The sequence below is a fragment of the Arthrobacter sp. D3-16 genome (assembly GCF_054408515.1).
The window spans coordinates 3,637,805-3,753,147 of the sequence record NZ_CP096437.1 but is presented as its reverse complement, the minus strand read 5'-3'; the positions used below and the strand labels follow the sequence as shown (position 1 = coordinate 3,753,147).

103 protein-coding genes (2 of these 103 running past the window's edge) are annotated in these 115,343 nt (G+C 61.4%); 58 read left to right on the top strand and 45 right to left on the bottom strand.

Annotated features, from left to right (window positions below; genetic code table 11):
• From M1D32_RS17555 to M1D32_RS17535, 5 genes are all read right to left on the bottom strand, one after another.
• On the bottom strand, positions 1-43 hold the start of the coding sequence (locus M1D32_RS17555; protein WP_458779894.1) for a 4-hydroxyphenylacetate 3-hydroxylase family protein. The gene continues 1,424 nt to the left of window position 1, outside the view; the window shows 43 of its 1,467 coding nt (coding positions 1-43); the start codon lies at positions 41-43; its stop codon lies beyond the left edge, outside the window.
• Positions 43-726, bottom strand: coding sequence for a DUF2848 family protein (locus M1D32_RS17550; RefSeq protein WP_458779893.1), 684 nt, complete (start codon positions 724-726; stop codon positions 43-45). Before M1D32_RS17550 ends, M1D32_RS17555 begins: the two co-directional genes overlap by 1 nt.
• Before the next feature lie 10 nt (positions 727-736).
• Entirely contained in the window at positions 737-1,531 is a 795-nt protein-coding gene (locus tag M1D32_RS17545; RefSeq protein WP_458779892.1) for a carbon-nitrogen family hydrolase, read from the bottom strand.
• A 24-nt stretch (positions 1,532-1,555) separates the two neighbouring features.
• Positions 1,556-2,236 (bottom strand): GntR family transcriptional regulator, encoded by a 681-nt coding sequence (locus M1D32_RS17540; protein ID WP_458779891.1) that lies wholly within the window; start codon positions 2,234-2,236, stop codon positions 1,556-1,558.
• 76 nt (positions 2,237-2,312) lie between these two features.
• Positions 2,313-3,677 carry an MFS transporter gene (locus M1D32_RS17535; protein WP_458779890.1) on the bottom strand — a complete coding sequence of 455 codons (1,365 nt, stop codon included), beginning with the start codon at positions 3,675-3,677 and terminating at the stop codon, positions 2,313-2,315.
• 268 nt (positions 3,678-3,945) lie between these two features.
• Here M1D32_RS17535 and M1D32_RS17530 point away from each other — a divergent pair, with 268 nt between their 5' ends.
• On the top strand, positions 3,946-4,179 hold the full coding sequence (locus tag M1D32_RS17530) for a hypothetical protein (protein WP_458779889.1): 234 nt from the start codon (positions 3,946-3,948) through the stop codon (positions 4,177-4,179).
• Between the two features lie 154 nt (positions 4,180-4,333).
• On the opposite strand, the gene M1D32_RS17525 is transcribed toward M1D32_RS17530, so the two are convergent.
• Both M1D32_RS17525 and M1D32_RS17520 read right to left on the bottom strand, forming a co-directional pair.
• Positions 4,334-5,035: a cache domain-containing protein gene (locus M1D32_RS17525; protein WP_458779888.1), complete on the bottom strand. Its 702-nt coding sequence runs from the start codon at positions 5,033-5,035 to the stop codon at positions 4,334-4,336.
• Positions 5,032-5,793: a FadR/GntR family transcriptional regulator gene (locus M1D32_RS17520; protein WP_458779887.1), complete on the bottom strand. Its 762-nt coding sequence runs from the start codon at positions 5,791-5,793 to the stop codon at positions 5,032-5,034. The genes M1D32_RS17525 and M1D32_RS17520 overlap by 4 nt, the downstream gene beginning before the upstream one ends.
• Positions 5,794-6,132: 339 nt before the next feature.
• Between M1D32_RS17520 and M1D32_RS17515 the strand changes: the two genes are divergently transcribed.
• The 7 genes from M1D32_RS17515 to M1D32_RS17485 all read left to right on the top strand — a co-directional run bounded on the left by M1D32_RS17515 (position 6,133) and on the right by M1D32_RS17485 (position 12,664).
• The gene (locus M1D32_RS17515) at positions 6,133-7,635 is read left to right on the top strand and encodes an APC family permease (protein WP_458779886.1); all 1,503 of its coding nucleotides are present in this window, start codon (positions 6,133-6,135) and stop codon (positions 7,633-7,635) included.
• 33 nt (positions 7,636-7,668) lie between these two features.
• A complete protein-coding gene (locus M1D32_RS17510) occupies positions 7,669-8,274 on the top strand; it encodes a dimethylamine monooxygenase subunit DmmA family protein (protein WP_458779885.1) in 606 nt (201 codons plus the stop codon).
• Positions 8,271-9,242, top strand: coding sequence for a PDR/VanB family oxidoreductase (locus tag M1D32_RS17505; RefSeq protein WP_458779884.1), 972 nt, complete (start codon positions 8,271-8,273; stop codon positions 9,240-9,242). The genes M1D32_RS17510 and M1D32_RS17505 overlap by 4 nt, the downstream gene beginning before the upstream one ends.
• Positions 9,243-9,254: 12 nt before the next feature.
• Complete coding sequence (locus tag M1D32_RS17500; protein ID WP_458779883.1) at positions 9,255-10,349, top strand: heme-dependent oxidative N-demethylase family protein; 1,095 nt, start codon at positions 9,255-9,257, stop codon at positions 10,347-10,349.
• A 92-nt stretch (positions 10,350-10,441) separates the two neighbouring features.
• Positions 10,442-10,684 carry a hypothetical protein gene (locus M1D32_RS17495; RefSeq protein ID WP_458779882.1) on the top strand — a complete coding sequence of 81 codons (243 nt, stop codon included), beginning with the start codon at positions 10,442-10,444 and terminating at the stop codon, positions 10,682-10,684.
• Between the two features lie 59 nt (positions 10,685-10,743).
• Entirely contained in the window at positions 10,744-12,120 is a 1,377-nt protein-coding gene (locus tag M1D32_RS17490; RefSeq protein ID WP_458779881.1) for an NAD-dependent succinate-semialdehyde dehydrogenase, read from the top strand.
• Between the two features lie 61 nt (positions 12,121-12,181).
• Positions 12,182-12,664: an HPP family protein gene (locus M1D32_RS17485; RefSeq protein ID WP_458779880.1), complete on the top strand. Its 483-nt coding sequence runs from the start codon at positions 12,182-12,184 to the stop codon at positions 12,662-12,664.
• Positions 12,665-12,761: 97 nt separating this feature from the next.
• Here M1D32_RS17485 and M1D32_RS17480 read toward each other — a convergent pair whose 3' ends face one another.
• The 3 genes from M1D32_RS17480 to M1D32_RS17470 are packed head-to-tail and all read right to left on the bottom strand — an operon-like array spanning position 12,762 to position 16,514.
• The gene (locus M1D32_RS17480) at positions 12,762-14,171 is read right to left on the bottom strand and encodes an aldehyde dehydrogenase family protein (protein WP_458779879.1); all 1,410 of its coding nucleotides are present in this window, start codon (positions 14,169-14,171) and stop codon (positions 12,762-12,764) included.
• A 27-nt stretch (positions 14,172-14,198) separates the two neighbouring features.
• Positions 14,199-15,002, bottom strand: coding sequence for a MoaF C-terminal domain-containing protein (locus tag M1D32_RS17475; RefSeq protein WP_458779878.1), 804 nt, complete (start codon positions 15,000-15,002; stop codon positions 14,199-14,201).
• A 57-nt stretch (positions 15,003-15,059) separates the two neighbouring features.
• Positions 15,060-16,514, bottom strand: a complete 1,455-nt coding sequence (locus tag M1D32_RS17470; protein WP_458779877.1) for an APC family permease — start codon at positions 16,512-16,514, stop codon at positions 15,060-15,062.
• 219 nt (positions 16,515-16,733) lie between these two features.
• Here M1D32_RS17470 and M1D32_RS17465 point away from each other — a divergent pair, with 219 nt between their 5' ends.
• From M1D32_RS17465 to M1D32_RS17445, 5 genes are all read left to right on the top strand, one after another.
• Positions 16,734-17,342 carry a TetR/AcrR family transcriptional regulator gene (locus M1D32_RS17465; protein ID WP_458779876.1) on the top strand — a complete coding sequence of 203 codons (609 nt, stop codon included), beginning with the start codon at positions 16,734-16,736 and terminating at the stop codon, positions 17,340-17,342.
• 152 nt (positions 17,343-17,494) lie between these two features.
• On the top strand, positions 17,495-19,237 hold the full coding sequence (locus tag M1D32_RS17460; RefSeq protein ID WP_458779875.1) for an ABC transporter ATP-binding protein: 1,743 nt from the start codon (positions 17,495-17,497) through the stop codon (positions 19,235-19,237).
• On the top strand, positions 19,234-21,270 hold the full coding sequence (locus M1D32_RS17455; protein ID WP_458779874.1) for an ABC transporter ATP-binding protein: 2,037 nt from the start codon (positions 19,234-19,236) through the stop codon (positions 21,268-21,270). The genes M1D32_RS17460 and M1D32_RS17455 overlap by 4 nt, the downstream gene beginning before the upstream one ends.
• A gap of 251 nt (positions 21,271-21,521) precedes the next feature.
• Positions 21,522-22,562: a hypothetical protein gene (locus tag M1D32_RS17450; RefSeq protein WP_458779873.1), complete on the top strand. Its 1,041-nt coding sequence runs from the start codon at positions 21,522-21,524 to the stop codon at positions 22,560-22,562.
• Positions 22,540-23,367, top strand: coding sequence for a GSU2403 family nucleotidyltransferase fold protein (locus tag M1D32_RS17445; protein WP_458779872.1), 828 nt, complete (start codon positions 22,540-22,542; stop codon positions 23,365-23,367). The genes M1D32_RS17450 and M1D32_RS17445 overlap by 23 nt, the downstream gene beginning before the upstream one ends.
• Before the next feature lie 190 nt (positions 23,368-23,557).
• Here the strand turns inward: M1D32_RS17445 and M1D32_RS17440 are convergent, their stop codons facing one another.
• Together M1D32_RS17440 and M1D32_RS17435 are read right to left on the bottom strand one after the other, a co-directional pair.
• Entirely contained in the window at positions 23,558-23,791 is a 234-nt protein-coding gene (locus M1D32_RS17440) for a transposase (protein WP_458782225.1), read from the bottom strand.
• A gap of 24 nt (positions 23,792-23,815) precedes the next feature.
• Complete coding sequence (locus tag M1D32_RS17435; RefSeq protein WP_458779871.1) at positions 23,816-24,913, bottom strand: HigA family addiction module antitoxin; 1,098 nt, start codon at positions 24,911-24,913, stop codon at positions 23,816-23,818.
• A gap of 507 nt (positions 24,914-25,420) precedes the next feature.
• Here M1D32_RS17435 and M1D32_RS17430 point away from each other — a divergent pair.
• Genes M1D32_RS17430 through M1D32_RS17420 form a run of 3 tightly spaced genes read left to right on the top strand, consistent with a single transcriptional unit; the run spans position 25,421 to position 27,226 of the window.
• The gene (locus M1D32_RS17430; protein ID WP_458779870.1) at positions 25,421-25,675 is read left to right on the top strand and encodes a multiubiquitin domain-containing protein; all 255 of its coding nucleotides are present in this window, start codon (positions 25,421-25,423) and stop codon (positions 25,673-25,675) included.
• Positions 25,650-26,849 carry a ThiF family adenylyltransferase gene (locus M1D32_RS17425; protein WP_458779869.1) on the top strand — a complete coding sequence of 400 codons (1,200 nt, stop codon included), beginning with the start codon at positions 25,650-25,652 and terminating at the stop codon, positions 26,847-26,849. The genes M1D32_RS17430 and M1D32_RS17425 overlap by 26 nt, the downstream gene beginning before the upstream one ends.
• Positions 26,846-27,226, top strand: coding sequence for a DUF6527 family protein (locus M1D32_RS17420; RefSeq protein ID WP_458779868.1), 381 nt, complete (start codon positions 26,846-26,848; stop codon positions 27,224-27,226). Before M1D32_RS17425 ends, M1D32_RS17420 begins: the two co-directional genes overlap by 4 nt.
• Before the next feature lie 25 nt (positions 27,227-27,251).
• On the opposite strand, the gene M1D32_RS17415 is transcribed toward M1D32_RS17420, so the two are convergent.
• From M1D32_RS17415 to M1D32_RS17390, 6 genes are all read right to left on the bottom strand, one after another.
• The gene (locus tag M1D32_RS17415) at positions 27,252-30,338 is read right to left on the bottom strand and encodes a type I restriction endonuclease subunit R (RefSeq protein WP_458779867.1); all 3,087 of its coding nucleotides are present in this window, start codon (positions 30,336-30,338) and stop codon (positions 27,252-27,254) included.
• Positions 30,339-30,692: 354 nt separating this feature from the next.
• Positions 30,693-31,964, bottom strand: a complete 1,272-nt coding sequence (locus tag M1D32_RS17410; RefSeq protein WP_458779866.1) for a hypothetical protein — start codon at positions 31,962-31,964, stop codon at positions 30,693-30,695.
• 3 nt (positions 31,965-31,967) lie between these two features.
• Positions 31,968-32,795, bottom strand: a complete 828-nt coding sequence (locus M1D32_RS17405; protein ID WP_458779865.1) for a DUF262 domain-containing protein — start codon at positions 32,793-32,795, stop codon at positions 31,968-31,970.
• Entirely contained in the window at positions 32,792-33,985 is a 1,194-nt protein-coding gene (locus M1D32_RS17400) for a restriction endonuclease subunit S (RefSeq protein ID WP_458779864.1), read from the bottom strand. Before M1D32_RS17400 ends, M1D32_RS17405 begins: the two co-directional genes overlap by 4 nt.
• Positions 33,982-34,986, bottom strand: a complete 1,005-nt coding sequence (locus M1D32_RS17395; protein WP_458779863.1) for an HsdM family class I SAM-dependent methyltransferase — start codon at positions 34,984-34,986, stop codon at positions 33,982-33,984. Before M1D32_RS17395 ends, M1D32_RS17400 begins: the two co-directional genes overlap by 4 nt.
• Positions 34,911-35,951: a type I restriction-modification system subunit M gene (locus M1D32_RS17390; protein WP_458779862.1), complete on the bottom strand. Its 1,041-nt coding sequence runs from the start codon at positions 35,949-35,951 to the stop codon at positions 34,911-34,913. The genes M1D32_RS17395 and M1D32_RS17390 overlap by 76 nt, the downstream gene beginning before the upstream one ends.
• A gap of 222 nt (positions 35,952-36,173) precedes the next feature.
• On the opposite strand from M1D32_RS17390, the gene M1D32_RS17385 reads away from it, so the two are divergent.
• The 3 genes from M1D32_RS17385 to metH are packed head-to-tail and all read left to right on the top strand — an operon-like array spanning position 36,174 to position 41,170.
• Complete coding sequence (locus tag M1D32_RS17385; protein ID WP_458779861.1) at positions 36,174-36,698, top strand: hypothetical protein; 525 nt, start codon at positions 36,174-36,176, stop codon at positions 36,696-36,698.
• 59 nt (positions 36,699-36,757) lie between these two features.
• Positions 36,758-37,477, top strand: a complete 720-nt coding sequence (locus M1D32_RS17380) for a hypothetical protein (protein ID WP_458779860.1) — start codon at positions 36,758-36,760, stop codon at positions 37,475-37,477.
• A gap of 51 nt (positions 37,478-37,528) precedes the next feature.
• The gene (gene metH / locus M1D32_RS17375; RefSeq protein WP_458779859.1) at positions 37,529-41,170 is read left to right on the top strand and encodes a methionine synthase; all 3,642 of its coding nucleotides are present in this window, start codon (positions 37,529-37,531) and stop codon (positions 41,168-41,170) included.
• Between the two features lie 188 nt (positions 41,171-41,358).
• Here the strand turns inward: metH and M1D32_RS17370 are convergent, their stop codons facing one another.
• The 8 genes from M1D32_RS17370 to M1D32_RS17335 all read right to left on the bottom strand — a co-directional run bounded on the left by M1D32_RS17370 (position 41,359) and on the right by M1D32_RS17335 (position 48,247).
• Positions 41,359-41,952 carry an NADPH-dependent F420 reductase gene (locus M1D32_RS17370; RefSeq protein WP_458779858.1) on the bottom strand — a complete coding sequence of 198 codons (594 nt, stop codon included), beginning with the start codon at positions 41,950-41,952 and terminating at the stop codon, positions 41,359-41,361.
• A 208-nt stretch (positions 41,953-42,160) separates the two neighbouring features.
• A complete protein-coding gene (locus M1D32_RS17365) occupies positions 42,161-43,174 on the bottom strand; it encodes a pirin family protein (protein WP_458779857.1) in 1,014 nt (337 codons plus the stop codon).
• A 42-nt stretch (positions 43,175-43,216) separates the two neighbouring features.
• Positions 43,217-43,591: a DoxX family protein gene (locus tag M1D32_RS17360; RefSeq protein ID WP_458779856.1), complete on the bottom strand. Its 375-nt coding sequence runs from the start codon at positions 43,589-43,591 to the stop codon at positions 43,217-43,219.
• Between the two features lie 105 nt (positions 43,592-43,696).
• A complete protein-coding gene (locus tag M1D32_RS17355; RefSeq protein ID WP_458779855.1) occupies positions 43,697-44,440 on the bottom strand; it encodes a CE1759 family FMN reductase in 744 nt (247 codons plus the stop codon).
• Between the two features lie 44 nt (positions 44,441-44,484).
• Entirely contained in the window at positions 44,485-45,675 is a 1,191-nt protein-coding gene (locus M1D32_RS17350; RefSeq protein ID WP_458779854.1) for an LLM class flavin-dependent oxidoreductase, read from the bottom strand.
• Positions 45,676-45,799: 124 nt separating this feature from the next.
• Positions 45,800-46,255, bottom strand: a complete 456-nt coding sequence (locus M1D32_RS17345) for a MarR family winged helix-turn-helix transcriptional regulator (protein WP_458779853.1) — start codon at positions 46,253-46,255, stop codon at positions 45,800-45,802.
• Positions 46,256-46,376: 121 nt separating this feature from the next.
• On the bottom strand, positions 46,377-47,342 hold the full coding sequence (locus tag M1D32_RS17340; RefSeq protein ID WP_458779852.1) for a nuclear transport factor 2 family protein: 966 nt from the start codon (positions 47,340-47,342) through the stop codon (positions 46,377-46,379).
• A gap of 50 nt (positions 47,343-47,392) precedes the next feature.
• A complete protein-coding gene (locus M1D32_RS17335) occupies positions 47,393-48,247 on the bottom strand; it encodes an SDR family NAD(P)-dependent oxidoreductase (RefSeq protein ID WP_458779851.1) in 855 nt (284 codons plus the stop codon).
• A 412-nt stretch (positions 48,248-48,659) separates the two neighbouring features.
• Here M1D32_RS17335 and M1D32_RS17330 point away from each other — a divergent pair, with 412 nt between their 5' ends.
• The gene (locus M1D32_RS17330; protein WP_458779850.1) at positions 48,660-49,238 is read left to right on the top strand and encodes an NADPH-dependent FMN reductase; all 579 of its coding nucleotides are present in this window, start codon (positions 48,660-48,662) and stop codon (positions 49,236-49,238) included.
• 815 nt (positions 49,239-50,053) lie between these two features.
• On the opposite strand, the gene M1D32_RS17325 is transcribed toward M1D32_RS17330, so the two are convergent.
• From M1D32_RS17325 to M1D32_RS17315, 3 genes are all read right to left on the bottom strand, one after another.
• The gene (locus tag M1D32_RS17325; protein ID WP_458779849.1) at positions 50,054-50,656 is read right to left on the bottom strand and encodes a TetR/AcrR family transcriptional regulator; all 603 of its coding nucleotides are present in this window, start codon (positions 50,654-50,656) and stop codon (positions 50,054-50,056) included.
• Between the two features lie 232 nt (positions 50,657-50,888).
• Entirely contained in the window at positions 50,889-51,755 is an 867-nt protein-coding gene (locus M1D32_RS17320) for an alpha/beta fold hydrolase (RefSeq protein ID WP_458779848.1), read from the bottom strand.
• Positions 51,756-51,805: 50 nt separating this feature from the next.
• Positions 51,806-52,804, bottom strand: a complete 999-nt coding sequence (locus M1D32_RS17315) for an NADP-dependent oxidoreductase (RefSeq protein WP_458779847.1) — start codon at positions 52,802-52,804, stop codon at positions 51,806-51,808.
• Between the two features lie 391 nt (positions 52,805-53,195).
• Here M1D32_RS17315 and M1D32_RS17310 point away from each other — a divergent pair, with 391 nt between their 5' ends.
• Together M1D32_RS17310 and M1D32_RS17305 are read left to right on the top strand one after the other, a co-directional pair.
• Positions 53,196-53,738 carry an NADPH-dependent FMN reductase gene (locus tag M1D32_RS17310; protein WP_458782224.1) on the top strand — a complete coding sequence of 181 codons (543 nt, stop codon included), beginning with the start codon at positions 53,196-53,198 and terminating at the stop codon, positions 53,736-53,738.
• Between the two features lie 279 nt (positions 53,739-54,017).
• On the top strand, positions 54,018-54,563 hold the full coding sequence (locus M1D32_RS17305) for a YceI family protein (RefSeq protein WP_458779846.1): 546 nt from the start codon (positions 54,018-54,020) through the stop codon (positions 54,561-54,563).
• Positions 54,564-54,688: 125 nt separating this feature from the next.
• On the opposite strand, the gene M1D32_RS17300 is transcribed toward M1D32_RS17305, so the two are convergent.
• A complete protein-coding gene (locus M1D32_RS17300; protein WP_458779845.1) occupies positions 54,689-55,084 on the bottom strand; it encodes a carboxymuconolactone decarboxylase family protein in 396 nt (131 codons plus the stop codon).
• A gap of 209 nt (positions 55,085-55,293) precedes the next feature.
• On the bottom strand, positions 55,294-58,233 hold the full coding sequence (locus M1D32_RS17295; RefSeq protein ID WP_458779844.1) for a helix-turn-helix transcriptional regulator: 2,940 nt from the start codon (positions 58,231-58,233) through the stop codon (positions 55,294-55,296).
• 476 nt (positions 58,234-58,709) lie between these two features.
• On the opposite strand from M1D32_RS17295, the gene M1D32_RS17290 reads away from it, so the two are divergent.
• From M1D32_RS17290 to M1D32_RS17270, 5 genes are all read left to right on the top strand, one after another.
• Complete coding sequence (locus M1D32_RS17290) at positions 58,710-60,047, top strand: hypothetical protein (protein WP_458779843.1); 1,338 nt, start codon at positions 58,710-58,712, stop codon at positions 60,045-60,047.
• 128 nt (positions 60,048-60,175) lie between these two features.
• Positions 60,176-61,093, top strand: coding sequence for a VOC family protein (locus tag M1D32_RS17285; RefSeq protein ID WP_458779842.1), 918 nt, complete (start codon positions 60,176-60,178; stop codon positions 61,091-61,093).
• A 10-nt stretch (positions 61,094-61,103) separates the two neighbouring features.
• Positions 61,104-61,577: a nuclear transport factor 2 family protein gene (locus M1D32_RS17280; protein WP_458779841.1), complete on the top strand. Its 474-nt coding sequence runs from the start codon at positions 61,104-61,106 to the stop codon at positions 61,575-61,577.
• Positions 61,574-62,293, top strand: coding sequence for an alpha/beta fold hydrolase (locus M1D32_RS17275; protein WP_458779840.1), 720 nt, complete (start codon positions 61,574-61,576; stop codon positions 62,291-62,293). Before M1D32_RS17280 ends, M1D32_RS17275 begins: the two co-directional genes overlap by 4 nt.
• A 298-nt stretch (positions 62,294-62,591) precedes the next feature.
• Positions 62,592-62,786 (top strand): thiolase family protein, encoded by a 195-nt coding sequence (locus M1D32_RS17270; RefSeq protein WP_458779839.1) that lies wholly within the window; start codon positions 62,592-62,594, stop codon positions 62,784-62,786.
• A gap of 44 nt (positions 62,787-62,830) precedes the next feature.
• On the opposite strand, the gene M1D32_RS17265 is transcribed toward M1D32_RS17270, so the two are convergent.
• A complete protein-coding gene (locus tag M1D32_RS17265) occupies positions 62,831-63,766 on the bottom strand; it encodes a LysR family transcriptional regulator (protein ID WP_458779838.1) in 936 nt (311 codons plus the stop codon).
• A 175-nt stretch (positions 63,767-63,941) separates the two neighbouring features.
• Here M1D32_RS17265 and M1D32_RS17260 point away from each other — a divergent pair, with 175 nt between their 5' ends.
• The 13 genes from M1D32_RS17260 (at position 63,942) to M1D32_RS17200 (ending at position 76,710) form a co-directional block, all read left to right on the top strand.
• Positions 63,942-64,424: a nuclear transport factor 2 family protein gene (locus M1D32_RS17260; RefSeq protein ID WP_458779837.1), complete on the top strand. Its 483-nt coding sequence runs from the start codon at positions 63,942-63,944 to the stop codon at positions 64,422-64,424.
• A complete protein-coding gene (locus M1D32_RS17255; RefSeq protein ID WP_458779836.1) occupies positions 64,421-65,848 on the top strand; it encodes a hypothetical protein in 1,428 nt (475 codons plus the stop codon). The genes M1D32_RS17260 and M1D32_RS17255 overlap by 4 nt, the downstream gene beginning before the upstream one ends.
• A gap of 39 nt (positions 65,849-65,887) precedes the next feature.
• Positions 65,888-66,799 (top strand): VOC family protein, encoded by a 912-nt coding sequence (locus tag M1D32_RS17250; protein WP_458779835.1) that lies wholly within the window; start codon positions 65,888-65,890, stop codon positions 66,797-66,799.
• 228 nt (positions 66,800-67,027) lie between these two features.
• Positions 67,028-67,180 (top strand): hypothetical protein, encoded by a 153-nt coding sequence (locus M1D32_RS17245; protein WP_458779834.1) that lies wholly within the window; start codon positions 67,028-67,030, stop codon positions 67,178-67,180.
• A gap of 344 nt (positions 67,181-67,524) precedes the next feature.
• The gene (gene purU / locus M1D32_RS17240; RefSeq protein ID WP_458779833.1) at positions 67,525-68,451 is read left to right on the top strand and encodes a formyltetrahydrofolate deformylase; all 927 of its coding nucleotides are present in this window, start codon (positions 67,525-67,527) and stop codon (positions 68,449-68,451) included.
• The gene (folD, locus tag M1D32_RS17235) at positions 68,448-69,284 is read left to right on the top strand and encodes a bifunctional methylenetetrahydrofolate dehydrogenase/methenyltetrahydrofolate cyclohydrolase FolD (RefSeq protein WP_458779832.1); all 837 of its coding nucleotides are present in this window, start codon (positions 68,448-68,450) and stop codon (positions 69,282-69,284) included. Before purU ends, folD begins: the two co-directional genes overlap by 4 nt.
• Before the next feature lie 40 nt (positions 69,285-69,324).
• A complete protein-coding gene (locus tag M1D32_RS17230) occupies positions 69,325-70,242 on the top strand; it encodes a cupin domain-containing protein (RefSeq protein WP_458779831.1) in 918 nt (305 codons plus the stop codon).
• Complete coding sequence (locus M1D32_RS17225) at positions 70,239-71,000, top strand: HpcH/HpaI aldolase family protein (protein WP_458779830.1); 762 nt, start codon at positions 70,239-70,241, stop codon at positions 70,998-71,000. The genes M1D32_RS17230 and M1D32_RS17225 overlap by 4 nt, the downstream gene beginning before the upstream one ends.
• 239 nt (positions 71,001-71,239) lie before the next feature.
• Positions 71,240-72,202 (top strand): beta-keto acid cleavage family enzyme, encoded by a 963-nt coding sequence (locus M1D32_RS17220; RefSeq protein WP_458779829.1) that lies wholly within the window; start codon positions 71,240-71,242, stop codon positions 72,200-72,202.
• 49 nt (positions 72,203-72,251) lie between these two features.
• On the top strand, positions 72,252-72,992 hold the full coding sequence (locus M1D32_RS17215) for an enoyl-CoA hydratase/isomerase family protein (protein WP_458779828.1): 741 nt from the start codon (positions 72,252-72,254) through the stop codon (positions 72,990-72,992).
• 96 nt (positions 72,993-73,088) lie between these two features.
• Positions 73,089-75,137 carry a 3-hydroxyacyl-CoA dehydrogenase NAD-binding domain-containing protein gene (locus tag M1D32_RS17210; RefSeq protein ID WP_458779827.1) on the top strand — a complete coding sequence of 683 codons (2,049 nt, stop codon included), beginning with the start codon at positions 73,089-73,091 and terminating at the stop codon, positions 75,135-75,137.
• 45 nt (positions 75,138-75,182) lie between these two features.
• On the top strand, positions 75,183-76,370 hold the full coding sequence (locus M1D32_RS17205) for an acetyl-CoA C-acetyltransferase (protein ID WP_458779826.1): 1,188 nt from the start codon (positions 75,183-75,185) through the stop codon (positions 76,368-76,370).
• 70 nt (positions 76,371-76,440) lie between these two features.
• Entirely contained in the window at positions 76,441-76,710 is a 270-nt protein-coding gene (locus M1D32_RS17200) for a hypothetical protein (RefSeq protein ID WP_458779825.1), read from the top strand.
• Between the two features lie 103 nt (positions 76,711-76,813).
• On the opposite strand, the gene M1D32_RS17195 is transcribed toward M1D32_RS17200, so the two are convergent.
• From M1D32_RS17195 to M1D32_RS17145, 11 genes are all read right to left on the bottom strand, one after another.
• Entirely contained in the window at positions 76,814-77,500 is a 687-nt protein-coding gene (locus M1D32_RS17195; protein WP_458779824.1) for a hypothetical protein, read from the bottom strand.
• A gap of 921 nt (positions 77,501-78,421) precedes the next feature.
• The gene (locus M1D32_RS17190; protein ID WP_458779823.1) at positions 78,422-79,747 is read right to left on the bottom strand and encodes an MFS transporter; all 1,326 of its coding nucleotides are present in this window, start codon (positions 79,745-79,747) and stop codon (positions 78,422-78,424) included.
• Positions 79,748-79,853: 106 nt separating this feature from the next.
• Complete coding sequence (locus M1D32_RS17185) at positions 79,854-80,705, bottom strand: fumarylacetoacetate hydrolase family protein (protein WP_458779822.1); 852 nt, start codon at positions 80,703-80,705, stop codon at positions 79,854-79,856.
• Positions 80,706-80,741: 36 nt separating this feature from the next.
• The gene (locus M1D32_RS17180) at positions 80,742-82,082 is read right to left on the bottom strand and encodes an NAD(P)H-dependent oxidoreductase (protein WP_458779821.1); all 1,341 of its coding nucleotides are present in this window, start codon (positions 82,080-82,082) and stop codon (positions 80,742-80,744) included.
• A gap of 37 nt (positions 82,083-82,119) precedes the next feature.
• Positions 82,120-84,855, bottom strand: coding sequence for a UxaA family hydrolase (locus M1D32_RS17175; RefSeq protein WP_458782223.1), 2,736 nt, complete (start codon positions 84,853-84,855; stop codon positions 82,120-82,122).
• Between the two features lie 187 nt (positions 84,856-85,042).
• Positions 85,043-85,774, bottom strand: coding sequence for a GntR family transcriptional regulator (locus M1D32_RS17170; protein WP_458779820.1), 732 nt, complete (start codon positions 85,772-85,774; stop codon positions 85,043-85,045).
• Positions 85,775-86,583: 809 nt separating this feature from the next.
• The gene (locus M1D32_RS17165) at positions 86,584-87,204 is read right to left on the bottom strand and encodes an ECF transporter S component (RefSeq protein WP_458779819.1); all 621 of its coding nucleotides are present in this window, start codon (positions 87,202-87,204) and stop codon (positions 86,584-86,586) included.
• 26 nt (positions 87,205-87,230) lie between these two features.
• The gene (locus M1D32_RS17160; RefSeq protein ID WP_458779818.1) at positions 87,231-87,914 is read right to left on the bottom strand and encodes a 2-oxo acid dehydrogenase subunit E2; all 684 of its coding nucleotides are present in this window, start codon (positions 87,912-87,914) and stop codon (positions 87,231-87,233) included.
• A gap of 29 nt (positions 87,915-87,943) precedes the next feature.
• The gene (lpdA, locus tag M1D32_RS17155; protein ID WP_458779817.1) at positions 87,944-89,347 is read right to left on the bottom strand and encodes a dihydrolipoyl dehydrogenase; all 1,404 of its coding nucleotides are present in this window, start codon (positions 89,345-89,347) and stop codon (positions 87,944-87,946) included.
• 73 nt (positions 89,348-89,420) lie between these two features.
• Positions 89,421-90,380, bottom strand: coding sequence for a lipoyl synthase (gene lipA, locus M1D32_RS17150; RefSeq protein ID WP_458779816.1), 960 nt, complete (start codon positions 90,378-90,380; stop codon positions 89,421-89,423).
• A 50-nt stretch (positions 90,381-90,430) separates the two neighbouring features.
• Positions 90,431-91,210, bottom strand: coding sequence for a serine hydrolase domain-containing protein (locus tag M1D32_RS17145; protein ID WP_458782222.1), 780 nt, complete (start codon positions 91,208-91,210; stop codon positions 90,431-90,433).
• Between the two features lie 277 nt (positions 91,211-91,487).
• Between M1D32_RS17145 and M1D32_RS17140 the strand changes: the two genes are divergently transcribed.
• The 12 genes from M1D32_RS17140 to M1D32_RS17085 all read left to right on the top strand — a co-directional run bounded on the left by M1D32_RS17140 (position 91,488) and on the right by M1D32_RS17085 (position 106,710).
• Positions 91,488-93,182 carry a glycerol-3-phosphate dehydrogenase/oxidase gene (locus tag M1D32_RS17140; RefSeq protein ID WP_458779815.1) on the top strand — a complete coding sequence of 565 codons (1,695 nt, stop codon included), beginning with the start codon at positions 91,488-91,490 and terminating at the stop codon, positions 93,180-93,182.
• A gap of 3 nt (positions 93,183-93,185) precedes the next feature.
• Positions 93,186-94,082, top strand: coding sequence for a class II fructose-bisphosphate aldolase (locus M1D32_RS17135; protein ID WP_458779814.1), 897 nt, complete (start codon positions 93,186-93,188; stop codon positions 94,080-94,082).
• Positions 94,082-96,169: an alpha-ketoacid dehydrogenase subunit alpha/beta gene (locus tag M1D32_RS17130; RefSeq protein WP_458779813.1), complete on the top strand. Its 2,088-nt coding sequence runs from the start codon at positions 94,082-94,084 to the stop codon at positions 96,167-96,169. Before M1D32_RS17135 ends, M1D32_RS17130 begins: the two co-directional genes overlap by 1 nt.
• 4 nt (positions 96,170-96,173) lie before the next feature.
• Positions 96,174-96,431 (top strand): biotin/lipoyl-containing protein, encoded by a 258-nt coding sequence (locus M1D32_RS17125; protein ID WP_458779812.1) that lies wholly within the window; start codon positions 96,174-96,176, stop codon positions 96,429-96,431.
• Between the two features lie 77 nt (positions 96,432-96,508).
• The gene (locus tag M1D32_RS17120; RefSeq protein ID WP_458779811.1) at positions 96,509-98,014 is read left to right on the top strand and encodes an FGGY family carbohydrate kinase; all 1,506 of its coding nucleotides are present in this window, start codon (positions 96,509-96,511) and stop codon (positions 98,012-98,014) included.
• Positions 98,015-98,056: 42 nt separating this feature from the next.
• Positions 98,057-99,019, top strand: coding sequence for a sugar-binding transcriptional regulator (locus M1D32_RS17115; RefSeq protein WP_458779810.1), 963 nt, complete (start codon positions 98,057-98,059; stop codon positions 99,017-99,019).
• 620 nt (positions 99,020-99,639) lie between these two features.
• Positions 99,640-101,022, top strand: coding sequence for a sugar ABC transporter substrate-binding protein (locus M1D32_RS17110; protein ID WP_458779809.1), 1,383 nt, complete (start codon positions 99,640-99,642; stop codon positions 101,020-101,022).
• A 2-nt stretch (positions 101,023-101,024) separates the two neighbouring features.
• On the top strand, positions 101,025-102,545 hold the full coding sequence (locus M1D32_RS17105; protein ID WP_458779808.1) for a sugar ABC transporter ATP-binding protein: 1,521 nt from the start codon (positions 101,025-101,027) through the stop codon (positions 102,543-102,545).
• An 18-nt stretch (positions 102,546-102,563) separates the two neighbouring features.
• Complete coding sequence (locus M1D32_RS17100; RefSeq protein ID WP_458779807.1) at positions 102,564-103,604, top strand: ABC transporter permease; 1,041 nt, start codon at positions 102,564-102,566, stop codon at positions 103,602-103,604.
• Between the two features lie 79 nt (positions 103,605-103,683).
• Complete coding sequence (locus M1D32_RS17095; RefSeq protein WP_458779806.1) at positions 103,684-105,246, top strand: FGGY-family carbohydrate kinase; 1,563 nt, start codon at positions 103,684-103,686, stop codon at positions 105,244-105,246.
• A gap of 102 nt (positions 105,247-105,348) precedes the next feature.
• Positions 105,349-106,116: an SDR family oxidoreductase gene (locus M1D32_RS17090; protein ID WP_458779805.1), complete on the top strand. Its 768-nt coding sequence runs from the start codon at positions 105,349-105,351 to the stop codon at positions 106,114-106,116.
• Between the two features lie 147 nt (positions 106,117-106,263).
• A complete protein-coding gene (locus M1D32_RS17085) occupies positions 106,264-106,710 on the top strand; it encodes a 6,7-dimethyl-8-ribityllumazine synthase (protein ID WP_458779804.1) in 447 nt (148 codons plus the stop codon).
• A gap of 221 nt (positions 106,711-106,931) precedes the next feature.
• Here the strand turns inward: M1D32_RS17085 and M1D32_RS17080 are convergent, their stop codons facing one another.
• A complete protein-coding gene (locus M1D32_RS17080; protein WP_458779803.1) occupies positions 106,932-107,921 on the bottom strand; it encodes a sugar-binding transcriptional regulator in 990 nt (329 codons plus the stop codon).
• A 314-nt stretch (positions 107,922-108,235) separates the two neighbouring features.
• Here M1D32_RS17080 and M1D32_RS17075 point away from each other — a divergent pair, with 314 nt between their 5' ends.
• The 6 genes from M1D32_RS17075 to M1D32_RS17050 all read left to right on the top strand — a co-directional run bounded on the left by M1D32_RS17075 (position 108,236) and on the right by M1D32_RS17050 (position 114,970).
• Entirely contained in the window at positions 108,236-109,198 is a 963-nt protein-coding gene (locus M1D32_RS17075) for a sugar phosphate isomerase/epimerase family protein (protein ID WP_458779802.1), read from the top strand.
• 21 nt (positions 109,199-109,219) lie between these two features.
• A complete protein-coding gene (locus M1D32_RS17070) occupies positions 109,220-110,140 on the top strand; it encodes a PfkB family carbohydrate kinase (protein ID WP_458779801.1) in 921 nt (306 codons plus the stop codon).
• 125 nt (positions 110,141-110,265) lie between these two features.
• Positions 110,266-111,333, top strand: a complete 1,068-nt coding sequence (locus M1D32_RS17065) for a sugar ABC transporter substrate-binding protein (protein ID WP_458779800.1) — start codon at positions 110,266-110,268, stop codon at positions 111,331-111,333.
• A 19-nt stretch (positions 111,334-111,352) separates the two neighbouring features.
• Positions 111,353-112,858, top strand: coding sequence for a sugar ABC transporter ATP-binding protein (locus M1D32_RS17060; RefSeq protein WP_458779799.1), 1,506 nt, complete (start codon positions 111,353-111,355; stop codon positions 112,856-112,858).
• Positions 112,855-113,934: an ABC transporter permease gene (locus M1D32_RS17055; RefSeq protein WP_458779798.1), complete on the top strand. Its 1,080-nt coding sequence runs from the start codon at positions 112,855-112,857 to the stop codon at positions 113,932-113,934. Before M1D32_RS17060 ends, M1D32_RS17055 begins: the two co-directional genes overlap by 4 nt.
• A 124-nt stretch (positions 113,935-114,058) precedes the next feature.
• The gene (locus M1D32_RS17050) at positions 114,059-114,970 is read left to right on the top strand and encodes an amidohydrolase family protein (protein ID WP_458779797.1); all 912 of its coding nucleotides are present in this window, start codon (positions 114,059-114,061) and stop codon (positions 114,968-114,970) included.
• A gap of 137 nt (positions 114,971-115,107) precedes the next feature.
• Here M1D32_RS17050 and M1D32_RS17045 read toward each other — a convergent pair whose 3' ends face one another.
• Positions 115,108-115,343, bottom strand: the 3' portion of a protein-coding gene (locus tag M1D32_RS17045; RefSeq protein WP_458779796.1) for a gluconokinase. 265 nt of this gene lie beyond the right edge of the window; 236 of the gene's 501 nt are visible here — the last part of the coding sequence; its start codon lies off the right edge, out of view; its stop codon occupies positions 115,108-115,110.

The following is a 115,343-nucleotide window of genomic DNA, read 5'->3' as shown; positions in this document are numbered from 1 at the left end:
GGCCATCGTTGAGGCACTTCAGGTATTCTTCTCCGGTTCGCATCAGTTCAAACCTTTCGTCATTTTGTAGGTGTGTTCGAGTTTTGTGCCGTCAGGAAACTGCAGTTCGAGTTTCCAGACGTTGCCTTTGGTGAATTTTCCGCCGAGCAGGGGAAGGGTCCCGCCGAGGCAGAGGAAGTCGTCGTCCCCAACGTCAGTGCGGTCCAAAAGCAGCCGGACGACGTCCGCAGGCCGGCGGATACCGTCGAGCGTTCCTTCCTGGTAGAGCGAACCGTCCACCCAGCAACGGGCAGTGCACTCGTCCAGGGACAGCGATTCCAGGTCGTCCACGCGGATTACTTGGGGTGAAACAGGCTTAGGGCAGGCCCGCTTGGAGTCGCCGATGTCCTGGATTTCCAAGTCTCTGTCCGTGTGGTCGGAACCGATTCCGAGGTAGAAACTGCCTTTGTGCCGGATGTAGAGCGGCTCGATTTCTCCGGATGTCAGATTGTCCGAGTCCTCATGCTCAGCGGAGTGAGCGAAAAGCTCTTCGGGTACCTGGTAGAACATTGGTACTTCCGGGGGCGGGGCAACACCGATTGCTGCCAGTTCGTCGATGTGGTGCTGGACAGCGGCCATGTCCCTGCCGGTATAGCCGGCGACGATGCCGCGAAAACTGTCCAACGTGATGGTTTCGCCTGAACCTACAACCTCGAAGGCCAGGGGCGCCTGTTCAGTGTTTGGCAATGTCGTCTCCTTATTTCGCTAGATTGCTGTATTGGGCAAGCCGGTCTCCGATGACCGGGAATTCCTTCCTCACCCTTGAGACTTGTTCTGGGTCAAGGTCCACCAGCAGGACTTCTTCAGCGGACCCGCATTCCGCCAGGACGACGCCGGATGGGTCAACGACCCTGCTATGCCCACCAACCTCGACTCCTTCCTGTTCTCCTACTGCGTTGGTGGCGATGATAAACATCTGATGCTCAACTGCCCGGGCGGAGGTCAGCAGGCGCCAGTGCTCCCGGCGGGCCGCTGGCCAGGCAGCAGGGACGATCACGATCTCGGCTCCTCTTTGGCTGAGCTCGGACCAGAGGCCGGGAAAGCGCAGGTCGTAGCAGGTGACGCCTGCGGTATGTCCGAACGCTGCTTCCGCAACGGGCAATGAGGTACCTGGTGTCAGCAGGCTCGACTCCAGCGACTTGTAACCAAATACATGGATCTTGCTGTACTTGTGAACGATCCGCCCGGCAGGATCCAGCAGGATGGACGTGTTCTTAAGGTGTCCTTCTTCGTCCCTCTCGATGATGCTTCCGGCGTGAACGTAGGCTCCTAACTCGGCAGCAACCCGGGAGCACATCGCCAGTGTTGGCCCTTCCGTTGTCTCGGCAAGGGCGTCGTACTGGTCGAAGTGGAAGTAACCTGCGCTCCACAGCTCCGGCAGGACGATCAGGTCCGCGCCTTCGATGTTCCGCAGGAGCCCTTCCACCCGCACGATCCGCTCGTCACGGCTTTCGTGGTCGGGGCTGGCCACCTGGACGAGTGCTACTTTCATGAGGTTCCCTTGCTTCCCTTGCTTTTACGCCGAATTGGAGGTGCTGTTTACAAAGCGCCGTGCTGCCGGTGCCTTGAGGGCCACCAAGGTTGATGCCAAGTGCTCACGGACTGCCTCAACTGCCGTGTCAGGGTTCCCGCTTTGAATTGCCTTGACGATGGCACGGTGTTCGTCGAGGACATGGTCGCTTCTGCCGTCGCCGTCCTGCACTGCCTTGACGCCGATACGAAGCTGCTTGAAGCGCAGGGAATCGTAAACGTCTTCCAGTACCGGGTTATCTGCTGCGGCGACGATGTATTTGTGGAATCGAATGTCGCAGGCGATGAAAGCGACGGGGTCCGCGAGTTTTTGCGACTGTTCTTCCAGGAGCTGGTCGAGGTCTCCTGTTGATTTAAGGGACGCAACAGTCTTCCGCACAGCCCATTCTTCGATGATCTGCCGGGCCTCCATCATCCCTTCGATATCCTTCGTGGTCAGGGCGGGAACGTAAGCTCCCTTGTTCGGAACCCGCCGGATCAGACCATCGGTTTCCAGCCGGAGCAAAGCCTCCCGAACGGGGGTACGTGAAGTCCCGGTGGCTTCCGCCACGGCGTTTTCGCTCAGAAAAGCCTCTTCGTCCCACGGCAGCTCGCTGATCGCGTCCCGGAGCCACCTGTAGGCGATCTCGGGTGCGGAAACTTGGGTGGGCTTATGAAGACGGTTCATCGGACGCTCCTCGAAACGCTGTATACGGGCGGTACTCACAGTATCCCCGCGGGAGGCTTTGCTGTTGGCTGGTTATTTACTTGGCTGCAGGAGCGCCCGTCTGCACCTGTACATCGAGGTCGCTCAGGCGGATGTTTTTGGTTTCCTTGGCGAACAGGACCGAGACCAAGGAGACGAGGCCCATAAATGCCAGGTACACGCCGATCGCGTAGCCGGTACCGAACTGGCGGTACAGAAGCAGGGCGATGATCGGTGAGAGTGAACCCGCGACCAACGATGCAAGATTGTAGGCAACGGATGTTCCGCTGTACCGCACGTCCGTGGGGAACAGTTCAGAGAAGAAGGCACCGATGACCGAGCTGTAGGCGGCGAAGATCAGCAGGCCGCCTACGGCTGCGACGATGGTTCCCCACAGCTGCCCTGTATTCAGGAAGAAGAAGAACGCGAAGGCCCATATCATCGTGGCGATTGAGGCGCCGATCATCATCGGCTTGCGGCCGATCTTGTCGGCGTAGACAGCCAGCAGTGGGATGGCCACGCATGCGGCGCCCTGGCCGATCATCACAGCCGTCAGGCCGTCCTGACGGTTCTGGCCCAAAATCTCGGTGACGTAGGTGATGATGAACAGCGAATAGATGTAAAAACCTGCGTTTTCACCCATGCGGCTTCCGGCGGCAATGAGGATCTGACGCCAGTTCCTCCGGAACAGGACGCCCAAAGGCATACGGACCTTCTTTGTCTCTTCCGTTTCACGCTTGCGCTGTGCCTCCTTGAACAGCGGGGTTTCCTGCACATAGAGCCGCAATACGAGCCCGATGATCACGAGCAGGGCCGAGAGGCCGAAAGCGATGCGCCAACCCCAGGCGAGAAACTCGCTGGCCGGCATTACAGCGGCGAGAAGTGCCAGTACGCCGGCGGCCATGAGGTTACCCAGTGGCGGGCCCACGTTGGGCCAGGAGGCCCAGAAGGCGCGCCGGGTGCTCTCATTGCTGTGTTCGGAAACCAGCAGGACGGCGCCACCCCACTCGCCACCCAAGGCGAATCCTTGGACGAGACGCAGGAAGAGGAGAATTAACGGCGCTGCTACGCCGATTGCTGCGTACGGGGGGATGAAGGCGATCAAGGCAGTTGCCACGCCCATCAGGAGGAGGCTGGCGACCAGGGTGGTCCGGCGCCCGTGTTTATCTCCAATATGGCCAAGAACAACCGCACCAAGAGGTCGGGCTATGAAGCCGGCAGCAAATGTTCCCAGTGCCAGCATCGTACCGACAAGCGGATCATCCGTCGGGAAAAACAGCTTATTGAACACCAATGCAGCTGCAGTGCCATAAAGGAAGAAGTCGTACCACTCAACGGCCGTGCCGGCCAGGCTTGAGGCAGCAACTGTCGGCAGGTTCGTATGCTTCTGCCGCCGCAGCTCTGCCTTCGTCATTTCTGTCATTCGATCATCCTTTGGGGAGGGGGCCTTGATACGGCCTCGGCTGGCCCGCCCGCAACGTTGCGGGTGGGCCGGGTTACTCGGAGGTGATGAACAGGGCGTGAGGTGAATCACTGAAATTACTGTAGACCACATGTATACAGACTGTCTACCAAAAATAGACCAAACGAAAGAACGTGTAGACAGACGGTATACAACGGCCTATATTTTAGGAGTGCGCACCATAGGAGTTGCGTCGCAGACTCTTCCGCTATTTCTGGAGGTTAGGTCCATGGCTCTGATTCAGAAGTCCGAGATCCTGCTTGAGGTGGACGGCGATGACGCCGAAACGCTTCAGACGGACTTAGGAGCAGCGGTGGCAATTGCCGAGTCGGCATCGCTGAGTTGCGGCGGTGGCGTGCTGGTAACGCAGCACGACTACTGGTCATTCACCGTCGCCGTTAGTGCAGAAGTTCCCATCGGCCACACCGTTCAACAGCGGGCTTGGCGCTCGGCATGCTGGTGAAAGACTCGGCCCTGGCAGGCTCTATGCCTCCTGGTACAAGGGAACCTGCCGCCCATGCATCTGATCCCTGGGGCATGTACCAAGGGGTGGAAACCCCGCCTGCCGACGGGGCTCGGAATTGCTGGCTGCCGCCGGACGCATCCGTCAAATAGAGTTAGCGGTCGCTCAACAGTGAGAGTTCCAGGTGGGCCGCCTCGATCGGGAGCAATTGCTTGTCGCTCGGGATGTGGCGGATTCTCTCGCCGACCAGGTACGCGCCGGAGTTTCCTACGACGACGCGATTGCTTCCATTGAGGAGGGCGGCGTCTCCCGGGATGGCCCGGAGCGCAGGCATGAAGATCTCTTCAAGCTTGCGGATCCTGATGTCGCAGCCGGCCACCCCCGCAAATTTTCCGCCCACCTGAATCGGTGCGGTGTAGGTGAGGATGTATTCGTCCAGGCCCAGGTAGTCAACGTAGGGGCCCCACATGGAGCGTTCCCCTGTACGGCTGGCTGAGGTGAAGAAGGGCATGTTCTGATAGTCGTAGAACCGCTCACCGCCGGGGGTGAGATCGAATTCCAGCTTTTCAATTCCCTCTCCGCGCCTGATCCACCACTCAAGGACGCCGTCCCGATTCTCGATGGCGTCTGCAGAGAAGATGACTCCAGCTCCAACAATGAAACTATGCGTTTCAAGGAATTCCTTCGTCATGTTCTCCAGCTGTCCCACGTCCCGTGGCGTGACGGTGAACGGGCTCTGGCGATTCGTCCACAGCGCCGCCGTTTGGGCTGCGAACTTGTCGACGTCGAGGCCGAGTGTGTTCGTCCAGGCGGCTATTTCCTGTGCGGCCTTGATCGCAGGGGAGGTGGTTGTCATGAGCGCTCCTGCTGATACGTCGGGTATCCGAGGGACAATTTCGAGTCCACCAGATGGTGGACGTCATGCCGGATGTGCTCCAGCACCAGGCGTTGGGCGTCTTCAGGTGCGTCGTTTGCGATGGCGCGCGCCAAGGCCAGGTGCTCGGCGGCCACCTGTTCCGGGTCGCGGATCAGTGACACGGGCGCCCACAACGCTTGAACTGTCTCGGCCTGGAGTCTTATCTCTGCATTCGTAAGCCTCGGGGACTGCGCCAGGACTGCCAGTTCGATGTGGAATCTGCTGTCGGCGCGTGCTTGAAGCTCCGATTTGTCCGTCATGGCAACGCCACGGGCAAGCTCCAAAAGCCTGTTGATCTCGTGTGGTTCGGCCCGTTCGCAGGCCAACCGTACGGTGGCGGCGGCGATAGCGGCATGCTCGTCACCCACGTCGCGAATCTCCGCAATGGACGTGTCCTGGAACCATTTTTTGATGACGTCGGCGGATGTGAAGGGTTGCTTGACGACGAACGTGCCGCCGCTTCGCCCCCTCCGCGTAGCAACAATGCCCTGATCCCGAAGGTCGGACAACGCCTCCCGGAGGGTAGACGGCGCAACACCAAACATTTCCGATAGCGCTGTTTCGGGGGGAAGCCGCTCACCCACCTTCAGCAGGCCAAGGGCGATCGCCTTGGAAATCCGGTTGACGATGGCTTCGGAGCGCTCTGTTTCCGGCAACGCCCGGTACACCTGGGCTTGGAAAGCGGTGGTAGATGCCAAGAACGACTCCATGGGAAATAGGGACAGCAGTAACTCTAATCCGGGCACCGACGGGTGCCCGCCGATGCAGCGCCGATCCGCCGGCCTCGCTATGTCTCGGCCACGCTTCTCCCTTGCCGGCAAGACCTTCTGGCTCCGCTACTTCTGAAGTGTACTGCAGATGACGTGAAAACAATGGAAACCATAGTTTATTCAGCTCAAGTGCCCTAGTGCTGGCCACACAAAGCGCCCAAATACACGCCTCGGACACAGGGGTTGCGCAACTAAAGATATGAAACTATGGTTTTTACGACGTGGTCCCGCTCACAGGTAGCGGTAGTGACCGAAAGAAGGAGTCCAATGCGTGTAGAAACCCCCGAACCGGTTGGGGAGCTTGACGTCGATGACGACGCCCAGCATCTTGCCAGCCTTGGTTATTCATACGAGAGGCAATTCAAGCGGGAGATGACGTTCTGGGGGAACGTCTCGCTGGGATTCACCTACCTGTCGCCTGTAGTAGCGATCTATTCCTTGTTCGCGGCATCCCTAAGCGTGGCCGGACCGCCGATGTTCTGGTCCCTGGTCATCGTGGGGGTCGGACAACTCCTGGTGGCAACGGTTTTCGGTGAAGTGGTGGCGGCATATCCAGTGGCCGGCGGAGTCTATCCGTGGTCAAGGAGGCTGTGGGGCCGCAAATGGGGTTGGATGAACGGCTGGGTCTACCTGGTGGCGCTCCTGACCACCATCGCCAGTGTCGCCTATGGCGCAGGCCCCTTCCTGAGCACCCTGGCCGGCATGGAAAGCAGCGTGGACGCCACCATCCTGTGCGGTCTCGTGGTCATAGCGCTTGCTACGGTGCTGAACCTGGGTGGCACCAAGGTCCTGAACGCCGTGGCGATGATCGGCCTCCTGGCAGAGCTCGGTGGCGCCCTGGTGGTGGGCATCTGGCTGCTTGCTACGGCGAGGCACCATGACCTCAGCGTCCTGTTCCAGACATTCGGTGCAGGAGAGGGCAGCAACTACTTCTTTGCGTTTGCGGCTGCCGGATTGATCGGTATTTTCCAGTACTACGGCTTTGAGGCCTGCGGCGACGTAGCGGAGGAAGTCCCCAACCCGGGCCGCACCATCCCCAAGGCCATGAGGATGACCATCTACATTGGCGGTTTCGCAGCGATGTTCGTCTGCCTGTCCCTCATCCTCGCCGTTCCCGATTTCGCTGCCGTGATCTCAGGGACCGAGACGGACCCGGTTGGCAACATTCTCCTTTCGGCGTTCGGCCCCATCGGCTTCAAGGCAGTTCTCGCAGTCGTCCTGATCTCCTTCCTCTCGTGCGTGCTGAGCCTGCAGGCGGCAACCTCCCGCCTTGCCTACTCGATGGCCCGTGACGGAATCCTTCCGGCCAGCAAGCTCCTGAGCACGTTCAGTGAATCCCGCCACGTGCCTCCGTACGCACTGCTCCTGGCCGGGCTGGTGCCGGCCTTCATCGTCATCGGATCCAAGGTCTCCAGCGACGCTCTGACCGTCATCATTTCCTTCGCTGCCATGGGCATGTACATGGGCTTCCAGATGGTTGTCCTTGCCGCGCTTCGGGCACGCATCCTGGGCTGGAAGCCGAACGGAGCCTTCCGGCTGGGTGCATGGGGCATTCCCGTAAATATCGCAGCTCTCGCCTGGGGTGTGCTGGGCATGGTCAATATGGCTTGGCCGCGGACGCCTGAAGACGGATGGTTCGCCAACCACGTGGTCCTGATCTCCGCCGTCACGGTGGTCGTGATCGGTCTGGTGTACATGGCCTGGAAGAAGCCCCACCTCAAAGGTGACGCCCCGGCGGCCGATGCAGTTCCGGCGCTTTCGGCCCGTTGATCGCTTTTGAAGGACGAAAGGTAACAAAATCCGATGTTGATCACCGGCATCAAGAGCCGACCTGTGTACGACGAGCTGACGCCCATGGCGAGCGGCCTTAACCACCTCGCTGCCGCCCAGGGCAGCGGCGGAAAACCCCTGGTGCGCCTGCTCCGGGCGATGACGCCCGAACAGTTGGCGGCCACCACCGTTCTGTACTCAACAGAATCCTTCACCGGCCAGAACTACTTGATTGACCTCCAACAGTTCAAGGTGCGCGAGCTGACCGTGTTTTCCAGCAACGCGGACGCCGTCCGCGGACTCGATGCGGCCCTCGTGACGGCAAAGATGGGCACCCGGCTGTACCTGTCCGGTTCTGAGGGATTCATCGGTACGTCAATGCAGGTGGCTACCTCTTACGGCATGAACCGGGACGAAGTGCTGCGTGAGCACGCCGGCTCCTTTGTAAGGCGCGTGTGGTGCGCGCACTGTGGCCACTATTCCGAGAATGTCACCCACAGGGTCTTTGTATGCCCGGGCTGTGATTTGAATCTGATCGTTCGCGATCACTACTCCGGGAGGCTCGCGGCCTTCCAAGGAGTGAAAGCAGACAGCGAAGTACCCGGCGAAATGCCGGAAAATGAGGAGTTGGATACGTGAGCGAGTCCCAGCATGGAGCCCTGCGGCTCCAGGTCAAACGGATCGAAGCGGTGACCCCGGAAATCAACCGGTACACCTTCGGCGCAGCCGACGGCTCCTGGCTCCCTCCCTTCTCGGGCGGCAGCCACATCACAGTCCTGATCCCTGCCGATGGAGAGACCAGGCGCAACGCGTACTCACTGATGAGTTCGCCTTACGACACCAGCGAGTACCAGATAGCTGTCCGCAGGGTGGATGACGGCAAGCGCGGCTCGCTGGCCATGCACAACAACGTCCGGCAGGGCGATGTCCTCCTCGCAGGTATTCCGGCGAACCTTTTCCCGGTATCAAAACATGCGCGGCACCACCTCTTCATCGCAGGGGGCGTGGGCATCACCCCCGTCTTTGCCCAGCTCGAAGAACTCAGCCTCAAGGGCAGTTCGTTCGAACTGCACCTCGCCGTCCGCGGCCCGGAGCACGCTGCCCTCGGCCATGAGCTTAAGGAACGCTACGGCGAGCAGGTCACGCTTTACGGCCATGACGGCCAGTCCCGGCTCAACACGATGGACATCCTGGCAGGACGGCCACTCGGTACGCACGCCTACGTGTGCGGGCCAACGCGCATGATCGATGACGTGGTCAATTCCGCCCACGCCCTTGGCTGGTCAGACTCGAACATCCACTTCGAAAGGTTCGAGGACCTGGGGTCCACCGGTGATCCGTTCTCCGTGACCCTGGCGCGCTCCGGCGCAGTCATTGAGGTGTCGCCCGAGCAGTCGCTGCTGGAAGCGGTTGAGGAGGCAGGCCATAAGCTGCCCTACCTCTGCCGGGGAGGCGCCTGCGGGGAGTGCGAGACCGAGGTCCTGGAACTTGACGGCACCATTGACCACCGCGACGACTGGTTGTCCGAATCGGACAGGGAAACCTGCAAGCTCATCATGCCCTGCGTATCGCGGGCCACCTGCACAAAACTCGTCATCAACGCTTAAGGAAAAAATCACATGACTGCGATCTCTGAATCAGCCGCATTCAAAACGGATGAAACGTACACGCCCGACGGCGGATACGACTTCCGGAACTCGCCCGAGGGTGTTCGCCGACTGCCGTTCCCGTTCCCCGACGACGATTACATGTACTCCATGAATCTGGAACCACACGTTCCGGCCGGGGACGGTGCCCTCAGGGCCGCCTTCGATATCGATGAACACTACGTGTCCGAGTGCGCCCACCGCGCCCAAATGCTCAACGACATGCCGGACGTCCACTACCTTGCACTGCCGCACATGCTGGAAGCGCAGTGGGATCTGCTCGAGCTCATCTTCGAGTCCTACGCCAGGGATTTTCCGGAACACTTCACCCTCACCAAGAACGGCAATGAGTGGAGGTGGCAGAACCGGCTCCTCGGAATCGACGATTCATTCACGTTCGGTGATCCGGCCACCCTGCCAATGGACCCGATGGAGTACGCCACCCGGCAGGCGCAGGGCGAGTTCGTGGTCCTCGAGGAAAAGGACAATACCCTCGTCATCGGCGCAGGCATGACCACCCAGCGGGCCGACTACTCACTGAAGTTCAACCTTGGCATGAGCTTCTTCGAATTCCACGGCCCCGTACCCAAGCTGCACGAAATGGGCATCCTGGACAGGGCTCTCAAGTTCCTGCTCCGCATGAAACCCGGCCACCCCGTCCGGCGGGTCAACTGGTCGCTCACCGTCAACCCGCGTCTCGAGACCTCCGTGGAAACGCTCCCGGAATGGGCCCCTGACCGGGCGACCGTCAACGGAGAAAACGCAGGGGAAAAGGTGTACCTGCGCATCGAATTGCAGCCGCTGCACCGTCTGCCCCGGTCAAACGCCATAGTGTTCCCCGTCCGTACTTATCTGGTCAGCCTGGCTGAGCTGGTGGAGTACGCTCCCGACTGGGCAAAGCGCATTCACCGGGCCCTCGCTTCGCTGGACCCGGAACTGGTCGATTACAAAGGCTTCCACCGCTACCACGCAGCTGCGGTCGAATGGCTCTCCCGCCACGACGACGGCGCACCCCTGGCAACCGGCTACCCCTGGGCCCCGGAGGGAATCCAGCCAGGCGGCAACTAGCACGCGCGTAAGCAACCGACCTCAGCGCCAGTCCCTCTCCTTCGATGAATTCAGTCCACGGCGTCGTGGACTGAATTCGGAAAGAGCAGCCAATGAAAGTGGAACCCGCAACACGTACTGCATGGGCCAAAGTTGAACTTGGCACCGAAGTCTCACTCTGCAACAACGGCCAACTCCTGCATCACGGGACAGTCGTGGCCAAAACCACGAGTGGTTCGGCTCTGTGGATTCTTTCACCCACGCTGGAGCGCCGAATGTATCGCAACATCACCGGGCATCACCTGACCGTGGAAAAGGCACCAACCACGGGCAGCCGGTTCACGTATCAGCCCTGACTACATCAAACCCTGGAAACCAGGAACCCGTCAGAGAAGCAACACAACAAAGGAGCAGCATGTCCCGGTACCGGGTCCAGAACCCCGCCACAGGAGAGGTCGTCGAGACCTTTGAAGCAGCCAAGGACGAACAGATCCAGCAGGCACTGGCCAGTGCTGATGCCGCCTACGGCCTGTGGCGCGAAAAAAGCATCCAGGACCGGGCGGCCGTTGTCCGCCGCATCGCTGAGCTGTTCGAAGAGCGCAAGGACGAGCTCGCCAGGATTATTGCCGAGGAGATGGGCAAACCCCTGTCAGAGGGCATCGAAGAGGTGGAGTTCGCTGTTTCAATCCTTGACTACTATGGCGTGCACGGCCCCAGCCTCGCCGTTGACCAGGAAATTCCCAGCACTGTTCCCGGCAAGGCGATCATCGAGAACTGCCCTGTGGGCGTACTGCTCGGCGTCATGCCCTGGAACTTCCCGTATTACCAGGTGGCCCGCTTCGCTGCGCCCAACCTGGTCCTCGGCAACACCATCCTGCTCAAGCATGCAGACATTTGCCCCCGTTCGGCGTTGGCGATCCAGCAGATCATGGAAGAAGCCGGTGTTCCCGAAGGTGGTTACACCAACATCTTCGCCACCCACGACCAGATCGCTGCGATCATCGCGGATCCCCGGGTGCAGGGCGTATCCCTCACCGGTTCCGAGCGCGCCGGCTCCATCATCGGAGAGCAGGCGGGCAGGCACCTGAAGAAGGCTGTCCTCGAACTCGGCGGAACCGACCCGATGATCGTGCTCGACTCCCATGACCTCGCATCAGTCGCTGCGGACGCCTGGAACTTCCGCGTCTACAACGGGGGCCAGGTGTGCAACGGCAACAAGCGGATGATCGTCATGGAAGACATCTATGACGAGTTCGTGGCCCAGCTCAAGAAACTTGCGGACGGGCTCGTACCAGGTGATCCCCTGAACATGCCGGAGGGTGCCTATGGGCCGCTCTCCAGCAGGGCGGCTGCGGAGCAAGTGAACGCCCAGGTTCAGCGGGCTGTCGCCGAAGGCGCCACCCTTGAAGTCGGCGGTGTCCTCGCCGAGGGAGAAGGCGCTTACTTCTCACCCGCCGTCCTGACAGGTATCAGCCGCGATTCGGCTTCCTTCCGTGAAGAGATCTTCGGGCCGGTGGCGATCGTGTTCAAGGTATCAAGCGATGAAGAGGCGCTCGAACTGGCCAATGATTCCGACTTCGGCCTGGGCGGCTCGGTGTTCTCGACCGATAAGGCCCGTGCGGCGAACATCGCATCCCGGCTGAACGTTGGCATGGCGCACGTCAACATCATCGCCGCCGAGGCAGCAGAACTTCCCTTCGGCGGCGTGAAGCGCTCAGGTTTTGGCCGGGAAATGGGTCCCTTGGGCATGGGCGAATTCGTCAACAAGCGCCTGTACTTCGTCGCCGAGTAAAGGGATGGCTGTGCCCGTTACCAGTCCTGCCCGATCACCGGTTCATCCACCTCAGCCCCGCATGCGCTGGTCCTCCCAAGCGCCCCACCGGCCTCCGCTGGCAAAGCTCGCTGTAACCACCCTTACCAGCGTTGCCGCCCTCGCCTGCCTGGTGCTGCTGGGCAAGCTGTCGGGACACCTCCTGCTCATCCCTCCGATGGCGGCGTCCATGGCGCTTGTGGCCGCGGCGCCCCACCTGCCCCTTTCCCAGCCCCGGAGCGTGATCGGGGGCCAGGTTGTTTCCGCCTTGCTGGGTGTCGGCACGGGATTGGTCAGCCACTCGTTCTGGGCCGCCGCGGTTGCGGGCAGCCTGGCTATCGGAGCGACTTTGTGGCTGAGGATGCCTCATTCACCTGCGGCTGCCACCGCAGTCATCGGCACCATGGCAACCACCGGGCAGGTCTCCTTTGTGGTGTGCTCCGGCATCGCAGCATGCATCCTCGTCGGGTTTGGAATTGTCGGCTCCCGGCTCCGCGGAGCCATGTACCCAACCTATTGGTTCTGACGAGACCAATCCATCGTCGGAGTGAACATAGCGCAGGCCGCCGCCGCTGTCCCGGGAAGGACAGCAGCGGCGGCCTCACAGTTCACAGTCAGCAGTCTTAGCCGCTGATGACCTGGGGGACGCCGAGGGCTTTGAGGCCTTCGACGCCGAATTCCAGGCCGTAACCGGACTGCTTGGCGCCGCCGAAGGGGATGCGTGGATCTACAACGCCGTGTTTGTTGATCCACACGGAACCGGCCTGGATCCGGGCTGCGACTTTGCGGGCGGCGGGCAGGTCTGAGGACCAGACGGAGGCGCCGAGGCCGACGTCCAGGGCGTTGGCCATGTCCACGGCCTCATCCACGCTGCTGTATTTGATGATGGGCAGGGCGGGGCCGAACTGTTCCTCGGCAACGAGCGGGTTGTCGTTGTCGATGTCGGCGACCAGGGTGGTGGGGTAGAAGTAGCCGGGCTGGTCGGTGTCGGGGTTTCCGCCCAACAATACGCGTGCGCCGGAGTCCTTGGCTGCCTGCACGAGGGTGGCGACGACGTCGTATTGTGCTTTGTTCTGCAGGGGGCCCAGGACGTTGTTCTCGTCCAGGCCGTTGCCCATCGGCATAGCCTTGGCCACGGCGGTGAGTTCTTCGCAGACGGCGTCGTAGATGTCTTCGTGGACATAGAGGCGCTTCAGGGCGGCGCAGGTCTGGCCGGTGTTGATGAAGGCGCCCCAGAAGAGGTCTTCGGCGATGGCTTTGGGGTCTGCGTCGGGCAGGACGATGCCGGCGTCGTTGCCGCCGAGCTCCAGGGTGAGGCGTTTGACCGTGTCGGCGGAGGACTTGATGATGGCCTTGCCCGCGGCGGTGGAGCCGGTGAACATGATTTTGCCGATGGCGGGGTGGTTGGTGAGGCGTGCGCCGACTTCCCGGCCGCAGGAGACGACTGACAGGAGGCCTTCGGGGAGTTCTTCGTTGATGACCTTGATCAGGGCCAGGACGCTCAGGGGGGTGTTGCCCGAGGGCTTGACCACCGCTGCGTTGCCCATCCGCAGGGCGGGGGCGATCTGCCAGATGGTGATCATCATGGGCCAGTTCCACGGGCCGATCGCGCCGACGACGCCGATGGGCTTGTAGTGCAGTTCGGCGCGCGTCTCACCATCATCAACCAGGGTTTCCGGCTCCAGGGGGATGGTGGCTGCGGCGCGGAGCCAGGCCGCGCAGGCGCCGACTTCAAAGCGGGCGTTGGGCCCGTTCAGGGGTTTGCCCTGCTCGCGGGAGAGCAGCTGGGCGAGTTCTTCGGCGGAGCGTTCGACGGCGTCGGCGGCCTTCAGGAGCGCAGCGGACCGGCCTCCGTGGCCCAGCGCAGCCCACGCGGGCTGCGCAGCCTGCGCGTCGGCGACGGCCTGCTCGAGATACTCAAGGTCATGAACGGGCGCCTCACCCACGATCTCACCGGTGGCAGGGTCAAGGATAATGCGGGTCTTACCCGAGAATGCGGTGACCTCGTCAAGCAATGATTCGTACGTTTTCATTCTTTACTCCTCTTCGAGTAATGGGGACTAATGCTTCCGGAAGTCCTGCGGGTATTCGGTGGTGTTCAGGACGCTGAGCCGGGAGTTGAAGGGCAGGATGACGGGTTCGCCCGCAGGATCGTCCCAGCCGAACATCCGGCCGATGGAGCGCTGCTCGCGCAGGTCCACGAGGAGCACGGCTTCGACGCACATGACCTTTTCGGTCCAGAAGAAGATGAAGAGGTCCTCTGCCACTTCCCAGGTCATGCAGCGGTCCGTGTCGGCCAGTCCCGCCTCACCACCGCGAACGCAGTTCCAGGTGAAGGTGCCCGGGTTGAGGTAGATGTGTTCGTACGTTTCGACGTCGCTGTAGCGGTAGTAGATCCGCTTGCCCACCAGGGCCGTGGAGCGCTGGTGGCGAACGGCGGAAGCCTCGCTGTTGGCCTGGCTGAAATCGGTGGTGCTCCGCGTCCTGCCGTCCACGGTGACAAACCGGGAAACACCGGTTGTTGTGGCCCCGGTGTTGCGGTCCGCGATGATGGTGACGTTTTCTGCGGCAGAACCTTCGCCGCGGATGAAGTCGATGATGAAGATTCCGGGCCGGGCTTCGATGGCCTTGTAGCCCGCCGTTCCGCTGGTCGTGACCTCACCGCGCCTGAGTGTCCAGGCCAGAGAAGATTCGTCGTCAAAGACGTACTCGGCCTTGGAGCCGTCCTCGTCGAGGAGGCTCAAGGTGGTGCCGGCCAGGGCGGGGGAAGCCGGCAGGGTCTGGTCGCCGAATCCCTCCAGCATGGCCGAGACGGGGGGCCACTGATCTTCGGGGATGTAGTCCTGGATGTCAGCTGAAGTCATGTTCTTGGTCCTTGTTCTTTTGCTGCTGGTTGGTACTGGTCTGGTGGTGGTACTGGGTCAGCCGATGACGGCGGCGAAATTGATGGATGGCTTTTGTGCGCCGCGGGCCATCCCGGCCACGAAGAAGAGCGGGATGCCGAGCAGGAGCGACCGGGCCACGCCGCCTGCGCCGCCAAGCAGCGCGTCGTAGTTGTCCAGGGTCAGGTAGCCAATAACGATGAAGGCCAGGAAGGACAGGGACGGTGCGATTACGGTGACCCAGAGGTTGTCCCGCATCCGGTTTCTGGCAAAGAACACGACGATCGCCGCTGATGTCACCAGCAGGATGGAGATGAACCCCGCCGTGCCGAGGGCCACGAACCAGGCAAACACCGTTGTGATGGGGTCAGCACCTGCCAGCAGGAAGATGCTGATGATCACCAGGACAGCGAGGCCGTTCACGAGCCCTGCGAAGTGCGGAGCTCCCGTCTTTGATACGGAGGACAGCTTGGCCGGCAGGGCTCCGGCACGGCCCAGGGAAAACAGGTACCGGGAGAACATGTTGGCCAAGCCCAGGAGCATTGCCAGGAAACTCGTGACAACGAGGATCTGCATGGACAGGTTCAGCCAATACCCTGCGCTGGATTCGGCGAGATCGAAGACCATGCCTGCCGGATTTTCGGTGGCGACGGTTTGGATGTTGTCGATGCCGATGGCGCCACTGATCGCCCAGGTGGAGATGGTGTAGAAGATGCCGATGAAGGCAATGACGAAGTAGGCAGCCCGGGGAATGGTGCGCCGCGGATTTTTTGCCTCTTCAGCGAACACGACGGTTGCTTCGAAGCTGGTGAAGCAGGCGAAGGCAAACAGCAGGGAAATGCCCAGGCCCGGACCGAAGACGCTGGATCCGGTGAACCCTTCAAAAGTGAAGATCCCAAGCCCTTTCTGGGCAACGAGTGACACCACGAGGGCCGCCACCGCAAAGGCTTCACCAAGGATGAGAACGCCCAGCACCTTCAGGCTCGCATCGACGCCGCGCATCGTCAGGCCCGTGACCACTGCCAGCAATGCAGCGATCCAGAAGTAGACCGGCAGGCTGACGCCCGTGAGGCCTTCAACCAGTAACTGCGCAAAGACGCCGAACTGGGACCAAAGCCCAATCTGAAGGCTCAGGTACGTCAGGATGGCGATCCCGGCCCCGCCCGTCGCCCACTTGTTGCCCAGTCCCTTGGCCATGTAAGCCACGAAACCGCCCGCGTTGGTAATGTGCTGGCTCATCCGCAGGTAACCCACGGAGAAGAGGGCCACCAGCAGCGCAGCAATCACATAAATGACCGGTGTTCCCGGGCCGCTGGCCGAAAACAGTACAGGGCTGGCTCCCACCACGGCAGCCATGGGGGCGGCTGCGGCAATAGCAAAGAATGCGATGGCTATGACGCCGAGCTTGTTCGGCCTCAGCCGTGGGGAGGTGGAGGCAGGTGGTGGATCCTCTTGCAGCGGGCGTGTAGAAGTTCCGACTGGTTCTTGGGTCATCCGATGGCTCTTTCAGGAAAGTGCACGGCGCAGGGCCTATATGCAGAAGTGTTGGAAGGTCCCTTGCCGGCACGAGACGGTGCGTTCCATGGGAAAGGAAATCTGCTCAAGCTGGCTGGTCGCAGTGCGTGATCTCAGCCACAATCCAAACTATACGTTTGTTTAGTTCTTACTGTCAATGCTTTTTCCAGCGCCGATCAGGAGGGCTAGACTCGGTGCATGAACCAGCCGACAACCCGGTTGCCCTACGGAGACGGGCGCGATGCCTTGCTGTCAGCGGTGATCGAGGTGGTAGGTGAAAAAGGCCTGCGCGGGGTTACATACCGTGCCGTTGCGTCCCGGGCAGGAGTGAACCACACCCTTGTCACGCACCACTTCGGCTCCATCGAGGGTCTTCTTGCCGCCACCATGGAGTGGGCCATCCAGCGCTCCATCGAGGAGACTGGCCTGGAAAAGATCGCGGACTTTGACGAGAACTTTGCCGATGCGCTCCTGGCAACGGTCTCGCGCGAACCGGAACTGCAGCTGTTCCAGTTCGAGATGCTTCTCGAATCGCGGCGCAACCCCGAGGTGCGCGCCTTGGTGGAGCGCCTGTACGCGAACTACATGGGCACCGTTGAAGCTGCCCTGCGGCAACGGGGCCTCAACGTCGACGACGGAGCCTCCTTGGCCATCTTTGCCGCCCTCGACGGGCTCATGCTGCAGTTCCTGACCATCAGCGACCCCGAGAAGATCAGGGCCGCCGTCATTCAGGTCGGCAAGCTCGTGACGACTCTTGAGGGCGCAAGCGAAAGCCCCGGCGGCAGCAACCCCCTCCCGGTTCGCTAACGAAGGCGGCACACCCTACACCTGCGGGGTCAGTGCAATACGCTCTCCGAGAATCGCCGCAACTTCTCCTCCAGGGCACGGCCCCACCCCAGCCGCCGGACGTAAACTGACCTTCGCATCACGTCCCGTGAGCCAAGGACCAGGAGCCGCCCATGCTCTGGAAGCTGCTTGTTGAATACGTCCGGCCGCACCGGAAGCTGCTGGCCGCCGTCGTGGTTTTCCAGCTGGCGCAGTCCATCGCGTCCCTGTACCTGCCCACCCTGAACGCGGACATCATCGACGAGGGCGTGGCCAAGGGGAACGTCGGGTACATCCTCAGCCTGGGCGGCGTGATGCTGGGGATCACGCTGCTGCAGATCGTGTGTGCAGTCATCGCGGTGTACTTCGCGGCGAAGGCGGCGATGGGCGTGGGCCGGGACCTCCGGGACGCCATCTTCACAAGGGTGGGCGACTTCTCCGAGCAGGAGGTCACCAAGTTCGGCGCACCCAGCCTCATCACCAGGTCCACCAACGACGTCCAGCAGGTCCAGCAGCTGGTGCTCATGTCCGCCACCATGCTGGTCACCGCCCCCATGCTCAGCATCGGCGGGGTGATCATGGCCGTGCGGCAGGACGCGCAGCTGTCCTGGCTAATCGCCGTCGCCGTTCCGATACTGCTGATCGCCGTCGGCTTGATCACCGTCCGGATGGTGCCGCTGTTCCGCAAGATGCAGAAGCGGATCGACACCGTGAACCAGGTCCTCCGCGAGCAGCTCACCGGCATCCGCGTGGTGCGCGCCTTCGTCCGCGAGGACATCGAGACCGAGCGCTTCGCCCGCGCCAACGAGGACGTCACGGACACCGCCCTGCGCGCCGGCCGGCTCATGGCGCTCGCGTTCCCCGCAGTGATGCTGGTCCTGAACGTCTCATCCGTGGCCGTGATCTGGTTCGGCTCGTTCCGCATCCAGGACGGCTCCATGCAGGTGGGCACGCTCATCGCGTTCCTGAGCTACCTGCTGCAGATCCTGATGTCCGTCATGATGGCAACGTTCATGGCCGTGATGATCCCGCGCGCCGCTGTGTCCGGCGACCGGATCGGGGAGGTGCTGCGGACGGAGTCGAGCGTCCGGCCGCCGCTTCATCCGGTAACGACGGCGGCACAGGACGGCCGCCGCGGCGAGCTGGAGATGCGCGACGTCGGATTCGCCTACCCGGGTGCCGACCAGCCCGTCCTCACCGGGATCAGCTTCACCGCCAGGGCGGGGCAGACGACGGCGATCATCGGCAGCACGGGCGCCGGCAAGACCACCCTGGTGAACCTCATGCCCCGGCTCTTCGACGCGACGGAAGGCTCGGTCCGGATGAACGGTGTGGACGTCCGTGAGCTGCACCCGGACCTGCTCTGGGGGCACATCGGCCTGGTCCCGCAGCGGCCCTACCTGTTCAGCGGCACTGTCCGCAGCAACCTGCTCTACGGCAAGCCGGACGCCACGGAGGACGAGCTCTGGACGGCGCTGGAGATTGCCCAGGCCCGCGACTTCGTGGAGCGGATGGACGAGGGGCTGGACGGGCCCATCAGCCAGGGCGGCACCAACGTCTCGGGCGGGCAGCGGCAGCGGCTGGCCATCGCCCGGGCCCTGGTGAAACGGCCCGAGCTTTATATCTTCGATGACTCGTTCTCCTCGCTGGACACCGGCACCGATGCCCGGCTCCGGCAGGCCCTCAAGCGCAGCACCGCCAGCGCCACGCTGGTGATTATCGCCCAGCGCGTCTCCAGCATCGTGGATGCGGACCAGATCTTAGTGCTCGACGACGGCAGGATCGTGGGGCGCGGAACGCACCGTGAGCTGCTGGAGACATCCGGGACGTACCGTGAGATCGTCTCTTCCCAGCTGGCGGCGGAGGAGACGGTATGAGCGCGCCGCACCGCCCGCCGTCGTCCGCCTCTTCCGGAACCACCACCGGCACCGCACCCGGAGCCAAAACGGCAAGCGCCGACGTCGTCCGCATCCCCCGCCCGGCAGGCGGCCCGGGACGCGGCGGGCCGTTCGCGGGGATGAACGTCCCCGCGGAGAAGGCGATGAACTTCTGGCCGTCGGCCAGGCGGCTGATGGGGACGCTGCGGCCGGAACGGGCGTGGCTGCTGCTGGTGTTCGCGACGGCGGTGGCCGGGGTGGCGCTGTCCGTGATCGGGCCGCGGCTGCTGGGGGAGGGCACCAACCTGATCTTCGCCGGCGTGGTGTCCGGGGAGCTGCAGGCCGGGGTGAGCAAGGAGCAGGTGATTGCGCAGCTGCGGGCGTCCGGGGAGGGGCAGCGCGCGGACATGCTCAGTGCGATGGACCTGGTGCCGGGGCAGGGCATCGACTTCGCGGCGCTGGGCAGTGTGCTGACGTGGGCGCTGGTGCTGTATGTGCTGTCGTCGGCATTTATGTGGGTGCAGGCGTATGTGCTGAACGGGGTGGTGCAGCGGACGGTGTTCGGGCTGCGGGAGCGGATCGAGGCGAAGATCAACCGGCTGCCGCTGCGGTATTTCGACTCGATCCAGCGCGGCGAGCTGCTCAGCCGGGTGACCAACGACGTGGACAACATTTCGCAGAGCCTGCAGCAGACCATCAGCCAGGCGGTCACGTCGGTGCTCACCGTGGTGGGTGTGCTGGTGATGATGGTGATCCTCTCGCCCACGCTGGCGCTGATCGCGCTGGTGACCATTCCGCTGACGCTGGGGCTGACGGCGCTGATCGCCAAGCGCTCGCAGAAGCTGTTTGTGGCGCTGTGGAAGCACACGGGGGAGCTGAACGGGCAGATCGAGGAGACGTACACCGGGCATGCGCTGGTGAAGGTGTTCGGCCGGCAGCGCGAGGTGGGGGAGCGGTTCCGGCAGAAGAACGCGGAGCTGTATGACGCCAGTTTCGGTGCGCAGTTCATCTCCGGGCTGATCATGCCGGCCATGACGTTCATCGGGAACCTGGTGTATGTGGGGATCGCCGTGGTGGGCGGGCTGCAGGTGGCTTCCGGGGCGATGCAGTTGGGTGACGTGCAGGCGTTCATCCAGTATTCGCGGCAATTCACCATGCCGCTGGCGCAGCTGGGGTCCATGGCGAACGTTTTGCAGTCCGGGGTGGCGTCGGTGGAGCGGGTGTTCTCGCTGTTGGATGAGGACGAGGAGTCTGTGGAGCCTGCCCCTTCTGCCGGTCCGGTGTTTGGGCGGGGGCGGCTGGTGTTTGAGGACGCCTCATTCTCCTATTCGCCGGACAAGCCACTGATTTCCGGCCTGTCTTTGGTGGCGGAGCCGGGGCAGACGGTGGCCATTGTGGGGCCGACCGGCGCAGGGAAGACCACGCTGGTGAACCTGATGATGCGGTTCTACGAGCTGGATGCAGGGCGGATAACGCTCGACGGCGTGGACGTCACCTCAGTGCCCCGGCGCGAGCTGCGCTCGCGGCTGGGGATGGTGCTGCAGGATACGTGGCTGTTCGGCGGGACCATCCGGGACAACATCGGGTACGGGCGGCCTTCTGCTACTGAATCCGAAATTCTGGAGGCGGCGCGGGCGACGTATGTGGACCGGTTCGTGCGGTCACTGCCCGACGGGTACGACACCGTACTGGACGACGAGGGCGCCAACGTGTCCGCGGGGGAGAAGCAGCTGCTGACGATTGCGCGGGCTTTCCTGGCCCGGCCGTCGGTGCTGATCCTGGACGAGGCGACTTCATCTGTGGACACCCGGACCGAGGTGCTCGTGCAGAAGGCGATGAGTGCCCTGCGGTCCGACCGGACTTCTTTTGTGATTGCGCACCGCCTCTCCACGATCCGCGACGCCGACCTCATCCTGGTGATGGAGGCCGGCCAGATCGTGGAGCAGGGAACACACGCCTCGTTGCTGGCTGCGGGCGGCGCTTATGCGCGGCTGTACGAGGCGCAGTTCGCGGCTCCCGTGGCGGAGGTCTAAGGGCAGCTCCAGTTATTCTGCAGGTTTAGCATTGATGTTCAGAAAACCGCGCCCTTCCGCTGTCACCAGAATGATCTAGTTTCCTGAACCAGTGTGCATTTCTGTTGCGCGTCTGCGCCAACGTTCGGCAAATGATACTTGTCCATCGCCAGCGGAAATGGTATGTTTCACGAACATCGTAGACAGGAGGGGCATTGGAAAGCAGTACGGAGCCAGAGCCCAAAACAACAACCGACATCCTAAGTCGTTGCATGAACCTGCTCAGCCAATGTATGCCCAGTAACTGGTCAACATTCAAGGTCACGGACGAATCCTCGTACTGGGACCTTTCCCCCGACGGACAGATAGGGCTGCGGAGTCCCGACGGGATGGAAGCGCTTCTTATTATTGAAGCCAAGCGCATCTTGGAGCGACGAGATGTCCCAGCTGTAACCCAGCAGTTGAATCGTCTAACACAGTTTCGTCAAAACACGGCCGGCGTGGTCGTTGCTCGGTACCTAGCGCCGTCCGTCCGGGAAGCTCTAGTGAAGGAAGGCCTTGCCTTCGTGGATGCTACGGGGAATATGCGTGTAGACATATCCCGACCAGGCCTGTTCATCTCCTGTCAAGGCGCTAACAGAGATCCCTGGCGAGGTCCAGGCAGGCCTAGAGGCTCTCTCAAGGGAGCACCCGCGGCAAAAATTGTGCGGGCGTTGGTGGACTTCCCGATCGCGCCCTGGAATATCCGTGAACTCATCGACGTTTCGGGTGTCTCGACCGGAGCGGCGTATCGAGTGGTGGAGCATCTTGAACGTGAGGCTCTGATTGAAAGAGACGACAACGGAAAGATCCTTGCTCGCGAGTGGCGACCGCTCCTGCGGGCATGGAGCAAAGATTACGGCTTTACTCGTAGCAGTCGAGTCACCAGCTACATAGAGCCCAGAGGATTGCCTTCTCTTCTTGGAAAAGCAAGTAGGTCAAGCGGAATCAACTATGCAGTCACTGGAACGGTTGCGGCAGCGGAGTGGGCGCCATACGCTCCAGCTCGATCAGTCCTTGTTTATGTCGAAAATGCCGATATAGCGGCTAAGGCTTGGGGCCTGCGACCGTCAGAGGCAGGCACAAATGTGCTGCTGGCAGAACCGGAAAGCGACGTGGTTTTCCAACGGAAATTGACTACCGTCCAAGGAATCGAAATAGCGGCACCTGCACAAGTGGCAGTAGATCTCATGACCGGGCCTGGACGTAATCCTTCCGAGGCCGAGGAGCTAATGGATTGGATGGAGCGCAATGAGTCCTCTTGGAGAAAATGACCTCCTTGCACAAACACGCACTGCCCTTCTCGACGCCCTCGAAGCGCTAATTGATCACCGGGATGCGTTGATCGTCATTGGGGCCCAAGCGGTATATCTCCATGCAGGAGAAGCGCAGGTCGCATTAGCGGCGGCAACGAAGGACAGCGACCTGGCGTTAGATCCTCGACTGTTAAACCCAAATCCCTTGCTCGAGGTAGCGATGGACCAAGCCGGGTTCTTCCCCAATCCCTTGAGCTCTCAGCCGGGGGCTTGGATGAACGCGGCTGGAATACCGGTAGATCTGATGGTCCCCGAAGAACTGGCTGGAATCGGAGGAAAGCAAACGCGAGGTGCTCGCATACCGCCTCACAGTAAGAGCAGTACGCGAAGGGCGAGGGGTCTTGAGGCGGCTGTGGTTGACAACTCAAAAATGGTCATTCGTGCTTTAGATGACACCGACAAGCGCGCTTTCGAAGCTAGAGTGGCTGGACCGGCGGCACTACTTATAGCCAAGGTCCACAAGATATCAGAGCGTATCGACTCCCCGCATCGACTCAATGACAAGGATGCCCATGACGTTTATCGGTTGCTCGTTGCAACCGAAAGCTCCGACGTTGCTGGCACTATCCGCGAGCTACTCGAGAATCCAATTAGTCAATCAGCAACTGCTGATGGGATTGGCATGTTGCGTTCACTTTTTGCGGATGGGGCAGAAGCTTTGGGTTCAGTTATGGCCGGGCGAGCCGAGGAAGGAATTGGTGACCCAGAGAGCGTGTCCGTGTCCGTCTCGCTTCTGGCGGCTGACGTCTTAAGGGAGCTGTAGCTTAATTTTCGGGGAGCGTCGGGCAGAAGGTGGCGATCGGGCTTCACTGGGACGGGGAAGACCAGGCTGGTCCGCCAGATGATGCGTTTCTATGAGATTGATGCGGGGCGGATAACGCTCGGCGGCGTGGACGTCACCTCGGTGCCGCGGCGGCCCTTTACCTGTTGGGAGAGGTTCTGCCTCGTCTCGGTCATAGCCTGGTTGGCCAGCGAGAAATCAGGTGGAAATGATCAACGGTGACGGCAGTGCGGGAAAGCCGCATACGCAACGCTTTACGGAACGCCGCGGAAGGGTCGATCGCGACGACCTGCGCAGATAGACGCCACCTGTTTTGTGGGTAACCATAGCAAGGGCCGTCGACAACCAAGCGATTAACAGCTCTATTGTTGGCTCGCAGAAAGCCATCAAGACTGGCTGTCGGCATTTCCCGCACAGAAAGCCACCCGGCCTACCAGCTGTTTAGCGCCTCAGTGACGGTTGGGGCTCCCTTGGCGAGCGTGGTGCGCCAGTCGAGGCGGCCGCGCTTTTGAAGTTGGCCGACAAGCATGATGCGCGCGATGCCAAATTGATTGGCTGTTTCGTCGACCCAAGGTCCAGTGATCCGGGCCGGAACCTTGGGGAACCCTCTGGGGAAAATCCAGTTGAAGGCGTCGCCGTTGGCTTCGGTTTCGCGATCGGCGAGGCGTGGGTCCTTGTCGTCAAGGTCTTCGATGATCGCACAGTCTTTGGTTACGTGACCTCGAAGGATGTGAGCGACTTCGTGGAGCAAAGTGAAGAAGACCTTGTCGAGTCGTTGCCCTCGCCCGGACAATCCGATCACGGGATGCTGGCCCACGAACATGGAGCATCCATCGATCTTCGCGCCGGCGAAGGCCTCGACGAATACTAGGCGGACGCCCGCTTCAGCGAAAACCGCGGGGAGCTTCGCGAAGTCGCCCTCAGTATGAACCCCCCGAGGTAAATCGGCCGCTAGACGGGCCAGCTTGTCGGCAGCATACGGCACCTTCGGTAGATCTCTCGATCCTTCACGCCCAACACAGGCACCCCACGTCTTTTGGAGGAGGCTGACGTCTTCATTGTGGTTGGCACGCTTTGCGGCCATCGCAATATATGGCTCATCATCCAGAGAGGCCAGGCCAAACAGCTCCTGCACCTCTGTTTCGAGTGCATCGAGCGTCGAGCCAGTAAATACCCCGCGCTTTTTCAATAGCGCGATCGGGGCCTTCATGTTGAGGCGTGCCCGACGACGAACATCGTCTAATTTGGTCTGCGTCCTCTGGTCCCCGGCCTGCTCTGCCAGGAGGTACTCGTTTTGCAGATTGAGCCAGTACTGGGCGGTGTGGCCGAGGGCAGCAGCAATCTGGGCCGCTGATTCGCGGGTGATTTCCTTGTTGCCGGTAATGATTTCGGACACGAATTGGGTGGGACGGCCCAGGACGGCTGCGAAGTCGGCCTGCGACCAGCCCAGTTCCTTAAGCTCGAGTGCCAAGAGGTCACCGGCTGGTTGTTGGTTGATGGGTAGCGCATCGTGTGTCGAGGTGCTCATGTGGGTGGCTCCATATGTGCAGAGAGGTCCCCGATGACCACAGTTCCGTGGTCGTCGGTTCCTTTGAATGTCAAGGAAATCAGGCGTCCGGATGACAACCGCGCTTGTGCCCGAGCGGGGTCGCCGTGGTCGGACGACCGAATTCGCAGAAAGCGCGTATTCCGCAAATCATCTTCGACGGTTGCGGCATGGGCGCACTGGATGAGGCGGCGGAAGCCTTCTATGTCTTCGCTGCTCCATGCGGGTGGACGGAAGTTGGAGTCTGACGCCAGCGGACGCAACTCCTCATCAAGATACTCCCGCTCCACGTTGCTTATTATCCATCACCTTTTCGCTGATTCACAGTATCAGGCCTTCATGAAGGTACCTCGAATCCTCCCCTTGGAATAGTGGCGGCGCGCAGCTTGCTACTAGTAATCGGCGTATCAGCGTAGGGGTGATGGGGTATGTGCTACTATTCAAGTAGGTCGTCAAGGCGGCGGCCATCCCATCAGGAGGTACCGCCCCATGCCGGCAGTAACCCACAAGACCGTAGAGGTTGCCATCAACGGCACCGAAACCGTCCTCGACGACAGCACGGTCACCTACGAGGAGCTCGGTAACCTCGCCTTTCCCGGGCATGACCCGGCGGCGATGTTCACCGTCACCTACAGGCACGCCGTGGGCCCGCGCGGCGGTGACGGCACCCTCGTGGCCGGCGAATCCGTCACCGTGAAGAAGAAGGGGACGACGTTTAATGTCCGGCTCTCAACTCGTTCGTGATAGCCGCGACCTGTCCGCCCTCGTGGCGGACGGGTACGCGGTCCGCATCGTCAGCGGCTACCTCGTTGTCGACGACATTCCGTTCGTCAACGACGCCGGTCAGGTTCAGTTGGGGTCTTTCCTCTGCCCCTTGGACAACAACGGACTCAGCACCGTCACCCCGGCGACCCACGTCATGTGTTTTGTTGGTGGTGTCCCGCGCGACAAGACGGGTGCGCCCATCGATGGGCTCGTCAACGACAGGGTGGACAAGTGGTCGGCCGGGCCTGACCTCACCGCTGCGTGTGGGTTCTCCCAGAAACCTGCTGGTGGCTACCCGGACTTCTACGAGAAGGTCACCTATTACACGCAGATAGTGATCGGGCCCGCTCAGGCTGTGGACCCGTCGGTGACTCCGTATACGTTCAAACCGGTCGAGACTGACGAGGGCGACGGGGTGTTCAAGTATATGGACACGTTCTCGCCCCGCTACGGCATCACTGCACTCAATAACCGGCTGGTGTTGAACAAGGTCGCAATTGTGGGGCTGGGCGGCACTGGTGCCCACATCCTCGATGCGCTCGTGAAGACGCCGGTACGGACCCTCCATCTGTACGACGGAGACGTGTTCCTCAGTCATAACGCCTTCCGGGCCCCAGGGGCCGCAAGCATCGAGGACCTCCGGGCTGGGCTGACCAAGGTGGCGTACTACGAGCGCGTGTACTCGGCCATGCGACGCGGGATCCATACCCACCCGTTCAACGTGACGGTCGAGAATGTCGATGAGCTGTTGGACGCGGACTTCGTGTTTCTGGCTATGGACGCCGGTCCGGTCAAGAAGGTCATCATCGACGCGCTCGTGGTGGCCGGTATTCCGTTCGTCGATACCGGTATCGGCCTCGGGAAGGACTCCAAGGGGGTCAACGGCACCCTCCGGGTCACCACGTTCACCCCCGGGCACGGCGAGCACATCGACAAGGTGGTGTCCTACTTTGTCGGGGAAGACGCTGAGTACGACACCAACCTCCAGGTCGACGAGCTCAACGCTTTGACGGCGAACCTCGCCGTGCTCCGTTACAAGAAGCTGCTCGCGTTCTACGCCGACCTAGAAGGCGAACATCACACCGTGTTCGACATCGACTCCGGTAACCTCAACCACCGATTTGGCAACCGCGAGACGGAAGGTGCCGGATGAAAGACCGGCACCTTAACCCGGCGTTCGTCGTCTCCATCCCCGCTGAACCAGAGCCGGGCAAACTCTACATCTCCATGGCGTACGAAACCGCCGTTCACCTATGCGCCTGTGGTTGCGGCACCAAAGTGGTCACACCGTTTGGCCCCAACGACTGGACACTTACCTTCGACGGCACGGTGTCCCTTGACCACTCTGTCGGCAACGGCCAATTTCCCTGCAGATCGCATTACTGCATCGAGCGTAACCAAGTCGTATGGCTTCGAAAGATGAATCATGCTGCGACCAAAGCCGCTCTCGGACGTGACCAGCGAGATCACCGGTCCAAGGTCGCCACCACGCGTGCATCTTGGTGGCGACGAATCCGGAGCTACTTCTAGACGGTCACCTGGGGCGGCGGGTATTTCAGGCCTCGGACCCCTGCAATTCCTCGTAGACCAATTCACCGAGCATTTTCAGGAGCGCGTGCATCTTCGTCTTGTCCCCCAAAGCCTGAAGGCTCAGGTTGTAGTGGCTGTCCATCGAGTTCGAGACCGCGTCTGTGACGGCCATTTCCAGATGCGGACTGCTGCCGAAGTGGTTCCGTGAGTTGTTCTGCGCCTGCTTCTGAAGTGTCTCGTTCTTCACCAGCTCCCTGCGCACTCCCTCGACGAAGTGGGCTACTGCATCAAGTTCCTCACCTTCGAACGGAAGGTTGGCCTGCTGGATGATCTCCTCCCACGTCGCGAGAACTGGGTCCTTCGCCTGTCCGGTGCCCACCTCTGTGGGCGGTTTCAAAAGCGCGTCCTCGCCGGAGAGCTGCAGCTGGGCCTGGCCCTTGTCCTTGAGCGCGTATTTGGCGAGCACCACCCCGGAGAGGTCCAGTGCCACCTTCGCGTCGTTCACGCGGAGCACCGGCAGGAGATGTTTGTAGTAGATCGAGCGCTTCTCCAAGTCCGTATCGGCGAAGTCGACGATCTGGGAGAGAAAGTCATAGGCGCGGACAAACGAGCCAATATCTTTCCGGAACAGGTCCAGCTCATCCTGGGCGGCCTTATTGCCCTCCGCGACGGCGGCGTTGTATCGGGTGTTGAAGCGCGACTTGGCCGGGGCCACCCAGCCGGAGAGAGCATTGTTGCCGGCCTCCAGGACATAGGACTTCACCAGCCCGTCCACCTCGGACTCCAAATAGATCTGGGCGGCGTCGAGCTTGGCTTGTAGGTCGTGTACCACGTTCGGGTCGGAAACACCCTCCAGGGCTGCCTCCCGGAAATACGGCTGGAAGGACGCCAGGATCTCATCCGGATTATTGACGAAGTCGAGCACGAAGGTCTGGTCCTTGCCCACGGCGGTACGGTTCAGCCGGGACAGCGTCTGCACGGCGGATACCCCGGAGAGCTTCTTATCCACGTACATGGCCACGAGCAGCGGCTGGTCGAAGCCGGTCTGGAACTTGTTGGCCACCAGCATGATTTTGTACTCGTCGGTGGAGAACGCCTCGGGCAGCGTGCGCCCCTTGAGCCCGGGGTTCATGTTGAGCTCGGTGAACGCCTCAGGCCCGGATTCGTCGTCGTTCACTTCGCCCGAGAAGGCGACCATCGTGCTCAAACCCGAATAGCCGGCGTCGAGAATGTACTTGTCGATGGCGAGCTTGTACCGGACGGCTTCCTTGCGGGAGCCGGTGACCACCATCGCCTTGGCCTTGCCTTCCAGCCGCCAGGCAACGTTCGCGCGGAAATGCTCAACGATCACCTGGACCTTTTGGCTGATGTTGTACGGGTGCAGCTTCACCCAGTTCATCAGGGATTTCAGTGCCTCGGATTTCTCCACCTGGGTGTCGTCCGAGTCATAGTCCCGGCCCTCGTGGGTGAGCCGGTAGGCCACTTTGTAGCTGGTGTAGTTCTGCAGCACATCGAGGATGAAGCATTCCTCGATGGCCTGTTGCATGGAGTACAGATGGAACGGCTGCGGCAGCCCGTCCGGGCCCTCGCGTCCGAACAGTTCCAGGGTCTTGGCCTTGGGGGTGGCGGTGAACGCGAAGTAGCTGATGTTCTTGGCATCGGCGCGCTCAGCCATTTCGGCCGCCAGATAGCTTTCGACGTCGAACTCGCCGCCGTCGTTCACGTCCGCCAATTCTTCGGCGGAGAGGACTTTTTTGAGCTTGTTCGCGGTGGACCCTGTCTGCGATGAGTGCGCCTCATCCGCAATGATCGCGAAGTTCCTGCCTTTCAGTGCCTGGGCTTCGGCGATGGCCTTCAGCGCGAACGGGAAGGTCTGGATGGTGACGATGATGATCGGCGTCCGAGCCGTCAGTGCGGCGGTGAGTTCGGCGGACTTCGAGCCGGCGTTGCCGCGGATTGGGACCACGACGCCGGACTTGTGCTCGATCTGGTAGATCGCGTCCTGCAGTTGGGCGTCCAGGACTGTGCGGTCGGTCACGACGATGACGGAGTCGAAAACCTTCTGGTTGTCGGTCCCGTGCAGCGAGCTGAGCTGATGCGCGGTCCATGCAATCGAGTTGGTTTTACCGGACCCGGCGGAGTGCTGGACTAGGTAGCGGTGGCCGGCACCTTCCGCACTGGCCGTGTAAATGAGCTTGTTGACCACATCCCACTGGTGGTAACGGGGGAACAGCAGGGACTTGCGGACTTCCCGCTCGCCGGTGACTGGATCGGTCTTGTCGCTGATCTGCAGGTGCAGGAACTTGCCTACGATGTTCAGCCAAGTATCGCGCTGCAGGACCTGTTCCCAGAGGTAGCTGGTGGCGGAACCCTTGGGGTTGACCGGGTTCCCGGCGTGGCCGTCATTGCCAAGGTTGAACGGAAGGAAAGACGTGTCCTTGCCCTTGAGCTCGGTGGTCATCTGGATTTCATCGTTGCTGACGGCGAAGTGCACCAGGGCGCGTCGGCCAAAGGACAGGAGCGGTTCGTCCTTGTTCTTGGCATTTCGCGGCAGCCGGTCTTTGCGGTACTGCTCGACGGCGTCATGGATGGTCTGCGTGAAGTCCGTCTTGAGCTCAATGGTCGCCACCGGCAGGCCGTTGACGAACAGGACCAGATCGATGCTCTTCAGGGTGTCCACAGTTGAGTAATGCACCTGCCGTATCACGCGGAGACGCACCTTTTGGTAGCGTTCCAGCGTCTCCGGGTTCAGGCCCATGGCCGGCTTGAACTGACACATCTCAAATTTCGCGGCGACGTCCTTGACTCCGGTGCGCAGCACCGCGAGCATGCCGGCTTCCTTGGTCGCGGGCTTGTCCAGGACCTTGCACAGCCGGTCCAGAAGCAGGATTCTGGAGACCTCGTGCTCGGCGGGAGAGTCAGTCGGTTTCAGAACCTTGGCCAGCTGCTCCGGTTGGGTATCCGCCAGCCATGCGAAGACGTCCTCGGGAACGAGAGCACGGTTGGCGTCATACAGATCGCTGGCCTTGCGGTGCGGCTCGTAGATCCAGCCCGCGGCCGCGAGAGCCTGGCAGATCTCGTCCTCGAACGTCACTTCATTGTGCTGCGCCAAAATGAGTCCCCTACTCGTTGGTACCAATATCGTCCAGTGAAGTTCCGTCCGCGTCACGCCACAGCTTTAGTGGCTCCCGCACATGACCGCCGTTCATCAAATCGACTGCCTGTCCAGGACCCGTGAAAGTGTAATCCTGTTTCAGGACAAATCGATCGCCAAGAACTTCGGCGACGCCGTCCGAGATGAGTCGGCTTCGACGACTCAGGATTGTCTCAGGCGCGCCGGGCCTAGCCTCGGCCCGGGCCGACGAGCCTGCGGCGACGAGCATCTTCTCACCGACTAGTCGACCTTCCAAATCGCAGCTACGGTGGCGAAAGTAATACGTTGTGCCTTGAGCGGGCCAAGATTCGTTCATGGCGAAACTCGATCCATGAGACCTTGAACCGCTACCGGCTCGCCCTCGTTGTTTTCCACCTGCCAAAACTCCGCTCCGGGGATGTTATCAGCGCCGGCGTGATGGGCTGCGGCGTCCAACGTGGAAAACTCATGACCATCAATGACGACCACTCCGTCTTCAGTGACCTCGGCACGCATTCTGATGGAGTCGTCTGCGGGGCTGAGGAAATCACCGGGTGAAAGGACGCCCGCTTCGACGAGGTCAGCAACATCGGAGTCAACATGGGTGGCAGGCTGTGCGATCACCTGAATGGCGGGGGATGCGACCGTCTGGCCGGACTTGAGCCGTTCGTAACCGGCCCTCGTGACTTGGGCCATGAGGATCCGGCGTTCCTGCACGAATTCGTCGTAGCCCATCGTTTCCCAATCCTCGGGGAGAGCATGCCAAAACATCTGCTGCCGAAGGGCGTCGCCACTGAAACCGCGTTCGGAAACTAGTGCTGGCCAGTACTCGGCCGGCTCTCGGTCGGAGATCAGGATGTTGGTGCTCCAGTCGGTCGGGGCGAAGTTGGCGACCTGGTTAATCCTCTTGAGGTCCTTAATGCCGACGACGCTTTCCAGGTATTTGCGGGGGTTCAGGTGATGGCCCTCCGTCCCCTTGGTCGCCGGCAACGAGGGGTCCATCCACTGTTGGACTTTGTTCCTCAGCATGAACATATCCGCATCGAGAATATTCAACGCGGCAAGGTAAGTCTGATAAGCCGGCGACAAGGCAGATGACGAGGTCACAAGAGAATCGGGCATACGAAGGGTCCAGAAATCATCTGATAGCTCGGCAGAAATGACCGCCTCAAGTGTGAAAACGAAACTGCTCGAATCACTGCCGTCAATGGCCGTCAAACGGTCCAAGTCTTTCTGAAGTTGGGTTTCTGCGCTTCCGGTATAGCGACCGGACAGCTGGGACATGAAGAGCCACCGGGCCATGAGATTCCGCAGGGTAGTGACGTCCACGCCGAATCGGGTCCGGCCGAGTATCCAGAGGGCGTAACTGGACAAGATGTTCATGTCAGAGGTGACCATTTTCCGGGATTTGAAGCCGGCCACGGCCAGGCATCGGATGAACTCGGTCCAGTGCAGATCCTTGAGCACCACGGGCAGGGCAGCCTGCAACTTCGTCAGTTCAGCCTCTTGCCGCTCAGGCACGACGAAGCCAGTACTGCGGTCCTTGGCTTGGAGCGCGTTGTACGCGTCGCCGAGCTTTGCTCGGTTCTGCCCGACTGCGACCAAGACTCACACTAGCTGACCGGCGTCGACGGCAAGGTAGTTGTTGATCGGTGTCCAAGACACGGTGCAGCCCGCGATCTCGCTGGCTCGCTGAGGGGTTAGACGAGAATCGCGAGCGAAGCTTTCCAGTCGCTCGCGTCCCTCCGGCCAGAAGACACTGAGCCAGGTAAGGATGAAGTCCGATGCCTTGAGGCTGACCCCTTCGGAGTTAATCCGGACGAAGATGTCAGCGACGACCTTCTTGTCGGCGCCCGGTTGGATCTCGACGACGGTGAACTCGTAGTTCCGCAGGCTTTCGAGGCGACCTAGCCGCTCTTCGATGAGCTCCTCCATCTCTTCAGTCAGCTCACCGCGGGCTTCCTTGTACCGGTTCTTGAAGGATCGGCGGACCTTGAAGGTGCTGGCGAAGAAATCCGACACGTTTCCGATCCAGTCTGCAGACTTCCCGATCGCAGTGTTGGCCACCTCGAATTTTTCCGTGATCGGATTAAAGGCAATCGTCATGGTTTTCGAGTTGTAGTCTGCATCCCTGACCGCCGCCCCCTTGAAAACAGCGTAGAGGCTGGTGAGCCGCTGCTGTCCGTCAATTATCTGATGCGCGCCGATCCGACCAGTGGCGCCAGAAATAGTTCGAGACGACTCTCCTTGGGAAACATTCCAGAACATCAGCTCGCCGACAGGGTACCCGCGATACATAGAGTCGAGCAGGTCGCGGATCTTCGACTTGGGCCACACAAAGGGCCGCTGTAGGTCGGGGAGCTGAACGACCCCGGATTCAACGGAGTCGACGAGACCTTGCACCTTCCAGCCGACCGGTTTGAAAACCGTGCTCATGCCGCAACTCCTTCGTTAGTGACATCGATCTTGCCGGTGACGGCCGCTGAGATAAGTGCGGAGCGCCGCTCCTTTAGGAGTAGTATCGCCGAAGTTACCTTTAGGGCAAGATCATCCAGCTTTTTGGTAGCTCTATCCAAATACTCTGAGATTTCTCGTTGCTCTATTTCGGAAGGGGCGGCCAGTGAATATGCATAAAGGTCTTCCATGCGAAAGGAGGGCTGCATGTGTTCCGGAATCATGGCGCGTTCGTAGCGAAACAGTACTTGAAATTGATAGTAGAAGTACCTCGTATTCAATGACCTGAGGGGACGAATGATCATGCAGTTTTGTGAAAGATTGAACTTCCCATAAATATGTGCCGCACTCATCGCTCTCGCCCCGACAGTCGTAGAGAAGAGCACGCCGTCGGTCCCCGAGTCAAATTCGTAATGATCGACGCGGGCCATGATCCCGTCATTGGCGGTTTGGCCGCTGTAGACAGGGTATGGCCCGGGTATCTCAGCGCAGGCTTCTTTGGTTAGATCAGCGGCTTCGCGGCCCTTCTGAGCCCGGAATAGTCTCGAGCATCTATTTATGGTCCACTCTGACGGGATGTCGCCGAGCCATGGGACGCCGGAGTGTTTGGTGGTGGCCGTGGGGTCGAGTCCTTTGGTGACCGCCTGGGTGATTATGGCCTGGCGCTTTTCGGCGAGGAGTTCTATGAGCCGCTCCTGCTTGATGATCAGGTCATCAATTTGGGCAGTTTCGCTTTCCAGGAAGGCTGCGATTGCGTTCTGCAGACGCAGGTCCTCCACGGGAACAAGGAGATTTGCAATGTCAGTGGCGGAGACAGCAGCAAAAGTGGAGCCAGTGCTTTTGGACTGAAGCTCATCGACCTGGGTGTGCATCCACCACCAGAAGTAACCGCCGTTGATGTGACTAGGTCGCACTGCTGCCAGTCCCCTCCCGATGCCGTAGGTCTGATCCGCCACGTTAAGGGCGCCCACCGGCGCTCGGACAGAGACCAGTATGTCTCCAGACAAGGCGATTTTCGGCGATGAAGAACACTGGAATCGCGCTGAGGGATTTCGCGCGCCGAATTCCGCGTTGCCTTGGACAAATGGCATCCCATCGGTGAGCTCGTGCACGTCGGCGGAATCAGGCGACTGACCCGCGATGACAGTGGCTGAATATTTAAGCCGCATCATCTTTCTACCTCTGCCAGGAGACGGGTGATTTCAGAAATGACCTTGTTGAGGTCAGCGTCGATCTCATCCAGCGACCTAGGCGCAACGTATTTGTAGAAGTGGCGCGTGAAGGGGATCTCGTAGCCGACCTTGGTCTTGGAATCGTCGATCCAGGCGTCGGGGACGTGGGGGAGGACTTCCCGTGCGAAGTAGCCCTGGATGTCCTCGCCAAGCGGCACGTTTTCGGTGTCACGAAGATCTGGGTCGGCCTCCGGGTTTCCCTTCGGTCCTTTGCAGACGTCGGCGGTCTCGTCGCGTTCGGAAAGTCCGGCCAGGATAACTTTTAGGACCGGGGCACCAAGCTTTAGGTCCGAACTTGCCAGCGCCGGCTTGAGGAACTTGATGAACGCCTCGCGGTTCTTCCAGAGCTTGGTATCGCCTTCACCGGCCCGGGTAAGGGCTTTCTCCAGAAGATGCCGGTCGTCGTCGGACAGCTTTTCCACCGGCTTCTGCGCCAACACGGCGTCGATACGCTCCGGAGTGCAGGCGAAGTTCAGTTTCAGCGGCCGCTCCACCGTGACGGTGGAGTAGCCGAAGTCCTGGTTGTTGAAGATCTTGGAGGTCTCGCCGTCGTCCTCGAACGCTCCGTAGAAGTTGACGATGCTCGCGATGTCCTTTGCCCCGAGTTCCTTGCGCTTCGATCCGAGGCTCTTGCGCATCTTCTGGAAGAAATCGACGCCATTAATGAGTTGGATCTTGCCGACGCGCTCCGGGTGTTTCTGCTTCTTGCTGTTCGAGAGGATCCAGATGTAGGTGGCGATGCCGGTGTTGTAGAACATGTCCGTGGGTAGCGCGATGATGGCCTCTACGAAGTCGTTCTCGATCAGGTACTTGCGGATCTCGGACTCGCCCGAGCCGGCGCCGCCGGTGAACAGTGGAGAGCCGTTCAGAACGATGCCGATGCGGGAGCCGCCGTCATGCGCCGGGCGCATCTTCCGGACCAGGTGCAGCAGGAAGAGCAAGGATCCGTGCTGACGCGGGGGAGGCCGGGACCGAAGCGGCCATCGAAGCCGTGGAGCTCGTGTTCTTTCTGGATCTGCGGCTGGATCTTCTTCCACTCCACGCCGAACGGCGGGTTAGAGAGCATGAAGTCGAACTGCTGGCCGATGTTCTGGTCACTGGCGAGAGTGTCTCCCACGGAGATCTTGGAAATGTCCTGGCCTTTGATCAGCAGGTCCGACTTGCAGATGGCGTAGGACTCGTCGTTGATTTCCTGGCCATAGGCGACGAGGGAGGCGCTGGGGTTGAGGGCGTGGAGGTGTTCCTGGGCGACGGTGAGCATGCCGCCTGTTCCGGCGGTGGGGTCGTAGATGCTGCGGACGATGCCCTCTTTGGTGAGGACGTCATCGTCATAGTTCAGCAGGAGCTGGACCATGAGCTGGATGACCTCGCGGGGGGTGAAGTGCTCACCGGCGGTTTCGTTGGAGGCTTCGGCGAACCGTCGGATGAGCTCCTCGAACATGAGGCCCATCTCGATATTGCTGATGGTCTCCGGGTGGAGGTCGATCGCGGCGAAGTCCTTGGTGACGTGGTAGAGCAGGTCCGAGCTGTCCAGCTTCTCGAGTGTCTTGTAGAACTCGAAGCGCTCGAAGATGTCCCGGGTATTCTCCGAGAAGCCCTGAACGTAGTTGAGGATGTTGGCCTTGATGTTGGTGGGGTCGTCCAGGAGCTTGGCGAAGTTGAACTTGGAGGTGTTGAAGAAGCTGTGGCCCGAAGCCTTCTGCAGGAAGGTGTCCAGCGGGATGTTCAGGTCCATCTTGGCCTCAGCCTCCTGCAAGACGGCGTCCTTGGTCCTTTCGAGGACGCAGTCCAGGCGGCGGAGGATGGTGAAGGGGAGGATCACCGAGCCGTACTGGGCCGGTTTGTAGGTGCCCCGTAGGATATTCGCGATACTCCACACCAGGTTGGCGTTGTTGTTGCCGGCCACTGCTCCCACTTTCCTTGCTGCGGGCAGTGGGCGTGCTGTCTTTGGCCGATTGCTCGCTGGCCGTTGCCGGCGCCCCCATTGCCGTGCAGCGTTCAATCGATCCCGCACGTACTTGCCCTTGCATTGTATTGGCGAGGGAGGCTTGGTGGGTGATCGATGGGTGATGGAGACTCCGGGGCCGCGTCACCGTGCTGCGCCGGAAGGATATGTGAAGATGTTCAAATGAGTGACAACGACCACGAGCTTTCCCTGTATGTTGACGGCAAGAATGCCTTGGTGGCGGGCGATCCGACAGCCATTGCGGAGCTTTTCCGCAAGTTGGATGTCAAGCCAGAGGACCGTGCCAACTTGGGGTCAGGGGTGGCTGATCTCCTGGCCGGCCTGGCTGGGGCGGTTGCGATGGCGATGTCGGCAAATATCCCGGGCAACTCCTTCCACATGACTCCCGAGTCCTACGCTCGATTTCTGGAACTCGTCGGTTCCACCGAGGAAAAGCTCGGGATTGTCAGCGGGGTGCTACGACAGTCAGACGGGAGGATTGACACGATCATCGAACTGGTGAGCTCTTCTCCAGTCAACCCTGCCGCGGCCGCGAACGTGCAGCTCATGGCCGCGACTTTGGCGATCCGCGTGGCCCTTAAAGACCTCGATACGCTTGTTCAGGCTGTGGACGCGAAGCTGGACACAATCGTCCGAGATATCGTGACGAGGCGCTCGGCAACGTACAGGGAACGACCCACGTCCTAGACAAGGCATTTGGATACTTCGAGGAGACGGGGCGGCTGAACGATGCTCTATGGGACCAGGTGTCGGGGCAGGCGGCGGCTCTTGCCCAGGCTCACGCCGTCGCCCTGAACCACCTGAACACCATTGCCGACAGTCTTACTGTTAAAAACTTCGGCAAGCGGGTCAATAATGCTGAGGCCTCGGCAAGGGGCGAACTGAAGCACTGGCTGATTATTGCGGCGGTGGCCCTGACAAACATGGTTCGCATGGAAGCCCTCGAGGCCGTCCGAAGTGTGCAGGACGGGTCAGACTCCCCGGCTCATGAGCGGCATATCGTCAAGGCGCGCGAGCGGCGCATGACCATCACCAGCACGGCAATCCAAAACTTGTCAGGCGCTATTTCAAAAGCGGTGGATGTGGATAGCTTTACCCGCATTACGAACCCCCTAGAAATGCCAAGGCTTTACACTGCCGCTGAGGAAATGCAGCGACTATTGCGGGTCTTTAGCTCCTCCTTCGGTATGCCGGAGCCAGCGTCGATCGAGCGTACGCAGTGGCACGAATCCGTGATCCGTCTTGGCCAAAAAGCTGGTGGTGTCGTGGCGAACTCCGCCGCTGCCGTTGCCGAAGGGGTAGCTTCAGTTCCCAAAGCCATCGGGGAAACTGTCGAAGATACCATCCTGCACGTGGCCCAGGGCATCGAGGCGCGACGACAGAGCCCCGGGGAAATCGAGAAAGCGGAACCTCAACCCGAGAACAACGACTCTGTAGTCCCTGAAAGCGACCACGCCCCGTCGTAGCACACAGAAACACGAAGCAATGTTTCGGCGTGTCGCACGTAACCTGTTTAGATGCCTCGTTTTGCACTTGATATTGAGTCCGTGCCCCGCCCTGTCCGTGCGCAGGAGCTCCTGGACGCAGTGAACCACCGCGTCGTCATTGCCGACGGCGCCATGGGCACCATGCTGCAGGGCCGGGAGCTGTCGCTCGACGTTGACTTCCAGAACCTCGAAGGCTGCAACGAGATCCTCAACGACACGCGGCCGGACGTCATTGCGGACATCCACGACGCATACTTCGCCACGGGCATCGACGCCGTCGAGACAAACACCTTCGGCGCCAACTGGTCCAACCTCTCGGACTACGGCATCGACGACCGGATCGAGGAGCTCGCCCGCAAGGGTGCCCAAATCGCGCGCGAACGCGCTGAAGCGGCAGAGAAAACAGACGGCCGCATGCGCTGGGTCCTGGGCTCGATGGGGCCGGGCACCAAGCTCCCCAGCCTCGGGCACACCACCTACGACTACCTCAAGCAGACCTTCGCCCTGCAGGCCGAGGGCCTCATCGACGGGGGAGCTGACGCCTTCCTCATCGAAACCAGCCAGGACCTCCTGCAGACTAAGGCCGCGGTCAACGGCTGCAAGCAGGCCGTTGTGACACGCGGGATCCGGCTCCCCATCTTCGTCGAGGTGACCGTCGAGACCACCGGAACCATGCTCATGGGCTCCGAAATCGGCGCCGCGCTCACCGCACTCGAGCCGCTCGGCGTCGACGCCATCGGCCTGAACTGCGCCACCGGCCCGGACGAGATGAGCGAACACCTGCGCCACCTCTCCAAGCAGTCCTCCGTCGCCATCGCCTGCATGCCCAACGCCGGCCTGCCCGTCCTCGGCCCCAACGGCGCGCACTACCCGCTCTCACCCGCCGAACTCGCCACCGCGCACGAGCAGTTCGTCCGCGAATTCGGCCTCGGCCTGGTGGGCGGCTGCTGCGGTACGACGCCGGAGCACATGGCCGCCGTCGTCGAACGCCTTGCGCCCTTCCGCGCCGGCACAACAGGCGCCAAGAGCAACCGCCCCGCCCGCGTCCCCACCGAGCGCGAAGCCGGCGTCGCCTCCCTCTACCAGCACGTGAACTTTGACCAGGACGCCTCCTACCTGGCCATCGGTGAACGCACCAACGCGAACGGTTCGAAGGCGTTCCGCCAGGCGATGCTCGAAGAGCGCTGGGACGACTGCGTTGACATCGCCCGTGAGCAGATCCGCGTCGGCGCGCACCTGCTGGACGTCTGCATCGACTACGTGGGGCGCGACGGCGTGGCCGACATGAAGGAGATCGTCTCGCGTTTCGCGTCGGCCTCCACGCTCCCTCTGGTCATGGACTCCACCGAACCCGCCGTACTTCAGGCCGGGCTCGAACACATCGGCGGCCGCCCGGTGGTCAACTCCGTCAACTATGAGGACGGCGACGGCCCGGACAGTCGCTTCGCGCGCATCATGCCGCTCGTGAAGGAACACGGCACCGCCGTAATCGCCCTGACCATCAACGAAGAGGGCCAGGCACGCACCACCGAGGGCAAGGTGGCAATCGCCTCACGCCTCGTCGACGCCCTGGTGGGCGAATGGGGGATGCGCGTCGAGGACATCATCGTCGACTGCCTGACCTTCCCCGTCGCCACCGGCCAGGAAGAAACCCGCCGGGACGGCATCGAAACCATCGAGGCCATCCGCCAGATCACCGCGAAGTACCCCGGCATCAACACCACGCTCGGCGTCTCCAACGTCTCGTTCGGCCTGAACCCGGCAGCGCGCGTCGTCCTGAACTCCGTGTTCCTGCACGAGGCCGTACAGGCGGGCCTGACCAGTGGCATTATCGACGCCGCCAAGATCGTGCCGCTCGCCTCACTGCCGGAGGAACAGCGCAAGGTGGCCCTGGACCTCGTCTGGGACCGCCGCGAATACGACGCCGACGGCAACACCACCTACGATCCGCTGGCCATCATGCTGGACATGTTCGCCGGCGTCGACACTGCAGCGCTCAAGGACCAGCGCGCCGCTGAACTCGCGGCCCTGCCCACGGGCGCCCGCCTGGAACGGCGCATCATCGACGGCGAGGGCAAGGGCCTCGAAGCGGACCTGGACCTCGCGCGCAGCGAGGGCATGACCCCGCTCGGCATCATCAACGACCACCTGCTTGAGGGCATGAAGGTAGTGGGCGAGCGCTTCGGGGCCGGTGAGATGCAGCTGCCGTTCGTGCTGCAGTCCGCCGAGGTGATGAAGAACGCCGTCGCCCTGCTCGAGCCGCACATGGAGAAGTCGGATTCATCGGGCAAGGGCACCATGGTGATCGCCACCGTGCGCGGCGACGTGCACGACATCGGCAAGAACCTGGTGGACATCATCCTCACCAACAACGGCTACAAGGTCATCAACATCGGCATCAAGCAGGGCATCGCCGAGATCATGGCCGCGGCCGAGGAGCACAACGCCGACGTGATCGGCATGTCCGGTCTGCTGGTGAAATCCACCGTGGTGATGAAGGAGAACCTCGCGGAGCTGCAGTCCCGCGGCCTGGCGAAGAAATGGCCGGTGATCCTCGGCGGGGCAGCCCTGACCCGCGCCTACGTGGAGCAGGATCTGGCAGAGCAGTTTGACGGCGTGGTCAGGTACGCCAAGGACGCCTTCGAGGGCCTCGCCCTCATGGAACCGTTGGTCCGAGTCGCCCGCGGCGAGTCGCCGGACGACGTCGGCCTGCCGCCCCTGAAGAAGCGCATCCACAAGGGAGGCGCGAAGTTCACGGTGACCGAGCCGGAGGCAATGCCCGGCCGCTCCGACGTCGCTAGTGATAACCCCGTGCCTGCCCCGCCGTTCTGGGGCACGCGCATTGTGCGCGGCGTCTCGCTCCACGACTACTCTGCGTTCCTCGATGAGCGCGCCACGTTCATGGGGCAGTGGGGGCTCAAGCCCGGCCGCGGCGAGGACGGCGCCTCCTACGAGGAACTGGTGGAACGAGAGGGCCGGCCGCGCCTGCGGTACTGGCTGGACCGCATCCTCGGCGAGGGAATGCTCGATGCATCCGTCGCCTACGGCTACTTCCCGGTGGTCTCCGAAGGGGAACAGGTGGTGGTGCTGCACCACGGCGAGGATCGCGACGGCGTCCTCGGCACCGCGGGTTTGCTCGCCCCGGACGGTGGTTCAGGCGGTCCGATCGGCACCGACCGGCTGCGCTTCGACTTCCCCCGCCAGCGCCGCGACCGGCACCTGTGCCTGGCCGACTTCGTGAAGTCGCGCGAGTCCGGGCAGGTGGACGTGCTGCCGGTGCAGCTGGTGACCGCCGGCTCGAAGATTGAAGAGTTCACGTCCAAGATGTTCGCCGCCAACCAGTACCGCGACTACTACGAGCTCAACGGCCTGGTCATGCAGCTTACCGAGGCGCTTGCGGAGTTCTGGCATGCGCGGATCCGCAAGGAGCTGGGCTTCGCAGCCGAGGAGCCGAAGGAAACGGCTGGGTATTTCAAGCTCGACTACCGCGGTGCGCGGTTCTCCCTCGGTTACCCCGCGTGCCCGGACATGGAGGACCGCCGCAAGGTGACGGAGCTGCTGAAGCCCGAGCGGATGGGCGTGATCCTCAGCGACGAGCTGATGCTGCACCCGGAACAGTCCACCGACGCGTTCGTGTTCCACCACCCGGAGGCAAAGTACTTCAAGGTGTGAGTTGGTGCTGCCCTGGGCGAAGCGCAACAATGCTGCCACGTGTCAGCTTGGAATCTAGGGCCGTCCATCAGAAGGCTGCAGGAAACGCGTTTTGGACCCTATACTGACGGGTTTTTGAGGGCAGTCTGACGTCAGGTTGGGGTGTGAGTCCCCTGACGCCGGACGATCATGCTGCTAAGCGACGACGATCAATCGAATTGAATGAAGTTTTTAGCGGCCAGGCCTCCGCCAAATTGTTGGGCCCGTCCCCCCTGTTCGATTTCTCCGAGGTCTACTGCTGCAAAGCCGAGCCGTTCGATAAGCTTTGCAACTTCATGGCGGGCCGGGGCATCGTCGCTTGAGACGAACAGCGTGCGGCGGCCGCCTAGTTGGGTTGGTTCCTCCGCGAGGTGTGCTGCGGCGAGGGTGTTGAAGGCTTTGACAACCCGCGCGCCGGGCAGCGCCTCGGCGATGACGTGTGTGGAGAGGCGGCCTTCAAGGTCTCGGGGGGTGAACGCCGGCAGATTTACGGCGTTGGTGGCGTCGATGACGATCCGGTTGTTCCATTGGATGCCTTGGAGTGCGTCCGGCACGTGCTCGAAGGGCAGTGCCAGAATCACAACGTCGGCCTGCAGGGCCTCCGTGGCGGGTACTGGCGTGACCAGTGGGCCTAATGCCTCGACAAGACTTTTCAGGGTCTCCGGGTCTTTGCTGTTGGCGATGTTGACGTTGATGCCACTGGCGGTGAAACGGCGAACTAGAGCGGTCCCGATTGCTCCGGCACCAAGGATGGCGTACTTCATGGTTGGTCCTTTCTTGGACGTGGTTGCGGGCTGGTCCGCGAGGTGGTCCCCATGACTCATGAGGCACTTATTGGGGCGACTCCAGTTATGTCAGCGCGGGTGGTGTTTTTGATGGGATTCGTCCACTAGTGGTTTGACCTCGGTGCCGAACAGTTCGATGCTTCTTTGGGGTTTTGTAGGGCGGCCTTTTCCGTGATCCCTGGGGCTATCAGCCGCGGGGGCGAAGTTGGACGTTGGGCAGTTCCGGTGCGGGCAGTGGTGCGGGGAAGCCTTCCGGGAAGGGTCCGAATCGTGGGTAAGGGCTGCCGTCGGGGTAGGTGTGGTTAGCGGGAGGGCTGGAAGGTTCTGCGCCTATTTCGGCTTGCCATGCGGAGCGGTAGGAGGCTATGTCCTCGTGGCTGCGCCCGACGAAGTTCCACCACATCACGATCTGTTCGCCGAGGGGCTCGCCTCCGAGAATCAGCACCCGGGCCGGGGTCTTCCCGGCCTGGAGGATGATGTGGGTGCGGCCGGGCGCGAGGTAGTGGAGGTGGTCCACGGCCATGGTTTGGCCGTCGAGGGCGATGTCGCCGGTGTCGAGCAGGATCCCGTGTTCAAAGGATGGGTTCAGGTTCAGTTCAAGGCGTGCACCGGCCTTGAGGATGGCCTCGGCCCCGAGCAGGGGCGGGGTGCGGGTGGCCAGGGGCGATGAGTCCCCTGCCAGGGAGCCGATGAAGACCCGCAGTTCGGTGCCGTCACCGGAGATGGGTTCGGGTGCGTAATGCTCGAAGGTCGGGGGCATGTTGCGGGTGTCCTCGGGCAGGGCGTACCAGAGTTGGGCGCCGTGCAGGATGCCGGTGTCCGGGGTGGAGAACTCCTGATGGGAGATCCCGCGGCCTGCGATCATGAGATTGACTTCACCGGGCCTGACGATGGCCTCGTATCCAGCTGAGTCGCGGTGGGCGATTTTTCCGGTGAACAGCCAACTGACTGTCGCCAGGCCGGTGTGTGGGTGCCGCGGGACGCGCATGCCACCTGATTCCGGTACGAGGTCCGGGCCGTAGTGGTCCAGGAAGCACCAGGAGCCAATCAGGCTGCGCTGTTTCTGGGGCAGGGTGCGCCGGACCGGCATGGCACGCGGCCCGCCCAAGGGGACTTCCCGCGGCACCAGGAACTCCACCTGGTTCGTGCCTGCACCTTCGGTGCAGATAATTTCCTCGGGGACTGTTTCAAGATTGCTCATGGTGACCCTCGTCGTTTGTCGCTCGGGGTGCGGTCGGTTGTTTTAGAGAGCGTAGGGCCCGAACCGGAGTATGGCCACGGTGATCGCCAGGGCTGCCAGGATGAGGTTGGCGGTGATGTTGCGGTATTCACCGCGGCGGGCGTGAACGATGGCTGCACCAATCATGAGCGCCGCGAGTGCGGCAGCGGAGACGGGGACGAGGGCGGTGGCGGTTCCCAGAAGCGCCGGGAGAATGAGGCCCAAGGCGCCAAGAACTTCGAGTGTGCCAACGGTTTTGACACCGCGTGCTGTGAAGTCTTCGGTCCAGGGCTGGCCGGCGCTGGCGAGTTTGGCTTTGGGCTGGGTGATTTTCGTTGCGCCGGCGGCGAGGAAGGCCAGGGCCAGCAGGCCGGTGATGATCCAAAGGGTGATGCTCATTAGGGGGTTCGGCTTTCAGGAGAGAGGGTCAGCGGTCCGGGCCGGTGTTCGGGCCCGGGAGACGGTGACGGGGGAGGAGGGGGCAGGGTCAGGCGGTGTCCGGGGTCAGGCGGTGGCCAGGGCGGTGGTGCCGCCTGCTGCTAGTTTCATGAGGTCGGTGTTGAAGTCCATGCCCGGTGTTGTGGTGTCCGGGCGGGCGTTTCCGCCCCAGTTGTGCTGGTAGTGGTCCCAAGCCTGGCCTGTGATTGCGGTGCGCAGTGAGCTGTTGATCATGGCTGCCAGTTCGGTTGCCGCGCGTCCGATCCGCTTTGTTAGTGCCGGGTCGGACCAGTCCTCGGGGGCTGCGAAGACTGAGGTGGGGGCGGCCAGTGATCGCATGAACGCGAACAGCGGCCGGAGCTGGTCATCGATAACGAGCGCGTGGCGTGCGCTTCCGGCTGTCGCGGCCAGGACGACCGGTGTTGCAATTAGCAGGTCGTTGTCCAAGATGTCGATGAACGCTTTGAGAAGACCGCTGATGCCGGCTTTGTAGACCGGGGTGGTGACGATTACCCCGTCCGCGTTGGCCAGCAGCTGGACGGCCTCCAGCAGGTCCCCTTGGGGGTATCCGGAGACGATGGCGTGGGCGATCTCGCCGGCCAGGGGCCCAAGATCGATGACGCCGACAGCGGGGTGAACACCGTGGGCGGTGAGCTGGTCGGCGGTTTTGGCCGCGATCCGGTCTGCCAGCAGGCGGGAGGATGAGGGGTTGCTGGTGCCGGCGTTGACAACAACGAGGCGTCGGGTGCTGCCGTCGGGGTTGCCGGAGCGGGTTGGGGTGTCCGCTGCCTGCGCGGGGGTGGTGGTCATGGGTGTCCTTGGTGGGGTTGGTGCGGGATCCGGTGCCTGGGGGCTTATCGGATGGTCGGGTACTTCGCGGCGACGGCGGGATCGGTGTCCTGGTAGGGGGAGGTGCCGGTGACGTTGTCGCCGCGGTTTGCGTTGGGTTTGGGTTGGCGCGGCTGCCCGGTGCCGTACTTGGCCCGCACCAGGCCCTGGTGGGTCGGGGCTTCGGCGGCGTTGGGGGAGCGCAGGGCTGCCATTTCCTTCCGCAGCACGGGGACGACCTCTTCGCCGAGCAGGTCCAGCTGTTCCAGGACCATTTTCAGCGGAAGCCCGGAGTGGTCCATGACCCACAGTTGCCGCTGGTAGTCGCCGAACATCTCCCGGAACTGCATGGTTTTGTCGATGATCTGCTGCGGGCTGCCGACGCTGAGCGGGGTGCGGTCCGCGTACTGTTCCAGCGAGATGCTGTGGTCGTAGACGGGGGCTTTGTCGAAGTAGGGGCGGAAGGTCCTGAAAGCGTCCTGGGAGCGGCGGGCGATGAACGCCTGGCCGCCGAGCCCCACGATGGCCTGTTCTTCGGTCCCGTGTCCGTAGTGGGCGAACCGCTCCCGGTAAAAGTTCACCAGCGGAAGGAAATGTCCGGTGGGGGCAAGGATGTTGTTCGCGAAGAACCCGTTGCCGTAGAAGGCCGCCTGCTCCGCGATTTCCGGGGTCCGGATCGAACCGTGCCAGACGAAGGGCGGCACATCATCCAGGGGCCGCGGGGTGGAGGTGAAGCCCTGCAACGGGGTGCGGAACTTCCCTTCCCAGTCCACGACGTCCTCGCGCCAGAGGCGGTGCAGCAGGTTGTAGTTATCCAGCGCAAGCGGCAGGCCCTGCCGGATGTCCTGGCCGAACCACGGATACACCGGCACGGTGTTCCCGCGCCCCAGCGTCAGATCCAGCCGGCCCTTGGCCAGGTGCTGGGCCATCGCGTATTCCTCAGCGATGCGCACCGGGTCGTTGGTGGTAATGAGCGTCACCGCGGTGGAAAGGATGATCCTTTTGGTCAGTGCCGCGACATGGGACAGGAACGCCGGGGGCGAGGAGGAGAAGAACGGCGGGTTGTGATGCTCGCCGATGGCGAAGACGTCCAGGCCCACCTCCTCAGCCTTTACCGCGATCTGCACCATGGCATCGATGCGCTCAGCCTCGCTGGGTGTGTTGCCGGTGGTGGGGTCCTGGGTTATGTCGCTGACGGAGAAAATACCGAATTGCACTTGTTTACCTTTCCGAGGTGAGTGATCAGCCTGGCCTGCGGCCGGCTGTGATGACCCGTATGCCATCCCGGCAGGTACAACAATACATGACTATTCATGTATTCCCGGTGAGGACGCTTTTTGCCTAGCCCTGGTTTTTCTCGCGGACTGAGGCGGCCAGTTTGTCGCACAGGGCCTGGAGCTGCTGCAGTTCCTCCGGCTCCAGCGCTTCGGCCATGACGCAGGTGACGGAGCGGGCGTGGGCGGTGCCGATCCGTCGTTGCACGTCGCGTCCCTCAGGGGTCAGGGTGAGGCGGACGGCGCGGGCGTCGGCCGGGTCGGGTGTGCGGGTGATGAGTCCGCGTTCCTCGAGCCGGGCGACGAGGCGGGTGATGCCGGTCTGGGTCAGCATGATTCGTTCGCTGAGGTCCAGCAGGCGCAGGCCCTCAGGGGATTTTGAGAGCGTGTAGAGGACGTCGTATTCGCGGGTGGAGAGCTCTGTCCAGATCGCGTCCGAACTCAGCCGCCGGGCGACGGCGACTTGTGCCCGCAGGAGGCTCTCCCAGCTTTGGTTGGTCAGTCGGGCATCGTTGCTGGGCATGTGCGGGGTCCTCCGGCGGGGTTGTTCGGCTGGTGTTGACCCAACGTTCTCACAATGGCCGGCGGCGCACAGCCCGATCGGGGCTGCGCGCCGCCCGTGCCTTGGGAGCCGGGGAGGCTGGTCAGCTGCCCTGGGGCAGCAGGCCGAATGACTGGTAGAGCCGGACATAATCGACCGTGTCCCAGTGCTCGGCGGCGGCGCCGTCCTCGATGCGCAGGAAGTCCGCGCTGGCGAAGTCGACTTCGCTGCCGCTGGCGCTCACCGTGCCGTCCCAGAGGCTGATGGACGCGACCCGGTCCTTCTCGGCGACGACGTGGGTCTGAACGGCGAGGCCGTCAGGCATGGTTGCCCGTCCGATGGCCCACGCATTCCCGAAGTAGTCCCGTCCGTCAGGGGTCCAGCCGGTGTTTTGCAGGTAGCCTTCGGCCAGCGCATCGACCGCGGTCGCGATACCGGAGTTGATGGCGCCGTCGTAGAGGCGCCTGCCGATGGCGCGGGATTCCTCCGCGGTGGCCGGACGGCCGGACCGTGGGGCGCCGAAGTCTGTGCCGGGCCGCTCAACAAAGATCCCGTCAGGGGCGGCCGGGACGTTGAGCATCTGCTGGAACATGGCCCCGACACCGGGGATCGCGCCGATCTTTACCAGGATCCGGTACGTGTCCATGACTTCCCACTGCTCCACGAAAGCGTCCTCGCGGATGCGCAGGATGTAGGACACGGAGGTCTGGATCTGCTCACCCGTTGGTGCGTGACCCAGGTAGTCCCCGGTGTGGGTTCCGGTGATGATGATCCGGAGGGCGACCAGGTCGTTTTCAACGAGCACGCCGACGTTTTCGTGGACCCGGAACTGGAGGTCGGAGAAGGAGGAGTGCAGGTCCCGGATGTGCTTCCTGAACCGGGTGCGGCTGCGCACACCCTCGCGGCTGTAGGAGAGGAAGTTGCGGGCGAGGACAGAGTTCAGCTTCGCCTCGTCCTGGTTGTTGATCGCTTCGACAAGTGCGCGGGCGAGCAGGTCCGCGCGCTGGGCGGACTCGGTAGCGTGGAAGCCCTCCAGGCTGGTGATCGTGGGGGTGTTTGTCGTGGTCATGGCTGGTTTGTCCTTTTTGTTTTGGGGTGGATTGGTGAGGGGTAGAAGGGTTATTGCCCGGGTGTCCCCAGCAGTTGGGAACGGAGCTCGTCGAGCTCGGCGTCGCTGTCCTGCTGGACGCGGCGGAGGACTTCTTCGGCATCCTGGCCCACGGGTGCGCGGCTCGGTGCCGGGGTCTGCTCGGCCAGGCGGATCACCCACGCTGCCGATTCCTCGCCGCTCAGGCCCGAGCCCTGCATGCCGTTGAGCGCGTTTGTAAACGCCCCGAACGCGTCGCCGTAGAGCTCGCGCTGGGTGTCTGTGAATTCTGCGGCGATCCGTTCGAGGGCGGCCGCGGTTTTCGCCGGTCCGCCGGTGCGCATGTTGCCGGCCTGGGCGAGGACGAAGTCGACACCGAACGGGCGCAGCTCGTTGCGGTAGACGTCAGCGAAGGCTTCCAGCGCCGCCTTGCTGGCACTGGAGGGGCCGTTGAACTGCAGCGGGAAGCGTCCGGTCATCGCACCGATCTGCACAATCCGTCCCCGGGCGGTGCGCAGAGCCGGAAGAAAGGCGTTAATGGCTGCGATGCTGCCAAAGACGTTAACCTCAAACTCGCGCCGCACCTCCTCCAGCGGAAGGACCTCCATAGGCCCGGGCGTGAGAATCCCGGCATTGGTAACCAAAACGTCCAGCCCATGCCCGCTCACAGCATCAGTAACCTCACGGGCCCAGGCGTTCACAGCGGACTGATCGGTGACATCAACACTGCTCAGCGAAATGCCCTCCAGCCCTTCCAGCGACGCCGCTTCCCCGGCCGTAAGGACGGTGCCGAACACCGCGTATCCCCGATCAGCGAACTGCAGGGCCAACTCCCGCCCCAAGCCGCTGCCTGCACCCGTAATTGCCACCGTGCGTTTGGTGTTCATGTCCTCATCCCTTCGTGATGTCTCCGACGGCACTCTGCGCCGGACACTATGGACAACTTACATGACTAATCATGTATTCCCTGGGTGCTGTCGTAACTGAATATGACCTCCACCACACGAGGGAAAGGGGAAGTTTGAACAGGCCGGGCACTGGATGGACCGAACGCCCTGCGGGTAACCCTCAACATCCTCAAGGCTCTGAAGGACTACGGCCTGCCCCGGGAAGGCATCTCCTCCACCGCACACACGGGAGCGCCGGCCCTTGTGCCGTCATCGGCGGGGCTGGCCATACCAACCAGCTCCCCCCGCTTCCCGTGATACACCTCACGCAAGAAAAGCTTGGGTATTCAACGACCCGGCGTGCATTATGGATACAGCAAGTACATGCATATGCATCTAGTTAGGGAGTCGCATGACCAGGATCGCCATCATCACCGGCAGCACCCGCCCGGGCCGCATCAACGACCAGGTCGCCCGGTGGGTCCTCGATCAGACTGCGGACCGCACGGACGCCGAGTTTGAGATCGTCGATATCGCGGACTTTAACCTTCCCGTTCTGGACGAGGCCTACCCGGCCGCTTACCAGAACTACCAGAGCGACCACACCAAGGCGTTCTCGGCCAAGATCGCTGAATTTGATGGCTACATCTTTGTGGTCGCGGAGTACAACCACTCCATCTCCGGTGCTTTGAAGAACGCCCTTGATTACCTGAATGTTGAGTTCAATAACAAGGCCGCCGGCTTCGTTTCCTACGGCTCCATGGGCGGGGTCCGCGCGGTCGAGCACCTGCGCGGCATCGCCTCTGAACTGCAGCTGGCGCATGTCCGCAACCAGGTCATGTTCTCGATTTTCTCCGACGTGGAGAACTTCACCACCTTCAAGCCCACCGAACGGGCTGCCTCCGCCCTGGCCCCGATGCTGGACCAGCTGATTCTCTGGACCCGCGCCATGGAATTCGCACGCAGCGAAGCACTGGTTACCGCCGGCTAGCACCCGGCAAGCGTGACCGAACAGCATAAGGCTGATCGCACTGAGAAGCCCCAGGGTTGCCCCTGGGGCTTTTCCGCACGTCACAGTGCAGGAGGGTGAGTGAGGTCGGCGCGCTCATGGGTGGATTCGGTAGTCGAGCCCGTATTGAGCAGAGTCATCGCCCGATGACTCTGACAGTGCAACCGCCCCTTTGGCCCATGGATGGACGCACTGGGGGAGTAGATGGCAGCCTATGACGGCCTTCCAAGCCCCTTGGGCCAGGCTGGAACAAGGAACCCACCCTTTTTACCCCTTGGCGGAACTCCCCCGCCTAGTTTCAAGCGCTGATAACGGATATTCGGTCAAGTAGCTATCGGGTATTGCCAGGAAGCAGGAGCCGTGTGAGGGTCCCCGCACGCCTTGCCCATTGAGGATTTCCGGAGGTCGCCTCGCCCTAGACCTAGAGCAGCGTGGGACAAGCTGGCGGGGGAGCGCGGCCACTTGCGGGCGCCGGTCTCGCGTCAGAATAGCGCGAAATTCCGCATTGTTGACGGTCGCTCATGATGTTCTCAGATCCCACCCTGACAGTTGGAGGGGTAGGAAACCAATCTGCGGTAGCCCGAGAACTATCAAAATAGTTCGCAGAATCGGGTCTTGATGGAAGCGCTTAGCGAAGGGGCGGGCGATGTCACCTACTGCAGTTCGCCAGGTGTCTGAGAACCAGACCGGAGCTCCACGACGGGCAAGTCTGCCCACGTCAGACGCCCCGACGTCAGGTTGGGGTGTGGCCAGGTGGACATGCGGCAAGTCTGACGGCGATAGATGAAGTTCCTGCGTCAGCGGGGCAGGAGCAGGCGGATCTGGGTCCTGATGTCCTGGACAACGTCGTCGACGCGAAGATCGGGACTTGCACTCACTGCCATGCTGAGGAACATGATGGCCGAAGCGATGCGTGCGGTTGTTGCGGCATCATCGGCACTGACAAATTCATCCCGGCACAGGACGGCGGCGATAGCCTCCTCGGTCTGCGCGACGATTGAAAGGGCTTCACTATGGTGTGGCTCCGTTGGGTCCCCGAAGACCATCTCGCGTAGGTAGGTGCGCCCGTTGTCGACCTGGACGCGGTTGCACTCCACGATCGGACGCACGATGGCCATCACCGCATCCAGTGCATCAGGGATGGTTTGAGCCTCTGCCCGGCCCCGCTGAAGCGCTTCGGCGTAGTGGGCGTTCTGCACGAGCAGGAGGAGTTCTCCCTTGGTCTTTGCGTAAAGGAACAGGGTTCCGGTGCCGATGTCGGCCTTGTCGGCGATTTGCTGAGTTGTGACATCCTCGACCCCATGTTCCGCGAACAGCGCACTGGCTGCGGCAGTTATGCGGTCCAGCTTCTCCTGCTTATTCCGTTCGCGTCGTCCGGGCGGCTGCGATGCGACGGGCATGAAGACTCCTCCATAAACTGACTGAACTCAGTTATGAGTATAGCGACCGGGGAGAGTCAAAGGCGTCCGGCCGCCATTTTTAGCGGCGGGAGGGCTGGACCATGTCTCACGCAGGGGAGCGCAGCGCCTATGACAAGCGTGGGTTGCCAAAGCCGCCGGCCGGTGAAGAAGCTATCGCGGCCATGGTGTTGGCGAACTGTCAATGATGAGACGTAGAAGTTCTGAACGTGGGTCAGGTGGCGAGAAATTCGACGGCGGCGGGGGCGAACTTGGTGTGGTGCTGGAAGATGCCGCCGTGGCCGGAGTCGGGGTAGATGATCAGTTCGGATCCGTTGATGCGCCGGTGCAAGTCGCCTGAGAGGACCGATGGCACCATGCGGTCGTTGTCGCCGTTGGCGATGAGGGTGGGGTGCGTGAGCGTTGACAGATCCGACGGGGCGGAGCGGCCGAACGCCTGGATTGCCTTCAGCTGCGTTTGGAAGGCGCGGGTGCTGATCGCCTTGTCACGGTCGGCGGTGCGCTCCCGGAGGCGTTTGATGAACGCCTTCGCGGCGGTTTTGCCGGTGGTGTTGCGGTTGAAGAACAGGAATTCCTTGGGGTCGGACCGTGTCAGGGTTGCGCGGAGGATGTCCCAGTAGGTGGTGAAGATGACCTTTTCGATGTCCTTTCCGCCCCGCGGGCCGGTGCCGGTGAGCACGAGCTTGCGGACAAGGTCGGGATGCTTGAGGGCCAGGTCCTGGGCGATCATGCCGCCCAGGGAGAAGGAAAAGATATCGATTTTGTCGAACCCAAGGGCGTTGATGAAGGTGTAGGCGTCCTCGGCCATTGCCTCGATGTTGTCTGGTACCTTCCCGGTTGAGGCGCCGACGCCGGGCTGGTCGAAGGTGATCACGTGGCGGTTCTTTGCGATGGGGTCGATGATGCGGGGATCCCAGTTATCCATCGTGGCGGCGAGATGCACGAAGAACACGACAGGGATCCCGCCCCTGGGTCCCAGCTCGCGGTAAGCGTAGCTGGTGTCACCGGCGGTGAGGGCTTTGGTAGGTGCTTTCGCATACGAGGTCACGACGGAGTCGTGCGGGGTGCCGGTGTTGCCCATGGCGGTTCTTCTCCTGGATGGTCTGGGGGATGCGTGGGATGCCGACGGGTTCAGTGGGTAAGGGCGACCACTGCTTTGCCGCGGATGCCGCCGTCGGCCAGGGACTGCAGCGCCTCCGGGGTCTGGTCAAAGCTGAAGACCTTCCCTACGGTGGGGCGCAGCACGCCGTCGTCGACCAGGGCACTGATCTGGCGCAGTTGGTCCCCGCTGGCGCGCATGAAAAGGAACTCGTAGGTGACGCCGAGCTTCCTGGCCTGCCGCCGAATCTTGCTGCTAAGGCCGCTGATGGCCAGGCGGAGCACGGGATTCAGCCCGGCATTGCGGGCGAAAGCCGGATCCGGCGGGCCGGAAATCCCAATAGCCTTGCCGCCGGGCTTGAGGATCCGCAGTGACTTCTCGAGGTTCTCCCCACCAAGGCTGTCGAGCACCAAGTCGTACCCGCTGAGGAGCTGCTCAAAGTCCTGGCTGCGGTAGTCGATCACGGTGTCCGCCCCGAGGTCGCGCACGAAGCCGGCGTTGGCGCTGCTGGCGGTGGTTGCAACGGTCGCGCCGAGGTGCTTGGCGAGCTGGATGGCGACCGAGCCCACCCCGCCGGCGCCGGCGTGAATGAGAACCTTGTCCCCGGGTCGCACGTTACCCTGCTCGACAAGGGCCTGCCATGCGGTCAGTGCCACAAGCGGCAGCGAGCCCGCTTCCTCCATGCTGGCCGATGCAGGCTTTAGCGCCAAGTCTTCCTCCGCGACGGCGATGCGCTCGGCGAAGGTGCCGATGCGGTCCTTGTCGGGACGGCCGTAGACCTCATCGCCCGGCCTGAACCCGCGCACCTTTGCCCCAACTTGGAGGACAGTGCCCGCGACGTCGTGGCCGAGGATCAGCTGGAGTTTGTAGGGCAGGATCTGCTTGAACTCGCCCAGTCGGATCTTCTCGTCCAGCTGGTTCAGCCCCGCCGCCTGCACCTGTACGAGCACATCGCGGTCCCCGACGATTGGCTCAGGGACGTCCGCCTCGCGCAGCGGCTCCCTGTACTTGGTGACTACGAATGCCCGCATATCGTGTTGCTCCTCTGGGGTGGTGGTTGCTAGTTGGTGCCATTGGTGCAGCGACGGGGGTCGCCCCCCCTGCCGCGAGGGCACGTCGTCGGCACCGGCCTTCCTTGGATTGGTCGGGGCAAACTATGACTACCATCAATTATGACTATACTCAGATATTTGTCAAGGAGCAATCCTGCTCGCGGTCTACAGAAGGAAATGCCCGGGCGCAGCTCCTTCGCCAGCGGACCTCAAAGTCGAAGAGCTATCCGCTGCGGTGGTTGGCACCTGACGTTGGCCGGGAGGACGGGCTGAGAAGCGAAGAAGACAGCCAATGAGTAAGCGCCCGGCTGGAGCATCCAGCCGGGCGCTTACGTGGTCTTCATTTTTGGCTGCCTAGCTACGGGTTTTGATGTACCTCGTGCCGACGGTTCAGAGACCAGGTTCTCTTCTTGGAGTTTGGTCTTGTTGCCCGATCGAGTTTGAAGTCGTCGACATCGCCGACTTCAACCTTCCGATTCTGGACGAGGCCTACCCGGCTGCTTACCAGAACTACCAGAACGAACACACCAAGGCCTTCTCGGCCAAGATCGCCGAATTCGACGGCTACATCTTTGTGGTCGCCGAGTACAACCACTCCATAAGCGGCGCACTGAAGAATGCCCTGGACTACCTCAACGTGGAGTTCAACAACAAGGCCGCCGGCTTCGTTTCCTACGGCTCCAAGGGCGGGGCCCGCGCCGTCGAGCACCTGCGCGGGATCGCCTCTGAACTTCAACTGGCACATGTCCGCAACCAGGTCATGTTCTCGATCTTCTCGGACGTGGAGAACTTCACCACCTTCAATCCCACAGAACAGTCCGCCGCCGCCCTCGCCCCCATGCTGGACCAGCTGATTCTCTGGACCCGCGCCATGGAATTCGCACGCAGCGAAGCGCTCGTAACCGTCGGCTAGCACCCGTTCACCGGCGACCGAACAGCAGAAGGCTGAAAGACCGCACGAAAAAGCCCCAGGCTCACCCCCTGGGGCTTTTTCAGCACGCCGCAGTGAAGGAGGGTGCGTGAGGTTGGCGCTCTCCAGACTGATGTAGCGTCTTGACTGCTCTGCTTCTGCCAGGTAACGGGCACATTCGGGTGCCTCTAGGCTGGTTGAGTGTCTGGACAAAAAATCCCTGGTGCAGCAGTGTGGGGGTTGGTCATCCTCACCGGTTTCCACTGCTAAGGAGATGCAAAAGTGACTCTGCCGCACGGAATAACTTCAGGGGTCTGGGTTCTTGACATGTCGCACAGTGAGATTGCATTCACGGTCCGGCACGCAGGCATCAGCAAGGTACGGGGCCGCTTCCTCGAGGCTTCCGCCGAAGCCCGGATCGGGGAGTCTCTGACTGACGCGTCGCTGCATGCCACAGTCAAAACTTCCAGTTTCGATTCCGGTGACGCCAACCGGGATGCCCACGTGAAGGGACCGGAATTTTTTGATGTGGAAAAATATCCAGAGATGACATTCCGCGCGACATCCATAGAAGGCGACGGCGAGGACTATACGCTGACCGGCGATCTCACCATCAAGGGAGTGACCAGGCCGGTGGAACTGGAAGTGGAGTTCAGCGGTGTGGCCGTGGACCCTTTCGGGGCCACGCGCGCAGGCGCCTCGGCCGAAGCCGAGATTAGCCGTAAGGACTTCGGCCTGACGTGGAACGCGGTACTGGAAGCCGGCGGCGTGCTGGTCAGCGACAAGGTGAGGATCAATATCGAAGCGGCGCTGGTCAAGCAGTCCTGACGCCGGATACTCCGTCAAGCAAACGGCCGGTGCCAGGTTGGGGTGTAGCCAAGGCGTACGCATCGGAGAACGCATCCTGATCCCCCGGAGCTTCCGGGCGGCCTGTCCCTGGGTGTTGATTTAGGTTATTGGTGGCGCGTCTCGGCCAAGACAGCCTCGGCGACGCGGAAGGACTCCAAAGCGGCAGGGGCCCCGCAGTACGCCATGGTCTGTAGTAGGACCTCCTGGATCTCCTGTTCGGTTACGCCATTAGTGAGAGCACCTCTGATGTGGCCGCTGAGCTCGTGTGACCTATTGAGCGCTGTCAGCATGGCCAGGTTGAGCATGCTTCGTGTTCTGAGATCGAGTCCTGGTCGGTTCCAGATCTGCCCCCAGGCGAACTCTGTGACCAGTTCTTGAGCCGGGCGCGAGAATTCGCTGACCTGGCCAAGGGTTCGCTCCACGTAGGCGTCCCCCATGACGCGCTTGCGCATCCTAAGACCGTTCTCGTAATTCTCGTATTGAGTGGCTGGCTGTGTCATTGAAAACCTCGGTTCTTCGGGGAGGAATGGATTTGGTCAGAAATATCAGTTGCATCATTTGTTCTATGGACGGAGCCGGATCTTCCTTGAAGTTCGCGTGAGCCAGGGTCTTGCAAGCGACTCTTGCCTAGCAGGAAAGCAGCCGGTACGCCCCATCGGTAGAGCTCGGTTATCCGGCCTGTGCGGAACGTTGTTGGACGAGCAAGCGCTCATACTTCTGCGTCCAGGGGTTGGCCTGTCAGTGCGGCCTTCAAGGCGTGCCGGGAATTGACGTCTAACTTGCGGTAGATGTTGCGACGGTGCCACTCCACTGTGCTTAGTGTCAGATACAACTGCTCAGCGATCTGACGACTGGTCATCCCTTCGGCCATGAGGTCTGCGATGCGCTGCTCGCTGGGGGTCAGCGCGTCCGGTCCTTGAATGAGAGGACGGCGGGGTCTGGCGCCGGCTGCGAGAAGTTCTTCATGAGCGCGTTTCTCAATTGCTGTCGCGCCGGCCTGGTGTGCGAGATCCAAAGCACGGCGGAGCGTGTTGCGACATCGAACCCGCTCGCCAACACGCCTCTGCGCCGCGCCGAGCTCCAAAAGGCTGGTGGCCAGTTCCAGAAGCGACGGATCTTCAGTGTCAAGGACGATAACCGACTTCTGTAGAAGATCGATATCTGGAGCAGGGTCTGCGATGAGCGCTTTGTAGCGTATTGACGCGCCGAGAGTGGAGGGCAGCCCGAACCGCTCAGCCAAATCGATGTCCTGATCCACGAGGGTTTGCGCGTCTTCTGTCCTCCCGAGTTTGTGGGCAGAAAACGCTGCTAGTGCCCGCCAGGGGAGCAGCATGTACCCCGGGTTGCTGTAGCCGTTGGTTTCCAGCAGTTCACCCGCCTGCAGGAAGTCATCCAACGCTCCCGGAAAATCGTTCTGTGCCAATCTCAAGCGACCGCGGCCCATGTAGAACCAAACATTCAGGGCACGGGTCTGCTCATCCCGCAGGCCGTTTTCGGCAACTTTCAGCACTTCGGCGGCTTCGTCGATTTCTCCCCGGTCAAGGTGGCAGTACGCCAGGAGACCTTGGGGTGCGGGGACTGTAGAGTTCCAGCCGCGGCTCATGCCGATGACGGCGGCCTGGGCATCGGCCATGGCTTCATCGACCCGGCCCCTTGCGTACATGGCCAGCCCCCGCGCGAGTGAAATCTCGGCGAAGATCAGGGAGTCTCCGCGCAGCCGCGCATCGGTCAGTACCTTGTCTGCAACCGCGACGGCCTCACGGGGCGCTCCACACCAGGTCAGGGCGAGGACGGTGTGGCTTAGTGCCATTCCGTCGGACGTTTCGCGCCACAGCTGCAGCCCGTCTCCCAGTACTCGCAGCGCCAGTGCGGCGTGTTGGGCCGAACCGGGTTCCGACATCGCCCGGAAGACGGCCAAATGCAGCACCAGTAGGCGTTCTGCGGGGGAGAGGGTGCTGATGTCATTCGCTTCAAGCTCCGAGGTCAGCGTTTTGACGCGGTCGAAGGCCTCGCGGGCGCGGCCAAAGAGATAGGCGGCCGAGGCGATGTAGCCTGCCTCAAATCGCAGGCTGAGTTCCCGGTCGTAACTTGCGAAATCATCCGCTCCGCGGCGAAACACGGTGAGGGCTTCGGCCGAACGGCCATACCGGAACAAGGTTTGCCCCAGGGCATACATTGCCAAAGCCCTTTCGGCGGGACCGTCCAAGCGTTCCAAGGCCCGCTCGAGGTGAGTAAGGGCATCGGTTTCCCCGGCCGCTGCTTCCATCATCCCGAGATCAACGAGGAGGCGGGCGTCGGCTGCGTCTTCGGGTTTTTGAGCTTCGAGAGCCCGGCGCAAGAAACGCGCCGCGGTCGCCGGGGCGCCCTTTTGACCAGCGCTGCGGGCTGCGGCATGCAAGGAAGTTCTCGCCCAGTCCTCAGGCACCGGGGCGGCCCGCATCAGATGCAGCGCCACGTCCTCCTGGCGTGCCCCTGACCTGTGGAGCAGCCGCGCGGCGGCCAAGTGGGCGGCGGCTCGTTCATCAGCACTGAACTTGTAGTAGACCGCGGAACGGATTAAGGGATGGTGGAAGGATAGTTCCGGGTCGGCGGCGAGGATCTGTGCTGCGGACAGCCGCTCTACGGCGGTAATCGCTGCATCATGCGCGAGGCCGGCTACCTGCGCGGCGACGGCCAGGGAGGTCGAGGTGCCCAGCACGGACACTGCGCGGGCCAGGGCTACGGCGTCCGCGCCCAGCGCCGAAATTCGCAGCATGACGCTGCGTGCCACCTTATCCGGAGCCGTATCGACCGGAACGTTTTCACTTCGAAGGCCTGCTTGCCGGGTTTTCAGTGTGGAGGCGACTTCCCGGAGAAGAAATAGATTTCCCCGCGTGGCGGACCAGGTTTCTTCGATAAGGCTTCCTGCCGGTTGGCTCTCCGCTGGCAGCGACGCCTGAAGGAACTGGCGCACACCGTCGACGGTAAGTTCGTGAAGACGAAGGGAAAGGTCGGCCTGCAGCATCAGATGTGAGAAGAGGTCGTTCTCGGTGGCCGGGTCACCGCTGCGCACGGTGGCGGCCAGTACCACGGGCAAATCCTGAAGCCGCTGGGCCAGATAAAGGAAGAACCGCAACGACTGTTCGTCGGCCCACTGCAGGTCATCCACCAGCAGGACCAGAGGCTTGCGGTCCGCCAAGTTCACCATCAGCCAGTACAGGCTGTGCATCAGGGCGAACTCATCGTTAACGGCTGTAGTGTTCTCACTCCAACCGCCGGTAAGCAGTCCTTTGAGAAACCCTGCCTGACCGCGGAACAGGATCGGCAGCTCTTCGTCCGAGGCCTTGGAGATGCGATGCTCCAGCAACCGCAGCACCAGCCCTAAGGGATGGCCTTGCTCAAGTTCACCGCCGCGCGCGCTGAGCACTTCAGCATCAAGATCAAGGGACAAGCGGTGCGTTTCCTCCAGAAGCCGCGTCTTGCCGATCCCCGCCGGCCCTTGGATTAGCGCCAGTTGCCCGGACCCGTTAAGGCCGCGGCGCAACAGATCGTGGATCGCGCTCACCTGCTCTTGGCGTTCTATGAGCGGTAGTGTGATCGGTCCCCTGTCCGGGACTGGTGGGAGGTTCTCCTGCGCCGACGGAACTGCCCCGTGGTCGATTTCCGGCATCCCTCTCCTTGACTCCTTCGTCTGTGACCCGCGTCACCGCGGTTTTCATGGTACTCCCCAACGGGTTTCACGGACGTGAAGGAGAACCCCGGGAAACCGCACAAAATATGCAGTCCAACGGATGGGGTTTTATCCCCGGGGTTGACGCCAGGCGGGTGCCGTGGTTTAGAGCAGCACCGTGCATGAGCTCGGAACCGCCAGGCCCAGCCCCGGGAAGCAGGAAGCTGATTTCTCACCACTGAAAGAGGGGCAGCCCCAGGAGTCAAGGGCTGGGGCGCGCTGCTTCGGATGGGTGGGTGCCGGCTGCGGCCGGCGCAACGTTCGACGGGCAACCTAGGTGGCCGTCATCCCCCCGGTGGGGCCCCGGGGGACCAAAACCCCATGGGTTGTCCGTGGGGGCGCGGCTGATCGCGCCGAGCCTAGTGTCGTTAGTGACCGGCCAGTGTGGTCGGGATCACGATTCAAGGAGGATTCGTATGACCGATGCAGCGCAGTTCCGCGCTTTCACGGGTCGGCCCCCGGTGCCCTACTTTCCCGTTATGGGCCCGTCGGAGAACTCCGGGTGGATGAATGAGCAGTTGTCGTGGCATGAGAACTGCTACGTCGGAGACTGGTCCTTTGTGCCACAGATCCGGGTAAAGGGCCCCGATGCACTGAAACTCTTCCGGGATTTGTCGGTCAATAACTTCGTCAATTTTCCGCTCGGCAAGGCCAAGCATGTTATCCAGTGCAATGACGAGGGCAAGGTGATCTCTGAAGGCATCCTGATCCGTCACGGGGAGGACGACTTCGAGTATCAGGTCGGGACGCCGCAGTGGACGCTGTACAACGCCCACCGGGGCGGATACGACGTGGAAATCACCTTCCCGATCACGCATAAGTTTCAGATTTCCGGGCCCAAGTCCCTGGCTGTCTTGGAGCGCCTCACAGACGCCAACCTCCTGGACGTGAAGTTCATGTCCACTAAATACGGGACCATCCGGGGCGAGGACGTCATGTTCCTGCGCCAAGGAATGGCGGGGGAAGTCGGCTTCGAGCTGCAAGGGCCCATCGAGAACCATCAGAAGGTTCTGGAGGCGATCCTGGAAGCGGGTAAGGACTTCGGGATGCGGCGCCTGGGCACCCGGACGTTCATGATTAACCACCTCGAAGCCTGCTATCCAACCGGTGGCATGCACTTCATGAACGCACTGTCCGATGACAGTAAGGCGGATTACTTCCGCTTCATGGACGAGAACCTTCCGCCCGAGTGGGAGCAGACACCCTTCAGCGGACCGCTGCGTTACAACTTCGCCACCTCCTTCACGGGCAGCTGGGACGGGGCGGACATTGAAGAGCTCTACCGCAGCCCCATTGAAATGGGATGGGGGCGCAACATCGCCTTTGACCACGACTTCCCGGGCCGAAAGGCCTTGGAGGAGGAGATGGCCAATCCGCGCCGCACGGTCGTGACGCTGGAGTTCAACAGTGAGGACTTGAAGCGCATTCATGCCTCCCTTTACGACGAAGGGCCGGTCTACCAGCAGCTGGACCTGCCCGAGAACCAATGGGTCTCGGCATGGACCGACTGGATCGTCAAAGACGGCCAAAAGATCGGCCACGCCACGCACCCGGGCTACAGCCGATGGTTCAAGAAGGTTTTGTCGCTGTCGTTCATCGACGTCGAGCACAGCGCCCCGGGCACCGAAGTGACGGTCCTCTGGGGCCAGCCTGGGGAACCACAGACCGAGATCCGGGCCACCGTCGCCCCTGCCCCCTACAAGCAGGACAGCCGCCGACGCGACCTTACGAAGGAACCAGCCGTCCTCGTTTAGCCCGGCTGGTCCGGCAGGCCGGGCCACTCGTGCTACCCATGCAGGTGGCGGCACCTGCCCCCTCCTGCCGCTGTCCGACCAGCGATCGCTGAAATACCAATCAGCAAGAAAATCCTTAGGAGAACAAAATGCCAATCAACCGTATCGATCACGCAGCTGTCCGGGTCGAAGAACTCAATCAGGCACTGGAATGGTACGAGGGGGTGCTCGGCCTGACCGTGCTGGACAAAACCACAGACCGTGCCCTGCTCGCTTGCTCCGGTGACGCCGCCGACTTGACCCTCATCGCGGGAGGTCAAAGCATCGAAAGCTTCGCCTTCGGCGTCGATCACGCCGATGACCTGCAGGAAATTGTCCACCGCCTGTCCGCCAACGGCGTGCAGTACGAGAAGTACCGCAGCCCTGACCGGCCCGGCCACGACGAGATCCTCGGGTTCGACCTGCCCAGCGGCCACCGCATGGAGTTCGTCGTAGCCGATGGCAACCGCCGCGCCGGCGTCACTGAAACGACATCCGATGGCGGATTCCGTCCGACAGACATCGACCACATCAACCTCCTGGGCGAGGCTGACCCCCGGGAGTTCTCGGAGTTCATGAAGATGGTGCTCGGGTTCAAACAGTCGCTGGCACTGACGATCGCTGGCAACTGGGCCGCCTCCTGGATGCGCGCCACAAAAAAGGACCACGACCTGGCCTACATGCAGGCCCAGCGCAAGTCAGACCGCCTTCACCACATCGCCTTCGCTGTGGAAGACGGAAACCACTACTTCCGGCTCTCGGACCGGCTGGTTGAAACCGGGAACAGGTGGGAGTTCGGCCCCGGCCGGCACATGGGCGGCATACCCCGCGACACCCAGGGCTTCGGCACCAACTGCTTCGCATACGCCTTCGACCCGACAGGCAACCGCAACGAATTCAGCGCCGGGATGAATGAGTTCGAGGACTCCGAGTTCTTCATCGCCGAAACCAGCCCGGAGAAGTTCCCGGAAATCATGAACGGCTGGGCCTACAACATGCCCGAGACCTTCATGACCCAGGGATCCTAGGAGCCGTTCCATGCGATCACAGGTCGGCGGCATAACGGATCAGGCTGCCCTGCTCACTGCCGTCGCCGGGCTCGTCCACGGAAGTTGGTGGAACGTCGACCACGAGCACGGCAGCGGTGGGGAAAAATTTTTCCTGCCCGAAGGCGTGTGCGAAATGCCCGCGATGACGATGTCCGGCCGCGACGCCATCGCCGAAGGATACGCCGCCCGGCGTGCAGCAGGAGACCGTGTGTCCCGCCACCTTGTGTCCAACCTGCAGGTAAACGAGCAGGATGACTCACGGATCGTCGCCAGATACGCCCTGGTCCTGTATGCCGGGCACGGGTCCCTGCCTGTTTCCCTGCAGCTCCCTCAGGCGGTGTGCGATGTCGAAGACACCCTTACCGGTTACGACGATGACCTGTTGATCGCCCATCGGCGGCTGGAAGCGGTCTTCGTGGCCGAGGGCAATGATTCGGTCATGCTGAGGAGTCGTGCGTCATGAACGCAGTGTCGGCCCATCACGTGGATCAGAGCCTGCCTCCTGTGGCTCTGGTACACGGATGGGGGAGTTCCTACGACAGGACCTGGCGGGGAACCTGGCTCGAGCGCGAGCTGCGGGCACAAGGCCGCACTGTAATACCCGTCGCCCTGCCCGGGCACAGTCCGGATGTCGCATCAGCCCGGCCCGAGGATTATGCCGAGATCGCAGATCAGCTTTGGCGCACCCTGGAGCACCGCGGCTGCCTCGATGGTGTCGGATTCTCGCTCGGCGGCAAGCTGCTTCTACGGCTTGCCGCCGAGCACCCCACCTATTTCCGGCGGTTGGTGATCGCAGGGGTTGGAGAGAACCTGTTTTCGGTGGAGAACGGCGAAGTCGTCTCGACTGCTCTCTTCCATGGAGTCCCCCACGGGGCGCCTGATGGACTGCGTCAGGTCGTGGAAGAGGCGCTGGCCTCGGGCAATGACCTAAGCGCCATGGCCGCGGTCATTTGCCGCCCGCCGCAGACGTTTGACGAGGAATTGCTCGCTCGAATCACAGCGGACGTGCTCATGGTCGCCGGAGAAGACGACGACATTGCCCGATCTCCGGATGCAGTGACCCGGCTGCTGCCCAACGGACGCCAGATTCTAATCCCCGGGTTGGGGCACGTCGAAACACCGGCCCTGCGGGAAGTGCAGGAGCGCGCGCTCACGTTTCTCTCAAATGAGCAGAGCTGAGCCGCAGAAAGATTTTACGATCGGACGTGTCGTGCGTTCACGGCGGGGATTCCAGGCCTCTCACGGAAGGAGCGCCGCCCGGGCGCTGGAGGCGGGCATCGTCGATGCCGTGCTGGACGACGAAGACCTACTTGAGGCAGCCCTCCCATGGACCAATGACCTCCCCGACGGCGCCCGCCCGGTCAGAAACTGTCGAGAAAGCCTTCGCCCTGGCCAGGACCTTGGGTAAAAGCCCTGTTCTCATCCAGGACCGCCCCGGTTTCGTGGTCGGAGCGGCACGACGCCGCAGGGCAAGCTGATGGGGCAACTCGCGGCCATATCGGCCGTGGAGCTCGGGGGAGCCGCGATCGCCGGCGCCTTGGACAAGGCAGGCGTAGCACCAGAGATGGTCGAGGCAAAGTTCATGGGGCAGGTCCTTCAGGCGGGATCGGGCCAGAACCCCGCCTGGCAGGCCGCAGCAGCGGCCGGTGTACCCCTCCGTGCTAACTGCTGACGGACCGGATGGGCGGCATATGTTCGAGGCCGCGCAGTGATTCGTCATTCCCAAACGCCGAGGGCCTCGACGCCAGGAAGCATGTCCACAGCGTCGCTTACCACCTTGCCGAGAATTGTGGTCACCTGAGCTACGCGGGGATCGTGCGAATCGCGGCGACTGACGACGCAAATGTCTGCCGAGAGTTGGACATCGCTCAGCGGCCGGAAGACGATTCCCGGCACGCGACTAGTCGCAGCCAGAGTGGCCGGATGGAGTCCGAAGCCGGCACCTGCGATCACAGCCAACCCCAGTTCATCGTAGCTCGCCGTTTCCTCGATCTGGCTCACATGGAGGCCAGATTGGAGCACGGCCGCGCGCACCATGGCGTCTATCTCAGCATGATGACTCGAAGGTGATACGAGGATGCGGCGACCGTGCAGACTTCCCAGGGCGATGGACTCCTGCTCGGACAGAGGGTCGCTTGCCGGGAGGATCAACGCGAGTTGACATCGCGCTACACGTGTTACCGCCAGATCGACATGGGGGCGGGGTTCCCAGCACAACCCGATGTCGATCATTCCCTCGAGCGTCGCGACCACCTGCTGCTGGGAGTGCATGACATGTGGGAGCCAGGCTCTGGCGAGTTCGGTGATGTCGTTGTCGATTAGGTGCGTCACCCAATGCGGCAGGATGAACTGAGCGAGCTGGGGAGTGTATGCCATCGCCAACTGTGATCGAGGGCGACTCCTCCGAAGAGCGCGGTATTCGTCGACTAGGTTTTCGTACCGCGGGCGTAAGGCCAGGACGCATCGCTCGCCGAACCTAGTCAGTCGAACGGATCGAGTCGTGCGCGCGAAAAGATCACCGCCGAGATCCCTTTCAAGTGCAGCTATTGTTTCGCTGACCGCGGCCTGGCTCCGGCCCAACTTCTCCGCAGAACGCCCGAAGTGCAGTTCTTCAGCGACCATGAAGAAGCACTCGAGCTGCCTGATGTCCATCCTCATATCTTGTCAGAAGACTGAAGAATAGCCGCCATGATTGGCGGAATCCGGGGCAATTGATCGGTGAAACCTAATAATCTGATCGTAAAACGGCTCTTGATCAGCATCACGACAGGTCCCTAGTCTGAACATCATCCGGTTCCACCGGATCTGAATTAGATGAGGATCAAAGATGGTCGAGAGACTCCCCCAGCAAGCCACAGCAGTGACCAGCATCGAACAAGTCATGGCCGAGTTCGCTTACCGCCTCGACCACTGCGCAGGACGAGGAATCTCAGAGCTCTTCACGCCCGAAGGGCGATACTCGATCGATCAACACGATCTCGTCGGACAAGAGGTGATCAGAGCCGCGTACCTCGCACGAGAGAATCTCGGTCCACGTACGGTCCGGCACCTCTTCCTCAATAACCGAGTCCAATTCCTGTCCGAATCGGAGTGCCGTCAGCAGAGCGTGATGCTCCTTTATGGCGGCGACGGAGATCCCATTCTCCCGGTTACTCTCCCTCTCGCTATCTCGGATGTGCACGATCACTTAGTCAACACCGAGAACGGGTGGAGATTCCTCTCCCGCGACGTCCGCGTGGTCTTCCGAGGCGACGCCAAAATCGTGAGTCCGCATGCAGCTGTCAACAACGAAAGGAACTCGCAGACATGAACAATGACGTCATTGCGATGGAAAACACGTCCGCCCCGATCTCTGGGCCCGACCATGGAGTGGAAAAGATGTTCCTCCACCATCCCATGATCCCGTACGACCCATCTGTCATGATCTACATCGGTGCAGGTGATGTCGTCATGCCGTTCGAGTACACGAACTGGATGGATGAAGTCCAGTCGTGGAAGTCGGGGGCGTACATCTCCGCTTCCCTGAATCCGCAGCCGACCTGGCGAATCAAGGGTCCGGACGCCGTTCGATTCCTGTCGAGCGTCCTTGTGAACAACATGGAGAAGTTCCCGGTCGGATCCAACAAGCACGCCATCATGTGCAATGAAGACGGCCTGAATATGGGCGATGGTGTGATCATGCGTCTCGCGGAGGATGAGTTCATTTGCTACGAGATGGGTGCGCTCTATATCGCCTATGTCTTTGAGAAGGGCGACTGGGACGCTACCGGCGAAATCCTCACGGGGCAGAAGTTCCTTTACCAGGTAGCGGGTCCGCATGCGCTAGAGATCATCGAGGAGGCGACTCGTCAGGATTTTCACGACATTCGGTTCATGCATCACCGGCGAACCCAAATCGACGGTGCCGAGGTGCAGATCTCGGCCACGGATCTCACCGTCACGCGGCTTGGGATGGCAGGCACACTGGCCTATGAACTGCACGGAGACGCTCAGCATGGTCGCAGCGTCTATAACCGCATCATCGAGGTCGGTAAGGCCTACGGTCTGAAGCGGATTGGCTTCCGTTCGTACCTGATGAACCACACCGAAGATGGATTTCCGCAGGCGTTCGTGCACTTCCCACACCCTTGGGTCGAGGATCCAGAGTTCGTTGCATGGCTAAAGGCCGGTGGAGAACTCTTCCGACACTCCACCACGTGCCGCGGAAGCATGGGAAGCGACATCTCTCTGCGCTACCGCACACCGGTGGAGTTGGGCTGGACCAACCGTATCAACTTCGCGCATGACTTCGTTGGTAAAGAAGCGCTGCAGCGCGAGGTCGCAAACCCCCGTCGAGCGATGGTGACACTCGAATGGAATTCAGAGGACATCGTTGATGTGTACGCGTCGAAGTTCGGTTCGGAGGAGCCATTTGCCAACATGGATGCTCCGACGCACGCCTTCGCCGATGGCAATGCCATGACGTATTTCGCTGATCAAGTGTTGAAAGACGGTGAGTTGGTGGGCATCAGTTCCGGACGGACCTACAGCCTGCACTTCCGTAAGATGCTTTCGCTGTGCTCGATCGACGTCGAATACGCGCAACTGGGCACCGAAGTGACCGTACTTTGGGGTGAACCCGGCACTCGGCAGAAGGAGATCCGAGCGACGGTGTCCCGCTTCCCGTATCTGAACGAGAACCGCAACGAGAACGTTGACGTCAACAACATCCCAAGACTTGCAAACCGGGCGTGAGTCGATGACTGCGTCGATCCTAAGGAGACAGAGCACATCATGATTACCCACGTCGGATCGGTCACCGTAGAGGTGCCCGACCTTTCAAAGTCCATTGAGTTTTTCGAGCGGAAGATAGGGCTCGAGCTGACAGAGCGCGTCGACGGAACGGCATACCTTCGCTCGGCGGATCGGCACCACGACCTCATCCTCGTGCAGTCTCTGGCCGAGGAGCCGGGTCTACGGCATCTCAACTTGGCGGTAGCCGATGGCACGCTCGACGACGACGTCGCACGGGCGATCACGGCGGGCGCCCTGGATCTCGGGGCGATCAATCACAGTGGAATCTCTCGCGGCCGGCTCCTGGAGATTCCGGGAGGCTTTGTTGTCAAACTCTACGAGGGCATGGAGCGCGTGCCGGCACCGGCGCCCTCCGAGCTCCCCCGTCCACTGCACTTTTCGCACTTCAACATCGGCGTTCCCGACGTCGCGACGCACATGTCCTTCTTCATGGAGGCGTTTGGTCTCCGGCCCTCGGACTGGATCGGCAGCACCGACGACCCGTTCATTGCCTGGCTGCACTGCCCGGTGCCTGGCGCGAATCATCACGGCATCGCCGTATTGAAGAGCGAGAAGATCCGCCTGCATCACATCGCCTTCGACTACCGAGACGTCACGGAGGTTATCGACCGGGTAGATAACTACGTCGATGCCTCTCACTATTTGGTGTGGGGTGTGGGTCGTCACGGGACGGGCGGTAGCATCTTCGCGTACCTTGAGGATCACTCCGGCATGATGGTCGAACTAGGGTCTGGCATGATCCGCATTGGTGAGGATCCCCGATGGAACGGACCCCAGGTCTGGTCACTCGAGGACCGTCGTGGCGTCGACGAATGGGGTTCTAGCGTCCCCGACGCTTGGTTGGCAAAACATGTCGCGGTCCTGGCCCCTCAGACACTTCAGCGCAAATGAAGCGGGCCAAGAAGGTCACCGGCACGACTGGCGGTCACCGGGTCAATCCAGATACCGCCGATGGTTCCGTATCCGCCGGCAAGGACCGAGCCGATCGGTAGCGCGGCTATCGATGTGGACCAGTGAAATGACCGAAGTCTGGTTCTGCCGTGTCCGCTGCCGATCAGAGTGGTGGGAACCATCAGTGCCCGGTTACTTGTGACCTGTACCGACAGGCCGGGCGTCGTGTTGGCAATCTCGACTTTCCTCGTCGAAGCGGACGTGGAACATCGTGCAGTGCGAATGACCATCGACCCTGATGGCGGCCGCTCATCCCTTCGTATGGTGGCGGCCATCATCGCCCTGCCCCTTACAAGCAGGACAGCCGCCGGAGCGACCTGACCCAACAAGAAGGAGCGCTCGGCTAGTTTGTCGGGTTCGGCCTGCCGAGCCGCTGGCGCCCGGAGGGCGCCGGTTGCCGGCCGGATCGCCTCTGAATGCAGTATCCCAGGAGCGGTCCTCGCTGCCCGCCCGGAGAACATGCGCCAGCCATGCCAGCAACAGGCGTTTCGGAAACGGTTCTGTGCGCAGTCCTTACCTTCCCGGACCGAGGGGATGTGAAATCCCCTCGGTCCCGGGGGGCGCGGCGCGTTGGCACACGTTCCTAGGCTGAGATACAGATCACAAACCAGACCCATTGCGGATCTGGCTTCACTTCCCGATTCAGAACACGAGGTCGTACAACCATGACTAAGACAGCTGAAACCACGAACCGCAGCATCGTGACTAATCAGGCTGCGGGTAACGGGGATGTTCAGGATCTTGGCCGCCTCATCGTCCACTGCGCCGATCAGCCCGGCATCATTGCAGCAATTTCCCAGTTCTTGCGGACCTACGACGTTAACATCGTGGAATCGGACCAGACCACGACGAATCCCGAGGGAGGTCACTTCTTCCTCCGTCTGGTGTTCCACCGCAAGGCCTTGTCGGTCATTGTCGAGGACTTGCGGCGCGACTTCGCTGCTTTGGTAGCGGGCCCGCTTCAGATTGATGAGTGGCAGATCACCGAAGTGGCGGCGCCTAAGCGTGTTGCCATCATGGTTTCACGTTACGACCACTGCCTTCTGGACCTGCTGTGGCGGTGGCGCCGGGGAGAACTGCCGATCGACATCGGTCTTGTGATCTCTAACCATGCTGATCTGGCGGCCCAGGTGCGTTCCTTCGGTGTGCCGTTCGTGCACATCCCTGTTTCCCGGGATGGCAAGGTTCATGCTGAGCAGCAGCAGCTGCAGTTGCTCTCCGGCAATTTCGACCTGGTCGTGATGGCCCGCTACATGCAGATCCTGTCCGATGATTTCCTCCGGGAGGTCGGTTGCCCGGTCATCAACATCCATCACTCCTTCCTGCCGGCCTTCATGGGCGCTGCACCGTACCAGCAGGCCAAACAGCGGGGTGTGAAGCTCGTCGGCGCGACCGCTCATTACGCCACGGCCGACCTTGATGAGGGCCCGATCATTGAACAAGACGTGATCCGGGTGAACCATCGGGACGATGCCGCCACGCTCCAGCGCAAAGGCGCGGACGTGGAGCGGTCCGTGCTGCTGCGGGCGGTGCAATGGCACTGCGAGGACCGTGTTGTGCGGCTTGGCAATACGACGGTGGTGTTTTCGTGAGCACCCGCGTACTGGACGGCGCCGATGTAGCCCGCCAGCTGCGGCGCAGCGTCGCTGCCGACGTCGCAAAACTGGCCAAAGCCCCCGGTCTGGCCACAGTGCTGGTAGGCGATGACCCCGCCTCCCAGATTTATATCAAGAACAAGCGAAAACAGTGCGTGGAAGTGGGAATGCGTGATCTCCACCGGCACCTCAGCGCCGAGGCCTCGCAGGACGAGGTTGAGTCTCTCATTGACGACTTGAACGCCGATCACGAGGTCGACGGCATCCTCGTTCAGCTTCCTCTGCCCAAGCATCTGGATTTTCGAGCCGTCATTGACCGCATCAGCCCGGCTAAGGACGTCGACGGGCTCACAGCTATCAGCGCCGGCCGGCTGGCACAGGGACGTCCGGGCCTGCAGCCCTGCACACCGGCAGGGGTGATGACTCTGCTTGACCACGCCGAGGTTCCACTGTCCGGTGCCCGCGCCGTTGTGGTGGGCCGCTCCGATCTGGTCGGCCGGCCGATGGCGCAGATGTTGCTGGCCCGCCATGCCACGGTCACCATTTGCCACAGCCGCACGCGTGACCTTGCAGAGGTGACCCGGGAGGCAGATGTGCTGATCGCTGCCGCAGGCGTCCCGCACCTGCTGGGCCCTGACCACATCCGCCCCGGTGCTGCCGTCATCGACGTGGGCATCCACCGTGGGGAAACCGGCTTGTGCGGCGATGTGGACTTCGATGCCGTTAAGGAAATCGCCGGCATCATCACCCCCGTGCCGGGAGGTGTGGGACCGATGACGATCGCCTCTTTACTCCGCAACACCCTTGACGCAGCAGCAGCCGCACAATGACCGTCAGCCCCCACTTCCATTTCACCGCTTGGAGTACCTGATGACCTACGATCCGCAGAACCTCCGCTCACAGTTGACGCGTGCAGAGCCGGCCAGCGACATCGCATCCGCTGCCCCTGCTTTCTTCGACTTCAGCCAATTGGAACCGGATGAGATCTCCGGGCCGGGCAGCCGCACCTGGTGGGTTCGCGGGCAGAACTTTGTGCTCGCCTATTCCTGGGCCGTCGAAGGCGACGCCTTCGCCCGCAAGGACCAACCAGACGAATACATGGTGCTGCTCCTGAACCATGAAGGAGTGGTCAGCGTGGCAACCGGCGCGGCGGACCGTGAGGTCGCAGGGCCCGCGCTAGTCGTGGTGCCACCGGGAGACAGCGAGATCGAGATCCGCCGGAGCGGGCCTCTGGTCCGCCTGTTCTCCTGCCGTGCTGAGGACCTGCTGGCCACATGCCGCAACACCAGGGACTACGCCGAGGCCCACCCCCACGTTGCCCCGTTCCAAGCGTGGTCCGGCCCCCTCGGCGACCCCAAGGTCCAGGCTTACCGTATCGAGGACTACCCCTACGAACCTTCGCGTTTCGGCCGGATTTTCCGGTCCAGCACCTTGATGGTCAACTGGTTTGATCCCGACCAGGGACCGCGCAATCCGGACGCACTTTCCCCGCATTCCCACCCGGATTTCGAGCAATGCTCACTGGCCGTGGAGGGCGAGTACATCCACCACATCCGTACTCCCTGGACATCCCGTGCCGCGGAATGGCGTGAAGATGAGCACCGCCTCCTGGGCAGCCCTTCGATCGCGATTATCCCGCCGCCTGCTGTCCATACCAGTCAGTCTGTTGGCCAGGTCCGCAACCACTTGATCGACATCTTCTGCCCGCCCCGTGATGATTTTTCAGCGCAGCCTGGATGGGTCATCAATGCCGACGAATACCCGGACCCGCCTGGAGTATCGCTATGAAGCACTTCCGGGAACTGCTGCATGAAAACGGCCCCGCGGCCCTCGGCACGTTCGTGAAGATTGCGCATTCGGATGTGGTCGAACTTCTGGCACTGGCAGGATTCGACTTCGTCATCATCGACATGGAGCATGCCCCTCTCGGACTTGCCGAGGTGCATCAGCTCATCGGCGCTGCCCGCGGAGCGGGCATCCCGCCTCTGGTCCGGGTCCCTGAACTGGATGACGTGCTGATCGCCAGGGTCTTGGACTCGGGCGCCCACGGAGTGCTCGTGCCGCATGTACAAACCCGTGAAGACGCGGAACGCCTGGTCCGGGCAGCCCACCTGCCACCGGACGGCAATCGCGGATACGGTCCGACGGTGCGGGCAGGCGGCTGGGGCAGTGACGTGCCGCTGTATCGGCGCATGGACCGTCAGGCGGCACTGATCCCCCAGATCGAATGCACCTTGGGCGTAGAAAACGCAGCCCAAATCGCGGCGGTCCCCGGCATCGATCACCTCTTCCTCGGAACGGCGGACCTGGCCGCCTCCACCGGCTTAGCCTCGACTGATCCGGAATTCGCACAGTTGCTGGCCACCGTCGCCGATGCCGCTGCCAACGGAAGCATTCCTCTGGGCACAGCAATCGGAGCCGCGCCTGAAACACCGCTGCCGGAAGCCCTGAAAACGTGCCGGTTCTGGGCAGTTTCCAACGACGCCGGACTCCTGCTGCACGGATCACGAGCCGCCCTGGCCCAGGAGGAGGCCGTATCGCACTAAGAAGGCCACCCGGTCACACCCACCCAACCCTGAAATACCCCCCAGCAAGACAATCCCTGGAGAACAACATGGCAATCAACCGTATCGATCACGCTGTGAGGGCGTGCTCGGCCTGACCATGCTGTCGTGCGTTCACGGCGGGGACACCAAACTTCTCACGGAAGGGTCGGTGCCGCCTTGAACAGGGGCTCCACCATCAAACGCCCACTAGCCATCACCAATCATCGAGAGGTGTCACCATGATTGCCACAAAGAAAGTGATCATTTCGGCGGCCGTAACGGGCTCAATCCACGTTCCGTCAATGAGCGAGTACCTACCGATTACCCCTGACCAGATTGGGGAAGCTGCCGTCGCATCGGCCAACGCCGGCGCCGCTATCGTGCACCTGCACGCCAGGCAGGCGCCGGACGGACGGCCCGCTTCCTCCCCGGATGTCTTTGGACAGTTCCTCCCACGCATTGCTGCAGAAACGGACGCCATCGTCAATATCTCCACCGGGGGAGCGACCTCGATGACCATTGAGGAGCGCCTCGCTGCGGCCACCGCATTCAGTCCCGAGCTGGCTTCGCTGAACATGGGATCAATGAACTTCGTCTACTCCGGCATCGCCGAGCGCATCACCAACTGGAAGTATGACTGGGAAAAGCCCTTCGTGGAGAAGTCCTACTCACACCCATTCCAGAACACATTCGCCCAGATCGAATACGCGCTCCGGGAGCTGGGCGAAGCCAACGGCACCCGGTTCGAGTTCGAGTGTTACGACATCGGCCACCTCTACACGCTGGCCCACTTCGCCGAGCGCGGGCTCGCAAAGCCGCCGTTCCTGATCCAGGGCGTGTTCGGGATCCTTGGCGGTATCGGAGCCGACCACATGAACCTCAATCACATGATCGCCGTCGCCGACAAACTCTTCGGCGATGATTATCACTTCTCCGCGTTCGCCGCAGGCCGGCGCCAGTTCGAATTCGCCACACACAGTGCATGGCGCGGAGGGCATGTACGGGTCGGGCTCGAAGACAACCTCTACGCCGGCAAGGGCGTGAAGTCCGAGTCAAACGCTGACCAAGTCCAGAAAATGGTCGCCGTCCTAAAAGACCTCGGCAGGGAAATCGCCACGGCTGATGAAGCACGGACCATGCTTTCGCTCAAGGGCAAAGCGGCCACCAAGATCCCCGAAGTCGCCCAGTCGCGGCCTGCGTAACCGAAAAACCAGTACAAAGCACCCTGTCCAGCCCGACGTTAGGAACTTCATGCTTGCTGTCGAACACAATGGACCCCTCATGGTCCTGCGGATCAATCACGGCAAGGTCAACGCGTTCGACCTGGACCTCATTCGTGCCATCGCCCTCCAGATACAAGACCTCGGCCCAGCCAAGGGCCTGGTCATCACTGGCACTGACCGCATCTTTTCCGCGGGAGTCGACCTCACCCGACTGCTGGAGAACGACCTGGACTACACCACGGCGTTTGTGACCGAGTTGGACGCCTTGGTGCAGTCGCTTTTCGAGCTGCCAGTGCCAGTGGTCGCCGCCCTCACAGGGCACACCATCGCCGGGGCCTGCCTGCTCGCTGCCGCCTGCGACTACCGGGTAATGGCCCAAGGCCGCATTGGCGTCACGGAGGCAATCGTCGGCCTCCCCGTGCCGCCTGCGAGCCTCGAGGCCTTGCGCTTCACCGCCGGCACCCGCACGGCTGGGCTCGTATTGTCGGGGCGGACGGTAGAGGCAAACGAAGCCCTCGCCCTGGGACTGATCGATGAAATCACCACCCAGGACAACGTCGAACAACGCGCTGTGGAAATCGCCCGGCAGTTCACCTCCACACCGGCCCAGACCTTTGCCCTGCACAAGCAGATGCTCCGCGCTGACGCCAGCAGACAAATACGGGAAGCCGTCACTGACCACGCGGCCTTGGTGACGCAGGCCTGGACAGGGGAGGGACCCCGGCGGTTCGCGGGCGACTACATGTCAAGGCTGAAAAGCCGCAAATAGGGCTTGAAAGATACCTGCGCCACTTTGCTGCCGGCAACAGGCATTCAGGACGCACTTAGAACTCGTTCAGCACCGAGGTGCTACCAAAGGAGACACGTGACTACCGCTGCACCCACCCGGACGATCCTCAGCGAACGAGTGGTGTCCAACCGCCGTTTCGCCATTCTCCAGTTCCAACCAGCGACCGGAACGCTCACCACGTGGTCCGCCCCTGCCCTTGCGGAGTTAGCCGAAGCCCTCTGGTCCCTGGACACATCCAAGGTTGATGCTGTCGTCTTCCACGGCACCGGACGGGTGTTCGGCGCCGGCGCCGACCTCGACGAATTCCGCACGTCGACACGGTGGGAGGACGGTGCAGCCATCGCCACCCGCGGATACGACATCTTCGACGCCATCTCCCGACTGAACGTACCCACCGTTGCCGTCATCCAGGGTCCTGCCCTGGGCGGAGCCCTGGAACTGGCGCTACGCGCCGACTACCGGGTTGCGGCATCCTCGGTGAAAGCCCTCGGCCTTCCGGAGGTCAACCTCGGACTCATCCCCGGCTGGGGAGGACTCACTTCCATGGCCCGCCTGATAGGGCCCGCCCAAACCAGGCAGATCGCGGTTACACAGTCACTGAACGGCAACCATCTGACCGCCGCCCGTGCGCTGGAGACGGGCATCGTCGATGCAGTGCTGGACGACGAAGACCTTCTGGAGGCAGCCCTCCGATGGACCAATGACCTCCTCGACGGCGCCCGCTCGGTTATAAGCCCCGCCGTGGACGCTGGACCGGCCGTCGAGCGCACCCGGGACACCATACCGGCCGCCGCTGCCGTTTCCGACCTTCTGGCCTTGTGGCAGGAACGCGACCGCACTGCAGCGGGACCGGGGAACCAGCACGGGGACCGGACCAGCGGACGCCTCGCTGCGGGGGAGGACCCGATCCGTGAGGACACCATCAGAACCTTCGCCACGCTGCTGCAATCCGACGAAAGCCGCGCGAGCATCTATGCCTTCGACCTCCTGCAGGAAGCCCGTAAAAACAACCGGGCCGGTAAGGACCTGGAACTGGCCAACGTGGGCGTGGTCGGAGGCGGGCTGATGGCTGTTCAGTTGGCCCTCGTCTTCGCCGAGCACTCCACCGCCAACGTACTGATCAATGACCTCGACCAGGAACGGGTCGACAAGGCCCTTGAGCGGGTCAGTGCCCAGCTCGACCGTGCCGTGCACCGCGGACGCCTCACAGCTGAGCGTCGGGATGAGATCCGCGGAAGAATCCATGGCACGGTCCGACTTGAGGACTTCTACCCCTGCGAAATCGTCATCGAAGCGGTCTTTGAAAAGCTCGAGGTCAAGCAGCAGGTCTGGAGCACGCTCGAACAGATCGTTGCACCCGACACGCTGCTCCTGACCAACACCTCCGCCCTGTCAGTCGATGAACAGGCAACAGCCCTCCAGCATCCCGGCAGGCTGATCGGTTTCCACTTCTTCAACCCGGTCGCAGTGCTCCCGCTGATAGAAATTGTCCAAGGGGTCAATACGTCATCCACCGCAGTCGAGAAGGCCTTCGCCTTGGCCAGGACCTTGGGTAAAACTCCTGTTCTCGTACAGGACCGTCCCGGTTTCGTCGTCAACCGCTTGCTGACCCGACTCTTCAGCGAAGTCCTGCAGCTCATCGACTACGGATCGGACCCCTTCACCGTGGACCATGCCCTGGACCCTGTGGGGCTGCGGATGACACCGCTGCGGCTCCTGCAATTTATCGGTCCGCAGGTCCAACTGCATATCTGCGAAAGCCTGCACAACGCCTATCCTGAGCGCTTCCCCCTCAGCCCCAGCCTCCGCCGGGTGGCTCAGGCAGGGCTGCCCGGCTACCTAGCCGAGGACGGCAGTATCCTTCCGGAGGCGGCCGTCCTCCTGCCCCCGGCAAAGCCCGCTGCCGTAGACGAGATACGAGCCAGAATCCTCTGGGCAATGGCGGACGAAGCCCAGCACATGCTCAGCGAGGGCGTGGTCTCAGGGCCACAACAAATCGACCTTTGCATGATTCTCGGAGCCAACTATCCGTTCCATACCGGAGGCCTGACCCCGTTGCTCAACCGGGAAACCGGCAGCCGCTTCAATCCGGATCTGCACGCGGCAGTCCCCTCCCGGGGCTGAGCAACCCGCAGCAAGCCACTCTTCCCAATACTTACAGGAGCACTAATGAACTATGGCCAGGACGTTGTCATCGTCGGAGCGGCACGGACGCCACAGGGCAAGCTGATGGGGCAACTCGCGGCCCTATCGGCGGTGGAGCTCGGGGGAGCCGCGATCGCCGGCGCCTTGGACAAGGCAGGCGTCGCACCAGATATGGTCGAGGCAGTGATCATGGGCCAGGTCCTTCAGGCCGGCTCGGGCCAGAACCCTGCCCGGCAGGCGGCAGCGGCGGCCGGTATTCCCCTTCACGCCCACGCCACCACCGTGAACAAAGTCTGCCTTTCCGGGATGAGCGCCATCATCGACGGCGCCCGTATGCTGCGCCTGGGTGAAGCCGAGGTGGTTGTCGCTGGAGGCCAGGAGTCAATGAGCAACGCACCACACCTGCTGCCGGGCTTCCGCTCCGGCCAACTGTATGGCAACAGCACCCTCCTGGACTCCGCCGCGCACGACGGGTTGACCGACGCTTTCGAGCACGAATCCATGGGATCGGTCACCGACCGGACCAATGAGCAGCTACGGATCTCACGGGCGGACCAGGATGCGGCCGCGCTGGCATCGCACCAACGGGCAGCAGCCGCGCAGGACAACGGACGGTTCCAGTCCGAGATCGTTCCCGTAAAGGTTCCCCAGCGCCGCGGCGAGGCTGTGCTCGCAACTAGCGACGAGGGAATCCGGGCAAACACCACTATCGAAGTGCTAGGCCGGCTAAAGCCTGCCTTTTCACCTGAGGGAACCGTGACCGCTGCCAACGCCTCACCACTCACCGACGGGGCGGCCGCTGTTGTTCTGACGACGCGGGAGTATGCCGAGACCCACGGACTGGAAGTCCTCGCAACGATCGGAACTCCCGGCCAGGTCGCCGGGCCCGACACCTCACTGGCCGACAAACCCGCACGTGCCATTACCAAAGCCCTAACCGGCGCAGGCTGGAATGTTGACGAGCTCGATTTCGTCGAGATCAATGAGGCGTTCGCCTCCGTTGCCCTGCACTCAGCAACCCAGCTCGGTATCAGCATGGAGCGCGTCAACGTCAACGGCGGCGCGATAGCCCTCGGACACCCCCTCGGTGCCTCCGGCGGACGGGTCGTGGTCACAGCCGTACACGAACTGATCCACCGAGGAAGCGGGAAGGCCGCCGTGGCTCTATGTGGCGGAGGCGGCCAGGGCGAAGCTCTGCTGCTTTCACGGTAGGCAGAACGCACCATGCAACAGGTCCCTTTCCGAGCACCATCGCGGCATACCGGTAGAAAGGAAAGAAGAAATGGCGGCAGAATTGTGTAGTGATTGGAGCAACCTGGTCGGTGTCCCGGTCGAGTTGCACCGGCACGGACAATACATCCGGTCGGGAGTGGTCGATGCTGCCATGCCAGATTCATCAGTGTTATGGCTGGCTGCTGGCGGAGCGGATGATCGTCAAATGTTCGAGGCCGCGCTCGGATACCAAGCCTGGACATATCCACGGGAACTAGATGGCGACCTTCGCTTCATGATGGCCAAAAACGCACTGTTGCCGAAAACGATACTGCCGTAGAAAACCTGCGGCGTAGCTTGCGGCTGCCCCTACATAGATACGTTTGCAGAACGCCGATAACGGGTCTTACGCCAAGCCTAAATTCGTTGATAAAGGAGAGTTTCTAACCGGCGGCGGGTTTGGTCTCGATGTAGTTGATGACCAGAAACTCTCCCGCCGGGACCAGTTCCACGTACCAGCGGGTCGGCTTGTCCAGGTCCTCCCAATTGCCCTGGCCGGCCACTATGGGGCGGTAGACGGCATCGAACTTCAGGAACGTTCCGCTGTCTGTGGCGCTCGAATCGATCTCCTGCAACAGTTCGAACTTCCCCCGCCCGCTGCCCTCCGGCTCGACAGAGCGGACCGCTGCCAGGTTCTGCTGGTTCATCACCTTTACAGAGGTGAAGTATTGCTGCCAGGCCACGTCGCTGTGCGTGGTGAACAGGGTGGCCGAGTAGGCCTCCGCGTTCCTTGCGGCGAGCTGCTCAACGCAGCTCTCAGGGACGGCCGTGCCTGGACTCCAGGCGGCGATCAGCTCGGAACCGGCGTTTAACCAGCCGCTGTAGGCGTTCAGGACACTGCCGATCGTCTCGCGCGGGGTGCCCAGGGGGATCCGGACCGGCGTTAGATCGTTCTGGCCAACGAAGGGGCACTCCGGCGGAAGCGCTGACACGGGCGTGGCCGGAGCGATATCCGGCAGAGGCGGCGGCGACGGGAACAGGCTGCAGCCGCTGATGCCGGGCAGCAGCACAAGTGCGGCAGCCGTCGTCATGATTTTTCTGCCGAGCCCATGCCTGACTGGAACTTTCATTACTTCTCCCCCAATAACGCCACCCTCATCCGGACGACGCTGACCATCCTACCGGGCGGTAGATAAGGTAACAGGGCGCATCGGGGTTGATCCCGTAGAGTGCTGCGGCGCCGCTTGCAGGCTGAGGCGCCGACAAAGAGCAACCCGCCGCACCCGTCCAGGTTCTCAAAGATCGCCTCGCCTAAGAGCTGCATTCGCCGGCCTGGCAGACAGCGCGGGGCCACTTGCGGCCGCCGATCGGCCGGCCTCACCTGGGACTCGAAGCAACGATCGGCGTGGCGTCAGAATAGGGCGAAATTTCCGTTTTATTGACAGTCGCTCACGATGTTCTCAAATCCCACCCTGACAGTTGAATGGCAGGAAACCGAGGTGCGGCAGCCCGAGAATCATCGAATAGGTCAAAGAATCGCGACTCGATGAGACTCGCTTGGGGCAGGAGCTGACGAAATCCGTTCTTGCGGCTCGACAGTTGTCTGGGAACAAGACCGAAGTCCCACCGGCAAGTGAATCCTCCCATGCGAGACCATCTTTACGTCAGGCTGGGGTGTACTTCTCCGCCGACGAGATGGGGGACTCACCGTGGAAGTCCGGCTGGCGCGTCTTCCACGAAACCGGTTCTGATCACTTGGCCATGGTGGCGGATTTCAACCAGTGCGTTAATCAGTAAGTTCCATTCGACATATTTGCGTGGCGTGGCGCGGTTCAGTGTCATCTGTGACTCCCGTTGTCTTGACAGTAAGAGGTGGCAGCGGCCCGAAGCCGCTGCCACCTGGGACTCGAAGGGGTGCCGCCTATGAGGTGACTGCTACCTTGACCCGGGCGGGGGATCTGACGTACGACCTTTTCCTTACTGACCCGCGAGTCGTGCTACGAATCCGGGTATTGAGCGCCTTGATTTCCAGAGAAGCGCGGACGTAATCGTCAGACATTGTTCGCGTGCATTTGGGGGGCTTTCTGAGTCGGTGAAACCGGCGTGTACTCGCGCGGTGACGTGAGAGTGCCGATGGTGCTGATGAGGCCGACGGCGCCAATATAGGCGATCAGGAGCCAAGGCGATCCGCCTGCGGTTGCGATCAGGAAACCGGCCAGCAGGGGAAGTGGTGCACCAAATGCCATGCCTGAGAACTGGAATCCGGTGGACATGCCTGACAGGCGTACGTTCGGAGGGAAGAGGCCTGCGAAGAACGAGGCTTGCGCGCCGAAGGCAAGCCCGTGCACCAGGGGGAACAGGACCGCGATGCCGAGGATGAGCGCCAGAATACTGCCGGTGTCGGTCAGGGGGAATATCGCGGCAAAGACTACGATTCCTGCTGCGCAGGCGGTCAGGTAGATTCGCTTGGCTCCGAACCGGTCGGCCAGCAGGCCGCCGGCGAGGATGGCGAAGAAATCCACGACAGCGGCAAGGGCTACGACCGCTAGGACGGTGGTGCGCTCGAAGGATCCGTGCTTGGTGGCGTAGTCGAGGATGTAAGTTGTTGCGGTGAAGAAGGTGACGTTGACGATGGCTTGTCCCAGGAACACGGTTAGGACTGCGCGGGGGTGGCGGCGGAGTGCCTCGAGCATGGGGAATCGGACGAGTTCGCCGTTCTTGGCCGCTTCCTTGAAGTCCTCGCTCTCGGGCAGGCGGCGTCGGATGTACTGGCCAACGAGGACGAACACGATGGTGAGGAGGAAGGGGACGCGCCAGCCCCAGCTGAGCAGCTGGTCTTCGGGGAGCATGTAGAAGAGGAGGGATACGCCGGAGGAAAGAAATAGTCCCATCGGCACGCCCATTTGTGGGAAGGCGCCGAACAGGCCGCGTTTGCCTGGAGGGGCGTTTTCAACGGCGGTTACGGTGGCGGCACCCCATTCGCCTCCGCAGGCCAGGCCTTGGAGGAACCTGAGGATGACAAGGCTGATGGGCGCCCAGACCCCGATGGCACTGGCGTCGGGCAGCAGCCCGATTGCCGTGGTGGCTGTGCCCATGAGGATGAGCGTGACCAGCATGATGTGCTTGCGGCCCAGTCTGTCCCCGAGGTGCGAAAAGATGATTCCGCCCAATGGGCGGGCAAACCATGCAGTGGCGAACGTGGCGAATGAGAGCAGCGTGCCGGTGGCTGGGTCAACGCCGGGGAAAAATATCTTGTTGAAGACTAGGGCGGCGGCTATGCCGAAGACGTAGAAGTCATACCATTCGATGCCGGCGCCGACCATGGTGCCGAGAGCAGTTGCGCGATTTTTCTCGCGCTGGGTAAGGGTGGAGCTCACTGTTGTTCTCCTTTGAACCGTGGATTCCGGGAGGAAGGAGCGGCCACCCCCCGATGAAGTGGCCGCTCTTGAATTGGAAGATTTGGCTTGTTTAGGGCCAGTTGGATTACGAGAAGAGCTGTTTTATCTCGCCCAGTCCCTCAATCGTGCTGACGAGCTCCTCGCCTGTGCGCAGGTAGCGTTTGGGGTTTCTACCGAAACCGACGCCGTCGGGAGTTCCCGTGAAGATCAGATCCCCCGGCGTCAGTTCAACGACGGACGACAGATGCTCAACCAGAGTGGGGATGTCGAAGATCAGGTTTGCCGTTGATCCGTCCTGGAGCACTTCCTCGCCCACAGTGCAGCGCATCTTCAGCTGTCCCGGGTCCGCCACTTCGTCGGAGGTTGTCATCCAAGGCCCCACAGGGGCAAAGCCGGCATACGACTTTCCGAGTGAGAATTGTGGTGATGAGCTTGCAGCGAACTGCAGAGCCCGGTCTGACAGGTCCTGTCCCACTGCATAACCGGCGATGTGGTCCAAGGCGTCTGCTTTGGAGATGTTGCGGCCTCCGCGGCCAATAATCGCAACGAGTTCAATTTCCCAATCGACGCTGGCGGAGGGCAGTTTAATTGCTTTTCGTGCCCCTGACAGTGACGTGGGGAACTTGGTAAAAACGGCCGGAACTTCGGGAGCTGCGATCGAGACCTCTTCGGCGTGGGCCTGGTAGTTCATGCCGATAGCGAAAATTTGGCGGGGGTCGGTGACTGGGCTTTCCAGTGATTCCCATGAAACCGGGAAAATATCGGAGTCAAAGTCATGGTCTTTCGCCCAAGTCCGGAGCTCGTCGAGATGGGGCAGCAGTTCACGTGTGTTGGACGGAAATTTTCCGTTTGACCATTTTTCGATGTCGACGCCTTGGAGTTCCTGGCCATTTTCGATGATCAGGGTGGCTCGGTCGGCGATAGATGCGATGCGCATTCAGGAATCCTTTTGTATGAGGGAAGCGGGGTAGTGTCAGGCGGTTTCCATGGATTCCTGCAGGCAGCGAAGGTGATACAGGACTGAGTCCTTGTTGATTTCGACCATGTCGTAGGTGATGACCTGGTCCTTTTCGACGTCGCAGGTCAGCTTCGCGTTCGTAAGCAGTCCGAGTGGAACCACGTTTTCCTGTTTGCATGTCTCGTAGTCGTCCACAAGGGAGTACACGGCGAAACCGCCGGCGCCGTCGATGGTCTCGCCCTTCTTGAGGGGCTTCTTGGCGGCTGCGAAGACTTCCGACACCAGACCGTATTTGGGGAACACGGTGGGTTCGCCGAAGTCGACCGCTTGGACAATGGAGAGAGGGATCTCGTTGGTAACCAGGTGGTAGGGGGTGTACATGACGTAGTAGCCGTTGTCGCCATAAACGTCCAGGTAGTCCAGGTCCTCGCGGATCTGCTCATTGTCGGTGTAGATGACCATGAAGACTCCGGGGGTGACCGACCGGAAAAAGTCGATGCTGCCGTCCTCGTTCTTGAGGGGCCGGGCATAGTCAATGACACCGGTGCCATTGAGTTCGCCGCCTTCGGCCTTGGGGCGGAAGAACCGGCAGATTTCCTCGACACCGGCCACGGGTCCGTGCATGCCGCGGACATCTGCGCGGAGCCCCGTGTAATTCGAGACGGCCGCCATCTCGATCATTGTCTTGGTGGCATCCCTGAAGGTCACGAGGAAATGCGGGTTGATCTTCAGACGCTCTGCATCCGCCCGCACACTGTCGGGGGTGGCGTAACGGTCATATTCCCCAATGCTGGAGGGGGACTTGCCGGTGGCAATGACCTTGAACCCCAAGGACGTGTAGCGGTCGTAAAGTTCCCCGATCAGTCCAGGCTCATCGCCGGACGACACCGTGTAGACGACTCCGCTACGGTCCGCCATTGAGGTGAGGATCGGCCCAACTACGACGTCTGTCTCCACGTTGAGCATCACTACGTGGATGTGGTTGAGGATTGCTTGCATTGCCACCTCCGCGCCGACTTCGGGCACTCCGGTTGACTCGACAATAACGTCGACCCCGATCTCGAGCAGCAGCCGCCAATCGTTGGTGACGATGCGCTGTCCCTGGCCGATCAGGCGCTTGGCTTCCGCTGCTTCATTGCACACGGTGACGAGCTGGGACTTTACTTCGGACTTTTCGAACGCCTCAACTGCACGATCGGTGTTGATGTCGGCGATGGCGGTAACCTCCATGCCGGCCATCTGTCCGATCTGACAGATGGCTCCGGTACCCATCCGGCCTGAACCTACGAATCCCACGCGGATCGGGTTTCCCTGGGCGGCACGGGCTGCGAGCTTATTCTTCAACAGTGCTGACATAGTGCTTTGTCTTTCTCTTGGTGGTTCTTGGGAATGTTCAGAGCGAGACGCCCCAGGACCCTCTGGATATCTGGAATCCAACGTTGGGGCGGGCAGTCACTACAGGCACGTAGTGTCCGCGGTGAATTTCGTTGAGTTTGGAGATGATTTCGCCGCTGGTCACCGACAAATCTTGGTTGTTTGCGGTGATGTCGAACACTTTGTGGGTGCTGGGTATGGTTCCGGTTCCGATCTGCAGGACCGGGAGCATCCGGTGCGGTTGGACCGGGCGTTGGTGGGCAAAAACGATGAGGGCTTCGGCGCCCGTGGCGCCCAGCCCGGTCGAGATCTCGAGCCAGTCCGATGTGCTGGCCTGCATAACGTGCAGGCCAGCTGCCTCGACTGATCCCGCGTAGGGAATTGTCGGGTGTGCGGAGCCGATTTTGAGTTTTTCCAGGAACGCCTCAGAGGTCAGCAGGAGGTCAGTCTCGCTGACGATGACGCTGGTTCCTTCGGCAAGCAGTCGTTGGACGAGATCAACTGCCATTCCAACGACGGGGTCGCTAAGTGGGGTAGTTGTGGCCAGGCCAATAATGCGGGCGGTCGGTTCGCCTGGTACTTCGCTGCTGGCTGCATGTCCGTGGATATGTTCCTGGATAAGGTCACCGACTATGCCCGACACTGCCGTGATGCCTCCGGAATTCTGGATCCCTGCCCATCCGAAATGCGATGTATCAACGCCACGGCGCCTCAAACTGTCTTTGAAGAAGTCGTTGTGGGTCTTCTCGCATCCATGCTCAAGAAAAATGGTGTGCGAGACAGCCGGATGCATCGCGTAGCCAAGTATCGTCCGGGTGTAGATCTCCTCTGCGTCACCTCCAGAGACGCCGCATCCCTCCGTATGAGGCAGGGCGACCACTTCCCAAGAGTTCGATGACCCGGCATCCGTGAGCGAGGCGTTCATTTTGGCGGCGATCTGCTCGGCGACCTGGCCAGAACACAAGCTCGTTGGCAGAATCTCGATAGTCCTCCTGCGCTCAGAGCCGGAGCCGTAATCCTTCGAGAAATGTGCTGGTACTGCGATTCGGTGCCCGGCGGGGACCAGGGGTTTCCCAGAGCAGGTTGTGGAATGGCCGAGATTTGCGTCCGTGGTCCGGCTGCCATCCTGGCGCCAATCCCTCCAAATTTGGACCTGAGACTGTCCTGTGTACTCGCCTTTGCTCTTTTCACCGGAGGCAATGCGGCAAGTGAGCTCCAGCAGCTGTTGTGCGGTGTCTTTTTGTCCCAGCCCATTGAGGAGCAGGCCAGCGTTGAAGTCCATGTCCGTTTCGAGCAGTGCGAAGCGTTCGTTCGTGGTCACGATCTTGATCGTTGGGACGAAGGGAAAGTTAGTGATCGAACCGTTCCCTGTGGTGAAAAGGATCAGGTTTGCTCCCGCCGCAACCTGACCTGCGATGCTTTCCAAGTCGTTGCCGGGGCTGTCCATGAAGTAGTAACCGGGCAGCTCCATGCGTTCTCCGTACGCGATGACGTACTCAAGTGCGGTGTTGGGATCCTTTTTTCGTCCAGCGCCCAGCGACTTCAGCGTGATGTTGTAAAGACCGCGGTAGAGGTTACCTCCTGAAACATTGCCCTCAGCGGTCTGGCCGTGGCGTTGAGCATAGTTTTTGAAGGCATTGAGCTTTGCCAGGAACTCTTCTGCGACGCTTTGGTCAGCTACCTTGGCCAGCACGTGCTCTTCGGCGCCGATAAGTTCGTCGGTCTCGGCCAGATTTGCCGTCGCGCCGCGCTGCAGCAGCTTCTCGACCACGGCGCCGAGCAACGGATTGGCCGTTACCCCGGAGAACGCGTCTGAACCGCCGCACTGCAGCCCCACCTTCAGTCCTTCAAACGGCGCCGGCTCCCGCACACACTTTGCGGCACCATCAAGGAGCGGCCGGACCACTGCTGTCAGCCCGGAAACCGATTCGCCGGAATCACCGGCGCTGACGAAGTACCGGATCTTGCTTTCGAGATGGACGTTCCCGAGGGAATTGAGCTGGTGCAGCAGTTCGGCATTTGAAACGGGTGAATCCGGGTCGTTCACGAATACAGCTGCTGCGATATTCGGGTTTACAGCAAACCCGGCCAGGGTCCTGAGCAGCAGGGCCTTGTTGTGTATGACTCCGGAGCTGCCGCCTTCAGTGTGGACGACGGGCGTTAGGGCATCGACATTGTCCAGTCCGCGCACGTATCCCTGGAGATCCTCGGTAGCCGCCAGTACTAGGGACCGGGCGCGGGAAGTGACGCCAATAATTGCGACGTCATTCCTGGTGCCCCAGCCGCGACCGGGACCTCGGTAATATCCCATGAACGCCGGACCTGAATCCTGCTTGCGCTCGTTCGTGGCGAGGGTCTGTCGTTGCGGGAGCGTCTGTTCCTTGGTGCTGTCCCTGTCGGTGAAATTTACGTTGAGACCAAGGGGGTAGTCTTCGGGGTTTCGCATCGTCAGGACATCTTTCATCCGTTCGTTGCAGAGGTAGTCTCCAGGGTTGATATCAACGGATGCGTAGCCGAACGGATATCCCCAAGACAGCACGCCTTCGTCCTTCTGGATCCTCTTGACGCACAGGCGATGGCCCTTGGGAATGGCCGTTTTGACGGCGAGCAGCTGACCTTCGATCTCGATGAGATCGCCGGCTTCAATTCGTTCAGTTGCGATGGCCGCGTTGTCTCCGGCCGCGGGCAGAAGGAAACGCGGCGTCGCGTTCTTCTGCTGGGCGTTTGCGTGGCCTGACTGGCCGCACGTATTCATGCTCACGCTTCCTCCATTGGAATTTCATCGCTGCGTCTTAGCGCTCCCTGCTCCGGCATCCGTTCTGAAGCAGGAAGGAGGGGGTAAACCTGGACGCTCGGTAGATCACTAAAATTGGCTTTGCTGTCCTGATCGCGGAAGCGCTGGTGAACCAGCTGCTTACACTCAGGACCGGCTGTTGGGTTTGTTACTGCTGAAATCGGAGACTGATTGCCATCGTCACGGCAGCATTCATTAACTCAGGCGTGTACCTGGCGTCGATGGCCGCAAGCACGCCCTTGGCCGTGTGGGAATAGTGGCCGGCGAGCAGTTCTGCTGCAGCTGCAGGATTTCCCTCGACTAGGGCATCGAAAATGCTTTGGTGATCCACCTGGCTTTGGTTCCAGTTTGTATCCGACTCGTTGACGTAGATCCTGCGGTATCGCTCTGCATGGTCGAAGTTCTGACGAATGGATTTGCAGAACCGATCGCTTACGCCATCGACCAAGCTCATATGAAAGATGCGGTGATGCTTGGCCCAACGCATATAGTCGTGGTCGCCAATCGCAGACTGCATACCCTGCAAGTGCTCGCGCGAACGGTCAAGGCGGTCCTGGTCGGCCTTCTGCACCGACTTGAAGATTGCAAGTGATTCCTGCTGGATCCGCAACGCATAGAGGGCATCCAAGTCCTCCGGCGAAACCTTGGCCACCGTCACTTTCTTGTTAACTTCGACGGTCGCAAGACCTTCATGCTCCAGCAGGCGGAGCGCCTCCCGCAGCGGGGTCCGGCTCACACCAATGTCCTTGGCTAGCTGAACCTGGCTGATGGTTGAATCAGCGGGAATGGCATTAGTGAGAATCGCTTCCCTCAGCTGCCGGTGCGCGTATGAAACCAACTTCCGAGGTTCAGCAGCGGGGTCATCGGTTTGGACCTTCATAGATGTTTCAACCAATGGACGAGCCACCTCTCAATCGGAACCCGCAAATCCTTGCAAGCCAAAACTGTATACACTTTGCCTGCTTTCAAGTGTTACACATCACGTTTGTGAGCGCAATACCCTTAATCCGACCACTTGTCCGGCATTAAGACCTGCAAGTGTATGCAGTCTTGCCTAATTATTGACGGCCTAGGAAGTGCAGTTGGTGCCCAGTCACACAGAAGGATCTGCATCCCAAGTACGGAAAGCGCCTCTCGGCCCTTCAAAGTAAGCGCGGTATTCCGCCTGCCTTTGGGTCCGTTTTCCTGGGTCAACGGGACGCCGGTAGGCGGGTCGCGCTGCTGCTGCCGAGCTCCTGCCCGCGCGTTAAGTCGTCGCTGGCGGGCCTTCGTCCCTGGACACTGGGAGTGACCGGAGTGCGCGAAAAATGAGCATGGAGCTCTCGTGCACTACTGGTTACTGCAACTGCATCCCACAGCGCCGCCAAAGGCTAACAAATCGGGAACGGCCAAAAGGTCCCGGCAGTCGATCGGGAGTTGGTGACATACACACGGCGGCGTTTTCCGCCGCGCTACCGTCCGCTCGAACCGGCTTCTAATGAATGCCACCAGAGGATAGGAGATGTTCGTCATGACGTTCTTTCCTTTGAATTGCAGCCTGATCAGCTAGCTGTGGGGTGCAGGTATGGGTGATGCCTTACCCCTCGCGTACGCCGCTGGCCGCGCTTTGGTGGCGGGGACTTCGGCAGCCGCCGCAGGGTCTGCCAGACCTGGGAAAGCGTTTTGCCTTCGTCGTTCCCCGAGCTCCCTTCAGTTGAGGACGGGTTCCGTGGCTGCCTTCCGGGACGCGAAGGAGCTCAGGACACCGGTTTTGGCCAGGCCGCGGGTGGTGATCCAGGACAGCGCGCCGGCGATGATTGCACCGGAGACAGCGGTGAAGATGATGTAGGCCAACTTGTCCTCGGCTGCGTAGGCGATGTTCCAGCCCCACGGAGCGAACGAGTCGTTCAGGCCGCAGAACAGCCCGGCGCCGGCACCCGCCAGCAGCGAGACGGGCAGGTTGAACTTCTTGTAGCGGAACGCGGCGATCACCAGCTCGGCACCCAGGCCCTGCAGCAGGCCGGAGATCAGCACGGTGGTGCCGTACTGCGAGCCCATGATCAGCTCGCCCGTGGCTGCCACGGTTTCACAGAACAGCGCGGCACCGGGCTTGCGGATGATGAGCATGCCCAGCACCGCCGGGATCATCCAGCCGCCGGCGTAGAGGCCGGTCAGTGGCGGGTAGACCGCGTTGATGGGAACGGAGATGAGGTTTGCGCCTTGGGACCAGGCCCAGAAGATCACACCGCCGGTGACGGCGATCAGTGCAGCCACCACGATGTCCGCCACCCGCCAGTTGTTGCCTGTCTTCTTCATTGCTCGAGTTGTCATGGTTGGCTTCCGTCAGTTGGCTGCTTCTACGGCGTGGGGATGGGGGCTTCGATGAGTTCTTTGAGTCGTTTAAGGAAGATTGCGCCCATGGAGCCGTCCACGGCCCGGTGGTCGCAGGTGAGGGTCAGTTCGGCGATGGGCCGCCATTGGGGTTGGCCGTCACTCATGACGTACCGCTGCCGTGTGGAGGCCACGGCGAGGATAGCTACCTGAGGGACGTTAATGATGGCGTCGAACCGGTCGATCCCGAGCATCCCGAGATTTGAGATGGTGAAGGTTCCTGCCGAAATATCGGCCATTCCAAGCTTTCTGGCGCGGGCCTTGTCGACGGCTTCACGTCGCCTTTGTGCAATATCAGGCAGGCTGAGTGTCGGCACTTGGTGGATGACCGGGACGGTCAGACCGGCATCTGTTGCCACTGCGAGTCCAATGTTGATGTCCTCGAAAGTAGTGACACCTTCTTCGGAGTAGTGGGCGTTGAGCCCAGGGTTCTCCTGCAGGGCGGTGGCTGTGGCGGAGATGAGACGGTCGGTGACAGTTGATTGAGGTGAGACAGATTTCACCGTGAGTGCGTTGGTCATGTCGACTTCGACGGTGAGGTGAAACGCTGGCGCTTCCCAGGCTGCGACCATCTGCCGCGCTGCTGCCCGTCGGATGCCTTTGAGCGGAGCGGTGGTTCCCTGCAGGATCTGGATTTCATTCGTAGTCATGTGGTGTTCTTTCTGGTTCAGGGCGTCGGTCAGATGTTGATGCTTTGGCCGGCTGCGCCATGGAGAGCTTCTTTGACTGCTTCACTCAAGGTGGGGTGTGCGTGGACGTTCCGGGCCACCTGGGTGACGGACAGCCCTTCCTGGCGCGCCAGGGTCAGTTCCGGCAGCAGCTCGGTCACGTCCGGGCCGATGAGGTGGGCGCCCAGGAGTTTGCCATCGCGGCTGTCGGTGAGTAGTTTCACGAAGCCGCCCGGTTCGCCAACGGCGTGGGCCTTGGCATTTGCTACGAACGGGAAGACTGTTTTCTTGACTTCACTGCCCGCGGAGGAGGACCCGTCTTCCGAGTATCCAAAGCTTGCGATCTGCGGGCTGGTGTACGTGGCCCGGGGCATCATGAGGTAGTCCAGAGGATGCGTAGGTTCGCCGGCGAGGGCTTCGGCCGCGACCAGTGCCATCGTTTCGGCGGCATGGGCGAGCATAAGCTTGGCGGTCACATCACCGATGGCATAGATGTGGGGGACGTTGGTTCGCATTTTGTCATCGACCGCGATGGCGCCGCGGCCGGTAAGTGCTACGCCGGTTTTTTCCAGGCCGTAGCCTGTGACTCGGGGGGTGAATCCGGTTGCCTGAAGGAGTTTTTCTGCACGGACAACCTCGGAAGACTCACCCTTGGTCAGTGTGACGGCGACCTCGTCAGGGTACTCTTCAACGGCAGTGACCGCTGTGGCGGTACGTATGTCTATGCCAAGTTTCCGGTATCGCCGGGTCAGCTCCTTTGACACGTCCGGGTCTTCCAGCGGGACAATTCGCTCCGCAAATTCGACCAGTGTCACTTTGACGCCGTAGCTGCTCATCACGTAGGCGAATTCGACACCGATGGCGCCGGCGCCGGCAATGACGATGCTTTTGGGCAGGGTGGATGAAAGGATCTGTTCCTTGTATGTCACTACCCTCTCGGATAGTACTGTTCCGGGCAGCAGCCGGGTTTCCGCTCCGACAGCGATGATGGCGTGGTCAAAGGTCAGGCTTTGCCGCTCACCGTCGTTCAGTTCCAGGTCCATGGTGTTTGGGCCGGTAAAGGTTCCACGGGCGTTGAACTCGGTGATGCCGTTCTTTTTCATCAGGTAATGAATGCCCTTGACCCGGCCCTCGGCGACTGACCTGCTGCGTTGGTGGGCGGCCTGGAAGTCATAGGCGACCTCCCCGTCCACCTGTATGCCGTGTTCCTTTGCGTCATTCTTGAACGTCTGTACCAGCTGGGCGCTGTAAATCAGCGACTTGGAAGGGACGCACCCGATGTTCAGGCACACGCCCCCCCAGTACTGTTCTTCGACGATCGCGACCCGTTTGCCTAACTGGGCTGCGCGGATAGCTGCCGTATACCCTCCTGGGCCGGCACCAACAATGAGGACATCAAACTGCTGCGGATTCATCTAAACCTCTTTTGTTCTCTTCGGATTCTGTTTTCGCGCTCTTGCACCCTGCTAAGTGGTTAGCAGGCTGCTGTTAACCCCGGATGTGGGCCAACGCGTGGGGCAGATCGCGGCCCTTTTTCGCCATGGCCTCTGCCCACAGCCGTCCTGCCCGGTAGGAGGAGCGCACCAGGGGACCGCTCATGACACCAAGAAATCCCATCTCTTCGGCTTCTGCCTTGAGGTCAACGAATTCCTGGGGTTTGACCCAGCGAGAGACGGGGTGGTGTTTCTGGCTGGGGCGCAGGTACTGGTTGATGGTGACGAGATCGCAGCCGGCGTCCCGTAGGTCGTGCAGTGCCTCTGACACTTCGGCCCTGGTCTCGCCCATCCCGAGGATGAGGTTTGACTTGGTCACCATGCCCTTGTCGTTTCCCTGCCGGATGACCTCGAGGGAACGTTGATACCGGAATGCGGGGCGGATGGCCTTGAATATTCTTGGCACCGTTTCCAGGTTGTGGGCAAATACTTCGGGCCGGGCGTCGATGACCAGCTGGATGAGCTCCTGATGGCCGGTGAAGTCGGGAATCAGGATTTCAACGCCGGTTCCCGGGTTGAGCGCATGGATTTGCCGGATGGTTTCGGCATACAGCCAGGCTCCTTCGTCCGGGAGGTCGTCGCGGGCCACTCCGGTGACGGTGGCGTAGCGCAGACCCATGGTCCGTACGGACTCGGCAACCTTAATGGGTTCGGTCGGGTCCAAATCTTCGGGTCTGCCGGTGTCAATCTGGCAGAAGTCACATCTCCTGGTGCACTGTGCCCCGCCAATGAGGAAAGTTGCTTCCTTGTCTTCCCAGCATTCATAGATGTTGGGGCAGCCGGCTTCTTCACAGACTGTGTGAAGGCCTTCTTTCCGTACCAGGTTTTTCAGCCCAATAAATTCAGGTCCTGTTTTTACTTTGCTTCTGATCCACTCCGGTTTGCGTTCCACGGGTGTTTCAGAGTTACGTGCTTCCACACGAAGCATGCGCCGGCCCTCCGGTACAACGGTCACGATCGCGCTCCTAACTTGTGCATTGGAATAGTCGCGTACCCTCGGCGCCTTCAGCGCGGGGCACTGCTGCTCCGGACACCTGAAGCAGACGTGCCTGCTTGCATAGTTTTTCCGTACGCCCGGAGTACCGCGGTGGAAGTGTCGGGCCAAGCGATGGGCGCCCAGTCCCCGAACTCGATTGTCGAGAGAGCTGTACATGCAAGACCGGCTTCCCTGTCCACCCAGAGGAAGCTCCCTGCCATGCCAAAGTGGCCAAAAGTCGCTGGGGAATTGTTCGGGCTAGTCCAATGGGGTGACTTATGTCCTCTTACTTCAGCTCCGGCTCCCCAGTCATTCTCGGTGTGGTAGCCGAAGCCTGGTAAAAACCCCCCGAGACCGGGGTAGGCCAGTGACGAGAGCACGTCAATCCGCGCTGCGGGAAATACCGTCGGTTTCAGTAATTCCCAGGCCAGGCGAGCAGTATCTGTGATCGTCCCTTCGCCACCTTTTGATGGCGGACCGGTCAGTTCCGTCTTATGCATGCCCAAAGGCTCCAGCACCCGGATCCGCATCTCATCGCGGAAGTCCTTTCCCGACCGGCTCGCCAGGTACTCAGCAGCAAGGTCGATGCCGGTGTTGGAGTAGATTCGCCGGACCCCCGCCGGTGCACGGACCTGCTCGTCAGCAAACCCCACCCCTGATGCATGCGAGAGCAGGTGCCGGAGCGAGGACCCAGGCGGGCCGGCCTCGTCATCGAGCGAAATTACCCCCTCGTCCGCTGCCGAAAGAACCGTAAGGGCAGTAAGGAGTTTCGTAACCGAAGCCAGCCGGTACACCCGCCCGGAATCCATGCATCCCAGGATGCCGTCCTCCCCGATGACGGCCAAGGATGGATCTCCGGGCCAATTCTCCAGTTCTGACGAGACCTCCTTAGCTAGAGGCGGGAAGTCTTTGTCGCTTAGCGCCCTCATTGGCACCCTTCCGAGTTCATTGCCGGTAAATGTGGAAAACCAACGAGAGGAACCGTCGCGTCCTACGTTGACAGGCCTTCGTGATCTGGGTCATACTCTACCTATGAATCACATATGTGAGCAAGTGCACAATTGTGAGAATGAGGAATCCGAGGCATTGGCGCCGGTAGACATTCTCGTGATCGGCGGTGGTGTCAACGGCCTTGCTGTAGCCAGGGAAGCCGCGTCCCGCGGATGGCAGGCTGCGGTTGTGGACGCAGAGGACTTCGGGGCCGGAACTTCAGGAGCGTCCAGTCGCCTGATTCATGGCGGTATCCGGTATTTGGAAAACCTGGAGTTCCACCTTGTGCGGGAGTCACTGCGTGAGCGTGAATGGCTTCTCCAGACCGCGCCCCATCTGGTCAAGCCTTTTCCGCTCCTGATCCCGTTTTACCGCCATAACCGCCGCTCAGGCTTCATGATGCGGCTCGGCATGTTCCTGTACGACCTCTTGTCCTTCGACAAGTCCACGCCGCTGCATAAGGCACTGTCTAAAGCAGAGGTTGAGCTCATGTACCCCGGGCTGGAGGCAGATGATCTTTACGGAGCTGTCCTTTACTACGATGCCCAGGTCGCCAACGCGGAACGGCTTTGCGTGGAACAAGCACTGGATATCGCCCGTTTCGGCGGCAAGGTCCACAACCACATGAAAGTAACGGGCCTGGACCAAAGCGAGGGCGGTGTGACCGTTTGGCTCACCGACACTCTCACCGGCCGGCAGTTGGTTCAGTCCGCACGGGTTGTGGTGAACGCGTCGGGACCGTGGGTCGATATGGTGCTGTCCACTTCCACGCCCGAAAATGCACGGCTCATTGGGGGAACCAAAGGCTCCCACATGACCGTCGGCCCCTTTCCAGGTGCCCCCAAGACGGGGGTGCACTACGAAGCAGCCAGTGACGGCCGCGCAATCCTGGTGCTCCCCTTGCCCGATGGAAACTACCTGATCGGCTCCACGGATATCTTCTTTGAAGGTGATCCGGCCGAAGCCGTCATGACTGACGAGGAGATCGCGTATCTGCTGAAAGAAGTGAACACTTTAATACCAAAGGCCCGGCTCACCTCCCAGTCCGTCCTGCACACCATCTCGGGAGTTCGCCCCTTGCCTTACTCACCTAAAGCCACAACCGCTGCCCAGGTGAGCAGGAACCACCACATCAGCGTCCATCCCACGATCAAGAACCTTTTCAGCATCAGTGGGGGAAAGCTGACCACCCACAGGGCACTGGGCCAGATGGCGATGAATGTCGTCGAAAAGCATGCAAAACCACGCACGTCGCGCAAATCCCTGCGCGGAGTCCTTCCGGCCTCCGTTGCATCCGGGACAAAGAACCTCAAATTGCCGGGTGCGCGCTGTGCCGACTGGGGACAGTTCCAGAAGGACTTTCGAAAACGGACCAAACTGTCTCCGGACACCGCACGCAGGCTGCTCGGACTCTACGGAGTTCGCGCGGCCAGGATCGAAGAACTGATCTGCGAAGATCCGTCCCTCGCCACCCCTCTGCCCAGCCATAAGGACGCGGTAGGCGCCGAAGTCGTGCTCGCCATCCGCGAGGAGTACGCCCGCACACTGACGGACATTGTCGCCCGCCGGATGCTGCTGTCCTGGGGCGACGATGCCGGGCTGCAGGCGATCGAAGCCGTCGCTGGGATCGCTGCCCGGGAACTGAAGTGGAACGAGCAGCGCATTCAACAGGAAATTGATGCCTACCGCCGATGGATCCGCCACCGCAGGCCCCGTCTTTTGGAAGACATTGCCACCTTGCATTCCAATCTTGCCAAGTACCAAAAATCAATGAAGAAATTGGAGCTATAACTCATGTCACTCGTATCCCTTCCCGAACTGCTGGACCACGCCGGAAAGAACCGCTACGCAGTCGGATACTTCGAGTCCTGGGACATCTACAGCCTTGAAGCCACCATCGCAGCGGCAGAGGCGAGCAAGTCCCCGGTCATCATTGGTATCGGCGGCCTGTCCTCCAACCACGAATGGCTGCAGTCCGGCGGCATCGAACTTTACGGGGCCGCGTGCCGGGCCCTCGCCGACCGTGCCAAGGTTCCCGTCGCCACCCTGTTCAACGAGGCAGACAGCTTCGCCGAAGCCGCAGGCGGACTCGGTGCCGGTTTCAACTCCGTCATGATGCACACCCAGGGTTGGGATCAGGACAAGCTGATCGCCGACACCGCAGCCCTGGTGGCAGCCGCTCACGCCGTCAACGTCGCAGTTGAAGGCGAAATCGGGGCGCTGGCAGAAATTAAGGACGGCGTCCTTGACGTCGCCGGGGCCTCCTACACAACCCCGGAAGCCGCAGAGCTCTTCGTCCGCGAAACCAAGGTCGACTGCCTCGCAGTCGCCGTCGGCAACGTCCACTTTGTGACCGGCGGCCACGTTCCCACGGTTCAGGTCGACCTCATCAAGGAAATCGGCAACACTGTCGATGTCCCCCTCGTTCTGCACGGCGGATCCGGCACACCCGACGATCAGACCCGCCAGGCCGTCGAAGCAGGCATCACCAAGGTCAACGTCGGCACCAAGCTCAAGCACGTCTTCGGGCAGGCGCTTGTCGCTGAACTGGGCCGCCCCGTCGAGGACCCGAACCTTGTCTTCGGCTCGCGGTTCGAAGGCGACGCCAACTCCCGTGCAGGTGTGGCGCTGCGCAAAGAAATCCAGCGTCTCATGGACGTCTTCGGCTCCACCGGTCAGGCAGGTCGCTAATGTCACAACCAACAGATACCTTGCAAAAGGAAGTTCTGAGCGCTGAAGAGAGCCTTCACCTCCTTGAGGAAATGGTCCTGATCCGCCAGTTCGAACAAACCGCCTACCTGCGCTACCTGCAGGGAGAAATTCCCGGCACACTGCACCAGTCACAGGGGCAGGAAGCCGTGGCCGTAGGCGTCTGTTCACTGCTGCGGACCGAAGACTGGATCACCTCCACTCACAGGCCCCACGGCCACGCCCTGGCTAAGGGCTTGGATCCTGCCGCCGGAATGGCCGAAATTTACGGTCGGGAGACCGGCTGCCTGGGTGGACGCGGCGGATCCATGCACCTGGGAGATCCTGCCCTGGGCATCCTTCCCTCCATCGCCATCGTCGGCGGCGGCGTCACGATCGCCCCCGGCCTGGCACACGCCCTCAAGTACAAAGAAACGGACAACGTCGTCGTCTGTTTCTTTGGTGACGGAGCCGTCAACGAAGGAGCCTTCCACGAAGGCGTGAATTACGCCGCCGCCTTCAACCTGCCCGTGGTATTCGTCTGTGAAAACAATATGTATGGGGCTTCGACTCCGTTCCACGAGACCACAAGGAACATCAACGTGGCCTCCAGGGGTGCGGCCTACGGAATCCCTTCGGAACAGGCTGACGGGATGGACATCAGGGCCGTCAGAGACGCAACCCAGCGTGCATTGGACACCGCCCGCAGCGGCAAGGGCCCGGTCCTGCTCGAGTTCCTCACCTACCGGTACGTTGGCCACAGCCGTGGCGACGCCAGGGGTTACCGGACCAAGGACGAGGAAGCCATCTGGGCGGCCAAGGACCCGATCAAGACCTTCGGCGCCGCGATCGTGGAAGAAGGCATCGCCTCCGAGGACCAGGTGAAGGAAGCCACCTCCCGGGCCAAAAAGCGGATCGCGGAGGCGCTGAAGCACGCCCAGCAGGCACCGTGGCCGGACCCGGTCACCGCCCTTGCACCCAACATCATCTTCGGCAACCCGCCTCAGGAAGTTGAGGGCGCGGGCCCGCTGGAGGAAAGTACCGACGAGGAACGGTACATCACCATCGCAGACTCCATCAGAGAGACGCTGCACAGTGAGCTCGGCACGGACGATTCACTGGTCCTGCTGGGCGAAGACGTCGGCGTTCCAGGCGGCTTCGGCGGCGCGTTCGGCGTGTACCAGGGGCTTGCCGAGGAATACGGCCGGAACCGCGTGATCGATACCCCAATCAGCGAAAAAGCCATCATCGGAGCAGCAATCGGTGCCGCCATCGGCGGGCTGCGCACCGTGCCGGACCTTCAGTACGCCGACTTCGTCTTCGAAGCCATGGACGAACTGGTCAACGAGGCCGCGAAACAGCGCTACATGTCCAACGGAAAACTCACGATTCCGATGGTTCTGCGCTGCCCGGTCGGCGCTTCCCAGCGAGGCGCCCAGCACGCACAATGCCCGGAGAGCTTCTTCATGCACGTGCCCGGGATTAAGGTGCTGTGCATCTCGGACCCTTACACCGCCAAGGGCGCCCTCACGGCCGCCATCCGTGACGATGACCCGGTCCTGGTCTTCGAACATAAGTTGCTCTATGGCGCTAAGAAACGCCAGGAAGCCGGAGCCATCAACACCAGGGCTTATGTTCCGGAAGAGAACTTCGAACTGCCCGTCGGGCAGGCGCGTGTGCGCCGCCGGGGCAAGGACGCGACCATCGTCGCGACCTTTACGGAGCTGTACAAGGCGCTGGAACTTGCGGAGAAACTTTCGGCTGAAGGTATCGAACTGGAAGTGATCGACCCCGTATGGCTTTCCCCGTTCGACTGGACGACCGTCATGGAGAGCGTCAAGCGGACTGGCCGGCTGGTCATCGCCCATGAAGCCCACCTGACCGGTGGCTGGGGCGCCGAAGTGAGCGCCAGGGTCTCTGACGAGCTGTTTGCCGACCTCAAAGCTCCAGTGCGCCGAGTGGCGAGCCGGGACATTCCGATGCCGTTCTCGCCGCCCCTGGAGGCCGCAGTCCTGCCGCTGGCAGAGCACATTGAGTCGGCCGTCCGGGACGTCCTGTCCCACGACCCAAAGCGATCAGAAAAGGAGTAACACCGTGGAAGCAATCGTCATGCCTGCCCTTGGGCAAACAAGCGAAGAAGCCTACATCCAGGAGTGGCTTGTAAAGGAGGGCGACGAAGTCGAAATGGGCCAGCCGCTCCTCAGCGTCGAAACCGACAAGGCACAGCTGGAGGTCGAATGCGTAGCCGACGGCGTTCTGCTGAAGATTGTCTGCCCTGCTGACACCACCGTGAACGCGGGAACAGTCATTGCCTACATCGGCGAAGCCGGAGAGTCCGTCCCCACGGAGTAGCTCGATACATGTCGCCATGGTTCGCGTCCCGGAATACCACCGGGACGCGAACCATCACCCTAACCAGGAGGGCCATTGTGAGGCAGCCCCAAGTCTTAGCCATTGACTGCGGAACACAGTCGGTCCGCTGCCTCCTTATCGACCCTGTAACCGGCGCGCACGAAGTCGGAGCATCGGAAAAACTCGCGCTAAAAATCAAGGGTCCGCAACAGATCGAAATTGACCCCGTCGAACTTGTAGCCGCAACCGTCCGGGTACTGCGGGCCACCATCGCCCAGAGTGGACAGGCCCCGCTGTGTATCGGGATCACCAACATGCGCGAGTCAGCAATTGCGTGGTCACGCGACACCGGGCTGCCCGTCCATGACGGCATCATGTGGATGTCCCAACAAAGCCAGAACATCGTCGCCCGCTGGGATCAGGACGGACTTGCGCCGTTGATCCGGCAAAGAACAGGGCTAAGCAACCACACGTTCTTCTTCGGATCCAAAGTTGCCTGGCTGCTTGAGGAGAAACCTGAACTCGCAGCCATGGCCAACGCCGGCAAACTAGCCGTTGGAACCATCGACTCCTGGTTGCTGTACTCCCTCACTGGCGGAACTACTCACGCGACCGATGTATCAAACGCCTCCCGATATCAGCTCCTCAATCTGCATTCGCTGGATTGGGACGATGACCTTCCCGAAGCTCTCGGGATACCCCGTGCAGCGTTGCCGGAAGTCCTGCCCACCTCCTCGCAGTTTGGCCTCACCGATCCCGAACACACCGGCTATCGCATACCAATTACGGGAATGATCGGAGACCAGCAGGCTTCACTGCTGGGCCATGGTTGTGACCGTACGGGAGAGGCGAAAGCAACGTTCGGCACGTCCTGCGTCGTCAGCGCCAATCTTGGCGGAAACCCTTCAGCGGCCGAGGGGCTGGTCACCTCCGTTGCATGGTCCACCTCCGGAAAAGCAGCTGTGTACGAGATGGAAGGATCAGCTTTCCACTGCGGGTACACGATGTCCTGGCTTTCCCGCATGCTCTCCCCGCAGGCCACCACCAACACGGAACCGGAACGAAGCCACCTGACGGCCAGCCGGCGCATTTACCTGGTGCCCTCGTTCACGGAACTTGGTGCACCCCGCTGGCCCAAGGGATCCGGAGCGATCATCAGCGGCCTGCGTATGGATTCTGACCCATCCGACATCATGAGGGCAGGAATTGAAAGCATGGCGTTCCAGGCCTTTGATCTTGTCAAAGCAATTCCCGGCTTACTGAGCAACCGTCAGCCGCTGTCCGTCGACGGAGGCGGAGCCGGCAACAATTATCTGTGCCAGCTGCTCTCAGACCTTACGTCAAAGGCAATAATCCGGCCGCCCAGCCGTGAACTGACGGCGCTGGGAGCGGCCCGGGCAGCCCTCAGAACGTTCGGGAACGACCTCCCTGCCGGCCCTGCTGTGACGGGACCCCCGGATTATTTCCACCCCTCAGAGGAGCAGTCTTATGCCGCAGATGGCTTCAATCACTGGGAGGAGCTCATCGCCCGGAATCTCGATTGCGGCCGTCCAGCCGGTGATAGAGGGGCCGATACAATTTAAGACAGTTTCATTCGAGGCACACCGGTGCCGGTAGGGAGCAGCATGGTTAGGCAAAGCGCTGAGCGGCTGGCTCACGCCGCATTCCTGTACTACGTCCAGGGCCTGTCCCAGCTGGAGGTAGCCAAGCAGCTCGGTGTGACCCGCTCCAATGTTTCCCGCATGCTCACAGCCGCGCGGGAACAGTACATTGTCAAGTTTGAGATCGCCTACCCGCTGGACCGGGACCCGGCCATGGAACAACGCCTGCTGGCTAAATTTTCCACTGACGGAGTGTCCGAAGTGATCGTCGTGCCGGGCCGCGAAACCGGAGTAGGGGCTTCCAGCCACGGATTGCTGGCCGTCGGCCAGGCGGGCGTCGGCTGGCTGGATAAAAACCTCCAGGACGGTCAGACATTGGGTCTTTCCTGGGGCAGCACTGTGGAGGCGATGGTCGACAGCGCCCATTTCAACCGACGCGTGGACGTCGAAGTCGTCCAGGTCGCAGGAGAACTTAGCCTCGACTCCCGGTTTTCCGGCCACGACCTGGTGAGGAATCTTGCAGAAAAACTGGGCGGGCGGTACCGCTACTTCAACGCCCCGGCAACCGCTCCGGATGAAACCACCGCAGCAGCCCTGATGAAGACGGAGCAGGTCGCGAATGCCCTCGCCCTGGGACGAACCTCAGACGTGGCCGTCCTCGGCATCGGCCAATACGGAATGGAAAGCTCCAACCTCTTCCTTCAGCGCGCAGGTGCATCCGACGACGAGATCCGCGAAGCCGTGGACCTCGGCGCCGTGGGACAGATTTCCGGGCGCTTCTACGACAGCGCCGGTAAACAGCTCGACCTAGCCATCAACCGGCGGATCATTGCCCTGGACCTGGACGACATTAGAGACATCGACACTGTAGTGGCGGTCGCCAGTGGGCCCTTCAAGGTTGAAGCCGTCAGCGCCGCGATCAGAGGTGCGCTCGTCAACGTCCTCATTGTCGACAGCGCCCTCGGTCATGCCTTGGAAGCCGCCTGAACGGAGGCGCAATCCCCTCCCACCGAACATCAGTGCACCGCCTGCAGGCACGCACACCCCAGCGCCCACATGCACTAATGGCAACTGGGTGCCCTGCATCAGCCGCCCCAACATGTCCCGCCCGCGAAAATTCTGCCAGCGGCACTCTGAGTTGTACGCGGGGGCCGCGCACTTGGGATGGACCTAATAGGCGGTCACCCCAACCTGTTTTCGGCAGGCCTTATCTGCGGCCCACCCTTGCTTGCCCCTCCGAAGATGTCATTGCGGACCTTCGTGCTGGGTGCAGCAACAACCGGTAGCGAATCGAAGAACTGCGCATTAGCTGAGCGGTTAGCCCCTGGCAGGTCCTCGGGGCCATGAGTTCTGCCGTGGGCCAGCGGCTCCGGCAGGCCATGTGGCCGCAGCACGCTCTGCCTGCAGCTCTCACTTCACACTCAGCGCGCCAAGCGGAGCCCCATCTCATTGACATCTGTGATTCATAACACTAGCCTTGAACTCACATACGTGATTCCTCTCACAAATGTGATTCGCTTTAGTCCAAATGAAACCTCAGCCCAAGGAGGGGCCGCGTTTCACGGCGACTAGATCCCCGATAATTTCTGATGAAACGTGAGTATCCAATGACGAATCCACAGCATTCTGAAGACAGCGCCAAGTCCCGGCTCCTTGCCCGCCTGAACGGGCAGCCCGATGTCCGGCGCCGCCAGTTCCTCCAGGGTCTGGGAATAGGCGCTCTCGCGCTTGGCGCAGGAAGCGCCCTGGCCGGATGCAGCGAACCACTGGGATCCGGTGCCGGTGCCGGCGGCACGACCGGTGCCGCGGGCGGGGGAGTAGCTCTCGCCTCAGTGCCCACCCTGACCAACGAATACTTCACCATGTGGAAGGCCGGCGGCACAGAGGCGGCGCAGGCCCTGGGCCTGACCTACCGGATGCAGAGCTACGAGGGATCTGCAGCGGCCCAGATTGATCAGCTGCGGTCGGCCAAGGCAGCGGGCGCGAGCCAGGTGGTGACCTTCCCGATCAACAATGATGCGGTGCGGCAGATGGGTGAAATCCTGGCCGGCCAGGACATCCAGCTGGCAACGTCCTTTGCAGCGACGCCCTGGATGGTCCCGTCAGAACCCGGCTATAAAGACATGTACTCCACGCTTTTCACCCCGCGCGAAGTGCTTGGCCAAAAGGCCCTGAGTGAGGCAGTGTTCAAAGCCATCGGCGGCAGCGGAAACGTCGTGTACATTCAGGGTGCCCCCACGAACCGGACGTCCAACGCCCGGGAGAAGGGGTTTGACATGGCGGTCGCGAACTTCCCCGGGATTAACGTGCTGGCGAAGCAGGACGGCAAGGAAACCGGCCAGGACACCCGTCCAGTCGTCCAGACCATGCTTTCGCGCTTCAACAACATCGATGCCATCATCTGCCACAACTCCTCAGAGGCCCTGGGGGCAGTGTCCGTTCTCGAAGAGAAGGGAAACGAGCACATCAAAGTAGGCGGAACAGATGAGCAAATCGCGATTCTGGACAAGCTGATCCAGGGCCCGAATGTCGTCGCTGTGCAGTCAATTTTCGGAACTTGGCTGGGCGGATACATGATCGTCCGCAACTACGACCTGGCCAACGGAGTCGAGCTGGATCCGGTCGAGCGCATGATCTTCCAGGACTCCCTGATCATCGACACCAAGGAGTCCGCGGCGGAGTACAAAAAGATCGCCACGTCGCCGACAACAGGCTTCGACTGGAAGAAGATGTCCCGGCACCTGCACCCCGATGACTGGGACACGCAGGTTGCTCTGGCTCCTGTGGATCCGGTTAAGTTCTTCACCGAAGATCTCGCCACTCCCCGGCCCGCTGACTTCAAGTTCCCTGAGGCGCTCGAGGCCTCTCTCAATGCCGGAGCAGTGGAAAAGTTCACTGACCTGTACGCGCAGCACACGAAGAACAATCCGTATGCAGAAGCCGTCAAGCTCACCACCACGGGAGCGACAGTCTTCGGAACGAAGTTCTAATAATGGATACGGACAACACCCTGCTGGAGATCAAAGACCTAACCAAAGCGTTCAAGGGAGTTAAGGCACTGGACTCGGTGTCCTTCAACCTTGAACTTGGGGAAGTCGTCGGACTTGCCGGGCACAACGGCGCCGGGAAATCCACCCTGCTGAATATTCTGTCGGGCGTTTTCACCGCCGATTCCGGATCGATGTCTCTTGACGGCAAAAAGTTCAAGCCCACCTCATATTCCGGGGCAACCGAAGCAGGTGTCTTCCGCATCTATCAAGAGCTCTCCGTCATCGACAACCTGACCGTTGCGGAGAACCTCACACTCGGAACAGAAAAATACATCCGGAAGTTTGGCCTGCTCACACCCAAGCGGACCACAGCAACCGCGGCTGACTTCCTGGACGAGGTTGGACTCGGCGACCTCGACGCGAAAAAGCGCGTAGAACAACTCACCATGGCCGAACGGCAACTGGTCGAAATCGCGAAGGCGCTCTACATGGCCCGGCTGGCGAAGATCGAAAAGCCGGTCTTGCTGCTGGACGAACCGACAAGCGGCCTCACCCAGACCCAGGTTGACTTCCTGGAGGGCCACATCAATAAGCTCCGCAGTCAGATGGGCATTATCCTCACCACCCACCGGGGCAGCGAGCTTTTGGAATGGAGCGACAGGGTGGTGGTTTTGCGCGACGGGCGTGTGGTGGGCGAACCTGATCCACGCACGACATCGGCCGAAGAACTCGGCCACCTTATGGTCGGCGAAGCGGAAGTCACCCGACATGCCCGCCGGGAGACCCGCGCGGAGCAGGGAAACCCAGTGCTGGAGCTCCGAGACCTCGTACTGCCCAGCCTGACGGAACCCGTGAACCTGGTTTTGCAACCAGGGGAAGTTGTTGCACTTATCGGCGAATCCGAGGAAAAGACACAGATCGCACGGTGCATTTCGGGTCTGCTCAAACCATCATCCGGGCAAGTTCTGGTCAACGGGACAAAGGTCCCGGCAGCCGTCAAGGGCGCCCTTGACGCTGGAGTCAGGTTTGTTCCCGCTGACCGGGGCGGGGAGGGACTCTCGCTCCTTCACTCCGTTCAGGACAACCTGGCTCTGGGTGCAATGGCAGCCGAGAACCGAAAGGACCTTGCCCGCAGACCAAAGGCCGAGAAGGTCTTTGCCCAAGAACTTGTATCCAAATACGGCGTCAAAGTTGCCAGCCTGGAACAGGCCTCCGGTTCCCTGTCCGGCGGCAATCAGCAAAAGCTTCTTGTCGCCCGGGCCCTGTCTGAGGCGGCGCAGGTCATCGTGTTGGACAAACCCACGCGCGGTATCGACGTCCACGCCAAGTCCGAGATCTTCCGACTAATCCTGGAAGCATCCGACCGTGGCGTGTCAGTGCTCGTCGCCAGCGACGAACCCGAAGAACTTATGCCGATCTGCGACCGGCTCATCGCTTTCCGCAACGGAAGCGTAAGCGCAGAATTCAATTGCCGGTCCGGGGCAGAACCAACGCTGACCGAACTTGCCGCCGCAACCTCATAGTTTCAAAGGAGAATCACCATGAGTTCTGAACGACTGGCAGCCCAAAAGCCGCCCACAAGCAACGGCAAGCCGCCGGCAAAAACGAGCCTTGGCCCGATCCGGTCCATACAGACCCCGGTGATGATGAACCGTGACCGCCTCCAGACGCTGTTGTTGGTCGCGGCCCTGGTCATCCTGCCCATCATTTTTACCTCGATGAACCCGCAATACCTGTCCCCGGGCAACCTCGACAGCATGATGCGCCAAGCATCCGTGCTGCTCCTCGTGGTCGCCGCAGGAACAGCGCCGATACTACTCGGCTCCATCGATCTGTCCGTGGGCGCGATCGTTTCGCTCTGCGCGGTGTCAGCTGCGCTGCTGGCGCAGTCCATGGGCCAGGCAGCCGTGTTCCTGGTGCTACCGCTTGGTTTGCTGATCGGCCTGTTCAACGGCGTCATCTGCTCCTACATCAAGCTCCCCTCATTCCTGGTGACACTGGGAACCTCCTTCGCCTTTGGCGGCATTGCCCTCCTTCTGTCCGGAGGTTTTCCCGTCCAGTTGATCAGCGGCCCCCTCAACGCAGCCTTCCAGCGCAGCCTCTTCGGCATCTTCCCCCTGCCTTTGGTGTACGCCGTCATTCTTTGGCTGCTGCTGATCGTCTTCCTGAGGCGCACCGCGACCGGCCGGTTCATTTACGCGATCGGCGGGAATGAACGCGCCGCGAAGGTATGTGGAGTCAATGTCCCTTGGGTGAAGGCACTCGCCTTCGGCGCCAGCGGCCTGTGCTGTGCCCTCGCGGGAGTACTCGTTCTCTTCTCCACCACCGCTGCCACCCCCGATATCGGCAATTCCTTTCTCCTGCCTTCCATTGCCGCTATTGTCATGGGCGGTACTCCGCTCTCCGGCGGTCAGGGCGGTGCGGCGCGAGGCCTCATCGGCACTCTGATTCTGGTGGAGCTGACCAACGGCATGCTGATCATCGGCCTTCCTCCGGCGGCGCAGCAGATCGTTCAAGGACTCGTGGTCATCCTCGCGGTTCTCCTGACCTTCGACCGCCGCGGAGTGGCAGTAGTTAAATAGCGCCACGGCAGGCCCGAATACACTACAGCGACGGGTTCAATTCACGCTCATGCTGTACCGCAAATAGGAGAGAATTTAGATGGCCACTCGGCTACTCGGGATAGATTTCGGAACAGGCGGAGCCAAAGCCTGCATCATTGATGACCAAGGCGAAGTCCTGGCATACGCGTTCCGTGAATACCCCATCTTCCACCCCCGTCCGGGCTGGTCAGAACACGACCCGGAGACCTACTGGCGTGTTACCTGCGAAATGGTTCAGCAGGTACTGCGCGATACGCAGTGCCTGCCTCAAGAGATCGTCGGGATTGCTGTTTCCAGCGCCCTGCCGTCCATGGTGCTCGTTGATGACCAGGGCCGGCCGGTGGCGCCCGCCTTGAACCTCATGGACCGTCGTGCACTGGAGGAAGTCAACTACATCAGGAATGTGGTGGGGGAGTCCGTCATCGAAGACGTGACCGCCAACCGGATCGAGGACCATCCAAACCTCGTAAACCTCGTCTGGTACAAAAAGAACAAACCGCAGATCTATGACAAGGTCTACAAGGCCCTCACCATCGACGGCTTCATCGTGTCCCGGCTCACCGGGGAGTTCACCCTCAACACCAGCTCGGCCGTTTTCTACGGGGTCGCCTTCGACATCCGAAAAGGCGTTTTCCACAACGAAATTCTGGAAAAGCTCCACATTGACCCGAACATCCTTCCCCGTCTCTGCGACAGCACGGACGTGGTGGGAAGCATCACGACCGAGGCGGCCGGAGCCACCGGCCTCCATGCCGGCACGCGCGTCGTTGGAGGACAGGTCGATTGCAACGCGGGCTGGATTGCCGGGGGAGCGGTCGAACCCGGTGATATGCAGCTGAACCTCGGGACCAGCGGCGTCCTTGGCGTCGTGCACCAAAACATGGACTACCTCAACTCCCCGGACGGTCTCCGGATGGTGAACATCCCCTACACAACCTCACCCCGGGACACGTTCTCGGCCGTCGCGGTGACAACCACCGGCGGGCAGGCCCTGCGGTACCTCCGCGATACCTTCGGCGAGGGCGAGGCCGATGTTGAGCGGCTCCTGAAGGTCAGCTCCTATGACCTGATCACCTTGCAGGCCCGCGACGTCCCGCCTGGCAGCGAAGGGCTGCTGGTGCTGCCCTACCTGATGGGTGAGCGCTCCCCGATTTGGGACACGTCAGCCCGTGCAGTCATGTTTGGTCTATCACTGCACCATCACCGAGGCCACGTCTTCCGGGCTTTCATGGAAGGCGTTGCCTACGCGCTCTTCGATTCCTTCTCGGTTCTCCAGCGGACGGGCCTGAAGATTAACCACCCCCTCATCTTCAACGAGGGGGGCGCGAAAAGCGAAGTCTGGCGCCGGATCATCACTGACGTGTTCGGCATCCCCACCGCAATGCTCAAGGGCCGCACGGGAGCGCCCCTCGGAGACGCAATCCTGGCCGGCGTGGGCGTGGGAGTCTTCGACGACTTCAGCGTCGCCAAGGAATGGTGCACCTATCGGGAACACCTTGAGCCCGACCAGCAGAACCACGAAATGTATATGGAGTATTTCCAGTTGTACAAGGACATCTACGCCAACGTTCAAGGCAACTTCAAGGACCTGCAGTCGATCGTCCGCCGCCACCAGAGCTGACCGCTCCCCGCTGCCGGAAGTAAGTTTCTGAGCGGCCGCTGATCGCCAGTCCCCACCCCGTCTCATCGGGAACTATTAACCCCTTCACCTAGGAGAACCACCGTGAGTGCACCAAAATTCACACTGGAAAACAGAACAGCCGTCGTAACAGGAGCAAGCAGCGGCATCGGCAGGGCCGTCGCCGTGGCCATCGCTGAACTCGGAGCCGCTGTTGGTTGCGTCGATCTCGCCGGAAGCGACCTGGAAGGTGTTACAGCCGAGATCAAGAATTCCGGCGGGCGCGCAGCCTACGTCGCGGCGGATGTGACCCAGCCCCAGGACATGATCGATGCCGTGGCCAGCATCGAAAAGGAACTGGGAGCCATTTCGCTGGCCGTCAACGCCGCCGGTATTGCCAACGCCGCCCCCGCGGAAGACATGCCACTGGCGCAGTGGCAGAAGGTTCTGGACGTCGACCTGACAGGGGTGTTCCTGTCCTGCCAGGCCGAAGGCAACGCGATGCTCCGCAACGGCGGTGGATCCATCGTTAACATCGCCTCCATGTCAGCCACCATCGCCAACAGAGGGCTTGTCCAGGCCCACTACAACACCGCGAAGGCCGGAGTAGTCCATCTGGGCAAGAGCCTCGCCTGGGAATGGGCCTCCCGTGGCATCAGAGTCAACAGCGTCAGCCCGGGATACACCAACACACCCATGACAAAGCGCCCCGAGCAGGCCAGCGCAATGGCAGGATACGCACAAGATACCCCCTTGGGCAGAAACGCAGAACCCGAAGATATTGCCGGGCCCGTGGCATTCCTCCTCAGCGACGCAGCATCCTTCGTAACAGGTGTCGATCTGCTGGTCGACGGCGGCTTCGTCATATGGTGATCAACCCCGCCGGCGCCTAGCGCCGTGCGCCCGGCTGTGGGTGCCCGGGTGCCCGCAGCGCTCGTGTCCCCCTAAGCCGTTCCAAGCCTATAGATTCACTCTCAACTGCTGTGAAGTCCTGGACCACAACGCAAGAACAGGAACGACATGCCATCCACTTCCTCCCTCCGGGTAGCCATCGTTAGTGCCCGATGGCACGCCGACATCGTGGACCGAGCCGTCGACAGCTTCCAAACGCAACTCAAGGAACTGGGCATCGTCAACGTGGCTGTCCACCAAGTGCCCGGGGCCTTCGAAATTCCGTTACTCGTCCGACGGCTCGCAGTGTCCGGCCAGTACGACGGTATCGCCACCTCAGCCCTGGTCGTAGACGGTGGTATCTATCGCCACGAATTTGTAGCACAAAGCGTCGTGGACGCCCTCATGAGAGTGCAATTGGAAACGGACGTACCAGTATTTTCCGGTGTCCTAACTCCTCATCACTTTCACGAGCACGAAGAGCACCGCAACCAGTATTCCCAACATTTTGTAGTCAAGGGGAAAGAACTTGCAGACACTCTCGCCTCAACACTGACAACGCTGGTGGCCCTTTAGTCCGACCACCTACCGCGACCTCCGCGTAATGGACGGAACCGCCCTTTGGGAGGGACTTCCTCAGCCAGTTATGGAGAGCCGGTAATCGGTCTTCGTCAGGCTGTGGGTGTGCTTCAGATGGGCTCCTTGGTAAGCCCCTCGTGCGGTAGGGCCAGGCAGCACCCCGCCCCGCGTGGCGCAGGGTGAACTCACCGGCTGCGGCAGGCTTCGTGTCAGCGAATTTACAACTGTGGTCGTTCGAGGAGCTGTCGTGCTACGTCGGCGTCGGTGATCAGGACGTTGATCCACCCGCCGGCTACGGCGCCGCGGATGGCGTCCAGTTTGCCCATGCCGCCGGCTACACCGACGCGGCGGGGTACCTGCATCATGGCCTCGGCCTCAATGGATATCACCCGTTCTTCAATGGCGGGTTTCATGGGCACGCCGTTGATGTCGAAGAATCGCAGGCAGATCTCGCCGACTGCCCCCGCCCGCGATAGTTCTCCTTCTTCTGCACTGCTTAGGGCGTTTCCGCTGGCTTGCCAGAGTGGTGAGGCGGGGAATGTTCCGATTCCTACCAGCAGCGTTGTCAGGCGCTCCCATGCTTCTACTGATGCGGCCACGGCGGGATCCCCGAGGAACGCTTCGCGAATCTGTTGATTGGCGACGAGGCCGGGGCATCCCATGTAGTAGGGCTTGGCGGAAGTGAGTTCCGCGAGGTGGGAGACCAGGCGGCTGGCCTGCATCTGGGCTTGGGGACTGCCTACGCCGCCGATGAGCTGGATGACTTCGCTCGCGATTTTCCTGGGGCGTGAGCGCATGGCTTCAACTGTGTGCAGGAGGGTGGTGCTCCACGAGGAGATTCCCACGTAGTCGTTGGCGTCAATCGTGGTTTCCAAGTAGGTAGCTGCAGACGAGCCTAGCCTCATGCCCAGTGAAGCGCCGTCCATGACGTCCACGACCACGACTTCACGGAGCTTGTACTTCTCCTCGAGGGCCTTTTCGAGTCCGACATAGATTCCCGCCGGCTGGACGATGGACGTCCGCACTATTCCTAGGTCAACTGCGTTCTTGAGGTATCGCGACACCCTTGCCTGGGAGAGGTTCAGTCGCTGGGAGATGTCACCCTGAGAAAGGCCTTCCTCGTGGTAGAGCACGGCGATCTTCGTGAAGAGTCGAAGTTGTTCGGTGCTGACCGACAATAAGGTCGATGATTCTGTGAACTGCGTCATATTTCGTAACTTTCGGTGCGTGTCTGAATATTTATGCAGGCCCGAATAACGCGTGGACTTGCCCGTCCTGCGGAAAGCTTTACTCCCTTAGGCGGAAGGCGGACTGCCCGTCGACTAGCCAAGGCGAAGAGCGGTACTGAATGAATATTCAGCAGTGAAAAATCTGTGCCTCAATATCGATTCTGCCACCGTTTCCGGGGATTTTGGATCATAGACTTCCAATACCAGCCCAACTTCAGAGCCGAAGTTCCGTCAGGAATTTCGATCGCCGTCCATGTGGACCGGGTGGCCTCCACGATCGAAAGCGAACTGCAATGACAGACATCAAGTACTCCACACGCCTTAACTCCTTTGCCTTGGGCAAGGGAAAGAAGTATCCCAGTGGTGAGGATTCGGTGATCGACCTGATCGCCATTGCCGGCAGCGTTAAGGGCCTGACAACCCTTGAACTGAACTACCCGGAGCACTTCGTAAGCGATTCAGTCGAGGACATCAAGGCGGCCTTGAAAAAGGCCGAACTTGACGTGCGCGGCATCCAGCTCCGTTGGCCGGCACCCCAGTTTTCCAATGGGGGATTCACGAATCCTGACCCCGCGCTCCGGGAAGCTGCAGTAGGGATGGTCAAGGAAGCCATCAGCCTTTGCCGCGAATTCGGCGCCGACCATGTGCTGCTGTGGCCCGCCCATGATGGGTATGAATACCCTCTGCAGATGGATTACATGAAGTCATGGGGCTGGATGGTGGAAAGCCTGCGGAAAGTCGCTGACGTTGACCAGGACATTCGCATTTCCATTGAGTACAAGCCGGCCGAACCGCGTGGACGCACCATTCTTAACACCACCGGCGCGGTCATGAACCTCATCAAGGACTGTGACCGCCCGAACCTTGGCGTCACCTTGGATTTCGGGCACCTCCTGATGGCCCGTGAGAATCCTTCCCAGTCGGCAGCCATGTGCCTGCGTGACCAGAAACTGTTCGGGCTGCAGCTTAACGATTCCCACGGGGTAGCTGACGACGGCCTCGTGGTAGCGTCGATCCACTTCGCGGAGACGCTGGAACTTGTGTACTACCTGCTCCGCGAGGGATACCAGGGAACGTACTACTTCGACACCGATCCGGTACGTGAGAACCCTGTCGCCGAATGCGAGATGAACATCGAGAGGATGGGGACCATCATCCAGAAGGCCCGCGAGCTGGTTCGGGACTATCCCGATCTCCCCAGCGGGGATGCTCTGCACTCATCATCCGTATTGTGGTCGAAAGCAGTGGGTGTCTAAGTGCGGCCAACCGGTGTCTGCGTGGTCGGGTCGGTAAACGCCGACCTTATTGCGTATCGCGGCGCAGAAGTAAGCGCTGCAGGCTATGTGACGGGTGACAACTTCGAGATGGCCGCGGGCGGCAAAAGTCTGAATGCCGCGATGAGCATCGCAGCGGTGGACCCGGCGGTCACCCTCGTGGCCCGTGTGGGCTCAGACCATCTGGGAAATTTTATCATCGGCACTCTCCGCGATCGGGGGATCACCACCGAAGGCATCATCCGCGATGAGCGGACCCACACCGGCGTAGGTCACGTCAGAATCGATTCCCAGGGCGAATACGACACCGTCGTCATTCCCGGAGCCAACGGAAACTTCTCGCCGGCAGACATTGACGCCTACGTCGAAGCGCACGATCCGCCGGCGTTCGTAGTCCTGAACCTCGAAGTGCCGCTTCCCACCGTCAGACGGGCAGCCACCCGCTTCCGGGAACTCGGTTCTGCGGTGGTTCTGAACCTCTCTCCGGTTTGTGCCGAGGCCAGGGCGCTCCTCCGCCTCGCGGACATCGTCGTTCTAAACCTCCGCGAAGCCTGCCACGTACTGGATGTCCCGCTTACCACTGACGTCCTGGTGCTGCTGACTGCTCTGCGGGAAGCCGGCGCGAAGACTCCTGTCCTGACTCTCGGCGGCGGCGGGGTGGCGGCCCTGCACGGAAATGACTTCGTGCAGGCGGACGTCGAGCCGGCAGTGGTGGTCAATTCAGTCGGTGCCGGTGACAGCTTCCTGGGAACACTGGTTGTGGCGATGGCAAACGGCCATCCGTTTCCGTTGTGCCTCAGGGCGGCCAATGAGGCGGGCAGGCTCGTGTGCAGCAGGCCTGAGTCCTTCCTTACAACTGCTGACGTCCGTCATATCGAGGACGTCGTCGGAGTTTCCCTTGCCAACACCTCCGTTGGCCATTAGCTGACCAGCATCCTGCTGGACCAGCACACAAAGCAAGAAACGTTGCGGGTGCCCCAGTACCGCAACGGAATTTAGCAAGAGTGCCGCATGTTGCGGGCCTTCCAATGATGAAAGGAATTATCACAATGACTAAACTTCCCCGCGCTGTTACGCAGCTGTTTGCCGCCACGGCGGCAGTCGCCTTACTCGCAGCCTGCAGTGCTACCCCTGACGGTCCAGTGGGCCAGGCCCCGGAATCCGGCGGCGGCGACCTGGTCAGCCTCGTTGACGCTTCGGCGAAGACACCCATTACGGATGTAAAGGCCAGCCTTGGTGAACCGGCGGCGCCGGCCGCCGACACGAAGCTTTGCTACATCACCCGGACGCTGTCCAATGAGTTCTGGGGATTTGAGCGGGACGGCTTCGAAGCAGAGGCAAAGCGTCTCGGCGTTAACTACCAAACCTTCGACGTGACTGACGAATCCTCCATCACCGAACAGCTGGACAAGGCAAAGAGCGCCGCAAACCAGGGCTGCAGCGCCCTGCTTGCCTCGCCGATTTCCGCGACGGGCCTGGACACGGTCTTTACCGATGCCCTGGCGCAGAACGTGCCTGTGGTCATCCTCAACGATGCCAAGGGCAATATCCCCGGGAGTGTTTACGTCGGCCCTGACGCCCTGACGATCGGCGAAACGGCTGCTGATTACATCGCGTCCAAGCTGCCTGAAGGCGGCAAGGTCGCCATGATCGAAGGCGACCCGGGATCATCCAACGCACTGAACCGGGGCGAAGGGTTCAAGAATGGCCTTGCCAAGCATCCGAACTTGGAGTTGGTCGCTTCCCAGACCGCGAAGTGGGATCAGACCAGGGCACAGGAGATTGCCACGGCCATGCTCACGGCCAACCCCGACATCAAGGCGTTCTATTCACAGAATGACGGCATGGCGTTCGGAGTCGCGGCTGCCATTGCTGCCAAGAATCTCACGGGCAAGGTGGTGCTGGTCGGTACCGACGGCATCCCGCAGGCCAAGAAGGAAATTCAGGCCGGCAACATGACCGCCACGGTCAGTGAGCAGCCCGTGACCGAAGGTGCCAGCGGCGTGGACGCAGCGCTTTGGCTGATGGCCGGCAAGAAGGTTCCCGGATGGATCGACGTTCCGGCCTTCATTATCGATTCTGAGAACGTCGGGGAGTACCCGACCGGAATGCCGTAAGGCAGAAACGACACCCATCATGGTTACACCGCTGCTTGAACTGCAGAATATCGCGAAGTCATTCCCCGGAGTCCGCGCTCTAAACGATGTCAGCTTCACCTTGGAACGCGGAGAGATTTGCACACTGGCCGGCGAAAACGGGGCGGGCAAAAGCACTCTGCTCGCCATCCTGGGCGGCTCCCTCGTCCCGGACCACGGGTCCGTGATCATTGAGGGCATCGTACGGCAGCACTTCTCACCCCGCCAGGCACTGGCTGACGGGGTGAGAATCGCCCACCAGGAACCGGCCATCGTTCCGCAACTGTCCGTTGAGCAAAATTTGGTGCTGGGCCGCACGTCTCGCCAGCGCCGGGACGCCGGCAAAGACATCGAGCAGGCGCTGGCGGACGTCGCCCAGATGGGGTTCCCGCTTAAGGCCAAAGCCTCCGTTCGGGGGCTTAGCCCTGCACAAAGGCACGCTCTAACCATTGCCAGGGCGCTGGCGTTCGGCGCCAAGATCGTGGCCCTCGACGAACCCACCACCAGCATGCTGGAACACAACGTCGAAGGCGTGCTGAACCGCGTACGGGAGATCGCCCATACCCGCGGGGTAGGCATCATCTACGTCTCACACAAGATGCCCGAAGTCATGAGTGTTTCCGACAAGGTTGTAGTCCTGCGGGACGGCACTGTGAACTACACACAGCCGATCGCGCAAACCTCGGAGCAGGACATCGTGCGAAACATGGTGGGCCGGGAGCTGCTGTCGTTCAAGCGGCAGCACCCGGTCCAGCCAGGGGCTCCTATCCTGTTTTCGGCCTCAGGGGTCAGCCACCCCACCGGTGGCGGTCCTCTTTCCCTGGACGTCCGGGCCGGCGAAGTGTTGGGTATTGCAGGCCTGGTCGGATCGGGCCGTACCGAGTTCCTGCGGGCCATCATCAGGGCGGACAAGGGCAGCACCGGCACCGTGAGTGTGGACGGGAAAAAGCGCAGGATCCGCTCCCCACGGGACAGCAGAAATGCCGGCATCGCCTTTATCCCCGAAGAACGCAAGCACCAGGGCCTGGTCCTGCAGGTGCCTGCCTACTTCAACGTCGCACTCACCGCCGACAGGCAGTTTAACGGCTTCGGGCCCATCATCAGCGTGCGGAAGCAGATCGCCGCCGCCGAAGAAGCCGCCGCGCGCATGTCGCTCCGGCCGGCCAATGTGCGCCTCAACGCCCGGCAGTTCTCCGGCGGCAACCAACAAAAAATTGTTATCGCCAAGTGGACGTGGCGCAATACCAAGGTATTTCTCTTCGATGAACCAACAAAGGGTGTGGATGTCGGCGGCAAAGTCGAAATCTATGAACTCATCGACGCGCTGGCCAAAGCCGGAAGCGCAGTCATCGTGGTCTCCTCAGACCTGCCCGAGATCATTTCCCTCAGCGATCGGGTGAAAGTGATGCGCCAGGGTCAGTTCGTTTCCGAACACACCGGCGACGACATCAACGAACACAGCCTCGTGGCCAACGCCATGGGCATCGCAGAAAGAACAACGACATGAGCCAGCCCACCCTGCCAAAGAAAGACCAGGCCGAAGACAGCGGAAAGGACGGGACGAACCGAAGGCCCTTCGCAACAGCCATCAAAAAGTCACGCACCCGGCCTGCACTGAACCTCCAGGCACTGGGAATTTACATCGCCGCGGTTGTCATCTTCCTCATTTTCGGGTTGCTGAACCCCAACTTCCTCACCTCCGGCAACCTTCGGGACATCGCCATCTCAGCCAGCGTCAACGCCATCATCGGGCTTGGGATCACGTTCGTCATCATCACCGGCGGCATTGACCTCGCCGTCGGCTCCATCGCGAGCTTCGTCGGGATCGTAACTGCCTCCCTCATGGTTAACGCAGGCACCTCGCCGTTCCTCGCCCTGCTCGCAGGCATTGCCCTGGGCCTGGCCTGCGGAGCCGTCAACGGGCTGCTCATCACCAAACTTAAGCTGCCCCCGTTCATCGCCACACTCGGAACCATGAGTATTTACCAGGGCTTCGCCTACGTGGTCACAAACGGGCGCCCTGTCTACAACGTCCCCAGGGACTTTGTCTTCATGCTCAACAGCTACGTCGGCGGCATCCCGGTCGCGGTGATCCTCGTGGCGGTCCTCGCGATCCTCTGCTGGCTGCTGCTGCGCCGGACAGTCTTCGGGCAGAACGTTATCGCTACCGGCGGCAGCGAAGAAACGGCCTGGCTTTCCGGCGTCCGCGTCGACAGAGTGAAAATCGCCGTCTACGCGCTCTCCGGCGTACTCGCGGGAGTTGGCGGCTTGGTCATCGTAGCCCGCATCAACGCGGCCCAAACCGATGCCGGCAGCCCGTACCTGCTGACAGCGATCGCCTCGGCGGTGATCGGCGGAGCCAACCTCATGGGCGGCGAAGGGCGCATTGCCGGTACCTTGGTCGGCGCCCTGATCCTTGGGGCGCTTACCAACGGCCTGGTGCTGCTCAACGTCCCCAGCTTCTACGAACAGATCGTCACCGGTCTCGTCGTCGTCATTGCCGTCGCCCTGGACCAGGGCAGCAAGGGATGGCCACTGCTGAAGAAAAGAAAATCAGAACCACAAAAAGAAGCCACAGCCTGACCCAGTCTCGGCTGAAGAAGGCACCTACCAAATAGAGCCGGAAACGGCGGCAGGCCGAAACATCTGCCGCCGTTTCCGGCTCTGCTGGTCCCACATACGGCACCTAGCTGACAGGAGGAAGCCCTTGCTGGATTTTGGAATCATCGATGCCCATCACCACCTGTGTGACTTTTCCCGCTCCTACCCCTGGCTTCAGGGCCCGGCAAAACCGTTTCGCTACCACGGGGACGACCGCCCGCTGAGGCGCAACTACTTCATCGAGGATTACCTGGCCGACGCCCACGAATTCAAGCTGACCGGCTCCGTCCATATGGAAAACGGCGCCGCGAATCCGTTGTGGGAAGCGGAGTGGATCCATGAGGTACATGAAAGCAGCGGCTTGCCTTCGGGCCAAGTGGCCAAGGCTTCCTTGGCCGATCCAGGCGTGCTGGGCCAACTGGAACGGCTTGCCTCCATCCCATCGGTACGGGGAATCAGGGACATCCTCAACTGGCACCCGGACCCCCGGTATACCCATACTTCCCGCGCTGACTTGATCACCGACCCGCTCTGGCTGAAGGGATTCTCACACCTGTCTTCCCTGGGCCTGTCCTTCGACCTGCAAATCTTCCCGGACCAACTGGACCAAGCCGCGCAACTGGCTGCCAACCATCCGGACACAACCATCATCCTGGACCACGCGGCGATGCCCATTCACCGCGACCCGGCCTCCCTCCGGGACTGGCGGGCAGGCATGGAAAAGCTGGCAAAGCAGCCAAACGTAGTCACCAAGATCTCCGCACTGGGAACCAACGACCACTCCTGGACGACGGCGTCCATACGGCCGATCATCCTTGAAACCATCGAGGCCTTTGGCCCGTCCCGCACAATGTTCGGAAGCAACTTCCCCGTGGACAGCCTCTACTCCAGTTTCACTGAGCTCTACGCTGCCTTCGACAACGTAACGGCCGCCATGACGGGTGGCGAACGCCGGGACCTCTTTGCCGAAACAGCAAGGAGAACCTATCGCATCGGCCGCGCCGGTTCGGCGGACTAGCCAACGAACGGCCTCCGCTGCGATGTAAAGTGCGGCACGAAACAGCGGCCAAAAAGCCCGCCTCACCCATGCATTGGGTGAGGCGGGCTTTTTGGCTGGGCGGGTTGCTCCGTAACTGCCTGACCGCAGGGCGGCAGCTACTGCGCCGGCACCAAGCCGGCGAGGATTCGCTCCGTTGTTTCTTCAATGCCTGCCTCAGAAGTCAGGGTCATTCCTGCCTCGTCTGCTTCGAGGGGCTCAAGGGTTTCCAGTTGTGAGGCGAGAAGGGACGCGGGCATGAAATGACCGGGTCGTTGGACCAGCCGTTTTTCCAGCACACCGGGGTCCGCGTTTAAAAGGATGAATTCGGTTGAAGGAGCAGCCGTGCGAATGG

Bases quoted from the DNA above. Each gene is read 5' to 3' on its own strand.
- M1D32_RS17545 (WP_458779892.1), bottom strand. From the start codon at position 1,531: ATGAAAGTAGCACTCGTCCAGGTGGCCAGCCCCGACCACGAAAGCCGT.
- M1D32_RS17540 (WP_458779891.1), bottom strand. From the start codon at position 2,236: ATGAACCGTCTTCATAAGCCCACCCAAGTTTCCGCACCCGAGATCGCC.
- M1D32_RS17535 (WP_458779890.1), bottom strand. From the start codon at position 3,677: ATGACAGAAATGACGAAGGCAGAGCTGCGGCGGCAGAAGCATACGAAC.
- M1D32_RS17530 (WP_458779889.1), top strand. From the start codon at position 3,946: ATGGCTCTGATTCAGAAGTCCGAGATCCTGCTTGAGGTGGACGGCGAT.
- M1D32_RS17525 (WP_458779888.1), bottom strand. From the start codon at position 5,035: ATGACAACCACCTCCCCTGCGATCAAGGCCGCACAGGAAATAGCCGCC.
- M1D32_RS17515 (WP_458779886.1), top strand. From the start codon at position 6,133: ATGCGTGTAGAAACCCCCGAACCGGTTGGGGAGCTTGACGTCGATGAC.
- M1D32_RS17510 (WP_458779885.1), top strand. From the start codon at position 7,669: ATGTTGATCACCGGCATCAAGAGCCGACCTGTGTACGACGAGCTGACG.
- M1D32_RS17500 (WP_458779883.1), top strand. From the start codon at position 9,255: ATGACTGCGATCTCTGAATCAGCCGCATTCAAAACGGATGAAACGTAC.
- M1D32_RS17495 (WP_458779882.1), top strand. From the start codon at position 10,442: ATGAAAGTGGAACCCGCAACACGTACTGCATGGGCCAAAGTTGAACTT.
- M1D32_RS17490 (WP_458779881.1), top strand. From the start codon at position 10,744: ATGTCCCGGTACCGGGTCCAGAACCCCGCCACAGGAGAGGTCGTCGAG.
- M1D32_RS17485 (WP_458779880.1), top strand. From the start codon at position 12,182: ATGCGCTGGTCCTCCCAAGCGCCCCACCGGCCTCCGCTGGCAAAGCTC.
- M1D32_RS17480 (WP_458779879.1), bottom strand. From the start codon at position 14,171: ATGAAAACGTACGAATCATTGCTTGACGAGGTCACCGCATTCTCGGGT.
- M1D32_RS17475 (WP_458779878.1), bottom strand. From the start codon at position 15,002: ATGACTTCAGCTGACATCCAGGACTACATCCCCGAAGATCAGTGGCCC.
- M1D32_RS17470 (WP_458779877.1), bottom strand. From the start codon at position 16,514: ATGACCCAAGAACCAGTCGGAACTTCTACACGCCCGCTGCAAGAGGAT.
- M1D32_RS17465 (WP_458779876.1), top strand. From the start codon at position 16,734: ATGAACCAGCCGACAACCCGGTTGCCCTACGGAGACGGGCGCGATGCC.
- M1D32_RS17460 (WP_458779875.1), top strand. From the start codon at position 17,495: ATGCTCTGGAAGCTGCTTGTTGAATACGTCCGGCCGCACCGGAAGCTG.
- M1D32_RS17455 (WP_458779874.1), top strand. From the start codon at position 19,234: ATGAGCGCGCCGCACCGCCCGCCGTCGTCCGCCTCTTCCGGAACCACC.
- M1D32_RS17450 (WP_458779873.1), top strand. From the start codon at position 21,522: ATGAACCTGCTCAGCCAATGTATGCCCAGTAACTGGTCAACATTCAAG.
- M1D32_RS17445 (WP_458779872.1), top strand. From the start codon at position 22,540: ATGAGTCCTCTTGGAGAAAATGACCTCCTTGCACAAACACGCACTGCC.
- M1D32_RS17440 (WP_458782225.1), bottom strand. From the start codon at position 23,791: ATGCCGACAGCCAGTCTTGATGGCTTTCTGCGAGCCAACAATAGAGCT.
- M1D32_RS17435 (WP_458779871.1), bottom strand. From the start codon at position 24,913: ATGAGCACCTCGACACACGATGCGCTACCCATCAACCAACAACCAGCC.
- M1D32_RS17430 (WP_458779870.1), top strand. From the start codon at position 25,421: ATGCCGGCAGTAACCCACAAGACCGTAGAGGTTGCCATCAACGGCACC.
- M1D32_RS17425 (WP_458779869.1), top strand. From the start codon at position 25,650: ATGTCCGGCTCTCAACTCGTTCGTGATAGCCGCGACCTGTCCGCCCTC.
- M1D32_RS17420 (WP_458779868.1), top strand. From the start codon at position 26,846: ATGAAAGACCGGCACCTTAACCCGGCGTTCGTCGTCTCCATCCCCGCT.
- M1D32_RS17405 (WP_458779865.1), bottom strand. From the start codon at position 32,795: ATGAGCACGGTTTTCAAACCGGTCGGCTGGAAGGTGCAAGGTCTCGTC.
- M1D32_RS17400 (WP_458779864.1), bottom strand. From the start codon at position 33,985: ATGATGCGGCTTAAATATTCAGCCACTGTCATCGCGGGTCAGTCGCCT.
- M1D32_RS17385 (WP_458779861.1), top strand. From the start codon at position 36,174: ATGAGTGACAACGACCACGAGCTTTCCCTGTATGTTGACGGCAAGAAT.
- metH (WP_458779859.1), top strand. From the start codon at position 37,529: ATGCCTCGTTTTGCACTTGATATTGAGTCCGTGCCCCGCCCTGTCCGT.
- M1D32_RS17370 (WP_458779858.1), bottom strand. From the start codon at position 41,952: ATGAAGTACGCCATCCTTGGTGCCGGAGCAATCGGGACCGCTCTAGTT.
- M1D32_RS17365 (WP_458779857.1), bottom strand. From the start codon at position 43,174: ATGAGCAATCTTGAAACAGTCCCCGAGGAAATTATCTGCACCGAAGGT.
- M1D32_RS17360 (WP_458779856.1), bottom strand. From the start codon at position 43,591: ATGAGCATCACCCTTTGGATCATCACCGGCCTGCTGGCCCTGGCCTTC.
- M1D32_RS17355 (WP_458779855.1), bottom strand. From the start codon at position 44,440: ATGACCACCACCCCCGCGCAGGCAGCGGACACCCCAACCCGCTCCGGC.
- M1D32_RS17345 (WP_458779853.1), bottom strand. From the start codon at position 46,255: ATGCCCAGCAACGATGCCCGACTGACCAACCAAAGCTGGGAGAGCCTC.
- M1D32_RS17340 (WP_458779852.1), bottom strand. From the start codon at position 47,342: ATGACCACGACAAACACCCCCACGATCACCAGCCTGGAGGGCTTCCAC.
- M1D32_RS17335 (WP_458779851.1), bottom strand. From the start codon at position 48,247: ATGAACACCAAACGCACGGTGGCAATTACGGGTGCAGGCAGCGGCTTG.
- M1D32_RS17330 (WP_458779850.1), top strand. From the start codon at position 48,660: ATGACCAGGATCGCCATCATCACCGGCAGCACCCGCCCGGGCCGCATC.
- M1D32_RS17325 (WP_458779849.1), bottom strand. From the start codon at position 50,656: ATGCCCGTCGCATCGCAGCCGCCCGGACGACGCGAACGGAATAAGCAG.
- M1D32_RS17320 (WP_458779848.1), bottom strand. From the start codon at position 51,755: ATGGGCAACACCGGCACCCCGCACGACTCCGTCGTGACCTCGTATGCG.
- M1D32_RS17315 (WP_458779847.1), bottom strand. From the start codon at position 52,804: ATGCGGGCATTCGTAGTCACCAAGTACAGGGAGCCGCTGCGCGAGGCG.
- M1D32_RS17310 (WP_458782224.1), top strand. From the start codon at position 53,196: ATGTACCTCGTGCCGACGGTTCAGAGACCAGGTTCTCTTCTTGGAGTT.
- M1D32_RS17300 (WP_458779845.1), bottom strand. From the start codon at position 55,084: ATGACACAGCCAGCCACTCAATACGAGAATTACGAGAACGGTCTTAGG.
- M1D32_RS17295 (WP_458779844.1), bottom strand. From the start codon at position 58,233: ATGCCGGAAATCGACCACGGGGCAGTTCCGTCGGCGCAGGAGAACCTC.
- M1D32_RS17290 (WP_458779843.1), top strand. From the start codon at position 58,710: ATGACCGATGCAGCGCAGTTCCGCGCTTTCACGGGTCGGCCCCCGGTG.
- M1D32_RS17285 (WP_458779842.1), top strand. From the start codon at position 60,176: ATGCCAATCAACCGTATCGATCACGCAGCTGTCCGGGTCGAAGAACTC.
- M1D32_RS17280 (WP_458779841.1), top strand. From the start codon at position 61,104: ATGCGATCACAGGTCGGCGGCATAACGGATCAGGCTGCCCTGCTCACT.
- M1D32_RS17275 (WP_458779840.1), top strand. From the start codon at position 61,574: ATGAACGCAGTGTCGGCCCATCACGTGGATCAGAGCCTGCCTCCTGTG.
- M1D32_RS17270 (WP_458779839.1), top strand. From the start codon at position 62,592: ATGGGGCAACTCGCGGCCATATCGGCCGTGGAGCTCGGGGGAGCCGCG.
- M1D32_RS17265 (WP_458779838.1), bottom strand. From the start codon at position 63,766: ATGGACATCAGGCAGCTCGAGTGCTTCTTCATGGTCGCTGAAGAACTG.
- M1D32_RS17260 (WP_458779837.1), top strand. From the start codon at position 63,942: ATGGTCGAGAGACTCCCCCAGCAAGCCACAGCAGTGACCAGCATCGAA.
- M1D32_RS17255 (WP_458779836.1), top strand. From the start codon at position 64,421: ATGAACAATGACGTCATTGCGATGGAAAACACGTCCGCCCCGATCTCT.
- M1D32_RS17250 (WP_458779835.1), top strand. From the start codon at position 65,888: ATGATTACCCACGTCGGATCGGTCACCGTAGAGGTGCCCGACCTTTCA.
- purU (WP_458779833.1), top strand. From the start codon at position 67,525: ATGACTAAGACAGCTGAAACCACGAACCGCAGCATCGTGACTAATCAG.
- M1D32_RS17230 (WP_458779831.1), top strand. From the start codon at position 69,325: ATGACCTACGATCCGCAGAACCTCCGCTCACAGTTGACGCGTGCAGAG.
- M1D32_RS17225 (WP_458779830.1), top strand. From the start codon at position 70,239: ATGAAGCACTTCCGGGAACTGCTGCATGAAAACGGCCCCGCGGCCCTC.
- M1D32_RS17220 (WP_458779829.1), top strand. From the start codon at position 71,240: ATGATTGCCACAAAGAAAGTGATCATTTCGGCGGCCGTAACGGGCTCA.
- M1D32_RS17215 (WP_458779828.1), top strand. From the start codon at position 72,252: ATGCTTGCTGTCGAACACAATGGACCCCTCATGGTCCTGCGGATCAAT.
- M1D32_RS17205 (WP_458779826.1), top strand. From the start codon at position 75,183: ATGAACTATGGCCAGGACGTTGTCATCGTCGGAGCGGCACGGACGCCA.
- M1D32_RS17200 (WP_458779825.1), top strand. From the start codon at position 76,441: ATGGCGGCAGAATTGTGTAGTGATTGGAGCAACCTGGTCGGTGTCCCG.
- M1D32_RS17195 (WP_458779824.1), bottom strand. From the start codon at position 77,500: ATGAAAGTTCCAGTCAGGCATGGGCTCGGCAGAAAAATCATGACGACG.
- M1D32_RS17185 (WP_458779822.1), bottom strand. From the start codon at position 80,705: ATGCGCATCGCATCTATCGCCGACCGAGCCACCCTGATCATCGAAAAT.
- M1D32_RS17180 (WP_458779821.1), bottom strand. From the start codon at position 82,082: ATGTCAGCACTGTTGAAGAATAAGCTCGCAGCCCGTGCCGCCCAGGGA.
- M1D32_RS17175 (WP_458782223.1), bottom strand. From the start codon at position 84,855: ATGAATACGTGCGGCCAGTCAGGCCACGCAAACGCCCAGCAGAAGAAC.
- M1D32_RS17170 (WP_458779820.1), bottom strand. From the start codon at position 85,774: ATGAAGGTCCAAACCGATGACCCCGCTGCTGAACCTCGGAAGTTGGTT.
- M1D32_RS17165 (WP_458779819.1), bottom strand. From the start codon at position 87,204: ATGACAACTCGAGCAATGAAGAAGACAGGCAACAACTGGCGGGTGGCG.
- M1D32_RS17160 (WP_458779818.1), bottom strand. From the start codon at position 87,914: ATGACTACGAATGAAATCCAGATCCTGCAGGGAACCACCGCTCCGCTC.
- lpdA (WP_458779817.1), bottom strand. From the start codon at position 89,347: ATGAATCCGCAGCAGTTTGATGTCCTCATTGTTGGTGCCGGCCCAGGA.
- M1D32_RS17145 (WP_458782222.1), bottom strand. From the start codon at position 91,210: ATGGATTCCGGGCGGGTGTACCGGCTGGCTTCGGTTACGAAACTCCTT.
- M1D32_RS17135 (WP_458779814.1), top strand. From the start codon at position 93,186: ATGTCACTCGTATCCCTTCCCGAACTGCTGGACCACGCCGGAAAGAAC.
- M1D32_RS17130 (WP_458779813.1), top strand. From the start codon at position 94,082: ATGTCACAACCAACAGATACCTTGCAAAAGGAAGTTCTGAGCGCTGAA.
- M1D32_RS17115 (WP_458779810.1), top strand. From the start codon at position 98,057: ATGGTTAGGCAAAGCGCTGAGCGGCTGGCTCACGCCGCATTCCTGTAC.
- M1D32_RS17110 (WP_458779809.1), top strand. From the start codon at position 99,640: ATGACGAATCCACAGCATTCTGAAGACAGCGCCAAGTCCCGGCTCCTT.
- M1D32_RS17105 (WP_458779808.1), top strand. From the start codon at position 101,025: ATGGATACGGACAACACCCTGCTGGAGATCAAAGACCTAACCAAAGCG.
- M1D32_RS17100 (WP_458779807.1), top strand. From the start codon at position 102,564: ATGAGTTCTGAACGACTGGCAGCCCAAAAGCCGCCCACAAGCAACGGC.
- M1D32_RS17095 (WP_458779806.1), top strand. From the start codon at position 103,684: ATGGCCACTCGGCTACTCGGGATAGATTTCGGAACAGGCGGAGCCAAA.
- M1D32_RS17085 (WP_458779804.1), top strand. From the start codon at position 106,264: ATGCCATCCACTTCCTCCCTCCGGGTAGCCATCGTTAGTGCCCGATGG.
- M1D32_RS17080 (WP_458779803.1), bottom strand. From the start codon at position 107,921: ATGACGCAGTTCACAGAATCATCGACCTTATTGTCGGTCAGCACCGAA.
- M1D32_RS17075 (WP_458779802.1), top strand. From the start codon at position 108,236: ATGACAGACATCAAGTACTCCACACGCCTTAACTCCTTTGCCTTGGGC.
- M1D32_RS17065 (WP_458779800.1), top strand. From the start codon at position 110,266: ATGACTAAACTTCCCCGCGCTGTTACGCAGCTGTTTGCCGCCACGGCG.
- M1D32_RS17060 (WP_458779799.1), top strand. From the start codon at position 111,353: ATGGTTACACCGCTGCTTGAACTGCAGAATATCGCGAAGTCATTCCCC.
- M1D32_RS17055 (WP_458779798.1), top strand. From the start codon at position 112,855: ATGAGCCAGCCCACCCTGCCAAAGAAAGACCAGGCCGAAGACAGCGGA.